106 protein-coding genes (2 of these 106 running past the window's edge) are annotated in these 115,343 nt (G+C 43.8%); 61 read left to right on the top strand and 45 right to left on the bottom strand.

The features are described from left to right. Both R7190_RS13360 and R7190_RS13355 read left to right on the top strand, forming a co-directional pair. Positions 1 to 1,038, top strand: partial view of a GGDEF domain-containing protein gene (locus R7190_RS13360; protein ID WP_005376517.1) — the 3' portion only. It extends 333 nt beyond the left edge of the window; only the last 1,038 of its 1,371 coding nucleotides appear in the window; the start codon falls outside the window, past its left edge; its stop codon occupies positions 1,036 to 1,038. Positions 1,039 to 1,195: 157 nt separating this feature from the next. Then, the gene (locus R7190_RS13355) at positions 1,196 to 2,083 is read left to right on the top strand and encodes a LysR family transcriptional regulator (RefSeq protein WP_025767842.1); all 888 of its coding nucleotides are present in this window, start codon (positions 1,196 to 1,198) and stop codon (positions 2,081 to 2,083) included. Here the strand turns inward: R7190_RS13355 and R7190_RS13350 are convergent. Then, positions 2,080 to 2,688 (bottom strand): response regulator transcription factor, encoded by a 609-nt coding sequence (locus R7190_RS13350; RefSeq protein WP_017821556.1) that lies wholly within the window; start codon positions 2,686 to 2,688, stop codon positions 2,080 to 2,082. The two genes, R7190_RS13355 and R7190_RS13350, sit on opposite strands and share 4 nt — an antisense overlap. A 684-nt stretch (positions 2,689 to 3,372) precedes the next feature. On the opposite strand from R7190_RS13350, the gene R7190_RS13345 reads away from it, so the two are divergent. Continuing rightward, positions 3,373 to 4,353, top strand: a complete 981-nt coding sequence (locus R7190_RS13345) for a chemotaxis protein (RefSeq protein WP_025998672.1) — start codon at positions 3,373 to 3,375, stop codon at positions 4,351 to 4,353. Positions 4,354 to 4,402: 49 nt separating this feature from the next. Here the strand turns inward: R7190_RS13345 and R7190_RS13340 are convergent, their stop codons facing one another. Next, positions 4,403 to 4,939: a prepilin-type N-terminal cleavage/methylation domain-containing protein gene (locus R7190_RS13340; RefSeq protein ID WP_053307631.1), complete on the bottom strand. Its 537-nt coding sequence runs from the start codon at positions 4,937 to 4,939 to the stop codon at positions 4,403 to 4,405. A gap of 444 nt (positions 4,940 to 5,383) precedes the next feature. On the opposite strand from R7190_RS13340, the gene R7190_RS13335 reads away from it, so the two are divergent. The 4 genes from R7190_RS13335 (at position 5,384) to R7190_RS13320 (ending at position 8,238) form a co-directional block, all read left to right on the top strand. Next, positions 5,384 to 6,106, top strand: coding sequence for a sulfite exporter TauE/SafE family protein (locus tag R7190_RS13335; RefSeq protein ID WP_047101431.1), 723 nt, complete (start codon positions 5,384 to 5,386; stop codon positions 6,104 to 6,106). 103 nt (positions 6,107 to 6,209) lie between these two features. Next, complete coding sequence (rarD, locus tag R7190_RS13330) at positions 6,210 to 7,115, top strand: EamA family transporter RarD (protein ID WP_025767839.1); 906 nt, start codon at positions 6,210 to 6,212, stop codon at positions 7,113 to 7,115. Between the two features lie 209 nt (positions 7,116 to 7,324). Next, positions 7,325 to 7,711, top strand: a complete 387-nt coding sequence (locus R7190_RS13325; RefSeq protein WP_047101434.1) for an MAPEG family protein — start codon at positions 7,325 to 7,327, stop codon at positions 7,709 to 7,711. Next, positions 7,705 to 8,238: a hypothetical protein gene (locus R7190_RS13320; protein ID WP_047101435.1), complete on the top strand. Its 534-nt coding sequence runs from the start codon at positions 7,705 to 7,707 to the stop codon at positions 8,236 to 8,238. Before R7190_RS13325 ends, R7190_RS13320 begins: the two co-directional genes overlap by 7 nt. A 284-nt stretch (positions 8,239 to 8,522) precedes the next feature. On the opposite strand, the gene R7190_RS13315 is transcribed toward R7190_RS13320, so the two are convergent. Further along, positions 8,523 to 9,887 carry an endonuclease/exonuclease/phosphatase family protein gene (locus R7190_RS13315; RefSeq protein ID WP_047101437.1) on the bottom strand — a complete coding sequence of 455 codons (1,365 nt, stop codon included), beginning with the start codon at positions 9,885 to 9,887 and terminating at the stop codon, positions 8,523 to 8,525. Positions 9,888 to 10,281: 394 nt separating this feature from the next. Here R7190_RS13315 and R7190_RS13310 point away from each other — a divergent pair, with 394 nt between their 5' ends. Continuing rightward, on the top strand, positions 10,282 to 10,596 hold the full coding sequence (locus tag R7190_RS13310) for a DMT family transporter (protein ID WP_005376506.1): 315 nt from the start codon (positions 10,282 to 10,284) through the stop codon (positions 10,594 to 10,596). A 79-nt stretch (positions 10,597 to 10,675) separates the two neighbouring features. On the opposite strand, the gene R7190_RS13305 is transcribed toward R7190_RS13310, so the two are convergent. Continuing rightward, entirely contained in the window at positions 10,676 to 11,581 is a 906-nt protein-coding gene (locus R7190_RS13305) for a DMT family transporter (RefSeq protein WP_005376505.1), read from the bottom strand. 169 nt (positions 11,582 to 11,750) lie between these two features. Between R7190_RS13305 and R7190_RS13300 the strand changes: the two genes are divergently transcribed. From R7190_RS13300 to R7190_RS13290, 3 genes are all read left to right on the top strand, one after another. Then, positions 11,751 to 12,209, top strand: coding sequence for an NUDIX hydrolase (locus tag R7190_RS13300; protein WP_186585360.1), 459 nt, complete (start codon positions 11,751 to 11,753; stop codon positions 12,207 to 12,209). A 104-nt stretch (positions 12,210 to 12,313) separates the two neighbouring features. Next, positions 12,314 to 12,886, top strand: a complete 573-nt coding sequence (locus R7190_RS13295) for a GNAT family N-acetyltransferase (RefSeq protein WP_047101443.1) — start codon at positions 12,314 to 12,316, stop codon at positions 12,884 to 12,886. 125 nt (positions 12,887 to 13,011) lie between these two features. Further along, a complete protein-coding gene (locus R7190_RS13290; RefSeq protein ID WP_017820990.1) occupies positions 13,012 to 14,424 on the top strand; it encodes a coniferyl aldehyde dehydrogenase in 1,413 nt (470 codons plus the stop codon). A gap of 175 nt (positions 14,425 to 14,599) precedes the next feature. Here R7190_RS13290 and R7190_RS13285 read toward each other — a convergent pair whose 3' ends face one another. Next, positions 14,600 to 15,079 (bottom strand): aminoacyl-tRNA deacylase, encoded by a 480-nt coding sequence (locus tag R7190_RS13285; protein ID WP_005376501.1) that lies wholly within the window; start codon positions 15,077 to 15,079, stop codon positions 14,600 to 14,602. A 156-nt stretch (positions 15,080 to 15,235) separates the two neighbouring features. On the opposite strand from R7190_RS13285, the gene R7190_RS13280 reads away from it, so the two are divergent. The 4 genes from R7190_RS13280 (at position 15,236) to R7190_RS13265 (ending at position 20,216) form a co-directional block, all read left to right on the top strand. Then, the gene (locus R7190_RS13280) at positions 15,236 to 16,777 is read left to right on the top strand and encodes a glutamate synthase-related protein (protein ID WP_186585358.1); all 1,542 of its coding nucleotides are present in this window, start codon (positions 15,236 to 15,238) and stop codon (positions 16,775 to 16,777) included. 186 nt (positions 16,778 to 16,963) lie between these two features. Further along, the gene (katG, locus tag R7190_RS13275; protein ID WP_017820988.1) at positions 16,964 to 19,138 is read left to right on the top strand and encodes a catalase/peroxidase HPI; all 2,175 of its coding nucleotides are present in this window, start codon (positions 16,964 to 16,966) and stop codon (positions 19,136 to 19,138) included. A 153-nt stretch (positions 19,139 to 19,291) separates the two neighbouring features. Further along, a complete protein-coding gene (locus R7190_RS13270) occupies positions 19,292 to 19,744 on the top strand; it encodes an antitoxin Xre/MbcA/ParS toxin-binding domain-containing protein (protein WP_017820987.1) in 453 nt (150 codons plus the stop codon). Between the two features lies 1 nt (position 19,745). Then, positions 19,746 to 20,216, top strand: coding sequence for an RES family NAD+ phosphorylase (locus R7190_RS13265; protein WP_005376497.1), 471 nt, complete (start codon positions 19,746 to 19,748; stop codon positions 20,214 to 20,216). Positions 20,217 to 20,295: 79 nt separating this feature from the next. Here R7190_RS13265 and R7190_RS13260 read toward each other — a convergent pair whose 3' ends face one another. Continuing rightward, positions 20,296 to 22,146, bottom strand: coding sequence for an acyltransferase family protein (locus R7190_RS13260; protein WP_186585356.1), 1,851 nt, complete (start codon positions 22,144 to 22,146; stop codon positions 20,296 to 20,298). Between the two features lie 241 nt (positions 22,147 to 22,387). On the opposite strand from R7190_RS13260, the gene R7190_RS13255 reads away from it, so the two are divergent. After that, positions 22,388 to 22,663, top strand: coding sequence for a nitrogenase-stabilizing/protective protein NifW (locus tag R7190_RS13255; RefSeq protein ID WP_104980619.1), 276 nt, complete (start codon positions 22,388 to 22,390; stop codon positions 22,661 to 22,663). Positions 22,664 to 22,780: 117 nt separating this feature from the next. Here R7190_RS13255 and R7190_RS13250 read toward each other — a convergent pair whose 3' ends face one another. Together R7190_RS13250 and gloA are read right to left on the bottom strand one after the other, a co-directional pair. Beyond that, positions 22,781 to 23,881: an alkene reductase gene (locus R7190_RS13250; protein WP_054866340.1), complete on the bottom strand. Its 1,101-nt coding sequence runs from the start codon at positions 23,879 to 23,881 to the stop codon at positions 22,781 to 22,783. Between the two features lie 11 nt (positions 23,882 to 23,892). Beyond that, positions 23,893 to 24,279, bottom strand: a complete 387-nt coding sequence (gene gloA / locus R7190_RS13245; RefSeq protein WP_186585355.1) for a lactoylglutathione lyase — start codon at positions 24,277 to 24,279, stop codon at positions 23,893 to 23,895. Between the two features lie 211 nt (positions 24,280 to 24,490). Here gloA and R7190_RS13240 point away from each other — a divergent pair, with 211 nt between their 5' ends. Then, positions 24,491 to 24,919, top strand: a complete 429-nt coding sequence (locus tag R7190_RS13240; RefSeq protein WP_186585354.1) for a PaaI family thioesterase — start codon at positions 24,491 to 24,493, stop codon at positions 24,917 to 24,919. 26 nt (positions 24,920 to 24,945) lie between these two features. After that, positions 24,946 to 25,335 (top strand): MazG nucleotide pyrophosphohydrolase domain-containing protein, encoded by a 390-nt coding sequence (locus tag R7190_RS13235; protein WP_047101463.1) that lies wholly within the window; start codon positions 24,946 to 24,948, stop codon positions 25,333 to 25,335. Positions 25,336 to 25,378: 43 nt separating this feature from the next. Here the strand turns inward: R7190_RS13235 and R7190_RS13230 are convergent, their stop codons facing one another. Continuing rightward, positions 25,379 to 26,254 carry a universal stress protein gene (locus R7190_RS13230; RefSeq protein WP_186585353.1) on the bottom strand — a complete coding sequence of 292 codons (876 nt, stop codon included), beginning with the start codon at positions 26,252 to 26,254 and terminating at the stop codon, positions 25,379 to 25,381. Positions 26,255 to 26,469: 215 nt separating this feature from the next. Between R7190_RS13230 and R7190_RS13225 the strand changes: the two genes are divergently transcribed. From R7190_RS13225 to def, 5 genes are all read left to right on the top strand, one after another. Next, entirely contained in the window at positions 26,470 to 27,813 is a 1,344-nt protein-coding gene (locus tag R7190_RS13225) for a magnesium transporter (RefSeq protein ID WP_186585352.1), read from the top strand. Between the two features lie 290 nt (positions 27,814 to 28,103). Continuing rightward, a complete protein-coding gene (locus R7190_RS13220; protein ID WP_186585351.1) occupies positions 28,104 to 28,640 on the top strand; it encodes an AAA family ATPase in 537 nt (178 codons plus the stop codon). Between the two features lie 113 nt (positions 28,641 to 28,753). Continuing rightward, entirely contained in the window at positions 28,754 to 30,199 is a 1,446-nt protein-coding gene (locus tag R7190_RS13215; protein WP_186585350.1) for an AGE family epimerase/isomerase, read from the top strand. 538 nt (positions 30,200 to 30,737) lie between these two features. Then, positions 30,738 to 31,202, top strand: coding sequence for an ABZJ_00895 family protein (locus R7190_RS13210; protein ID WP_017635325.1), 465 nt, complete (start codon positions 30,738 to 30,740; stop codon positions 31,200 to 31,202). Between the two features lie 234 nt (positions 31,203 to 31,436). Then, the gene (gene def, locus R7190_RS13205) at positions 31,437 to 31,943 is read left to right on the top strand and encodes a peptide deformylase (protein ID WP_017635324.1); all 507 of its coding nucleotides are present in this window, start codon (positions 31,437 to 31,439) and stop codon (positions 31,941 to 31,943) included. Between the two features lie 72 nt (positions 31,944 to 32,015). Here the strand turns inward: def and R7190_RS13200 are convergent, their stop codons facing one another. Continuing rightward, on the bottom strand, positions 32,016 to 32,423 hold the full coding sequence (locus R7190_RS13200) for a helix-turn-helix domain-containing protein (protein WP_021707542.1): 408 nt from the start codon (positions 32,421 to 32,423) through the stop codon (positions 32,016 to 32,018). An 84-nt stretch (positions 32,424 to 32,507) separates the two neighbouring features. Between R7190_RS13200 and R7190_RS13195 the strand changes: the two genes are divergently transcribed. From R7190_RS13195 to R7190_RS13180, 4 genes are all read left to right on the top strand, one after another. Then, positions 32,508 to 33,011 carry a DUF2938 domain-containing protein gene (locus R7190_RS13195; protein WP_017635322.1) on the top strand — a complete coding sequence of 168 codons (504 nt, stop codon included), beginning with the start codon at positions 32,508 to 32,510 and terminating at the stop codon, positions 33,009 to 33,011. Between the two features lie 225 nt (positions 33,012 to 33,236). Continuing rightward, positions 33,237 to 34,265 (top strand): phospholipase A, encoded by a 1,029-nt coding sequence (locus tag R7190_RS13190; RefSeq protein WP_017820977.1) that lies wholly within the window; start codon positions 33,237 to 33,239, stop codon positions 34,263 to 34,265. A 93-nt stretch (positions 34,266 to 34,358) separates the two neighbouring features. Continuing rightward, positions 34,359 to 34,817, top strand: coding sequence for a hypothetical protein (locus R7190_RS13185; protein ID WP_005388759.1), 459 nt, complete (start codon positions 34,359 to 34,361; stop codon positions 34,815 to 34,817). A 328-nt stretch (positions 34,818 to 35,145) separates the two neighbouring features. Continuing rightward, positions 35,146 to 36,150: a metal-dependent hydrolase gene (locus R7190_RS13180; RefSeq protein WP_086047432.1), complete on the top strand. Its 1,005-nt coding sequence runs from the start codon at positions 35,146 to 35,148 to the stop codon at positions 36,148 to 36,150. Between the two features lie 40 nt (positions 36,151 to 36,190). Here R7190_RS13180 and R7190_RS13175 read toward each other — a convergent pair whose 3' ends face one another. The 3 genes from R7190_RS13175 to R7190_RS13165 form a co-directional block, all read right to left on the bottom strand. Continuing rightward, positions 36,191 to 36,583, bottom strand: coding sequence for a hypothetical protein (locus R7190_RS13175; RefSeq protein WP_086047431.1), 393 nt, complete (start codon positions 36,581 to 36,583; stop codon positions 36,191 to 36,193). A gap of 490 nt (positions 36,584 to 37,073) precedes the next feature. Next, entirely contained in the window at positions 37,074 to 38,834 is a 1,761-nt protein-coding gene (locus R7190_RS13170; RefSeq protein ID WP_186585349.1) for an ABC transporter ATP-binding protein/permease, read from the bottom strand. A 173-nt stretch (positions 38,835 to 39,007) separates the two neighbouring features. Further along, positions 39,008 to 39,622 carry a PolC-type DNA polymerase III gene (locus R7190_RS13165; protein ID WP_165401653.1) on the bottom strand — a complete coding sequence of 205 codons (615 nt, stop codon included), beginning with the start codon at positions 39,620 to 39,622 and terminating at the stop codon, positions 39,008 to 39,010. 356 nt (positions 39,623 to 39,978) lie between these two features. Here R7190_RS13165 and R7190_RS13160 point away from each other — a divergent pair, with 356 nt between their 5' ends. The 4 genes from R7190_RS13160 (at position 39,979) to R7190_RS13145 (ending at position 43,114) form a co-directional block, all read left to right on the top strand. Further along, positions 39,979 to 40,839, top strand: a complete 861-nt coding sequence (locus R7190_RS13160; RefSeq protein ID WP_186585348.1) for an immunity 49 family protein — start codon at positions 39,979 to 39,981, stop codon at positions 40,837 to 40,839. A gap of 137 nt (positions 40,840 to 40,976) precedes the next feature. Further along, positions 40,977 to 42,053 (top strand): threonine aldolase family protein, encoded by a 1,077-nt coding sequence (locus R7190_RS13155; RefSeq protein ID WP_053307652.1) that lies wholly within the window; start codon positions 40,977 to 40,979, stop codon positions 42,051 to 42,053. Positions 42,054 to 42,135: 82 nt separating this feature from the next. Continuing rightward, positions 42,136 to 42,396, top strand: coding sequence for a DUF5062 family protein (locus tag R7190_RS13150; RefSeq protein WP_064354747.1), 261 nt, complete (start codon positions 42,136 to 42,138; stop codon positions 42,394 to 42,396). Between the two features lie 223 nt (positions 42,397 to 42,619). Then, positions 42,620 to 43,114, top strand: coding sequence for a YcxB family protein (locus tag R7190_RS13145; RefSeq protein WP_186585346.1), 495 nt, complete (start codon positions 42,620 to 42,622; stop codon positions 43,112 to 43,114). Positions 43,115 to 43,233: 119 nt separating this feature from the next. Here R7190_RS13145 and R7190_RS13140 read toward each other — a convergent pair whose 3' ends face one another. The 3 genes from R7190_RS13140 to R7190_RS13130 all read right to left on the bottom strand — a co-directional run bounded on the left by R7190_RS13140 (position 43,234) and on the right by R7190_RS13130 (position 45,649). Further along, complete coding sequence (locus R7190_RS13140) at positions 43,234 to 43,974, bottom strand: helix-turn-helix domain-containing protein (protein ID WP_318137550.1); 741 nt, start codon at positions 43,972 to 43,974, stop codon at positions 43,234 to 43,236. 104 nt (positions 43,975 to 44,078) lie between these two features. Next, positions 44,079 to 44,540 carry a carboxymuconolactone decarboxylase family protein gene (locus R7190_RS13135; protein ID WP_005376442.1) on the bottom strand — a complete coding sequence of 154 codons (462 nt, stop codon included), beginning with the start codon at positions 44,538 to 44,540 and terminating at the stop codon, positions 44,079 to 44,081. 197 nt (positions 44,541 to 44,737) lie between these two features. Next, entirely contained in the window at positions 44,738 to 45,649 is a 912-nt protein-coding gene (locus R7190_RS13130; protein ID WP_025767810.1) for a DMT family transporter, read from the bottom strand. Positions 45,650 to 45,742: 93 nt separating this feature from the next. Here R7190_RS13130 and R7190_RS13125 point away from each other — a divergent pair, with 93 nt between their 5' ends. From R7190_RS13125 to R7190_RS13115, 3 genes are all read left to right on the top strand, one after another. Beyond that, positions 45,743 to 46,648, top strand: a complete 906-nt coding sequence (locus R7190_RS13125) for a LysR family transcriptional regulator (protein WP_025767809.1) — start codon at positions 45,743 to 45,745, stop codon at positions 46,646 to 46,648. A gap of 266 nt (positions 46,649 to 46,914) precedes the next feature. Further along, positions 46,915 to 47,742, top strand: a complete 828-nt coding sequence (locus R7190_RS13120) for an MBL fold metallo-hydrolase (RefSeq protein ID WP_025767808.1) — start codon at positions 46,915 to 46,917, stop codon at positions 47,740 to 47,742. Positions 47,743 to 47,992: 250 nt separating this feature from the next. Further along, positions 47,993 to 48,394, top strand: coding sequence for a VOC family protein (locus R7190_RS13115; protein WP_005388788.1), 402 nt, complete (start codon positions 47,993 to 47,995; stop codon positions 48,392 to 48,394). Positions 48,395 to 48,635: 241 nt separating this feature from the next. Here the strand turns inward: R7190_RS13115 and gcvP are convergent, their stop codons facing one another. The 3 genes from gcvP to R7190_RS13100 all read right to left on the bottom strand — a co-directional run bounded on the left by gcvP (position 48,636) and on the right by R7190_RS13100 (position 53,356). Next, positions 48,636 to 51,500 carry an aminomethyl-transferring glycine dehydrogenase gene (gene gcvP, locus R7190_RS13110; protein WP_186585344.1) on the bottom strand — a complete coding sequence of 955 codons (2,865 nt, stop codon included), beginning with the start codon at positions 51,498 to 51,500 and terminating at the stop codon, positions 48,636 to 48,638. Positions 51,501 to 51,626: 126 nt separating this feature from the next. Further along, positions 51,627 to 52,007 carry a glycine cleavage system protein GcvH gene (gcvH, locus tag R7190_RS13105; RefSeq protein ID WP_005376432.1) on the bottom strand — a complete coding sequence of 127 codons (381 nt, stop codon included), beginning with the start codon at positions 52,005 to 52,007 and terminating at the stop codon, positions 51,627 to 51,629. A 53-nt stretch (positions 52,008 to 52,060) separates the two neighbouring features. Then, on the bottom strand, positions 52,061 to 53,356 hold the full coding sequence (locus tag R7190_RS13100) for a serine hydroxymethyltransferase (protein ID WP_005376430.1): 1,296 nt from the start codon (positions 53,354 to 53,356) through the stop codon (positions 52,061 to 52,063). A 379-nt stretch (positions 53,357 to 53,735) separates the two neighbouring features. Here R7190_RS13100 and R7190_RS13095 point away from each other — a divergent pair, with 379 nt between their 5' ends. Together R7190_RS13095 and gcvT are read left to right on the top strand one after the other, a co-directional pair. Continuing rightward, the gene (locus R7190_RS13095; protein ID WP_005376429.1) at positions 53,736 to 54,359 is read left to right on the top strand and encodes a helix-turn-helix domain-containing protein; all 624 of its coding nucleotides are present in this window, start codon (positions 53,736 to 53,738) and stop codon (positions 54,357 to 54,359) included. 260 nt (positions 54,360 to 54,619) lie between these two features. Continuing rightward, entirely contained in the window at positions 54,620 to 55,738 is a 1,119-nt protein-coding gene (gene gcvT / locus R7190_RS13090) for a glycine cleavage system aminomethyltransferase GcvT (protein WP_017820967.1), read from the top strand. 71 nt (positions 55,739 to 55,809) lie between these two features. On the opposite strand, the gene vdeR is transcribed toward gcvT, so the two are convergent. After that, positions 55,810 to 56,538, bottom strand: coding sequence for an efflux transporter transcriptional repressor VdeR (gene vdeR / locus R7190_RS13085; protein ID WP_005376423.1), 729 nt, complete (start codon positions 56,536 to 56,538; stop codon positions 55,810 to 55,812). Between the two features lie 160 nt (positions 56,539 to 56,698). Here vdeR and R7190_RS13080 point away from each other — a divergent pair, with 160 nt between their 5' ends. The 4 genes from R7190_RS13080 (at position 56,699) to R7190_RS13065 (ending at position 62,778) form a co-directional block, all read left to right on the top strand. Further along, positions 56,699 to 57,772 (top strand): efflux RND transporter periplasmic adaptor subunit, encoded by a 1,074-nt coding sequence (locus R7190_RS13080; RefSeq protein ID WP_017820965.1) that lies wholly within the window; start codon positions 56,699 to 56,701, stop codon positions 57,770 to 57,772. Then, positions 57,772 to 58,833: an efflux RND transporter periplasmic adaptor subunit gene (locus tag R7190_RS13075; protein ID WP_025767806.1), complete on the top strand. Its 1,062-nt coding sequence runs from the start codon at positions 57,772 to 57,774 to the stop codon at positions 58,831 to 58,833. The genes R7190_RS13080 and R7190_RS13075 overlap by 1 nt, the downstream gene beginning before the upstream one ends. Then, entirely contained in the window at positions 58,833 to 61,892 is a 3,060-nt protein-coding gene (locus R7190_RS13070) for an efflux RND transporter permease subunit (protein ID WP_186585342.1), read from the top strand. The genes R7190_RS13075 and R7190_RS13070 overlap by 1 nt, the downstream gene beginning before the upstream one ends. A gap of 175 nt (positions 61,893 to 62,067) precedes the next feature. Beyond that, the gene (locus R7190_RS13065; protein WP_054575158.1) at positions 62,068 to 62,778 is read left to right on the top strand and encodes a hypothetical protein; all 711 of its coding nucleotides are present in this window, start codon (positions 62,068 to 62,070) and stop codon (positions 62,776 to 62,778) included. Positions 62,779 to 62,860: 82 nt separating this feature from the next. Here the strand turns inward: R7190_RS13065 and fruA are convergent, their stop codons facing one another. From fruA to fruB, 3 genes are read right to left on the bottom strand one after another with little or no spacing between them, the layout of a single operon-like run. Continuing rightward, positions 62,861 to 64,600: a PTS fructose transporter subunit IIBC gene (gene fruA / locus R7190_RS13060; RefSeq protein ID WP_005376409.1), complete on the bottom strand. Its 1,740-nt coding sequence runs from the start codon at positions 64,598 to 64,600 to the stop codon at positions 62,861 to 62,863. A gap of 18 nt (positions 64,601 to 64,618) precedes the next feature. Further along, positions 64,619 to 65,590, bottom strand: a complete 972-nt coding sequence (pfkB, locus tag R7190_RS13055) for a 1-phosphofructokinase (RefSeq protein WP_186585340.1) — start codon at positions 65,588 to 65,590, stop codon at positions 64,619 to 64,621. A gap of 9 nt (positions 65,591 to 65,599) precedes the next feature. Further along, complete coding sequence (gene fruB / locus R7190_RS13050; protein ID WP_005386065.1) at positions 65,600 to 66,733, bottom strand: fused PTS fructose transporter subunit IIA/HPr protein; 1,134 nt, start codon at positions 66,731 to 66,733, stop codon at positions 65,600 to 65,602. Between the two features lie 373 nt (positions 66,734 to 67,106). Here fruB and cra point away from each other — a divergent pair, with 373 nt between their 5' ends. Then, on the top strand, positions 67,107 to 68,087 hold the full coding sequence (cra, locus tag R7190_RS13045; RefSeq protein WP_065275272.1) for a catabolite repressor/activator: 981 nt from the start codon (positions 67,107 to 67,109) through the stop codon (positions 68,085 to 68,087). A gap of 17 nt (positions 68,088 to 68,104) precedes the next feature. On the opposite strand, the gene R7190_RS13040 is transcribed toward cra, so the two are convergent. Then, positions 68,105 to 69,058 carry an endonuclease/exonuclease/phosphatase family protein gene (locus tag R7190_RS13040; RefSeq protein ID WP_186585338.1) on the bottom strand — a complete coding sequence of 318 codons (954 nt, stop codon included), beginning with the start codon at positions 69,056 to 69,058 and terminating at the stop codon, positions 68,105 to 68,107. Between the two features lie 234 nt (positions 69,059 to 69,292). Here R7190_RS13040 and R7190_RS13035 point away from each other — a divergent pair, with 234 nt between their 5' ends. Beyond that, entirely contained in the window at positions 69,293 to 69,826 is a 534-nt protein-coding gene (locus R7190_RS13035; RefSeq protein ID WP_005376400.1) for an RNA-binding S4 domain-containing protein, read from the top strand. Between the two features lie 106 nt (positions 69,827 to 69,932). On the opposite strand, the gene R7190_RS13030 is transcribed toward R7190_RS13035, so the two are convergent. The 7 genes from R7190_RS13030 to R7190_RS13000 all read right to left on the bottom strand — a co-directional run bounded on the left by R7190_RS13030 (position 69,933) and on the right by R7190_RS13000 (position 76,467). Next, positions 69,933 to 70,751, bottom strand: a complete 819-nt coding sequence (locus tag R7190_RS13030; RefSeq protein WP_005386068.1) for an EAL domain-containing protein — start codon at positions 70,749 to 70,751, stop codon at positions 69,933 to 69,935. Positions 70,752 to 70,843: 92 nt separating this feature from the next. After that, on the bottom strand, positions 70,844 to 71,764 hold the full coding sequence (locus R7190_RS13025; protein ID WP_017820957.1) for an amino acid ABC transporter permease: 921 nt from the start codon (positions 71,762 to 71,764) through the stop codon (positions 70,844 to 70,846). Between the two features lie 81 nt (positions 71,765 to 71,845). Further along, the gene (locus tag R7190_RS13020) at positions 71,846 to 72,664 is read right to left on the bottom strand and encodes a transporter substrate-binding domain-containing protein (protein WP_170893211.1); all 819 of its coding nucleotides are present in this window, start codon (positions 72,662 to 72,664) and stop codon (positions 71,846 to 71,848) included. A gap of 9 nt (positions 72,665 to 72,673) precedes the next feature. Beyond that, on the bottom strand, positions 72,674 to 73,471 hold the full coding sequence (locus tag R7190_RS13015; protein WP_005376396.1) for an amino acid ABC transporter permease: 798 nt from the start codon (positions 73,469 to 73,471) through the stop codon (positions 72,674 to 72,676). Next, positions 73,471 to 74,205, bottom strand: a complete 735-nt coding sequence (locus tag R7190_RS13010) for an amino acid ABC transporter ATP-binding protein (protein ID WP_017820955.1) — start codon at positions 74,203 to 74,205, stop codon at positions 73,471 to 73,473. The genes R7190_RS13015 and R7190_RS13010 overlap by 1 nt, the downstream gene beginning before the upstream one ends. Before the next feature lie 162 nt (positions 74,206 to 74,367). Continuing rightward, positions 74,368 to 75,024 (bottom strand): lysoplasmalogenase, encoded by a 657-nt coding sequence (locus R7190_RS13005; protein ID WP_186585336.1) that lies wholly within the window; start codon positions 75,022 to 75,024, stop codon positions 74,368 to 74,370. A gap of 294 nt (positions 75,025 to 75,318) precedes the next feature. After that, positions 75,319 to 76,467: an iron-containing alcohol dehydrogenase gene (locus tag R7190_RS13000; protein ID WP_186585334.1), complete on the bottom strand. Its 1,149-nt coding sequence runs from the start codon at positions 76,465 to 76,467 to the stop codon at positions 75,319 to 75,321. A gap of 206 nt (positions 76,468 to 76,673) precedes the next feature. Here R7190_RS13000 and R7190_RS12995 point away from each other — a divergent pair, with 206 nt between their 5' ends. After that, positions 76,674 to 77,555 (top strand): AraC family transcriptional regulator, encoded by an 882-nt coding sequence (locus tag R7190_RS12995; protein ID WP_005386077.1) that lies wholly within the window; start codon positions 76,674 to 76,676, stop codon positions 77,553 to 77,555. A gap of 277 nt (positions 77,556 to 77,832) precedes the next feature. Further along, on the top strand, positions 77,833 to 80,994 hold the full coding sequence (locus tag R7190_RS12990; RefSeq protein ID WP_167416043.1) for a chitinase C-terminal domain-containing protein: 3,162 nt from the start codon (positions 77,833 to 77,835) through the stop codon (positions 80,992 to 80,994). 97 nt (positions 80,995 to 81,091) lie between these two features. Here the strand turns inward: R7190_RS12990 and glgC are convergent, their stop codons facing one another. The 4 genes from glgC to R7190_RS12970 all read right to left on the bottom strand — a co-directional run bounded on the left by glgC (position 81,092) and on the right by R7190_RS12970 (position 86,837). Further along, positions 81,092 to 82,309, bottom strand: coding sequence for a glucose-1-phosphate adenylyltransferase (gene glgC / locus R7190_RS12985; RefSeq protein WP_033906540.1), 1,218 nt, complete (start codon positions 82,307 to 82,309; stop codon positions 81,092 to 81,094). Positions 82,310 to 82,845: 536 nt separating this feature from the next. After that, positions 82,846 to 84,594 (bottom strand): formate--tetrahydrofolate ligase, encoded by a 1,749-nt coding sequence (locus tag R7190_RS12980; RefSeq protein ID WP_186585332.1) that lies wholly within the window; start codon positions 84,592 to 84,594, stop codon positions 82,846 to 82,848. A 234-nt stretch (positions 84,595 to 84,828) separates the two neighbouring features. Beyond that, positions 84,829 to 86,133 carry an inosine/guanosine kinase gene (locus tag R7190_RS12975; protein WP_005376376.1) on the bottom strand — a complete coding sequence of 435 codons (1,305 nt, stop codon included), beginning with the start codon at positions 86,131 to 86,133 and terminating at the stop codon, positions 84,829 to 84,831. Positions 86,134 to 86,366: 233 nt separating this feature from the next. After that, on the bottom strand, positions 86,367 to 86,837 hold the full coding sequence (locus R7190_RS12970) for a CreA family protein (protein WP_005397614.1): 471 nt from the start codon (positions 86,835 to 86,837) through the stop codon (positions 86,367 to 86,369). A 145-nt stretch (positions 86,838 to 86,982) separates the two neighbouring features. Between R7190_RS12970 and R7190_RS12965 the strand changes: the two genes are divergently transcribed. Together R7190_RS12965 and R7190_RS12960 are read left to right on the top strand one after the other, a co-directional pair. Beyond that, positions 86,983 to 87,492: a hypothetical protein gene (locus R7190_RS12965; RefSeq protein ID WP_005386088.1), complete on the top strand. Its 510-nt coding sequence runs from the start codon at positions 86,983 to 86,985 to the stop codon at positions 87,490 to 87,492. 195 nt (positions 87,493 to 87,687) lie between these two features. Further along, positions 87,688 to 88,356: an HAD-IA family hydrolase gene (locus R7190_RS12960; protein ID WP_047103569.1), complete on the top strand. Its 669-nt coding sequence runs from the start codon at positions 87,688 to 87,690 to the stop codon at positions 88,354 to 88,356. Between the two features lie 430 nt (positions 88,357 to 88,786). Here R7190_RS12960 and R7190_RS12955 read toward each other — a convergent pair whose 3' ends face one another. Beyond that, positions 88,787 to 90,217: a methyl-accepting chemotaxis protein gene (locus R7190_RS12955; RefSeq protein ID WP_005376380.1), complete on the bottom strand. Its 1,431-nt coding sequence runs from the start codon at positions 90,215 to 90,217 to the stop codon at positions 88,787 to 88,789. A gap of 314 nt (positions 90,218 to 90,531) precedes the next feature. Here R7190_RS12955 and R7190_RS12950 point away from each other — a divergent pair, with 314 nt between their 5' ends. The 3 genes from R7190_RS12950 (at position 90,532) to R7190_RS12940 (ending at position 92,716) form a co-directional block, all read left to right on the top strand. Beyond that, positions 90,532 to 90,705, top strand: coding sequence for a hypothetical protein (locus tag R7190_RS12950; RefSeq protein WP_017820948.1), 174 nt, complete (start codon positions 90,532 to 90,534; stop codon positions 90,703 to 90,705). An 81-nt stretch (positions 90,706 to 90,786) separates the two neighbouring features. Next, positions 90,787 to 91,389, top strand: a complete 603-nt coding sequence (locus tag R7190_RS12945; protein WP_054730575.1) for an ACP phosphodiesterase — start codon at positions 90,787 to 90,789, stop codon at positions 91,387 to 91,389. A 67-nt stretch (positions 91,390 to 91,456) separates the two neighbouring features. Then, on the top strand, positions 91,457 to 92,716 hold the full coding sequence (locus R7190_RS12940) for a DEAD/DEAH box helicase (RefSeq protein ID WP_165439108.1): 1,260 nt from the start codon (positions 91,457 to 91,459) through the stop codon (positions 92,714 to 92,716). 27 nt (positions 92,717 to 92,743) lie between these two features. On the opposite strand, the gene R7190_RS12935 is transcribed toward R7190_RS12940, so the two are convergent. Beyond that, positions 92,744 to 93,532 carry an EAL domain-containing protein gene (locus R7190_RS12935; protein WP_054576002.1) on the bottom strand — a complete coding sequence of 263 codons (789 nt, stop codon included), beginning with the start codon at positions 93,530 to 93,532 and terminating at the stop codon, positions 92,744 to 92,746. A gap of 187 nt (positions 93,533 to 93,719) precedes the next feature. After that, complete coding sequence (locus R7190_RS12930; protein WP_005376385.1) at positions 93,720 to 94,352, bottom strand: hypothetical protein; 633 nt, start codon at positions 94,350 to 94,352, stop codon at positions 93,720 to 93,722. A gap of 183 nt (positions 94,353 to 94,535) precedes the next feature. On the opposite strand from R7190_RS12930, the gene R7190_RS12925 reads away from it, so the two are divergent. The 3 genes from R7190_RS12925 to R7190_RS12915 all read left to right on the top strand — a co-directional run bounded on the left by R7190_RS12925 (position 94,536) and on the right by R7190_RS12915 (position 96,058). Beyond that, entirely contained in the window at positions 94,536 to 94,778 is a 243-nt protein-coding gene (locus tag R7190_RS12925) for a DUF2164 domain-containing protein (protein WP_042520836.1), read from the top strand. A gap of 174 nt (positions 94,779 to 94,952) precedes the next feature. Then, on the top strand, positions 94,953 to 95,492 hold the full coding sequence (locus tag R7190_RS12920) for a cytochrome b (protein WP_005390157.1): 540 nt from the start codon (positions 94,953 to 94,955) through the stop codon (positions 95,490 to 95,492). Beyond that, complete coding sequence (locus tag R7190_RS12915) at positions 95,489 to 96,058, top strand: YceI family protein (RefSeq protein ID WP_017634178.1); 570 nt, start codon at positions 95,489 to 95,491, stop codon at positions 96,056 to 96,058. The genes R7190_RS12920 and R7190_RS12915 overlap by 4 nt, the downstream gene beginning before the upstream one ends. A gap of 137 nt (positions 96,059 to 96,195) precedes the next feature. Here R7190_RS12915 and focA read toward each other — a convergent pair whose 3' ends face one another. Continuing rightward, positions 96,196 to 97,647 (bottom strand): formate transporter FocA, encoded by a 1,452-nt coding sequence (gene focA / locus R7190_RS12910; RefSeq protein ID WP_186585330.1) that lies wholly within the window; start codon positions 97,645 to 97,647, stop codon positions 96,196 to 96,198. Positions 97,648 to 97,948: 301 nt separating this feature from the next. On the opposite strand from focA, the gene R7190_RS12905 reads away from it, so the two are divergent. Both R7190_RS12905 and R7190_RS12900 read left to right on the top strand, forming a co-directional pair. After that, the gene (locus R7190_RS12905; RefSeq protein ID WP_005376369.1) at positions 97,949 to 98,854 is read left to right on the top strand and encodes a LysR substrate-binding domain-containing protein; all 906 of its coding nucleotides are present in this window, start codon (positions 97,949 to 97,951) and stop codon (positions 98,852 to 98,854) included. A gap of 228 nt (positions 98,855 to 99,082) precedes the next feature. Next, positions 99,083 to 99,565 (top strand): DUF1097 domain-containing protein, encoded by a 483-nt coding sequence (locus R7190_RS12900; protein ID WP_017634175.1) that lies wholly within the window; start codon positions 99,083 to 99,085, stop codon positions 99,563 to 99,565. Positions 99,566 to 99,718: 153 nt separating this feature from the next. Here R7190_RS12900 and R7190_RS12895 read toward each other — a convergent pair whose 3' ends face one another. Continuing rightward, positions 99,719 to 101,353 (bottom strand): ATP-dependent endonuclease, encoded by a 1,635-nt coding sequence (locus R7190_RS12895; RefSeq protein ID WP_047103581.1) that lies wholly within the window; start codon positions 101,351 to 101,353, stop codon positions 99,719 to 99,721. Between the two features lie 268 nt (positions 101,354 to 101,621). On the opposite strand from R7190_RS12895, the gene R7190_RS12890 reads away from it, so the two are divergent. The 3 genes from R7190_RS12890 (at position 101,622) to R7190_RS12880 (ending at position 105,477) form a co-directional block, all read left to right on the top strand. Further along, positions 101,622 to 103,364, top strand: a complete 1,743-nt coding sequence (locus R7190_RS12890; protein WP_186585328.1) for a bifunctional metallophosphatase/5'-nucleotidase — start codon at positions 101,622 to 101,624, stop codon at positions 103,362 to 103,364. A 622-nt stretch (positions 103,365 to 103,986) separates the two neighbouring features. Next, positions 103,987 to 105,006, top strand: coding sequence for a TerC/Alx family metal homeostasis membrane protein (locus tag R7190_RS12885; RefSeq protein ID WP_186585326.1), 1,020 nt, complete (start codon positions 103,987 to 103,989; stop codon positions 105,004 to 105,006). A gap of 279 nt (positions 105,007 to 105,285) precedes the next feature. Next, positions 105,286 to 105,477 (top strand): hypothetical protein, encoded by a 192-nt coding sequence (locus R7190_RS12880; protein ID WP_005376351.1) that lies wholly within the window; start codon positions 105,286 to 105,288, stop codon positions 105,475 to 105,477. A 185-nt stretch (positions 105,478 to 105,662) separates the two neighbouring features. On the opposite strand, the gene R7190_RS12875 is transcribed toward R7190_RS12880, so the two are convergent. The 4 genes from R7190_RS12875 to R7190_RS12860 all read right to left on the bottom strand — a co-directional run bounded on the left by R7190_RS12875 (position 105,663) and on the right by R7190_RS12860 (position 110,520). Beyond that, positions 105,663 to 106,220: a PhnA domain-containing protein gene (locus R7190_RS12875; protein ID WP_005376350.1), complete on the bottom strand. Its 558-nt coding sequence runs from the start codon at positions 106,218 to 106,220 to the stop codon at positions 105,663 to 105,665. 289 nt (positions 106,221 to 106,509) lie between these two features. After that, on the bottom strand, positions 106,510 to 106,719 hold the full coding sequence (locus R7190_RS12870; RefSeq protein WP_017634171.1) for a YgdI/YgdR family lipoprotein: 210 nt from the start codon (positions 106,717 to 106,719) through the stop codon (positions 106,510 to 106,512). Between the two features lie 136 nt (positions 106,720 to 106,855). Beyond that, entirely contained in the window at positions 106,856 to 109,264 is a 2,409-nt protein-coding gene (locus R7190_RS12865) for a VolA/Pla-1 family phospholipase (protein ID WP_186585324.1), read from the bottom strand. Positions 109,265 to 109,284: 20 nt separating this feature from the next. Continuing rightward, positions 109,285 to 110,520: an outer membrane protein transport protein gene (locus R7190_RS12860; protein WP_005376347.1), complete on the bottom strand. Its 1,236-nt coding sequence runs from the start codon at positions 110,518 to 110,520 to the stop codon at positions 109,285 to 109,287. A gap of 422 nt (positions 110,521 to 110,942) precedes the next feature. On the opposite strand from R7190_RS12860, the gene R7190_RS12855 reads away from it, so the two are divergent. Next, on the top strand, positions 110,943 to 111,971 hold the full coding sequence (locus R7190_RS12855) for a site-2 protease family protein (RefSeq protein ID WP_225477855.1): 1,029 nt from the start codon (positions 110,943 to 110,945) through the stop codon (positions 111,969 to 111,971). Between the two features lie 74 nt (positions 111,972 to 112,045). On the opposite strand, the gene R7190_RS12850 is transcribed toward R7190_RS12855, so the two are convergent. Beyond that, positions 112,046 to 112,834 (bottom strand): M48 family metallopeptidase, encoded by a 789-nt coding sequence (locus R7190_RS12850; protein ID WP_017634168.1) that lies wholly within the window; start codon positions 112,832 to 112,834, stop codon positions 112,046 to 112,048. Between the two features lie 201 nt (positions 112,835 to 113,035). Here R7190_RS12850 and R7190_RS12845 point away from each other — a divergent pair, with 201 nt between their 5' ends. From R7190_RS12845 to R7190_RS12835, 3 genes are all read left to right on the top strand, one after another. After that, on the top strand, positions 113,036 to 113,470 hold the full coding sequence (locus tag R7190_RS12845; RefSeq protein WP_005376340.1) for a hotdog fold thioesterase: 435 nt from the start codon (positions 113,036 to 113,038) through the stop codon (positions 113,468 to 113,470). Between the two features lie 6 nt (positions 113,471 to 113,476). Then, entirely contained in the window at positions 113,477 to 113,710 is a 234-nt protein-coding gene (locus R7190_RS12840) for a DUF3389 domain-containing protein (RefSeq protein ID WP_005376338.1), read from the top strand. 79 nt (positions 113,711 to 113,789) lie between these two features. Continuing rightward, positions 113,790 to 115,343 carry the 5' portion of an SgrR family transcriptional regulator gene (locus R7190_RS12835; protein ID WP_186585320.1) on the top strand. Its footprint extends 156 nt past the window's final position, so only the first 1,554 of its 1,710 coding nucleotides appear in the window; the start codon lies at positions 113,790 to 113,792; its stop codon lies beyond the right edge, outside the window.

Below are 115,343 nucleotides of genomic sequence, written 5' to 3'. Positions count from 1 at the left end.
TCAAATGCGTTCAATCGACAAAATGCCGTTATGTATTTTCGTTCTTATACTGGAAACAAACTCATCTTAGAGAGACCGATTGAAGCGTTAGAGGGAGTGAAAGCCACATTTGATGTTGATTGGTGTAAAAGTAATTATTCTTGTGTGTTAGCTGCGTGGAAAGAGCAACTGACGGACCGGGTATTGTTTTCCCTACCATTTAAAACGACATACTCCGATGACATGGCGATAAGCATCATGAGTCCGGTTTACTTTCAAGGTGAGTTAGTGGGGGAGTTCTCGGAACAATTGTACCTCTCGCCGCTTTATAATGATGGGAAAGCGGTGGATGTTCAAATAGCGAATGGGAACAAGCAAATGGTGATTTATTTCGCTGGCTACCCCTTTCCATCATTCGCGTACACCCAATCATATGTCGCAGACAACAACAATCTTATCGTTTACATGTACCCATTCAGTAAAATTGTATTGGATTACGTGTTCTTGTTTATCATCTTCTTTTTCGTAACCTTAGCGTATTACAACAAAGCTTATGAATCTAAAGAGAGCAAACTTCGCCTCGCGAAAGCACTGACGAACGTGACGAAAGATGATTTAACGGGATTGTTTAACCGCAGAGTTTTTCAAGATAGCGAATTCAAACGTCGTTTGGAAACCGCGCCATATTCCGTCATTGCAATAGATGGCGATAGGATCAAGCGAATCAATGACCATTACGGTCATCATGTAGGGGACGAAGTTATTGGGATTATTGCTGATGCTATGTCTAAAGTGTTTCGAAATAGTGATTATCTAGTTCGAACTGGTGGTGATGAGTTTGTTGCGATTCTTCCGGGTTGCAGTATCAGTCAATCTTCAATATTGGCGAAGAAGCTTCGTAGTGTCGTTAAAGATAACCGACTAAAGACCTTGGATATCGAAGTTAGTGTGAGTACTGGTATCGCGGCGAATGAATTACACGAAACGCTTCAGGACGTTATTGTACGTGCAGATGAAGATCTCTATGAGATGAAAAAACACAGACAAAAGTCCCATTAAGCAGCGCTAGTATTGACTCAATGTTAAGTTACGGAACATAACCATGACATAACTGTTTGATTAATTTGACCAAACAGAATGAGTGGTCTTTTATATTAGAGCAGTCAACAAATAGTGATTGCTCTATTTATTCTCGACCTTACATTTGGTGTCGCACGTGAACAAAGATCTCGACTTAAACTTACTTAAAATACTTGTCTTACTGGATAAGCACCGTCAGCTCAAGCCCGTTGCGAAAGCGATGGGGAAGAGCGAAGCGTCAATTAGCAAATACCTTGCCCGATTGCGACTCCAGCTAAACGATGAATTGTTTATTCGGCATCCTCACCACATGGAACCGACGGACTATTTAAAACGTCAATTACCTAAAATTTCCGATGCACTCGAGAAGCTTGAAACTTGTCTAATTAGAGATGAGTTTGAACCGGAAAATTACGAAAAAGACATCACCATTTGTTTACCGCAAACCGCTCAATACTCATTTGGGCATTTACTTGCAATGGATTTAATGGCGCTGTTTCCCAAGGCGCACATTTCGATAGCAACGATTACAGAGTATACGATAGAAGAGATAATCCTAGGCAAAGTGGATGCGCAATTACATTACTTCAACGAGGATGTTCCGAAATCTGTTTATCAGAAGTTCATCGGCTATGCGCCTGCTGTGTTAGTTGTCCCTGAAGAGCTGGGAATTACCACCCTAGAAGAAGCAGCCAAACTTCCCTTTATCATGTTAGAGATTATCGGTTGGAAAGAGAAAGAGCAGCTCGTTAAGCGTGCGATGGAAAGCCACGGTATGGTCATCAACCGTATTGCGGCTCTAGACAACGTAAGCAGCGTATTGAAGCTAATTAAGCAAAAAAGCGCCGCAACCGTGCTACTTGAATATCAGGCGCCAATTGATGGATATAAATTTATAAGAGTGCCAGAGCATTTTTACCCAGATGGCTGGCCAAAAGTGGTTGTACAGGTGAAGCAAAGCTTAAGACATGATGCAATGCACCAGCTGTTAATCGGTGCTATTGCAAAATACATGAGCGCTTAGCGGCAAAACTCAATGTTTTCTGACTGAGGAATAGTATGCAGAAGTTCAATCAACGTGTCCGCATGGTACTTTTTCAGAATACGCGTTTTGTAGGTGCTGATTGTTTTAGCGCTGAGTGAAAGTTGTTCAGAAATCTTCTTATTAGAGTAGCCTTGTACAAGATAATGGAACACCATGGCTTCGCGATTTGAAAGTGTTACGTTACCCGACGATGGTGTGTGAGTCGACTTAAACATTGAGTAACCGCGTGAAACACTCACAATTGCGTCAATAATGGTCTCTCTTGTTTCATGTTTGCTTAAGAAGCCGTTTGCGCCCATTTCGTACGCGGCTTTAGAAAGACTCGAGTAGTCACGTGAAGAAACAAATAACAGTCGGCCACGATATCCCGTCGCTAAAATGTTTTTGGCTAAACGCATACCATCGCGGTCGCCAAGCACTACGTCTAAAATAATCAAATCAATCTTTTGGCCTCGAACAAGATCCATCACTTCCGCACTGTCAGTGGTTTGAATCACTTCAGCTGCGTTGATTACAGATTCAACTAGAGAAGCAAGTGCTTCGCTATACAATGGTTGAGCGTCGATAATAAGAACATTATTCAAAGTGAACCTCACCTAATACATCAACTAGTGTGCTGTCAGGCGACAGCGCAATTGGATGAATAGGATTGTAGGAAAAACCTTGCTAAGAGGAAGGAAAATGACTCTTTCCAAAAGTGAAAATCAGTGTCTTGATTATGGGAATAGCGATGTCAGGTATTGAAATACCTAGTGATAGGATGATTGCTTGAAACTTACGTTGACAGAAAACTAACAAACTGAAAGTGTTCTTTCAGTGTTCTATGCCTTCAGATTTTCTTGTGATGTTTCTAGCGCTTCGATTTAAACCCGTGTGTTAGCAAGCGCAGTTTTATACCAAGCCACTTGAAGAGAGCTTGTTCTACACTAGGCATGAGCACGCTAGCCAACTTTGTACTGATATCTGTTGGATAGGTTTGGCTATTGACGCTGAACATCACTTCAAATTATTTCTAAACTTTTCATTGACTCTGCCGCTAAAAGTGGAGGTGTTAATTCGCACTTTGGCCACTCATAATGTCGTGTTCAAAAATGAGACAATTTTACATGGTTTGGTATGGAAATGTGCGTTAGCCGTCCTTTTAATGGTTTACAAATTTTGTTGTAACGACTAAAAAGGACTTTTGGATTTTTAGCCAGAGAATGGCTTCTCATGGCGTTTGCATCAAACTTTTTCTGATGCGTATTTTTGGTTGGATAATTGGCTTTATGAGTAACGTAACCAGCACCATTTTGACAGAAAGTGGTACCAATGAGCTTGAAATCATCGAGTTTCATTTAGAAAAAACATTGCCAGATGGCAGCACAAAAACTTGTTATTACGGCATTAACGTTGCGAAAGTACGAGAAGTGATTCGCGTGCCAGAAACAACCGATTATCCAAACGCACAACCTCATATGATTGGTGTGTTCTCATCCAGAGATGTACTGACGCCTTTAGTGGATTTAGCTGGTTGGTTAGGTGTGCCAACACGACAAGATCTGGAGCGCAAGTTTGTAATCGTTACGGATTTCAACAAAATGACCAATGGCTTCTTAATTGACAGCATTTCGCGTATTCATCGTATCTCTTGGAATGATGTGGAATCACCAAGTCAGTTTTTGGAAGCGGGCGAACAAGATTGTGTAGTAGCCGTTGTCCGTAAAGAAGGCAACCTGATCATGATTCTCGACTTTGAAAAAATCATCGCAGACATCAACCCAGAACTGAGTATGGAAAAATACGATGTGAAAGGGGACAAGTCGGTGGATCTCAACCAGAGAATGGTTGGTAAGCGTAATGCGAAAACGATCATGGTGGTGGATGACTCAGCCTTTATTCGCTCTTTGATCCAAGATACATTAGCTTCTTCAGGTTACAATGTGATCACATGTAAAGACGGTGGTGAGGCGCATGAGAAGTTGATGAGCTTGATCGAGGTCGCGAAAGAAGAAAACTTGCCAGTTAAAGAGCTATTAGATGCGGTGGTTACGGACGTAGAAATGCCTCGAATGGATGGTATGCACTTAGTGAAGAGACTACGCGATACCGAAGCGTTTCATGAAATGCCGATCATTATGTTCTCGTCATTGATGAGTGAGGATAACCGAGCGAAAGCACTATCTCTTGGCGCAAATGATACGATTACCAAGCCAGAGATTGGCCGCATGGTGAATATGATGGATAAATACGTGTTTAACTTTGCGTAAAAAACCGATCAGATGAAACAAATAAGGCTGCCGATTGGCAGCCTTATTTTTATTGAGGGCAGGGAAGAATCTCTAAGGTGTAACTCTCGTTTGGAGTCTGCGGCGGCCCATATAAAATTCCGCATTGAGTTAGGCTACTATTTTTATCATCTCTTGCTGAAATGACGACTTTAATGTTGTTAGTCTGAACAATTTTCCAGTCACTATCACCGTGCTGATTCTCAAGTTCCGAGACTAATAGAGCTAAGCTTGTTTCATCTGCATCTGGGTAACCGTACCTAAATGTACAGCTAAGAGAGCCATTTAACTCACAGCTTGAGAAAGGCAGACTTTCTGGGCCCTTACCTGAACCTGCGTCAGTGTGTTTATTTGATATATATGGATAATGTTCCAACCCTGCAATCGCCATTTTCCCATAACCTACGCCTAATGCTGATGCAATAGCGCCTTTCATTCCTTCCAAACGAGCTTCACGTGCATCGCTTTGAAGGTTTAAAAAGCGTGGCGCGGCAGTGACAGCAAGAATACCGAGCACGACAATAACTACGACTAACTCTATTAGAGTAAATCCCGTTTGTTTTTTCATATTATTTTCACAGCAAGTTAAAGGTAGAAAAACACTGACCGTACACTTGTTTATTGTGTAAATAAGTACGGTAATGATAAATCGATCAGTAGTATAAAGAGGTGAGTTGTAAAGTGCTATACCGACGCCGCACTAATTGACTGAATCCATTAAATGCAATGGAGAATTCACGGGTCTAATTCTGCTAGATTTTAAGAGGTCATTAATTCCGCTGAAGAAATGCTGCGTGAACAGGCGAGCATGAATCCTCTTCGATGTAAGCAAACATGTACATCAGCGGAATGAAATACAAAATGCAAATGAGGGCGAACCGCACAAATGGATTGTCTTTTTATTCACTTTGATGAATGCTACGCGGAATTCATATCGCAGTATGCCTGAGGTATTCATCATGCGAATGTGCTTTGGTTTTGTGTTTATTTTTCAAATATAAGAATAATCTAAATGGAATTCGATTCGATAAACTTCCTTGCAATAGGTTTGATATTTCTTGGCTCTTATGTCCAGACCGCAATCGGTTTTGGCTTGGCTATTGTTGCCGCACCTTTACTGATTCTTTGGGCGCCAGAATATGTTCCTGCGCCAATCTGTTTAGTCGCGTTATTTATTTCGTTGATGAATGCGATGAAGCACCGCAGTAGTGTTGAAATCGGCGGCTTAAAGATGGCGTTGATTGGGCGAGTGCCGGGATCAATTGCTGGTGGCTTGCTACTCTTTTTTGTATCTACACAAACTCTCACGCTTTGGATTGGTTTGTTGGTGCTGTTTGCAGTCTTGGTGAGTGTTTTACCGTTTCGGGTTGAGCCTACGCCTTCGCGTATGACATGTGCTGGTTTCTTTTCTGGGTTGTTTGGTACCAGTTCTGCGATTGGAGGCCCTCCGATGGCGTTATTGTTGCAGCATCAAGAAGCAAATCAGTTACGCGGCAACTTATCGGCTTTTTTTGTTTTCAGTTCGATTATTTCACTAATAGTACAAATCCCAGTGGGCTTCTTCACATTGCATCATTTGGTCATTACTATTCCTCTATTACCTGCTGCGGCGCTTGGTTACTGGCTAGCAATGAAAACTACCCAGTCGTTACCAAAAGAAAAGATTCGGTTTGGGGCACTTGTGTTGTGTTTTGTGAGTGGCTTTACCGCCGTCGTACAAGCGTTGAGCCAATAATGCCATCTGCATCATAAAGTCACTGCGGGATTGCATTCCTTTTTATGTATGGCGGACTTGTTTACTTACGCCAAATTTGGTCGTTTAGATGGGCGATAGTTTTATGAATAACACTCGTTATGGCACTTTTATGGCAGCATTCTCCTTTGTGATCTGGGGATTGCTACCAATTTATTATCGTTATTTACCAAATGCTTCTATGGATGAGTTGCTAGCATGGCGAATCATTGGGTCTGTACCTGTCGGGTTTCTAATTGTACTTGGGATAACCCGTCGAGGGTTGAATTGGAAAGAAATCTGGCTTGATAAAAAATCCTTGTGGTACACGTTTGTGGCGAGCAGTTTGATGTGTATTTCTTGGAGTGCGTTCACTTGGGCTTTGACCCATCATCGGGTCATTGATGCCAGCTTAGGCTTCTTTATTGGGCCATTAGTATCTGTTGCACTAGGCGTATTTATTCTTGGGGATAAGCTCTCAAAAGGCAAACTTATTGCAATCGTGCTGGCAACAATTGGTGTTATGTATCAAGTGATTCACTATGGTCAGCTGCCCGTTATCGCACTAACGATGGGGTTGTTCTTTGCTTTGTATGGGCTTTACAAGAAGAAGATAAATTATGACTGGAGTACAACCTTGTTTGTTGAGGCGTTGTTACTGACTCCAGTTGCACTCGCATATTTGCTCTATAAACAATGGGCAACTGGTGAACTGGCTTCGGGCACAGATACCAAAACATTGCTTTTGTATTTTGGCAGTGCACCTATCACACTTTTACCACTTGTATTTTATTCTATCGCAATACGTATAACTAATTTATCAACCGTCGGTCTAATGCAATACATCGAGCCAAGCTTGCAGTTTGTGTTGGCAGTTATGTTTTTTGGCGAGTTGTTTGACGAAGTGAAAGCGGTGACCTTTGCATTTATTTGGGTAGGGCTGTTGTTCACCATTTTTGAAAGTATTATCAAAGGGCATCGGCGCAAAAAGCTGGTCAAACACCCCTTATAGTGGTTTCAATATTCTCACATATTAGCTTCTTTATTCTTATGCCCTCCATTCGAGGGCATTTTTAATGTCATGAAGCATTGGCTTTCGTTTTTTGCCTGAATAGAAATCATAACTTGAGATTATTTTACGCATTATCATAATGATACCGCTATAGTTATAGCCAAGTGACACGCTTATATAAGTGAAAACCAGATCAAGAAGGACGACATATGATCACTGCTCTGTATGCCAACATTCTCGCAATACTCATTATTTGGTTGGCTGTTCAAGTAATTAAGCAACGTCGCTTAAATCAAATTGCTTATGCCGATGGTGGGGTAGAGGCTCTACAAATTGCTCGTAGTGCCCAGAGTAATGCGACAGAATATATCCCCATCACCCTGATTTTAATGGCACTTTTAGAATTCAATAGTGCTTACCCAACATGGATACATCTCATCGGTGTTATTTTTGTAATTGGTCGAGTTATTCATGCTAAAGGCATATTGAAAAAAGACTTGAAAAAGCGCATTAGAGGGATGCAGGTGACATTTCTGGTGATACTTTCATTGGTTGTGTTAAATATGATTTACCTGCCATACGATAAGTTATGGTAAGTCTGCGACGTTATATTCCATCGCCTTGGGTACTCGTTCTGATTGGATTAGTACTGAATATTGGCGCGATCATCGTTACTAGCTTAGTCCTTGATAAGTTGGGTAAACAGCACTCGCAGCTCGCAGAGCAAACAGCAGAAAACTTGTATTCCATCCAACTCGCATGGAACAGTGTGGAAACCCTAGAAAGAAAAAGAGAAGCTTTACTGCTGCATGTGCACATAAGTCAGAGCGTAGCGATACCTTTAGAGCTAGAAGAGGTATTAGCAGGGCATTTATCTTCCTGGGTTCTCAACGAGTCGGATGAAATAAAAATTGATCAACTTCCTCAACTGATGTCAAAGATAAATCAGGCACAAGCTTCGTATAGAGACCGCATCGATAATTACTACATTGAGAATGTAGAGCTCAATGAGGTAATGGCAAAGCAGGATGAAAAGATCGCTTGGTACAAGAATATCGGACTCTTCTTGCAAGTATTCGGACTTGCGTTAATCCTTGCACGCGACTTAGCTAGGAAGCAATAAAAGCAAGAGCTAAAGATCAGGTTTATTGCGAAATGCCAATGGTAGTTTGCAAATTGCAATTTATTCTGTGAGCAAACAGTAGCTATTGGTTAAGTTTTAATGAAAGTGATTAAATAACAACCTGTTTTTGTGCGCTGAAAAGTTGGCACGCCTCATGCTTTAGTATGAGTGACCCTTTCTAAGCCGAGGGTCACCTAGCCAACTGACGTTGTTAGTGAACCATCTTGTTCACAAATATATACAGCCAATCACGACTCCTTGTGGTTGGCTTTTTTTTATGCAGTCTAGAACTGTGCTTTAATCCAGATCATGCGATGGTCGGAAGATACATCCTTACCATCACCATACTTACCGATACGTGCATCGTTAAATAGTTTACGGCCTTCTTCATAAGACGCTGACCAGTACACACCAGAGTCTATTACATTCAAATTTGCTGAAGGCAAGGCATAGTCTACCCCTAAGCCAAACGTTGAAGTGATGCGATTCGGATATGGGTGAGTTGAACTGCGGTCAACAGCGTGTTCAGCTGCACCAAAGCTTGTTGGGTAAAGCTCACCATTCATCACGGTTTGATTAACCAATGGATCGTTGTGCAGCTCTTGCATTACAGAGCTAATACCGTCACCAGCCACTGGATCAAGGTTTTGATCACCCATCATTACGAATTTAGTGCCGTTCGTTAAGCCACCTGTTTTACCCGCATCGTCGTAAAAATAGTCTTTGCCTTGAATGTAATGATGCCAAAACTCCACTTCTGCTGCGTTTTGCGCTTTGTTTTTACCGGTGTCGAATACTGGTGGAGTAGGATGAGACATCAACAAGTGTACAACTTCTTCGCCATTGCGAGTTGGAATGATGATTGGCGCGTCGACGTGATTTTTCGAAGATAGACGCACTTGATCCCATTCTTCCGCTGAGTACCATTCATCACCACACTTCATGCCGTCTGGAATCTTTTGCGAACCGTCACAGATAGTAATGGTTGGAATTTTCGCACCTTCCATATCTTTCCATTTAAATGCTTGGAATGTACGTGTGTTTGCCGTGTCAATTTTATACTTAGACATAAGGGCAAATGCATATTGACCATGGTACATGCCAAAGCCCCATGCATCACCTGGCATTTGACCTGCGGTTCCGTTGTTGTCGAGATCAAACTCACTCAATAACCCTGTATTGGTTGAATAAGATTCAGCATAAGGGTATTCAATAGGCTCAAGGTTTGCTTCACCGCCCGCGCCATCGATACTTTGCGCGACAGACAAGTAGTTCTTCTGGAATCCTTCAATGGCTGCTTTGCTTTCACCTGTTCCATCGTTGTTGTATTCCGCCATCATGAGAACATCAGGACGATTCTTTTGAATGATTGCTGCAACGTTACGAATTTGAATGACTTTTTCCGCAGTGGTTTTGTCTTCGGCTGCGATTGAACCGTCTAAATAAGAGGTGACCAACGCAGCTTGCTGCGTTGGTTCAATTTGCATTTCATCTACCAAAGTTTCGAAGGTAGCGCGGTCAAAAGAGAGGTTGTAAGTCGCTATTTTTACTTCTTTAGGCTGGACATTGACGTATTCAGTATCGTCATTACATCCAGATAGTAGAGCGGCGCCAACAAGGACAGCGATAGAGGTTTTGATTGCTTTCATGGGTACGTCATACCTTATAATTAATTCGGCTGAATATTAAAGTCATCAGTCATTGTTTTAAGCGATATTAGTCACACAAACGTTTTCATATTTACATGTTCAATTAGTTTTTGTGTGATTTGTGCAATAAATGCAACACTTTCAACACCAGAAGGTTATATGTAAATTGTTAAAAAACGGTGTCGTTATTGATGCGAAATAGAGAGTCCGCCACCGTTAAAAAGAAAAGCGTAGAATTTAAGCGTGCATGAGATGTTTGAGTTGTATGCTTATCGACGTGTTTTATTTTTTATGTTTAGATTTCCGTATATAATAAGCAGTCAATCAGAAGTGAGGACGACCTCACCGCTCTATCTTTTCTCGGGGACGACCCCATCTCGTTGGGAAATGTGACATGGCTTGGGGAATTCTCTTCATTGCGGGCTTGTGTGAAATCGCATGGGCTGTCGGTCTTAAATATTCACAAGGGTTTACCAAATTCGGTGCTTCGGCATTCACTATTGTCTTTATGTTATTGAGCTTTTGGTTGCTTGGCATTGCGTTAAGAACCTTGCCTTTAGGCATTGCTTATGGAGTATGGGTAGGGATTGGCGCAATAGGCACGGCAGTCGTGAGTATTTATCTGTTCAATGAGCCAGCAACACTTATCAAAGCCTTAAGCTTGCTAATGATTGTCGCTGGTATCGCAGGGTTAAAAATATCAGCTTAACGTTAGGCTAAACACAAAACAGCCAGAGTCACTCTGGCTGTTTTTCTAAATGTCGTGTTTACGGTTCTGGCGAGGTATATCAAGCGTTGCGCTTAATAAAAGGTAACCGTAAGTGATGACCAAACGCATTAATTAATGCGCCTGTAACAATCAGACCGCCACCGACGTACGTCCAAATGATCGGAACCTCGCCAAAGAAAATGATGCCCAACAACACAGAAAATACGATCTGGATATACGAATAAGCGGAGGCTTTACCCGCTTGTTGAGTTTGCATCGCTTTGGTTAACCCCAATTGTCCAATTTGGGTAAAGACACCAACTAGAACCAACATGAAAGTCAGATATAAATCGGGCATTACAAAATCGTCGCCAATCAGTAAGAGTGAAGCGGGGAGAGCAACCAACGGGAAATAGAAAATGATCACTGAGCTGTCTTCTGTCTGACTCAGTTTTCTGACAATGACGTAGGCAATTGAGCTACCAAATGCGCCTAAGATCGCAATCATGACGCTAAACATTGGTAAAGCGCTATCTGAGCCTTGCCCAGTTTCTGGGCTTACCATGATATAGATGCCGAGTAAGCACAACGCAATACAAAGGAAAGTTGACGGCTGGATGCGCTCTTTCAAGAAAAATACGGCGAGTAGTGCAGTAAATACCGGATGAATATATTGGAATATCGTCGCTTCTGCCAAAGGTAAGGTGGTCACTGAATAATATACACACATCAGAGCCATCGTACCCACAGCACCGCGTGCAAATAGTAATGGCTTATTATTGCCCCATACAGAAATTCGTTTTCGCTTTACATCGAAATAACTAATGATAAGTGAAACGAGCGCTCTTGCTGCAACGATTTCAAAAACGGGGATACCGTAGTTGCCGACGTGCTTTACTGTAGCCGACATCAGAGCAAAGCCGAACGCGGAAAGCACCATAAAGCGCACACCGATGGGAATCATAGTGTTGAATGAATTGGACATTTTACTGCTCATTTGTTGCGACAGATCTCACTTTAGCATACTTAGTTAGCGATTAAATCCTCTCAACTCAAACACTTCTGTCGACAAGATGAATAAACAGTAGAATACGTAGCAATTAATCTGCCTCTCTTCAGCGTAACAATAAAAACTCGATATTTAAGGAGCTTACATGATCCCGATAAAAGCAACGCATGTTTCAGGCGTTGTCATTTCAAAAATTGATGGCATAGAAAAAATGTTGTTACTCAAACGCGTAAAAGGTGGCTATTGGTGCCATGTTGCAGGTGGTATCGAAGAGGGTGAAGCCGGGTGGCAAACCATTTTAAGAGAGTTAAAAGAAGAGACACTAATTGACCAAGTTGAGTTACATACAGCAGACTTTCTAGAGCAGTTCTACGAAGCAAAAAATAACCGTATCATGGTTATCCCATGTTTTGTGCTACTTTGTCCGCCTAACCAATCAGTTGTTCTTAACGAAGAGCATACAGAGTATCGCTGGTGTACGCTTGAAGAAGCTAAGCAGCTGGCTCCGTTTGCCAATCAGCATCACCTATATGAACATGTATGGAAACATTATGTAGATGTGGCATCACTAACGCCATTTACGCTGATCGATCAAAAGGGCTAAATGAACGGCAACGGCTTTGATTAGTTTTTATAGAGAGGTTTGTTCTCATAAAATGAAGCGTTAGGATTTGCGCTGAGCGTTCACAATAAAAAGGAATAACATCTATGGATGAAGTCACATGCCAAGAGACGTATCAAGGAAATCACTTACAGAAGCGTTTTTCCGTCTCGCAAAGGGTCTCAATTGAGCCCCTCAACACGAAACACGCGTCCGCTTTACTAGAGGTTGTGAACACTCACCGAGAGAGCCTTGAGGGCTATCTACCTTGGACGGATTCTGTCACGAATCATAGAGAGGCCGTTAACTACATTTCCCAGCGAGTGAACAGTAACGCGCTGGATTCCCACTGGTGTGCAATTTATTTTGATGAGCAGCTTACGGGTGTTATTGGCATTAAAGGTGTGGATTCACATACGCGTGTTACTGAAATTGGCTACTGGCTTGCCAACAATGGGCGAGGCCATCGTGTGATTGATCAAGTGCTCGCAGTATTGATCCCTTTTTTGAAGCAGAAAGGGCACGCACAATTCATTCAGTTCCATTGTATGGAAGATAACATCGCTAGCATCAATATTGCTGAGCGTGCAGGCGCCACATTAAAAGAATACGTTGATCATGAGTTCGATATGCTTGACCGCTCTCAACGACTAGGCATTTATGAACTACGTTTGATGTAGTATCCACCCCAGAAATATTTTAATCAGAGTTCGAACTCTAACTTCACGAGCGCTACAATAGTAACATTGTTGCGCTCGTGTTAACTTGGGGCGTCATTGGCAGAAACTAGGCTAGGAGAAGCATCATGAACGCAATCACAGAGGTTGAAGTAGATAACTTGTTACAGCAAAGCCTCGAACGCTTAAAAGCGGCATATGCAGCCGAGCCTTATCCTAGTTTGGATGAACGTAAACAGCGCCTCGTTTTGTTAAAAAAATCGCTGCTTGAGAACAAACAAGCTTTGGTTGAAGCGTTAAGTGACGATTTTGGCTATCGCTCAGAATTTGATACCGCCATGACCGACGTTTTGCCAACGGTCTCGCATATTAATTATACCCTCAAACGACTAAAAAAATGGTGCAAACCCAGCAAGCGCGAATCCGGCTTATTGCTCGCACCTTCTAAAGTCACCGTTCAGTATCAACCGTTAGGTGTCGTCGGGATCATTTCACCGTGGAACTTTCCTGTGATTTTGAGCCTTGCGCCTTTAGTGACAGCATTGGCTGCTGGTAACCGCGTGATGATGAAGCTCAGCGAATTTACGCCAAAAACCAATAAAGTCATCGTCGATATTTGCCGTGGGTTGTCTGAGTATGTCGAAGTTTTTGAGGGTGAAGCAGACGTCGCACAAGCATTCAGCCAACTGCCATTCGATCACCTTTTGTTCACGGGTTCTACGAGTGTTGGCCGCGCAGTGGCAAAAGCGGCAGCGGAAAACCTTACCCCGGTGACGTTAGAGTTGGGTGGAAAGTCCCCGGTGATCATTGCAAAAGATGCAGACATGAAGAAAGCCGTTGATGCTATCTTGTTTGGTAAATGCATTAATGCAGGCCAGATTTGTGTCGCGCCTGACTACGCATTTGTACCGCAAGAACGTGTCGAAGAATTCATTTCGCTATTCTTAAAACGTTTTGAAAAGCTCTATTTAAAATCCAACAAGAATCAAAAGCTGACCCATATTGTCAACCAACGACAATATGATCGTTTGACTGCGCTACTTGAGGATGCAAAAGCGCAAGGTGCTAACCTTCACACTGTTGAAGCGTCGCCCCAAGAGGAACGACTTCTGTATCCTCATTTGGTCACGGATGTGTCGCCGAATATGCGAATCATGCAAGAGGAGATCTTCGGGCCATTTCTACCTGTTAAGCCCTACAATGCCGTTGATGAAGCGATTGACTACATTAATCAGCACCAAAGACCACTTGCGCTGTATGTTATGTCGGACGACAAATCGACCATCAAACATATTGTACGCAACACCCACAGTGGTGGCGTCGGCGTTAATGATACGGTTTTACATGTTGGCGCTGAAGATGCGCCTTTTGGTGGCGTTGGTGAATCGGGTATTGGGCATTATCACGGAGAGGAAGGATTCAGAACTTTTAGTCATGCGAAAACCATTCTTCACACACCGAAATGGTTGCCAAGAACGAGCGTATTAATGCGCCGTAGGGCTATGGCGATAAAAGCGATCCAAAAGATCTTTGTTCGATAATAATTATGATTTGATTGATAAAAAACCGCCCGAATAGGCGGTTTTTTGTTTCTATATGCTCTGAAACGCTGGGCACCAAAGTCCGAGAAACTTCCATCGCGTGCTACCAACAAAACAAAGAAAGGCTCTTGTTGAAAGAGCCTTGTTCAGGAAGTGTCGAGAGATCTTGGCAAGTTTAATGCAGAACTTCACTGCTGAATCTTAGATATCTACAGTCGTTCATCAGTTCTTTAAACGCCTTTCGGTCCAGCTTAATCAGAGTTTCATGATCGCCAGCTTCAAGGTAGACATGTTCCAAGTTTGCTAGTCTTTCATCGCAAACTGTCGACATGTGGTAAGGGCTACCAATCGGTGGAATAGCGCCGTGTTCACAATCGGTGAAGAGTCGGTAAACCATACGCTCTTTCACCAAGTGGAAGGTGGCATTAAATTCGTCGTTTAATCGCGACAAACTGATTTTGTTGTTGGCAGGTAAGACCGCCATCATATGACGCCCTTCATGATCCTCTAGAATCACACCTTTTGCGATATTCATTAAAGGCACACCTGCTGCAACACCACTTTGTAGCGAGCTATGACTGTGGCTGTGATTCACGGTTTGAAAGTGAATGTTATGCTCAGTCAAATATTCATCTAATCGGGTTGCAATCGTCATATAGCCTCCACGTGTATGAGACCCATAAAAAGTATAGGTTAGTCGGGCGACAATCGCGCATTTTACTCGGCGACACTGACGCTCTTTACGCTCCTGTTCTACGCTTATTGCAAGCCAGCGAGAAAGCATGGTTAACAATAATAAATAGGGGGCAACATGAGCAAGCCAATCATCGCTGATAACAAGCCGATCAAAGTAGAGTTGAAAGCTGGGCAAGAATATTACTTCTGCCGATGTGGGCGTTCTAAAAATCAACCTTACTGCGATGGGGCTCATTCGGGAACCGGCTTAAAGCCAATGAGCTTTAGTGCGGAAAAAGACGAAGATGCCTATCTCTGCCAATGTAAGCATACCGCCAATGCTCCTTTTTGTGATGGTACACACAAGCGATTTACCGCAGAGCAAGTCGGTAAAGAGGGACCGGAACAAAAGCGAGAGAAAAGAGACAAACCAACGGCGTCTGCTACTCAAGAAGAACCAACCCTCGAGTTTATCCACCAATTAGCGAGAGAAGGACTCTCTAAACTCGGTCATCATGGTCCGATGGCTGCAATGGGGGTTCCTAGGCATTTGCTACCACATTGGGATGCTATACAAATCATGATGGCGCAAATGGCGACACAACCGTTGTTGGAAGACGTTCCTGTGTCTACCGAGTTGATTGTGGGACCAAACGCGCGTAAGCCGCTCAGACTCGCCATTTCTTTGTTGGTGTCGGACATGAGTTTTGGCGCACTTTCTGAAGAGGCGAAAATTGCACTAGCAAAAGGTGCAGAGTTGGCAGGGACTGGGATTTGCTCTGGTGAGGGTGGCATGTTACCGGAAGAACAAGCCGCTAATTCACGGTATTTCTATGAGCTTGCTAGTGCTCAATTTGGCTACGACGAATCTAAGCTTCTTAATGTTCAGGCGTTTCACTTTAAAGGTGGGCAAGGAGCAAAAACGGGCACGGGTGGTCATCTGCCTGCAAATAAAAATGTAGGTAAGATCTCTCAGGTGAGAGGCATCCCCGAGGGACAACCAGCGATATCACCACCAACGTTCAAAGATCTTCACACTACTCACGATTTCAGAAAGTTTGCTGACAGAGTTCGTGGCATCACAGGCGGCATTCCAATTGGATTTAAACTCAGTGCCAACCATATTGAGCAAGACATTCAGTTTGCGCTTGATGCTGGGGCTGATTACATCATCTTAGACGGTCGCGGTGGTGGCACGGGTGCGGCGCCAACTATGTTCCGTGATCATATTAGTGTGCCCACCATCCCTGCATTAGCTCGTGCACGTAAGTACTTAGATGAAAAAGGTTTAAGTGACAGCGTCACATTAATCGTCACTGGTGGGTTGCGAGTTCCTACGGATTTTGTCAAAGCGTTGGCACTTGGAGCAGACGGAGTAGCGATAGCAAACAGTGCGATGCAATCGATCGGTTGTGTCGCGGCTCGCATCTGCAACACCAATAATTGCCCTGCAGGCATTGCGACACAAAATGCCGATTTGAGGCAGCGTCTCGACGTTGAAAAGTCATCCCAGCAACTGAAAAATTTCTTTGAATCCTCGGTCGAGCTCATGAAAGTCATGGCGAGGGCTTGTGGTCATCACGCTCTGAGTGAATTTAGTCATCATGATTTAGCGACCTGGGATCACAACATGGCGAGGCTGTCTGGGATTAAGTATTCAGGTATGGACTTAAACTGATCTCTATCCATATTTTCTACATATAGGTACATGTTTGATAACAATTATTTATTCGCTGAAATGTTTGAAATTTTGACTTGGCGTTAACTAAAAAAACAGTGTATGAACTACGCTGTTTGAGGTGGATATTCGATTTATTGAATAACAAAGAGTGGTTACCACAACCACGACACGAAGGAGCATTATATGAGCAAAGCAAACGGCGGTTCGGTAGGTAAATGTCCAGTTATGCATGGTGGGCAAACATCTACAGATAAGTCGGTGATGGATTGGTGGCCGAATGCCTTGAACTTAGACATCCTGCATCAACACGACTCCAAAACCAACCCATTTGGTCAGGACTTTAATTACAAAGAAGAACTGAAAAAGCTAGATGTCGAAGCACTTAAAAAAGATTTAAAAGATTTAATGACTGATAGCCAAGACTGGTGGCCTGCCGACTGGGGACACTACGGTGGTTTAATGATCCGAATGGCATGGCATGCAGCGGGCAGTTATCGTATTGCGGATGGCCGTGGCGGTGCTGCTACAGGCAACCAACGCTTTGCTCCTCTCAACTCTTGGCCAGATAACGCCAACCTGGATAAGGCTCGACGCCTTTTATGGCCAATCAAGAAAAAATATGGCAACAAACTAAGTTGGGCAGACCTGATTGTCCTTGCCGGTAACATGGCGTACGAATCCATGGGCTTTAAGACCTTTGGCTTTGCGTTTGGACGAGAGGACATCTGGCACCCAGAAAAAGACACTTACTGGGGCTCTGAGCAAGAATGGTTAGCCACAAGTGACGCTGATAACAGCCGCTACTCTGGTGAGCGAGATTTAGAAAACCCGCTTGCTGCGGTAATGATGGGTCTTATCTATGTGAACCCTGAAGGGGTAGACGGTAACCCAGATCCTCTCAAAACAGCACATGACATGCGAGTGACCTTTGCGCGAATGGCAATGAACGATGAAGAAACCGTCGCGCTCACAGCTGGTGGTCACACGGTGGGTAAGTGTCATGGTAATGGTGATGCCGCAAACCTTGGCCCAGAGCCCGAAGCAGCAGACGTTCATGAGCAAGGTCTTGGCTGGATTAACCACAAAACACGTGGTATTGGCCGTGACACGGTAACGAGTGGCATTGAAGGTGCTTGGACAACGCACCCTACACAATGGGACTACGGATACTTCCACCTACTATTTAAGTATGACTGGGAACTGAAAAAGAGCCCAGCTGGCGCATGGCAATGGGAGCCAATCGACATTGAAGAACAAGACAAGCCTGTCGATGTTGAAGACGGTTCTAAGCGCTACAATCCAATCATGACCGACGCCGATATGGCGCTCAAAATGGACCCTGAATATCGTAAGATTGCAGAAAAGTTCCAAAATGACCCTGCGTACTTTGATGACGTTTTTGCTCGTGCCTGGTTTAAGTTGACACACCGCGATCTAGGACCAAAATCATGTTATTTCGGCCCTGATGTGCCAAGCGAAGATCTTATTTGGCAAGACCCAACGCCCGCAGGTAAGACAGACTACGATGTTGATTTAGTAAAAACAAAAATCGAAGCAAGTGGCCTATCCATTAGTGAGTTAGTAAGTACGGCGTGGGATAGTGCGCGTACTTACCGTGGCTCTGACCGCCGAGGCGGTGCAAATGGCGCGAGAATTCGCTTGGCTCCGCAAAAAGATTGGCAAGGGAACGAACCTGAACGTCTAAGACGTGTTCTTGCGGTGTTAGAAAAAATAGCAGCAGAAGAGGGCTGTAGTGTTGCAGATGCTATCGTGCTTGCTGGTAACGTAGGTATTGAACTGGCTGCGCGTGCCGCAGGTCATGATGTTTCCGTACCATTCGCGCCAGGCCGAGGTGATGCCACCCAAGAGATGACGGATGTGGAATCGTTCGAAGTACTTGAGCCTGTTGCTGACGGTTTCCGAAATTGGTTGAAGAAAGACTACGCGGTTAAGCCAGAAGAGCTTTTATTAGATCGTGCTCAGCTTATGGGGCTAACTGCGCCAGAAATGACGGTACTTATCGGTGGTATGCGCGTTCTAGGCAGTAACTACGGCGGTGGAAAAGAGGGCGTATTTACTGACCGAGTAGGCACTTTGTCGAATGATTTCTTCGTGAACCTTACTGACATGGCATATACGTGGAAACCAGTGAGTGCTAATCAATATGAAATCCGTGATCGTAAAACCGACGCTGTTAAGTGGACGGCTACTCGAGTGGACCTTGTCTTTGGTTCAAACTCGATCCTGCGTTCGTATGCGGAAGTGTATGCGCAAGATGATAATCAGGAAAAATTCATCCATGACTTCATCGCCGCATGGACGAAAGTCATGAACGCGGATCGTTTTGACTTGCAATAAGTGAAACGATGCCCGTCAGTAGATGGGTTGATGAATAAGTAAGAGAGGCGGGCGAAAAGCTCGCCTTTTTCTTTACCTATCTTTTTACTTTGATTGAAAGTTAAGCTCATTTGAACCATAATAACTGGACCATATGAACCATAGGAGCTTGATATGGCAACTGCAGCATTAAAAAGCTTCAAACCGAAACAACCTCATAAAGCCAATTTCTGGTTTATGTTGGGTATTGAAGACGCTGAAACAGGTCGCACTGATGCGGTTCACAAAGGCTTTGAGCCAAAGGTGTATCGCAATATTGTTGAGCGTGTGAAGCTTTCTCAGAGTGAGTTTCAAAACGTCACATTGATACCTGTCAGCACGATCAAGCGTCGTCTAAAAAACGATGAACGCTTCAATACGCAAGAAAGTGATGCAATCTATCGATTAGCGATGTTATTGAAACTCGCGACAGAACTGTTTGACGACGAAGAGCGCGCGTTAAAATGGATGAGAGAGAATGTGTACGGCTTAGGTGGAAAACGTCCACTTGATATGGTCTCGACCACGGTGGATTTTGAAATCGTAAAAGATTTGATCGGCCGTTTAGAGCACGGGGTATTCTCGTAATATGAAGCTCTATCGTCTCACACAAAAGAAATTTGCTGACACGCCATTCAGCCCCGTTGGCGCAAAGTTATTTGGAGGGCGATGGAACTCAAAAGGAACCGAAGCCCTCTACTTCTCTGAATCGGAATCCCTTTGCTCGTTGGAAGTATTTGTTCACGTAAACAACGATCCTGCTATCACCAAACTTTACGATTTATATCGTATTGAAATGCCAGAATACCTCATCGCCACCTTAGATGAAGAAGATCTCCCTGTGACGTGGCGAGCAATACCGGCGAGCGAGTCTACGCAGTACATTGGCGATCAGTTTCTCAATGATCCTCATCCAGAGTTTGCCGCGCTGCAAGTGCCTTCAACGATTTCACCTCGTGATAAAAACTACGTGGTGAATCCAAATCATCCCAAAATGAAAGAGATCATCAAGAAAGCCGAAAAGCTCGATTTCGCGTTTGATCCGCGCATTTTCAAATAGACGCCTAGCTTTGTCTTGCTTTAAAGCATTCAGCGCTTACCTGAGATAAGCGCTGAAGCATAAAAGTTTATTTCCTTGGTTATTGTCGGTCGTAAGTGAACTGTTGCGCTTCATTTGTAGTGTTGAGGTAATGCCCAAGCACCAACTCAGCACCTTTGTAAGATAAATGGCTGTCATCCGTATACATCGCATTGTTTGCTCCAACTCTCATTCGACATACGCCATTTCTGCAAATGGCATCGGTCAAGTCGACAAACTCAACGTGCTCAAATTGCTCAAAGTAGTTCACTAACTTCGCCACGTTTTGAGGGTGATGTTGTTTGGGAGAAAAGTCACAGGCAGACTCTTCTGTCTCGCCAAACAAACGCGCTTTCCAAAGGCATTCTCCTACCGCAAACGGTGCAGAAGGGGTTGGACCGAGAACGACCACTTCCTTTCCTTTCAGTTCATTCAATAATTTGGTTAATGATGCTTCATAATCGGCTTGTGAAAGCTCTTTATTGAAATTAGAAGAGATAACAACGCGACGAATGGAAGGGGTACTTAGAATGGTATCGACAGCCTCATTGAAGAACTGTCGGCAAGAAATTGAGCCAGCAGCTTCTAGGATGTCGACATAACCGACCGCACAGGAATCTTGAGTAAGTTGCACCACGCCAGTTGGTGTTACTTCAGATAGACGCTTCACGTAAACCATGCTGTGACTATTGCCTAACACAGCGATGGCGGGCTGCGGCGCAGACGAGCACACATCGTTAACGTTGGTGTTGCCGTTGCAATCTAAACCATAACCGTTGTTAACGCGCATGGCCTCGAAAAATGCGCTTCTTTCTGGAAAACCACCGTTTTGATGACCGATAACGCCGAGCGTTAGCAAGGGCAACGTCAACAACACAATAACCGCGGACACAGTGCGCATGCTCATGGCTTTTCGGCTACGGAACGGCTTTTCAATAAAGCGCCAAGTGAAGTAAGACAGTACAAAAAGAGCGATAACGTAAAGCGGGATATTGACGTCTTGTGTTGTGTCCAACACGTAGCGGTAAAAGACAAATAATGGAATGTGCCACAAGTATAAGCTGTAGCTGATTAAGCCGACGAACACGACCCACTTTAGGCTCAGTAATCTACCGCAGACATTGTCTTTAGAGGCAAACAAAATCACCAACGCGCTACCGATGACCGGCACCAGCAGCGTAATGCCCGCGCCATCTTGCGATTTTTCAAACAAAAGCGCGGAAGCCAATATCAAAACGATGCCAATGGTTGCTAGAGTATCGTTAGATTGAACTTGGACTTTTCTCATCACTAATGCGAGTAATGAACCGGTTGCCAGCTCCCAAGCGCGAGAGAAGATCATGTAAAAAGCGAAATCAGGATCGTTGCTCGCGTAGACAATAGTCATCAAACTCAGCGCAAATACCACGATGAAAAAAGTCAAGTAAAACGCGTTTTTGCCACGAGCGAGTAGCATGAGTAGCAAAGGAATGACAATGTAGTATTGTTCTTCAACGCCCAAGCTCCATGTGTGGAACAGCGGGTTGGCTTGATCTTCTAAACCGAAGTAATTGTGGCCTTTTAGATACAGAAGAATGTTGGATGAAGAAAGAATAGAAGACACTGCGAACTGACCAACGTCTTTGTGTGCTTGCGGCAAAAATAGCCACCAAGACATCAAATAGCTGACGGCGATGACCACCAGTAAGAGGGGGAGTATGCGACGAATGCGTCGCTCATAAAAATCACCAAGGCTGAACTTCTGGTTTTCTAAGTCGTTAATCACGATGGCAGTGATCAAATAGCCGCTGATCACAAAGAACACGTCGACGCCAATAAAGCCACCAGCGAATTGCTCAACTCCTGCATGAAACAAAATCACCAACGTGACAGCAATCGCCCTTAATCCGTCTACTTCTGCTCTGTAAGTCATATAGTGTTGCTCCAACATTCCGTTTAATGAAGTAGAGCAAAATATGAACCAGAAATAATGTTTATTTAAATCAGTGCCTTAAAGTGATTGTCAAAATGAAAATGCTAGGTGGGTTAACGAATTCCCAAATTGAATTTCAATATGGAAACCCCATAAAGAATGATCTTAAGAAGCGCTAAATCAAAGAACGTAAAGCGCGAGGAACTTAGACTTCATTGAAAATGATTACGCTAAAGAAACGATGACAGAGAATACGATTCAGGAAAAAATTGCCAGCTTTACTTGTATCGAAGAGGCTTTGGATTACTTCGACATCGAGTTTGATAGCCGATTTATCGAAAACAACCGAACCGAGTTGGTTAAGAGGTTTAACGGCTACTTAATCCTCACTAAACCGGATGATTGGTTTTCAGGTCGTCGTGCTTTAAAGAATGCTTACTGTAAAGTACAACGCAGTTTGCTCAGTAAAACGACGCGCTCTGCGTGTCGAGGTTGTACATCTTGTCAAAGACGTTAATTCTGGTGGCTTGCCTAAAAAGAACCCTGCATCTTGGCGTTACAGGGGGAAGAGCAAGGTTCTTTTGGTTTCGCTATTGGTTTATCGCGAGTTGCGAATCAGCTTTACGTAGATGAATTAACCCGCGTGGTACGCAGGGTAGTCCACTAAGCCTTTTTCACCGCCGCCGAACAATGTGGCAGGGTCATGTTCTGCCAGCGGATAGCCATGCTTGATGCGGCTTGGTAAGTCTGGGTTTGCAACAAACGGACGGCCAAAGCCAATCATGTCGGCTAAACCACTTTCAATCGCGTGTTGCGCCTTTTCTGCGTTGTAACGACCGGCATAGATCAGTGTGCCTTTATACGCCTCACGAACTGCGGTTTTAAAGTCGTGCGGAGTGTCTGGCGCGTCGTCCCAATCCACTTCTGCAATGTGAATGTAAACCACATTGAGTTTATCAAGCAGCGCTGCAGCGGCGGTGTAGGTTTCGACTGGCGTACTATCAACGGTGCCATTTAACGAAGTGAATGGTGCAAGACGAACACCAACACGCTCTGCGCCAATAGCTTGCGTCATCGCCTCTACCACTTCACCAAGAAAACGCAGACGGTTTTCAATGGAACCACCGTATTCATCGGTGCGATTATTCGCTTCAGAATCGATAAACTGGTTAACCAAGTAGCCATTCGCTGCATGAAGCTCGATACCATCGAATCCGGCTTCTATCGCGTTTAGTGCGGCTTGGCGGTACTCTTCAATAACGTTCTTGATGTCTTGTTTGGTCATTTCACGTGGCTCAACCACGTCGACAAAACCCGGTTCGTCTGTGCCGTTATCGACAAATACTTTCACGTTTTCTGCTTTTAGCGCAGAAGAAGAAATAGGTTGCTCACCGCCAATGTTATCAGGGTGAGTCACACGACCAACGTGCCATAATTGCGCGAAGATAACGCCGCCTTTCTCGTGCACTGCATCAGTTACTTTTTTCCAGCCAGCAATTTGCTCTGGGCTGTAAATGCCTGGTGTCCATGCATAGCCTTGACCCATTGGCGAAATTTGTGTGCCTTCAGCAACGATTAGGCCCGCTTCAGCACGTTGAGCATAGTAGGTCGCCATCATGTCGTTAGCGATATTACCTGGTTGAGAAGCACGAGAGCGCGTCATCGGAGGCATAACGATACGGTTTTTTAATGAGAGAGAGCCAAGTTGAATGGGTTGAAATAATGCGTCTGTCATAGGAAACCTCGTTATTTTTGAGTTTGGATGAGTTCGATTTGGTAACCATCGGGATCTTTAATGAACGCGAAGTGAGTTTCTCCGCCTTTCATTGGACCTGGCTCGCGAGTAACGTTGCCACCAAGCGCTTTAATTTTTTCGCAAGCGGCGTAAATATCTTCAGACCCCAGTGCCATGTGTCCGAATGCGTTACCCAAGTCGTAACTGTCGGTATCCCAGTTATAAGTTAGCTCGATGGTCGCGCCATCTGGTTGATCAGGGTTACCAACAAACACCAGTGAGTAACGGTATTCTTGGTTTTCAAAACGATCCAAAACACTCATTCCCAGAACTTTTGTATAAAATTCGATAGATTTGTCTAGGTCAGCTACACGGATCATCGTGTGGAGAAACTTCATAAGTCGCCTTTTCATAACGTTGCGTAATCACTATGCAAACCATATCGCCACTCTAAATAAACTGGAAATTATCGTTAATTATTAAAATGATTATTTAGTGTTATGAAAAGCGAGGTTGCTGGCCCTGCAACATGCAAACAAAGATTACTCGCCGTTTCTTTTTAATTGTTGGCATATGCTAATTACTCTTTTGAGAAACCGAGTAACTATCATGTCCACAAACAGCTATTGTCATTACACTCACGAATCTCATCATCAATGTGCGGTTTGTTCTTCAATTAATGTGAATCCGAACTCTTTGGCCGTGAACTACCAATACCTAGCCGATGGTTCTGTTGTCGGAGAGTTTCACGTTTTACCGCGTCATCAAGGTTACACAGACCTGTTGCATGGTGGTATTGCCAGTTCGCTTCTCGATGGTGCAATGACGCATTGTTTGTTATCTAGAGACATTCAAGCCCTTACGGCGCAGTTGGATGTGCGCTACCATGCACCTATTCAGTTAAATGATCGAGTCACGATTACCGCACTCTGTGAAGGTGAACGACGCGGTATATATCAACTGGTGGCTCAATTGCGGGTCGAAAGCGAAGTTAGAGTGACGGCTAAAGGGAAGTTTATTCGTCCTAAAAAGGCATAAATAAAAACGTGTTCTACGGAGAGGCAATGAAGAAATTTGATGAGCTGTATGCAATTGCGACGAGAAAATCTCAATATGACCAAACCAATACTTGGTTTAAAGGCGTAGAGACTTATCTGGAGGCCATTGGCAAAGAAGTTGATGAAGTCCGCGAAGAGATTCGCGAGGATCGCCTTTGTCATTTGGAAGACGAGTTAGGCGATGTGTTGTGGAACTACCTTAACGTATTAAAAGCGCTGGAAAGAGAAAAGGGTATAGATCCTGAGAAAGTACTCGAAAGAGCCTGCACTAAATACGAGCAGCGTGTATCTGCGATTGAATCGGGACGCAGTTGGGATGAGATAAAACAGCAGCAGAAACAAGCCTTGAACGCGGAACATGAAGCCGCGCAGTTAGAAGATGTAAAGAGCCAATAACTGCGCTTGGTATTGAAAGGATAGGTTAATAGGGAATACCTAGTCAGCCCTTGGAGCTGTTGACCAACAGTAGGTCACAAGGTGGTTGGTCAAGTAACGTGTCTACAGTGCTGCCAGACCAAAATTGGGATGACATGCTTCGTTTACATGCACCCATAATCAAAATCGCTGCTTGTGATTGCTTAACTGCTTTTGGTAACGCCGTTTCAGGGTTTCCTTCCGGTAATAGTAATGGAACTCGCGTTAACTTTTGCGCAGTAATAAAATCTGTAATGCCTGCTTTTTGATTGCTTAATATCTCTGCACGATAGCGAGAGAGGTATGGCGCGACGTATCGGCAGTAAACGAGCGTCATTTTCCCGCTTAAGGTTTGTTCTAATTTTGAGCCTCGCGAGACGATGGCTTTATCTACTATCGACTTTTCATCCCCTCGATGAAGTGGGTCGATTGCACAAAGCATGTTGGCGTGAGAAGGCCATGAACGCTCACTCAGTAGCAACAAGTCGCAATCTTGTTGTGCTAGTTCTGTGAGCATCGTTTGAATCTCGTGTTTGTTAAAGTGTCCCACGAGCAGTAAGTCAGTGTGGTCAACAAGTCGTTTCGCAACTTGCTCAACCCAATGGCTCCCTTTGAAATGCTCGTAAGAGAGCGTTGGTGTTTCAAGCTCTTCTTCTTCACAAAGTTCGACAACTAATGCGTTGAACTTTAAGGTCCAAGCTTCAAACTCAGCTTGTCTTTTTTTTATATGGTCAGAGTTGAAACTGAGAAAATGAGCGAATGCGTGATCTTCACTTCGGCGATGGTCTTCCACTAAAACCACAATAGGCTGAGCCAACGCTGTCGAAAATTGAATCACTTTACGAAGCACCTTACGACTTGGTAAGGCGGCCTGCTGAGTCAGAAAAAATACAGGTGCCATTGATTACTCCATTATCAAACAAGGCGAATGAGCCTGACACACATTCAAGTCTATACCATGAACTGATGCAGAGGCGTTTTGTTTCTGCGAGCGAAATATAAATTCCGCAATTAAGTCAACTATCGCCTAGAATTTTAACATCAAGAATTCATGCCTTCGGATAGCACATATCGTCAATGCGGCGAATGTGGTAGTGAAAGCTATAGGTAAAAGTAATGATAGATTCCAACCAATTGCAAATTAACCGCAAAGTGCCACATTTGCTTGCTGAGATCATTAAAGCGATAGAATCGACCGAAGACTTGAGCTTTTTGAAAGACTATCAAGAAGCACAGATTGCGAACATTTTGGAATCGGTCAACATTGCTTACCGTAAACGTGTCATAGAAGCAGTGCCGCCTGAGAAGTATTGGACGGTATTAAATTTGCTCCGATACGACACCGCCAAGCACATTCATCAATCACTCAATAAAGACTTACAACATGAACGCTTGACGTACATAACGGATTCAGAACTGATCATCTTTGCGGACTTTCTACCGACCGAATTTGTAGATGAATACCTTATTGATCAAAGTGAAGAGTCTGTCGCGCATATCCAACAAGCATTGTCGTATGAAGACAACAAAGTTGGACGTTATGCCGAGCCTCACTTTCTGGTCGCAAACCCTAAAAACAGCGTAGGAGGCATCAAAACCGAGCTGCTAAAACGCGGGCAAAGTCCAGTGCGGTTGATTATTGTGCGTGATGCAAGTGGTGTGATTGGTACGATAGAGCCGCAAACCCTGTTGCTGCACGAGAATCATATCAAACTTACCGACTTGACCGTAGTTACGCCAATTCTAGAAGATATTCAAACGATTCAAAGCGTCAGCAAACAAGTCTCGATTGATGGTGGAGCACATTGGTTTCCTATCATGGCTGGTGGCAAAATTATGGGCGTCTTGTCGATGGCGACCATTGCGATTACGTTGCGCGAACTCAGCCTGCAAGCCGTAGTGGCAGAAAACGTACGAAGCGAAGAAGATTTGTTCACACCATTAAGCGTGGCGACAAGGCTAAGAGCACTTTGGTTGGTGATTAACTTGCTGACCGCTTTCGTAGCCTCCGCCATCATTGGGCTTTTTGATAATGTGGTCGAGCAGGTCGTTGCGCTTGCGATCTTAATGCCTGTCGTGGCGAGCATGGGCGGCATCGCGGGTAGCCAAACCTTAGCGGTGGCCATTCGAGGTATCGCACTAAACCACTTGCACCAAAGTAACTTGAAGCTATTGGTGAATAAGGAATTAAAAATCGCCACCATTAATGGTTTAATTATGGGATTGGTGATCGCGGGTGTCGTTTATATGGTGTTTGATTCTTGGCCATTGGCACTTATTATTTGCTGTGCCATTTTCCTCAATAGTTTGGCGGCCGCGGCATCGGGTACGTTGATACCATTCACGTTGAAGAAGTTTAACATTGACCCCGCCGTGGCTGGCTCGGTAGTATTGACGACCGTTACCGATGTCGTCGGTTTCTTTGCGTTCTTAGGCTTAGGTGCCATTTTCTTGATATAGATATCCAATTGACGCGTTAACCAGCAGAACCAATCGCACCATTTCCCAACCCAGTATTTTGGGCGAGCTTGCTTCGCTCAGCATTCCTCCGTTTTCCATAACCGATGAACACGTCGTTTCGGTTCTTACTTTGTAAATCTCTTCACTGCTCAGTTCTATTCCCCAAATTTCCCACTACCGATCCTCGCTTAACGTTAGCGTGCCAAATTCCAATTTCAAACGCCAGATGATGCCCATTTTCTTGGCTGTACACGCATTACTTCACTCAAACAAAAAATAAGGAAAAGATTTTGAACAAACTCATTGTATTCACTGGTGGTCCCGGTGCAGGAAAAACCTCGGTTATCGAACAACTAAAAACACAAGGCTTTATCTGCGCGCCAGAAACCGGCCGTCAAATAATACAAACGCAGGTTGCCAATCACGGTTCAGCATTACCTTGGAATGACAAACAAGCTTTTCGAGACGAAATGATGAAGGCAGAAGTGAGCAATTACCGAGCTTTCAATGTCCACCAAGGGAATGTGTTTTTTGATCGCAGTATTGTGGACGTATATGGCTACAGTAAGTTGGAACAACTGCCAATCTCGCATGAGCTCATCACGCATTGCCAGACGCTTCGTTATCATTCTCAAGTATTCATTTTTCCACCTTGGGCATCGATATTCAGCAACGACGAAGAGCGAAAGCAAGATTTTTCTGAAGCGGTGGCTACGTATCAACAGATGGCCAGCGCTTATCACAAATTTGGTTATCAATTGATCGAAGTGCCCAAAATGTCAGTCGAAGACAGAGTAGCGTTTATTCGCGGCTCAATCATCGAGTAAGGCTGAAAGATGATTGATGCAAACAAATGCGTAAGGCGATTGTGACCACGACGACAATATGCGTAAAGGGAGTTATTTATACTGGATAAAATTCAATAACTTAATTGAGTGTTATGTCTTTTAAATATCTTACCTTATTGCTCGCAACGACGAGCATGAGCAGCTTTGCTGATGTAGGCCTGCCTTCGGGGGATGATTGGTTAAACCATGTGACGAATGGCCTAGCCCCATATTGGATGATGGAAAGCGCGCATGGACAACCTGCGGGGAATTTTCCGACTTTTCGTTGTGATAACGGTGTCATTCTCGACCCACAAAAGCCGTGTGAAGAATTAAACAAAGGGTGGATTAGCCCGCACTTCGATCGCGAATACACCCGCATGAAATCGCGCCAAACTTACGCTTATGGCGTACTTTTTCATCTTACGGGTGACAAGCAAGCATTAGAGTTGGCAAAGAAAGGGGCTTATTACCTGATTGATCATCTACAAGATGAGAAAAACGGCGGCTTCGTGAGCTTTACGCGTAGTGGAAAACCGGGGATGGAGTGGCAACAACGAACTTCTCAAGACCAAGCTTACGCCTTGGTGGGGTTGGCGATGTACTACTACTTAACGCAAGATCCAAAGGTCGAACAAGCGCTTATCGACCAGCAAGCGTTTATATTTAAACAATACCGACGAAGCGATGATCGCGGTCTGGCTTGGGTTTTGAAAGACGGTGATGGGGAAAGTGCGAAGCAGCAAGAGTTAGTCGCTCAACTTGACCAAATTAATGGCTACCTGTTGTTAACGGCGCCACTTTTACCAGAACCAGCGCAAGCCAAGTGGAAACAAGATCTGGAGTGGCTGACGCAAGTGATGATAGATAACTACCATTCCGTCAAAGAGCAGCGCTTTTATGGCGCGATACACCACAAAGCGGTAATGATGCCAAATGCGAAACACAATGATTTTGGACACACCATCAAGGCGTATTGGATGACGTATCTGACAGGTCAGTTGTTGGAAAATTCAAAGTGGACAGAGTTTGGTTTCAAAGGAATGAAACACACGCTTAAGCAAGCGCAATACCAGCAAAACTTTGAGCAAGTCAAAGCGCTTTTCTCACCAGAATGGCAGAGTAAATGGACGCAAGAGAGCATTCCTGCTTGGCAATCAAGACCATACAAGCACTATAGCTCGTCTTGGGAATGGGCAGAGCTCGATCAAGCGGCAATGACAGTTTCTCTTGTCGATGGTTCGATGAAAGAAACGCTTCAATACACGTTACCCACTTTTATGGACGTATGGGTGGATCATCAATATGGAGGAGTCGGTCTGAGTCCTAAGTCAACCAAAGCGTTCCATTGGGGAAATGGTTACCACCAGTTTGAACATGCGTTGGTCGGGTATTTGTACGCGCAACAAATGGCAAAACAGCCCGCCAAGCTTTACTACGCGCGACTAGCCGAGAGTAAAATGCCACTTAATCCATATTACTTTAGCGCAGACGTAAAATCGTTGTCGTCACAAAGTGATGGAGTCACCATCGCGACATTCACCAATATTCGACCTTAGGTTGGTCGATGGTGATGTGTTAGTTAAAGTCCGCGTAAAAGCCAATAAAGTCCTCCGATAGCAAGGATGACTATTAGCTATCTAGGTCTGTCACTAGATAAGCTTCAAGCAGTAATTGTGTAGGTAATGATCCCTGGGCACTTATAAAAAGCCGTCAGAACCAACTGGTTTTGACGGCTTTTTATTCTATGACAGGTAGAGGCTTCAATTTTCAGCGCTATAGGTCCATGAAAACTTAAGTGAGATTCCAATCACGTCGCATGATCTCACTAGTGTCATTGGAAATAAATGAATTGTTTCTGATACATAGAACGTATTAACATGGTTGCACTGGGTCCATATGAGTAAACTTATTGAATATACAATTTGAGAGAGAGGGTTTAGTTATTAAAAATAACAGTTAGTTGGAATCTAGGTTAAATGAAAATAAAACTATTTAAAAAGCTACAAGTTGTATTTCTTGTGGTGTTGTTTCTCTAGGTTGTCCAAGCGGAAGCATGATCTAAAACGCTTATTTTATTCAAATAAATGGAAAGAAATGAAAGTGGAATTAAAAAATAACTATTCAGAATCAGAAATAAACCAGCCACCATCGGTACTTCTTGTTACGTCTCTGTTGTGTCTGGCGTCCGTTTGTTGGGCTGCATTGCTGTTGGCCATTGAATATATTGTTGGGATAGAAATGAGTGGTACAGGCTTTCTTAGCACGTTAATCCCAGCCATGAGTGTTGGTTATTACTTCGGCTACAAGACTGGAGATGTAATGCCATCAAAAACAAGATGGTATGCTGTTTTACTGTGGACTTTAGCAAGTTTGGTAGTGTTCTCTCTTATCTTAATGTCGTTAGATATTTCTCCGTTTTATTTATTATCTGAGCTCGGTGGGGTAAGTATTTTTATTGCTATCATAATGCTAATAACGATTGGCATCGCCTACTTAATTTTAAAAAGTGGTGAGAAAATGGCGATTAGAGTGTTACTCAAAGCCAAGGAAAGTCAGTAGATAAAATACAACAAACGATTCAATTAGGATCATGACAAGACGCCAGCCATAATGTGCTGGCGTTTTAGTTTCCTGTTTGTAGGATTTTTTGTTTAAAAGGCAAACCCATTTATTGTGTTGTCGTTTGAGTTAATGGTTTATGCCTTGTGCGCAAGATAGCTTAGCAGGTTTATGTATCGAGAAACGTGTGTATAATTCGCCACGAATTACGATTTATAGATATGAAAGGTAAGTATGGCAGTCCTCGAAATTCTCTCCATTCCAGATCCAAGGCTTAAAGTAAAAGCAGAAAAAGTCACTGATGTATCGACAGTACAAACGCTGATAGACGATATGCTAGAAACACTTTACGCAACGGGCAATGGTATCGGTTTAGCTTCAACCCAAGTAGGCAGAAAAGAGGCGGTTGTTGTCATCGATATCTCTGACGAACGCAATGATCCTTTAATCTTGGTTAACCCAGAAGTGGTGAGCGGAGAAAACAAAGCACTTGGTCAAGAGGGATGCCTCTCTGTTCCTGAGTACTACGCAGATGTAGAGCGTTACACGTCAGTTGTTGTTTCTGCACTAGACCGTGATGGCAACCCGATTACAATCGAGAGCGATGAGTTCTTGGCGATTGTGATGCAGCACGAAATTGATCACCTATCTGGTAACTTGTTCATTGATTACCTTTCACCGCTGAAGCAAAAAATGGCGATGAAAAAAGTGAAGAAGTACGTAAAAGCGAAAGCTAAGTAATATGAGAGGAAGTAACCCTCCATGTCGAGTTACTTCCTTTTAAATCAAGAATAGGAAGGTAGTGAGAGCGGTTTATCTCTGTTTTTGGGGGACATAACGCTTTACGACCTTCATAAGCCTTTGAAATGAAGAACAGTCCATATGTGACTCATGAGGGCAGGTGGCAACATGGTTTAGGCTGTCTCGCACCGCTTTCAAACGTTTTATTTGCTCATCAATCTCAAGTGCCTTTTTTGTTAGTAAGTCACGATCGATATATGGCTTTGAAACTTCTGATTGATTCAACATTTCTGCCATTTCGTTAAGCGATATTCCAGCGATACGCCCCAAACTAATTAAATTGAGTGTATTGAGTACCTCTGGTGAATATTGGCGTCTCAATCCATTCCTTCCTATCGAGCGAATTAACCCCAGCTGTTCGTAGTACCTGAGCGTTGAAGTCGGCAATCCTGATTTTCTAACCACTTCTGCAATATCCATATTATTCCCCATTGACTTCAAGTTGGCTTTAAGTTGTAGCATGCAACTAAGACCTTAACAAATCAAAAACTTGAGGAGAGAAAAATGCTGCTTTTAATGGGATTGCAAGCGGTGCTAATAGGGATTGGTGCCACTTTGATAATGGATTTATGGGCATGGTTACAAAGGAGAGTGTTTGGAATTCCTTCATTAAACTATGCGTTGGTTGCGCGCTGGGTTTTGTACATGCCCCAAGGAAAGTTTATGCATGCGCCAATTATGGCGTCGGAGGCGATGCCGGGAGAAAAGTCACTGGGCTGGTTTTTTCATTATGCCATCGGCGTTACTTTCGCTTTGGCTCACGTTACTGTTTTTGGTCATCATTGGTTGGTAGAGCCCAGTCTAATGCCCAGCTTAATTACAGGCGTGGTAACGTTGATCTTCCCATTTTTGGTCATTCAACCTTGTCTAGGATTTGGTTTTGCTGCGAGTAAAACCCCAACACCTTGGAAAGCCCGTTTTCTTAGCACATTGGCGCATTTGGGTTTTGGTTTGGGTTTATTCATAGCCGGGTTTGCAATCAAAGTTACGAGCCAGTATTTTGCATAGAGAACATGAGCATCATGCAAACGAGTGGTTTTTATCTATGATGCTCAACTCTTGGTTGTTTTTGCGCTTTGCTCATAGTTGGCCGATATGTTCGAAGTCTGTTGCATTTATCCAAGATGTAAAGTCGGCGGACATTTAACATTGTCTTAACGTCAGAATGGCAAGCGGTTTACCAAGAAAAACTAAAATTATTTGGTTTGACATAAAGAATATTAAGGGTTTCAGATGGCTTCAAAAGTGGCAGGGATATCAATACTGAGTTTATTGGCAGCGCCAGTTGCGATGGGAGAAACAGCCAGTGCTTATGATTTATGTTTGCTAGACAAAATAAAGCAAAGCAAAGGTGAGGAAACCATAAAGAGCATTCGCGCGCAGTGTGAGCTTGACACAGTAACCAGCACAGTGCCCGCAGATCCAGAAATTGAAGAGCCTGAAGAACTTCAGGAAAGCTTGGTCGACAAGCGTTTGGAATCAGAACGAGAAAACGCGTTCGAACCGTTTAGCCTAGTCGCGCATCGCGTTAACTATATTCTTCCGTTTACATACAGTGATCGTGTAAATAAACGCGCGTATGCCGACACCAAATACGGCGATGAACTGCGTAAGGAAGAGGCGGAGTTCCAAATCAGTTTTAAAGTACCAATGAACTATGATGACTTGTTGTTTGATGGCGATGGTCTGTTTTTTGGAATGACTCTTAAATCATTTTGGCAGGTATACACGGGGGCAGCATCTCGTCCATTCCGTGAAACCAATTATCGTCCAGAGCTTTTTTACTACACCCCAACAGACTGGAAACCACTTGATGGTTCGACTTGGTTAGGTTTTGGTATTGAACATGAGTCTAACGGTCAGAGACAGGAGCTATCGCGCAGTTGGAACCGTGTCTATGCCAACTTAACCTTTGCAAAAGACAATTTTGCGGTTTCTATCCAGCCTTGGTGGCGTATACCTGAAGATGAAAAGACATCGCCTAATGATCCCAAAGGTGATGATAACCCGGATATCGAAGACTATATGGGACACTTTGAGCTATCGAGTGCTTACAAGTGGAATGGTTACGAGTTTACCTTTTTAGGTCGCCAGAACTTTCAAACACATAAGGGTTTTGCAGAACTCGGTGTGTCATTTCCGATTTGGGGCAAAGTTCAGGGGTACGCACAATACTCAGCGGGTTATGGTAAGAGTTTGATCGACTATGATCATAATCAGCAGCGGATTGGTGTTGGTATTGCAATCAACGGTGTTTTGTAGTTTTTCGTAGATGGATAGAAATTAACACTGGCAATTGAAATTTCAATATTTAGAATGCGAGGCTGAAATTGATTTCTAACCTAGAGTGATTTTATGCTTCGTGATTACACCTTCGATTGTCTTGTAACTATGCCTCGCCATGAGCTGGAAGAGTTTAGTGCTCGTATGATCAGTAAAATGGTGCCAGAAGACGTGATGAATGAGCTGTTCACTTTTGATCAAGAAGAAGTGGATAGTGAAGACCGCATGTTGTCTGCACGTCTTGATGCAATGCTACGCATGACAGCAATCGCACTGAGTGAAATTCAACAAGCGTTTGATGACTCAGACAACGCAAAGCAAAATAGCGAGCGAATGACGCGATTGGTGCTTTGGCATTTCTACGCGATCTCATTCCGTTTGGAAGAGGCCATCACGCTAGAAACACACTGTGCTCTAGTGGAAAAACTAATCGAAAATGCACCTTCGGATGTTTTTGCGTGGGTAAAAACATTGACGGAGCTGCTGCACACTTACGCTGAAATCAACGCGAAAGAGAATCCTCAAGACTAAACACCTGTCGTTTATCGTTCAGTAAATTAGAAACAAGGCGAGCCATTTGGTTCGCCTTGTTTTTTCGCGTCAGATAAACCTTCGGGTTTGAAATACCAAACAAGCCTAGACTCAGATTTGTTCGTTCACTAGCGAACGGCGTGATTCCTTCTTACACTAAATCAAGGTGTTTGTTGCTAAACAAGCAAATGCATGACTAAGTCGTGTATTGTTTTCCACTTAAATGCGGATAATTTATGTCGAAGAACCTTCTGGTTTTTAAATTGGAACCGACTATTGAGCGTGTACGCTTTCCAGCTGAGCTTCATCTATCTAAAGGAAGTGAACGATGGATCCGTTAACGCAAGGTTTATTGGGTGCAGCTTTGCCACTGGCCGTGAGCAACAAGCGAAACCTTGCAGTTGTTGGCGTGTTGGGCGTGGTCTCTGGGATGGCTCCGGATTTAGATGTGCTCATCCGTTCTTCAACTGATCCTTTGCTGTATTTGGAATACCATCGCCAATTTACTCACTCGCTCTTGTTTATCCCGTTTGGTAGTTTCATTTGTGCTTTGGTGTTGTATCCATTGTTCGCAAAAAAGCGAGGACTAAGCTTCCGGCAGAGTTGGTTTTACTGCGCGCTTGGTTATAGTACCCATGCGTTATTAGACGCATGCACCAGTTATGGAACACAGCTTCTATGGCCGATAAGCAACACGCGTTATGCTTGGAACACTATTTCGGTAATCGACCCCGCGTTCACACTCCCTATTTTAATATTGCTTTTGTTTGTTGCACTGAAGCGAAGCCCAAACTATGCCCGCATTGCATTTTTATGGTGCCTGGCTTACCTAAGTCTTGGAATGATCCAGCGAGATAGAGCAGAAGTAGCTGGTTGGGAAATCGTCAAAGAGCGACAACACAACGCTATACAATTAAAAGCCAAACCAAGTTTCAGCAATCTTTTGGTTTGGAAACTAATTTATGAAACGGAAGAGAGCTACTATGTAGATGCCGTAAGGGTGGGGCGTTCAATAAAAATTTACCCTGGCGAATCAACTCCAAAGTTAAATATAAAAGAGCAATTTCCGTGGCTAAACCCGCAATCGCAACAAGCAAAAGACATCGAACGTTTCCGTTGGTTTTCAAACGGTTTTGTAGCGAAGGATCCGAATAATGAAATGCGAATTGTTGATATGCGTTATTCCATCGTACCAAATCAAATTAATGCGTTATGGGGCATCAATCTATCCCCAAAAGCCAGCGCAGACGCGCACGTTGAATACACTGCTCATCGAGGAAGTACTGCAGAAGATCGCCAAGTTTTTTTCAACATGCTTACGGATTTTGAGTGATGGCTTTACTTTGGATACCGATGCGGTGTCGTAATAACCATTACGTAGACTGAAAGTCCTTTACTAGGGTCGGCTTGCTAGCGAAGAAAATTTTGCCAAACAGGGACTTGTACTTCCAGCCAAGAGACAAAAGCCGTTTAGCTAAGTTCTTGTTTTCAATGATTGCAACCTCAACACCTTGGTAGTGGTAAGGATTGCTTTTGATGTAGTCGATAAATGCAGTAAGCACGCCTTGCCCGCGAATGGAGGGTGCAAAGTTGACTGCTACAATAGAAAAGCGTTGGCTACCTGCTGGGCAACGGACTAAACAGTGCCCAAGAGGATGAGTAATAGTCTCAGAAAATTCAGGAAAAGGGCGAGACTCAAGCTCTTGAGAAAGCGCATCGTATCGCTGACATAGATAAGAAAATAGTTGTTTCGCTTCGCTGTTCATATCGGTGCCGCTTTTGTGTTGCTTGGTTTAAAGGCATTGATGTCTCAAATATTGTAACCATAGATAGCAACACAAAACGCGGTAAACTTTTTCAGTAATGATTTCCTATTTTTGAAACCTGAATTATTACAAATGAAGCTGATTGGGTTTTATATGGTAGTTGTGAACGAGTGTTTCTAGTTGAAGGGAGAATACGCTGGTTACTGGAATTCCTTTGTTAAAAGACGAGCTGCTTGGTTTAATGCCGCTCGTTTAACTGCGAGTGGCATCTTTTGTATTTCGTCACCTTGTACAGCGACGATGGGACATGATGTGGGATCTTCTACCCTAGCTCTTCATGGTCTAAATTATCTCATTAACCACTCAGCGCACTGCTATCAGATCCCTAGTCTCGCCAGGGTTCACAGGACTGATACAAAAAACATCGTTAAGCTATTGTTATTAAATTACTTTGTTCGCCTTTACTTACTTTTGAACGCTTAACTAGGCGTTACTCCAAGTGCTTAAATTGCAATGCCACAAGTCGCTGATACAACTCACAGCTTTGCATTAATGATTGGTGGTTACCAACATCGACTAACTCGCCATTGTCAAGCACCGCAATTTTATCCGCATGTTGGATAGTCGAAAGACGATGAGCAATGATCAGCGTTGTGCGTCCTTTCATTAGAGCTTCAAGTGCTTGCTGAACGTGATGTTCACTTTCACTATCAAGGGCGCTGGTAGCTTCGTCTAGCAGTAAGATTTTTGGATCTTTTAGAATCGCGCGAGCAATCGCAATGCGCTGCTTTTGTCCGCCTGATAGCCTAACGCCGCGCTCCCCTAAAAAGCTGTGATAGCCTTCGGGAAGCTTCTCAATAAACTCATGGGCATGGGCTTTTTTCGCGGCTTCGATAACTTGTTCATCCGTCGCTTCAGGATTACCGTAGCGAATATTATGGAAAACATCATGGCTAAACAGCGCTGGTTGTTGTGGTACGAGCGCCATTTGACGTCGAAGCTCGTTTGGATCGAACTGTCGAATATCTTCACCACCAAACAACACTTGCCCTTTTTGCGGATCATAAAAGCGTTGCAGCAGTTCGAATAGTGTTGTTTTACCTGCACCAGAAGGGCCGACCAACGCCAACACTTTTCCTTGATCAGCGGTTAGATTTAACTCTTTGATAGCTGGTTGATTTGGGCGAGAAGGGTAGTTGAAACTCACTGAATTAAAGTTAACCTCAGCAGGCATGTCGGCACGGACAGGCAAATGGTTGCTTGGCGCTTTAATATCACTGGCTACTTGAAGGATCTCAATCAGCCGTTCGGTAGCACCTGCGGCTCTCTGCAATTCACCCATGACTTCGGAAATGGTTGCAGTCGATGAGGCAACCATAATGGCATAAAACACAAATGCGGCTAGGTCACCCGCAGACATTTTTCCGTGAATCACATCGCTGCCGCCTACCCAAAGCATGCCTGCAATCGCGCTGAACACAATCACAATAACGCCTGATATCAGGATCGCTCGCTGCTTTACTCTCTGTCTACCTACTTCATAAGCTTTTTCCACCTCGACAGCGAAAGCCGCTCGTTCATGCGACTCTGAGCTAAAACTTTGCACGGTTTTAATATGTTCTATCGCTTCTCCAGCGTAGCTTCCGACATCGGCCATTGAGTCCTGACTTTGGCGAGAGAGCGCACGCACGCGTCGTCCATAAAACAAAATCGGAACCAGAACCAAAGGCACAGAAGCAAGCACAATCAGCGTGAGCTTAACGTTAGTGGCAAACAACATTATGATGGCCCCAAAGCACATCAAAGCGCTACGCATCGCCATCGAGAACGATGAACCAATAATGCTTTGCAGCAATGTGGTATCGGTAGTCAAGCGCGACATAATGTCGCCACTACTGTTGGTCTCAAAATAGCTCGGATGCAGCGTAATCACATGGTTAAACACCGCAAGGCGAATATCCGCACTAACGCGCTCACCTACGGAAGAGACAAGGTAAAAGCGAAAGAAAGTCCCAATGGCAATACACAATGTGACACCGACAATAAACTGAATCGCATTGGTAAGCTCTTGCAATGATTGCTGAGCAAAGCCTTGGTCGATAAGTATGCGTACTCCATAGCCAACGGATAACGTCAAACTTGCTGTCGCAACAAGGGCAACCAAGGCCGCCGCAACCCGCCATTTATACGGTGCAATAAAGGTGTTGAGTTTAAGAAGAATGCTGAGATTTTTGTTATTTTTTCTGCTCATGAGTGACTCACAAAGCGTTTTAGGTACCTGGCATAGTAAGCCAGTTTGGTTGGTGAGACCAGCGAACTACCGCGTTCGGATTAGGAAATTCACTGGGATAACCAATATCGCATGTATATCGAAAATCACTTAAACGTCGAAGAGACTAGAATCAGCTTTTAGTTCGGAGGGTGTTACGCACGGCTTTTGGCGAGTAGCAGGTCGACTTTTCCTTTGGCTGTTTTACTGACCGTTTGCATCAACTTAAAACTTGGTTTTTCGATGCCTGAGTTTTCTATCCCTTCGACCATTAAGAGCCAAAGCTTGGCTGTCATTTGCGCATCGGCTAGTGCACGGTGGAAAACACCGTCGTTGTCGATATTTTTATAGCGAACAAGTTCACCTAGCTTATGTGATGGGGCTTCTTGAATGAGCCGTCTTGCTACCAGTAAGGAGCAAGCAAACTCACCCGAATAACCACAGTTGATTCGTTCAAGCTCTGCATCTAAAAATCGTTTATCGAAGGACGCGTTGTGAGCGATAAGGTTCTCGCCAGCAATGAACTCACTAAATGACGCCATTACCTCTTCGCAGCTTGGTGCCGATCGCAACATATTGTTGGTAATGCCGGTGTAGTTCTCAATGAAAGAACTCACTCTGAAACCGGGGTTCATGAGTTGCTGAAAACTATCGACAACCTCGCCATTGACTAACTTTACTGCACCAATTTCTATTGCGCGATCACCTAAAGTAGGAGAGAGACCTGTGGTTTCAAAGTCGAGTACGACCACAGAGTTTGCTTGAGGCATAAAATTTTCCAGCTGAGTAATATTGCGCAAGAGTATTATCGAAAGCGACAGAAAAAGAAAGGCGAACACAATGGTGAATATCTGTCTATCTTTACTCCACAAAGTCAGTGTTCGTCGTCCACTGTTTATGGACAGGTACGTTCTGGCTTACCCATCGCGGCTTGTGCGGTAGCCTTATATTTCAAATGTTTTTCGGCTTTTCGATTCATTTCAGTTAAGCATTAACTTTCGATACAACATACTGATTATAAATTGATTTTATAAATTAACTTCGGCATCATTCACGGCTTGATTTTGAGTATGAATATCATCACGGCAAAAAATTAGAACAACTTATAATGCGAGGCTAGGGAACGATGGAAGCAATGAAGAATCATTATTTAGAGATACCTGAAGAAAGAAAATTGCGTATTTTTCGTGAGGAAGATGAAGATTTTTACAACTTCTGGGAAGAAATGCTTGATGAAAAACAATCTTTTTATCAGCAACCTCTCAAAAGAATGAAAGGCGACGCTTGGTATTCGCTTGATTCATTCTTCACTGCTTCAAAATACGGACAACATCAGGCCTCGCCAGCTTATATAAAAAGAGCGCTTGAGTTACTGAATAACGTGTACTTGCTGGCCAATCATTCAGACAAAGTGGTTGAATTCTCCGTTGGGCACCGACATTTTTCGGAAGTAGGTAACCGTTCTATTGCAGGGGGAACGATGGATGCTTGGTTGGATGAAATCTGTTTAGCGATGGCCGCGAGAGATTGGCGCTGCGTAGAGCTGATGACCATCATGGATGAGTCGTTAGTGCGTTTAAAAGATCCTTTCGATGTTGCGTTGGTCGAGTTCGTTAACGGTGTATTTAGCAATTCATCAGCATTACCTGAGTTATTGCAAACTGTGATGGAGAAATCTTCTCCGCAATACTTAGAATCAACCAGAGTACCATATGTACACTCTTTGTTTATTCCATTTGTGAATGTGTTTGTTGCCATTATCGATGGTGATGAGGCGCATTATCAACAAGCACTGAGAGATGCGTTAGAGGCGCATTACCAGTTCTACATGAATGAAGATGTTCGCTATTCGCCAAAAGGAAATGTTTCTCTGAAACTGACTGGTCTTGCTGCATTGGCATACGATAAGTATGGTTGGACGATTCCAGAAGCCGCATATTTACCTAAATGGCTTGTTTACGGTGAGCATGATCTTTGTTCTGCGTAAATCACTCTTAAGTTAAATCTATGTCCAACCGGAGGTTCAGCACGGAGGCATACGCAGAAAATACATCGCGAAAATGTAGTTTACGCCTCCGTTTTAACAAGTTACATTGTTGAAGCTTTGATTCAAAGGACAGAACAATGAGTGCCCACCTAAAACAGCTTTGTCATATCCATCTCTCTGGTAATAAAGAAGATTCTCCAGCCGAACACTTTGCGAAAATGGCAAAGTGGTGCGAAGAGAACAACGTAAATCACGATGTCTACGGTGAGGGAGAAACGATTCAAGCGTTCGAGCAAAAGGTTGCCGATCTGCTGGGTTACGAGGCAGGGCTTTTTGTTGTAACAGGGACGATGACGCAGCCAACGGTGCTTGAAATTGTCACAAGACAAAAGCGTAATCCTATTGTCGCCATGCACGCATCTAGCCATATTCCGGTGCATGAAAAACAAGGCTATCAGCTTCAACATCGCTTTAGTATTTTGCCAGTAGGGAACCCTTATCAAACATGGAAGCTTGAGGATCTCACTGCTTGGCCGGATGAAATCGCAGCCGTTCTTTATGAACTCCCGATGCGAGAAATTGGTGGTCAGCTACCTTCATGGCAAGAACTGGAAGAAATCAAAGCGTACTGCGCCGAAAACAAAATTCATCTCCATATGGATGGCGCAAGACTTTGGGAAACCGCAGCTTACTATCAGAAAGAATACCGCGAGATCGCCGCTGGTTTTGATACGACCTATGTTTCACTTTACAAAGGCATCAACGGCATGGGTGGATCTATGTTGCTTGGCTCAAAGTCGTTCATTGAACTGGCTTCATTGTGGATGAAGCGGCAAGGTGGCAACCTGTATCACAGAACACCTTATGTGGTGTCTGCGGCAATGCAGTTTGATGAAAGGTTGTCACAAATGCCGGTTCTATTTGAGCGAACAAAACAGATCTACAGGATCATTGAAGAGTTCCCACCTTTGGCGGTAAGACCAACCCAGCCTCAAGCAAACATGTTGCACCTTATCCTGCCATTTAGCTGTGAAGAGTTGAAAGAACTCCAATACACGTTTGCCACGGAAAAGGGCATTTGGTTTGGTAACCCGCAAGTCACGGCACATCCAAATCAATCGATTGTTGAATGGTATGTTGGTGACTACCTGCTCAATCTTGGTGATGACGAATTAAGGTCGTTTTTCAATCAGTTACTCGGTAAGAAGGCATAAACTTATCAATATGCGAGCTTACTAACACGCCATACGTGACACTTCATGTATTCTTAATTGAAGCGAAGAAGAGGATTTATCAATGTCAAAAAGCTCCAAACTTCACAATGAAGACAAACTGGTTAAGAAGGCACTAGATATTGGTGGGAAGATGGCGAAGCTACAAGGCTTTGACCTTCCTCAGTCACCACAACCTCTAAGAGTAAAAGCGATTTACCTATTCTTGGTTGATGCCAAACAGATCACCCCATTACCGGAAAGCAAGCTAGACGGCGCAAGCATCAAACACCGACTGGCAGTCTGGATACACAGTGCATTGCCAGACAACGACCCTCTAAAGTAGAAAACCTCATAAGTCATATAGGTCATTAATTAACTAGGCGAGCCAAATGGTTCGCCTTGTTTGATCTTGGCGAGTGCACCGAGGTCTTTTGGCGTGGCGGTATCATTGATTTACAAAACAAAATCAAAAGGACTAAAGATAAATCCCGAGAAGCGCTACAATGCAGGTGTTGCGAGAGTGCAACCAAGATTACTCATTTACAGAAGCCTTGAAGTAACCATACATGTCTAAAGATTTCGAATTCACTACAGAATACATACTCGACAAACCTTTCTTTGCTGAGTGTTATGATCAAACTAGCCAGCCAACGAAGTTCCCACAAGCGTACCTAAAAGGGATGCTGTTTCTTATCTTTGGTGTGGTTTTATTGGAGTTTGAACTGCTACCTAACGGTTACGTCGGTTGGTTCTTTATCGTATTGAGTGTGATTGAAGCGTGCAGCGTTTACTTCAAAAGAACCTGGTGGCTATGGCGTCAAACCATCAGTTCAAGCCGTGGCAGCAAAGTAGTGTTTGAAGTTAATGCAGATGGCGTGCGCTATAAAAGCGGTAAAATCGATCGCAGCCTCGCTTGGAGTGAAATCGACCAACTCGAACAAACCGATTTGGGCTTTATCCTTCACCTTGGTAAACAACGCCAATACATCAGCAAATCTTGCTTAAATGAAGAAGCGATCGCGTTTATGGTAGAGCGGCACGCGGCATCAAAAGCGAGCTAACCAACTCACATCAAGCTGGAATGAGCGATCGAAAAAGTAGGTGATATATGATCGAACATTGTAACAAGTATATGGTCGATTCTGAATCAATTGGGTTTGATGTAGAAAGCTAATAAGGTTTAGAGGTTTCTCTTTCGGACATACTGCTTCGGTGTCATGCGCGCAATCTGCTTACACTCTCTAGTCATGTGTGCTTGATCGGAAAAATCTTGCTCTAGCGCCAACTCCGATAAAGTAAGATCGGGTTGCGCTCGGAGTTGCTCTAAAGTGTGCTTAACTCGTTTAATGCGTTGGTAATGTTTAGGAGTAATCCCCAACCATTTCTGAAAATTGCGCTCTCTCTGGCGCTGACTGATGGTCCCTGTAGGTTGGTCAATAATGTGGCCGACATACCGCGGTTCATATTCGTCAATCAGTGTTTGAACCCAGCGATATAACGTAGAAATCCTTGCATATGGCGAACGCGCTGTTTGCAGAGACTCAAATGTTGCTAGCGCAGAAGAAGCCAAAGGGTGGTCGTCTTGAATCCGCAATAGCTGTTCTAGACGTTTACCAAATAGTTGATAACTAACAGCAGGATGAAAGCGTACGCCAGTCATCACCGCACCTGGCGGTAGGCAGACCTGATGTGCCAGAATGCTTATAGGTAGTAGGACAACCCCTGGCGTTTGCCACTCACCATCCATTTGTACTTCATTCTGTAAAATGAATACCACACCTGTACCAGCATCACTGAGTAATTGTTTACGTACGGTTTGCGTCGTATCAGGTTTGACGGATGCTGACCAAATGGCTTGAACATAGCCAGCTAAAGCCTTTTGAGGTTTTAAAATATCAAATTCTAAGTTCAAATGAATCATCCTATTTAACCTCAACTTAAATGAGAAAGTGATACACATGTACTTTTCATCCTATTAAGTTGAGGTATAAGCAGTGGCTTACAAGTAAGAACCGTCAAATAGAATTATCGAGGTTTATAGACTCCAACCTTTGGCTTAAATGCCTTAACTATTCGGTTCCAACTATTGATCGCGTTGATTGCAATTGTTAGGTTGACCATAGCTTCTTCTCCGAAGGTATTCAAGGTCAGCTGATAGGTATCATCATCTACTGGTAGGCCAGCAGTTAGTAATTCAGCCCAACCTAGTGCAACGTGTTCTGCATCGCTGTAGAATGGCATATCTTTCCATGCACTAAGCCCCCATATGCGTTCCGGCTTTTCACCTAACTTAAGCGCATCTTTACTATGCATGTCGATACAAAATGCACATTGATTGATTTGCGATATGCGTAACTTAACCAGTTCCCATATGATCATGTTCATAGTTTCTGATTGGCTAAATTGTTCATGGAAGTAAGCTTCCTGAGCGTATAGGATTTCTATTGCTTTTGGCGCTACTTCAATATAGTTGAGTCGTTTTTTCATGGTCATTCTCCTTTGTTTTTTACATAGTAAAAAACGCTCTTAGCAAAAGATTGAAGATTTTCGACATGCACTCAATAAAGTTAGATAAAAGAGTGAACGACGAAAGCGAAAAAATGTACCTATTGGAAACCAAGAAAACTTATGCCAATTAACAAAGTATTGCTCTAAATAATGCGACTTAAGGTTGGCGTCTATTTTTACTCCACCACCTTCCGTAAACGAGCAAAAGGTGCTGAGTTACCTATATACACACCAGCCGCAACGATAAAGACGCCTAAAACATTTTCCCATTGAGCCTGCTCACCAGAAATGAACGAAATCAGTAGAGTGAATACCGGCATAATATTAAATAATGGAGACATCTTATCTGGACCAAGAACGATAGCGCCTTTCATCCAAAAGTAATAAGCAATCAAAGTTCCAAACAGGCTCATGTAAGCTATTAATGCTAGGTCTTTAAATGTTATGGCATTTAAGCTACGGCTAAAGTCGCCGTGGTACATCGCTATAGCGACCATTTGAATGGCACCAATACTTAACACCCAACGTAACTGCTGAGTTACTGGGATATGAGATGTTAAACGCTTCGCTAGAATTGTGTATAAACACCCACTAATTAAAGCAAATAACATGTATAGATCACCAATATTACTATTGCTGCTAATAGAATGAATATTTCCCCCTGTAATGACGATTACCACTCCACAAAAACTGATTAGTGCACCTAAAATAGTTTTAACCGAAATGGAAGTCTTGAGAATAACGCCCGACAACAAGATAGTGACAAGTGGTAGGTTTGCCTGAACAACCGCTGCGTTAACTGGGGTAGTAAATCTCATTGCAGAGAAAATAGAGAAGTTTTGGATAGTTACACCCACGGTTGCTATAACAAACAACGACAACATACTTTTTCGTGTGAGTTTGGCTCCATATGGAGAGCGTTTAGTACCTCTTATCAGTAAGAGTATTAAAGCTGCAACGGAAAATCGTAACGTCGCTGAATCCAAAGGAGAGACATCGCTATTAATAGCCTTTATTACGTTAAAGTTACTAGACCAAAAAAAGATAGCGACAACAACACCGCACCAAATTGATAAATGCTTAGACATAGATCTTCCTGATAAAAATTAACTTGACGCGATAATGCTATATATTTCATATTTGATTTTTAATAGCCAAATTTAAGAGGGTTAATCCCAAATATGGAACGTCACTCTTTGGATGACCTTTTGTTATTCGTTTCTGTTGCTCGCTATCAAAGCCTAACACAAGGATCTGAGCGTCTTAATGTCCCGTTAGCCACGCTAAGCCGGAAGTTAAAAAGGCTGGAAACAAACTTAAATTGCAGACTATTTAACCGCAGTGCACACCACTTTGCGTTAACAACTGATGGCGAAAAATATTATCAACTCTGTGAGCCGTTACTTCTTAGCTTAAATAATGTGACATCGAGAATTGCGACTGAGCGTCAGTCTTTAAGCGGAACGATCAAAATATCAGCGCCAATTAACATGACACAGATGTGGTTAAAGCGGTGCGTTTATGAATTTGCAGAGCAACATCCGAAGATATGTATCGATTTAGATGTACAGAATGAAAAAATCAATCTTGTATCTAACCGTGTCGATGTTAGTTTTCGTCTTGGTGATCTTATTGAACAAGACTGGATTGCTCAGAAATTATGGTCGATTCCATTTGCGCTTTGTGCATCACGAAGCTATTTAGAACAACACCAACCGATTACCCATCCAGAACAACTTGTTCATCATCGCCTAATTACGGTAAACAACGACAGCCAATGGAAATTAGTTAATCAAATCACCAATGAAACATTTGATCGTCCGCTAAAGTTTCAATTCACTTCAAATGATGTACTACTAGTTAGAGACGCCGTCATCCATGGTTTAGGAATTGCTTGGATTCCAACCTATTACTTTCATGAGCTAAATCATGATCAACATAACCTGCTGCCTTTGTTGCCAGAATGGCAATGCTCGGGTAAAGAAGTATTCATTATGTATCGAGACCGCGATAAAAGGCCTGCAAGAGTTGATGCATTTATTGAACATGTCTTAAATTGGAAAAATCGCATTCAAATGTTTGCTTGAAAGAGGTTTATCACATTGTGCTGTGCCGCTAACCTCAAGTGAAGCTTCATGACTCTGCTTCAATTGAGTTCATTTATTTAACCTCTAAAAGAATCATGAATACATAGGCAGTTAATAGGATTCGAGTTTACAAGTGATTCGGTCAGCTAAAACTCAAGCTAAGTAGAAAGTATTTGCAGTTGTATTTGCCTCTGAAAATCGTTTAGAGCTTTCTCATCCGCGAGGTTCTATAAGAAATTATTAAGGATATATTTGTGTGTGATTTCGTGAAAAAAATTATTGTAGGTTTACTTTTCAGTGCTTCGTCTTTTGCTTCCTTAAGTCAATATGTTCCAGCAATGAATGATAAGAACGGTTATGTAGAACCATTTCAAATGTTTGATAATGTCTATTATGTAGGAGACAAGTGGGTCTCATCATATGCCATTGCTACAGACGACGGACTCGTTATCATTGATACGCTTGACTTCCCTTACTCTGAGTGGATACCTATCAACCTAGAGAAGCTAGGGCTAAAAGATAAGCCAATAACGCACATATTGGTAACTCATGGGCATTCTGACCACGTTGGAGGCGCCCAGTTACTTCAAGAGAAGTATGGTTCCAAAGTCGTGATGACCAAAAGCGCTCATGAACTAGCTATACAGCAATCAAACAAAAGCGAAGGTGAGAACAAGTTCCTTCCTCCAAATTTAGACATAGAGATAAAAAGCGATAGCTCTATGGCTATTGGTGGACATGAGTTTAAGTTCTATCTCACACCTGGCCACACGGAAGGTGATTATTCCTTAGACTTCACTGTTGAAGATAATGGCGAACAATATCGTGCTTTTATCGTTGGTGGGCATAGCGTAAGTAGCAATGATCCAGAAGTTATTGGCCAGTTCCTGACTAGCATGGAGAAAATTAGAAAAATTTCACTACAGGCACCTATTGTGAACGTTAACCTTTCGAACCATCCACATAAAAATTTCCTTTTTGAAAATAGGAAGAAGCTCGGCACAAGCGGTAACCCGTTTATCAGTGAGGCAAACTTCTTCATGTTCCTTAAGCAACAAGAAGATTTAGCTAAGGGAAAACTAGAAGAACTATAATACCGTGGTATACGAGCAGCCTTCTTTATTAGGTTAGAGATTTGCTCTTGAGTTATAGCTAAGGCTTTAATAAGTTGCTCAATCAAGATTCGACACTGGTGGCAGCTATATTGTTTGTCGGTTCTAGTGACAAAGGCGCCGTGCGTAAGCATTCGTATTGTGTGCCTTACACATTTGCAAGGCGTTATGTGCTTTCTAGAAAAGTCTCAAAATAGAGTACAATTAGCGTTTTGACACAGCGGAAATCATCATGGCCAAAACTGTTCAGCAGCAAATCGGAAACATTGCTCTAGTCGTTGAAAATTACGACGATGCTATCGAATTCTATACTCAAAAACTTCAATTCACTCTGGTTGAAGATACCAACCTAGGTGGTGGTAAACGCTGGGTTCAAGTTTCTCCTCCAAACTCCAATGGTACAAACCTACTTTTAGCTCAAGCGAGTACACCGGAGCAAACGCATGCAGTAGGAAATCAAACAGGTGGTCGTGTTTTCCTGTTTCTGCAAACTAATGATTTTTGGCGTGACTACGAGTTGATGAAGAAAAATGGTGTTGTATTTAATGAAGAGCCTCGTGTGGAAGAATACGGGACAGTGGTGGTGTTCCAAGATCTCTATGGTAATAAATGGGACTTACTGCAACTGAACTAGAAACTACATAGCACCTGCATAGCATAGTGTTCATGAGGAGTTTCCAACAAGCCTTTAAGGCTCTGAGATATTAGTGCTAATTCAAAGGTTCTCAGAAGTTACTGTATTTCTAAATCACTTTTGTGCAAACAATAACTAGCCATCATTCCTTCTCGATGTATCAACAAGTGTTAGGGCGGCACACCAAAAACAAAAAGGCGAACCAAACGGTTCGCCTTTGTCGATTTAGAGACTACAAAAATTAATCTTCGTAGTTATCGATGCTTGGGCATGAACAGATTAGGTTACGGTCGCCGTATACGTTATCTACGCGGTTTACCGTTGGCCAGTACTTCCAAGATTTGGTCGCTTTAGACGGGAAGCAGCCAATCTCGCGAGAGTAAGGGCGGTCCCAATCTTCAGCTGAAAGATCAACTTGTGTGTGTGGCGCGTTAACAAGTGGGTTGTTATCCAGTGGCCATTCACCGTTTTTCACTTTCTCCATTTCTTCGCGGATAGCGATCATCGCATCACAGAAGCGGTCCAGCTCTTCTAGATCTTCCGATTCCGTTGGCTCAACCATTAGCGTGCCCGCTACAGGGAACGACATAGTTGGTGCGTGGAAACCGTAGTCCATTAGACGCTTCGCGATGTCTTCTTCGCTGATACCTGTTTCTTCTTTCAGCGGACGAATGTCGATAATACATTCGTGCGCTACGCGGCCATTTTTGCCACGGTAAAGAACAGGGTAGTGTTGGCGAAGTGTTTCCATCACGTAGTTTGCGTTCAGAATTGCTACTTTTGTAGCATCTGTTAGGCCAGCTTCGCCCATCATTGCGATGTAAGCCCAAGAGATAGGCAGGATAGAAGCGCTACCCATATCTGCTGCTGATACTGCGAAATCTGCGCCTTCTACACCGTCTTCAATATGCCCTGGTAAGAAAGGAGCTAGGTGAGATTTCACACCGATAGGACCCATACCCGGACCGCCACCACCGTGCGGGATGCAGAAGGTTTTGTGTAGGTTTAGGTGAGAAACGTCTGAACCGATGAAGCCTGGTGATGTTAGACCAACCTGCGCGTTCATGTTAGCGCCGTCTAGGTAAACCTGACCACCAGCGGCATGAACCATTTCACACACTTCTTTCACTTTCTCTTCGTAAACGCCGTGCGTAGAAGGGTAAGTGATCATAATGCTTGATAGGTTGTCTTTGTGTTTCTCGATTTTCGCTGCTAGGTCGTCGATGTCGATGTTGCCTTCTTCATCACACTTAACCACAACCACTTTCATTGACACCATAGATGCTGTCGCAGGGTTAGTACCGTGCGCAGAGCTTGGGATCAAACATACGTTGCGGTGACCTTCGCCACGGCTTTCGTGGTAGCGTTGAATCGCGATAAGACCTGCGTACTCACCCGATGCACCAGAGTTTGGTTGTAGTGAGAATGCGTCATAGCCAGTGATTTCACATAGCTTTTCTTTAAGGTCTTTTGCGAGTGCAGCGTAACCAGCTGCTTGTTCTGCTGGTGCGAACGGGTGGATCGAACCAAACTCAGGCCAAGTTACTGGAATCATCTCTGCTGCTGCGTTCAGCTTCATCGTACAGCTGCCCAGTGGGATCATGCCGTGCGTGAGTGAGAAGTCTTTGTTCTCTAGCTGTTTTAGGTAACGCATCATCTGTGTTTCGCTGTGGTGCGTGTTAAACACAGGGTGTGTTAGATATTCTGTTGTGCGGCGCAATGCTTCTGGAATGGCTGCAAACTCGTTGCCTGCGATTTCAGTTGATAGTGCTGCGACTTCTTCTTTCACACCGAATACTGCGAATAGGGCTTCTACATCTGCCACGGTTGTGGTTTCGTCGAAGCTCACACCTAGCTGAGTACCCAACTTACGTAGGTTGATGTCTGCGGCTAGTGCTTTCGCGTATAGCTCTTCAGTTTGTGCACCTGTGTTGATAGTGATGGTGTCGAAGAAGCTGTTGTGAGCAAGCTCGAAGCCGCCTTTAGTTAGGCCAGCGGCTAGGATGGCTGTCATGTGGTGCGTACGACGAGCAATCGTGCGTAGACCTTCTGCGCCGTGGTAAACCGCGTAGAAAGACGCCATGTTCGCTAGCAGTGCTTGAGCAGTACAGATGTTTGAAGTCGCTTTTTCACGACGGATGTGCTGTTCACGCGTTTGCATTGCCATACGCAGTGCTTGGTTACCGTTGGTATCGATAGAAACACCGATAACACGACCAGGCATTGTACGCTTGTGCTTATCACGAGTTGCCATGAAAGCAGCGTGTGGACCGCCGTAACCCATCGGCACGCCAAAACGTTGTGCTGAACCGATTGCTACGTCTGCGCCCATTTCACCTGCAGGTTTAAGTAGGGTAGAAGCAAGAAGGTCCGTTGCTACAGTCACTAGTGTTTTGTTTGCTTGCGCTTTAGCGATGATGTCCGTTAGGTCACGAACTTCACCTGTTGTACTTGGGTATTGAACTAGTGCGCCGAACACGTCTTGCTCTGGTAGTGATTCTAAAGAACCAACCAAGACTTCAAAGCCGATGAATTTCGCACGAGTTTTTACCACTTCGATGGTTTGTGGGTGAACGTCGTCAGCAACGAAGAATACGTTGCTCTTGCTTTTACCCGCACGCTTACAAAGTGTCATCGCTTCTGCTGCTGCCGTTGCTTCATCGAGCAATGACGCGTTCGCGATTTCCATACCAGTAAGATCCATCACCATTTGTTGGTAGTTTAGAAGTGCTTCTAAACGACCTTGTGAGATTTCTGGTTGGTAAGGGGTGTAAGCAGTGTACCAGCCCGGGTTTTCCATCACGTTGCGTAGAATCACGTTCGGCGTGAAGGTGTTGTAGTAACCCTGACCAATGAATGTACGTTTAACTTGGTTCTGATCGGCGAACTTACGCATTGCTGCCAGCATGTCTGCTTCGCTTTTCGCTTCTGCCAAGCTCATTGGTTGCTCTAGGCGAATTTGTGCTGGTACGGTTTCGTCGATAAGCGAATCTAGGCTAACTGCGTTGATCGCTTCCAACATTTTCTGTTGGTCAGATTTGTTTGGTCCATTGTGGCGAGCAACGAACTCGTTTTGTGTGCTGAGGCTTTGAAGTAATTCAGTCATTGTCCTTTACCTACTCCTTGGTTCGGGTAACGGATTTGCGTTACTGATAAATTAAATTATACGTCCGAACCTAGAAAAAAAGCTGTTCTCTAAACAGGCTAGGGAACAGCTTTCGTCACATCCTAATTACTCTTCTTCGATAGAGTTTAGGTATTCGTCTGCGTCTTTCAGGTTATCTAGTTCAGATACATCAGACATCTTCACTTTTACGATCCAGCCACCTTCGTACGGCTCTTCGTTAATTAGCTCTGGGCTGTCTTCTAGTTCTTCATTGATTTCTACGATTTCACCAGTGATTGGTGCGTAGATGTCTGACGCTGCTTTTACAGATTCAACGAGAGAGAAGCTTTCACCTGCTTCAACTTCGTCTTCTACGTCTGGTAGGTCAACGAATACCACGTCACCTAGCATTTCTTGTGCATGCTCAGAAATACCAATTGTTACTGTGCCGTCACCGTTGTCACGTACCCACTCGTGGCTATCTGCAAACTTCAGTGTTTTGTCCATTGCTTAATCTCCGAATAACTTGTCAGGAATTATTATGATTTTAAAAAAATCGTTTACTGGTATAGAGGAAAGCGACTGCAAAGTTCTTTTACTTCTTTGCGAACGCGTTTTTCAACTTCTGCGTCACCTTCAGGGTTGTTCACTAAACCGTCCAGTACGTCACCAATCCAATTACCGATGAGTTTGAATTCTTCAGCGCCAAAGCCGCGGCTTGTACCCGCAGGCGTTCCTAAACGGATGCCCGATGTAATCATAGGCTTCTCTGTATCGAATGGGATGCCATTTTTGTTACATGTGATCCCAGCACGCTCTAGAGCTTCTTCTGCTTTATTGCCTTTCAACCCTTTCGGACGAAGGTCAACCAGCATTAGGTGCGTGTCTGTGCCACCAGTTACGATGTCGCAACCGCGAGTTTGCAATACTTCCGCTAGGACTTTTGCGTTATTGATCACCGAATCAATATAAGTTTTAAATTCAGGGCCAAGCGCTTCACCAAATGCGACCGCTTTGGCTGCGATAACGTGCATCAGTGGGCCACCTTGTAGGCCAGGGAATACGGCTGAGTTGATTTTCTTAATGATGTCTTCGTGGTTAGTAAGAATCATACCGCCGCGAGGGCCACGCAATGTTTTGTGTGTTGTAGTCGTAACAACGTGTGCGTGTGGCAGTGGGCTAGGGTGCGCGCCTGTTGCGATAAGACCGGCGATGTGTGCCATGTCGACCATAAGAATTGCATTTACTTCGTCTGCGATTTCACGGAATTTTGCAAAGTCGATAGTACGTGGAATAGCGCTACCACCTGCGATGATCATTTTAGGTTGGTGCTCAAGTGCTAGCTCACGAACATCTTCGTAGTTGATTTCCAGTGTTTCGCGATCAACACCGTATTGAACTGCATTAAACCATTTACCAGAAAGTGCAGGGCGTGCACCGTGCGTCAGGTGACCACCTGCGTCTAAAGACATACCAAGAATGGTGTCACCAGGTTGAAGCAGTGCTAGTTTTACTGCGCCGTTTGCTTGTGCGCCTGAGTGTGGTTGAACGTTTGCGTATTCACAATTGAAAAGTTTTTTTGCGCGTTCGATAGCAATGGCTTCCACTGTATCTACGTGCTCACAACCACCATAGTAACGACGACCTGGGTAGCCTTCAGCGTATTTGTTTGTTAGGCATGTGCCTTGAGCTTGCATTACCGCTTTAGAAACAATGTTCTCAGAAGCGATAAGTTCGATTTGTTCGTTTTGGCGAGCGGATTCCGCTTGAATTCCAGCAAAGACAGCATCATCTGTCGCAGAGAGGTTGGTAGAGAAAAAGTTTTCCAAGCTGTGGTTAGGGTAACTCTTATTCATGGTAGTTGACCTTCCAAATCTGAAAATGAACCCGCAATAGATGAGTTATGATTTGCGGTTGTGGTTCATTTGTCCTCAAAAACAGCTGAACTGCGTAGCAGAACAGAGTGAACATCCGGCCCTAAATTTGGGCAAAAACTCCGTTGGATTGCGTGTTTCCTTTACCAATCTCTTACGGAAATATGCATCTCTACATCTAACAAGTTGGTAACATAGCGCCTGTGACGGGAACAATCAACCAAAAATTTCCTATAGGAAACAAGATTTCAAAATTTGTTAACAAGAGCACGGTTTAATTCACTTGGTGGACTTCTATCCACTATGTGCTTCATGCACAATGCGAGTAAGACAAAAAATATGGATATCTATAGAGGGATTTATGGCAGAAAGTATTTACGATGAATACCCATCGATGACGTTGGCAAAAGAGCAACATGACCAAAATATCGAGCCGTTAAAACTGGGCCAGCGTATTAAGGATATCCGCTCGAAACTCGGTATCACATTAGAAGAGGCCAGTCAGCGAACCGGGCTTGCTCGATCTACACTGAGCAAAATAGAAAATGAGCAGATCTCCCCGACGTTTCAAGCGATGCAAAAATTGGCACTTGGCTTACAAATTGACATGCCACAACTATTTGAGCCACCTAGAAAAAAGGTAGCGACAGGGCGTAGGGATGTTACCAAGAAGAATGAAGGTAAACCACACCCAACACAAACTTATGAACATGAACTGCTCGCGACACAACTTTCCAATAAGAAAATGATGCCGTTTAAGAGCCAAATTCGAGCTCGTAGTTTTGATGAATATAAAGACTGGGTTCGTCATGATGGCGAAGAATTTCTGCTTATCTTATCTGGTGAGGTCATGTTCTATTCTGAGTTTTACGAACCTGTTGTTTTAAGCGAGGGAGACAGCGTTTATTACGATGCAAATATGGGACATATGTTGACCAGTGTTAGCGAGGAAGATGCGCTCATTTTGTGGGTGACAGCCAAATAGTGATAAATACTTGTAAATTTCCTATAGTGAAAGCAAACGATTGCTGTTGGTGGTCGTTATGATGAAAAGGCGCTTTTTTGATGAGAACTTGCTCATTAAAGCGCTTTTTTTGTACGATTTGTTGTGATTAAAATGTTAAGAGTCACACTTTTGCAAGTCGATCTACGTCTTGTTCGTGCAAAATAGAATGAGCCATGTTTATTATTGGAAACACATCGAATGCCGATAGCATTCTCGGGTCTATCTAAATGGAGACGAAAATGACTCAAGAACTACTGAAAACACCACTACACGCACTTCACGTTGAAGTTGGTGCCAAAATGGTCCCGTTCGCGGGTTACGATATGCCTGTTCAGTATCCTCTAGGCGTAAAGAAGGAACACTTACATACTCGTGATGCGGCAGGTCTGTTTGACGTTTCTCACATGGGACAGCTTCGCCTAATTGGTGACGGTGCAGCTGCGTTCCTAGAAACATTAGTTCCAGTGGATATTGTGGATCTTGAGTCTGGTAAACAGCGTTACGCTTTTTTCACTAATGAAGAGGGCGGCATCATGGACGACTTGATGGTGGCTAACCTAGGCGATCATCTGTTTGTGGTTGTGAACGCAGCATGTAAAGCGCAAGATATCGCACACCTACAAGCGCATTTACCATCTGGTGTTGAGCTAGAAATTATCGAAGACCGAGCTCTACTTGCAATCCAAGGCCCTAAAGCGGCGGCTGTATTGGCGCGTTTTGCACCAGAAGTTTCTGAAATGCTGTTCATGGATATTCGTAAAGTCGATATTTTAGGCGCCGAGTGCATTGTTTCTCGTAGTGGTTATACAGGCGAAGACGGTTACGAAATCTCGGTTCCTGCTGACAAAGCGGAAGAGCTAGCACGTAAACTGACTGCTGAAGATGAAGTTGAATGGATTGGCCTTGGTGCTCGTGATTCGCTTCGTCTTGAGTGTGGCCTTTGTCTATACGGTCATGACCTAGACACAACAACAACACCTGTTGAAGCGAGCTTGCTATGGGGTATCCAAAAAGTTCGTCGTATTGGTGGTGAACGTGAAGGTGGTTTCCCTGGCGCAGACATTATTCTTAAGCAGATTGAGACTAAAGATGTGGCGCGTAAGCGTGTGGGTCTAGTAGGTCAAACCAAAGCGCCAGTGCGTGAAGGTGTTGAACTGTTTGATGCTGACGGCGTTAAAATTGGCGTTGTAACCAGCGGTACGGCGGGTCCGAATGCAGGTAAGCCAGTCTCAATGGGTTATGTTCGTGCGGATTTGGCGGCGATTGGTACTGAAGTGTTCGCTGAAGTGCGTGGTAAAATGCTACCAATGACAGTTGAAAAAATGCCGTTCGTACCACAACGCTACTACCGTGGTTAAAACGAATTGAAACAAAAATGCCGAGCTTTGTAGCTCGGCATTTTTTATGTCTTCTTTTCGCTTGTTTACTTTTAGTTTACTGCTTCATCAATAGTACAGCACATATCAATAACGATATCTTCAAGCTTTTCCGGATGAATCATCTCTTCTTTTGGGATCCCAAATTGAGAGGCCATAATGGTATTAAACAATTCCCAATGCTTGATCAGCAGTTTTTCGCGATTATCTGCAATATCCGGCCATGTTTCTTGCATCATTGGCGCGAGACTGACAGCACCATGTGCGAAGATCAACATTTGCCACTTTGATTCCCACTGATCAAATTGTGCATTAGGGTTTTCGCTGTTGTACTGCTCGAAAATTCCGGTAAATATCGCAGCGAACTCATCTTTTGACTTTAAGAAATACTGCAGCAGAGCACCGTCATCGCCTTGTCGAATGGCATCGGCGATCATCTGTACTGGATGAGGATTGACGAGAGCAAATGCTAGCATGCGAACCATAAACAGATAAATTTTTCTATTCGAAGGTGTGTTCTCCGGCATTTCATTGATGAGTTCAGCCATATAGCACTGCATGAACTCGTCCATTGCATCGCTAACCGCTTGCCAGATTTTCTCTTTGCTGCCGAAGTGGTGACGGATCAAACTATGTGAAACACCAGCCTTTTCACTGATATTGCGCAGCGAGACACGCTCGTAACCAAGTTCACAAAACATATCTGCTGCCACTTTAAGGATCAGACACTTAGTTTGTTCTGCTGCTTCAGCACTTCTACGCCCCTGCTTTCTTTCATTCATAGTTCGAATTTTCCCGAATATTAATCACGCGCTTACTTTTACCAGAAACCGAACGCTTTGACTAATTAATTTGCTATCCACCTGGAAAATATGTTGATCAATTTCAAATTCTGCTTATACTGCACGGCTGTGTAATATATAAAACCTACGGAGAAAGCGGGTGCGAAAACAATATTTAAAGCGCACTTTAGTTGGCGCAGTGGTGACATTAAGTCTTTCTGGGATGCTAACTGGGTGTAATAAAGCCATTTCTGAGCCGTCTGAACCTTTAATCAAACCTGTAAAATTACTGGCGGTGAAAGACCTAGAACTTGAAGACTCGCACGCCTTTTTAGCGCGTATTGATGCAACACATCGCGCGCAGCTTTCTTTTCAGGTTGGTGGAGAGGTTGATGAATTACGTGTACGCATGGGTCAAAAAGTCCAAAAAGGTGAAGTGCTCGCAACGTTAGACCCTAAAGATCTTCAGCTTGCGTTAGATGCCGCTCAAGCGCAGTACGCGTTAGCGAAAACACAATGGGACCGCGCGAAAAACCTTTACGGAAAAAAACTCATTAGTACTGATGAGTACGATCAGAAAGAAACTCAATATAAAGCGGCATTGGCGAACTACGAACAAGCTAAAACCGATTTGAGCTATACCAAAATTCACGCACCGTTTGATGGCATTGTGTCATATACCTATGTCAACCCGTTTCAAGTAGTAGCAGAGAAGCAGGAGATCTTGAATCTCATTGATAACACGACGTTGGATGTATCTTTCACCTTGCCAGTAAGTTATGCGGAATCTGTATCACTTGAGTCACTGCAAAACTCCGATATGTGGGTGACGATGGATAGCGAGCCAGGAAAACGTATCCCTGGGCAATTTAAAGAAATTTCGACGCAGCCAAACATCGATACCAATAGTTATGAGGCGATCGTGACCATCACTCGACCAGAAGATCGCAATTTGCTGACAGGTATGACTGGGCAGGTACACATTGCTAAACAACATGTATCGGACGCGATGACGTTACCTCAGTCTGCTTGGGTCAACAAAAATGGGACGCAAGGTGAAGTTTGGGTAATGGACAGAAGCACGCAGCAGGTCAATAAAGTCACTGTGTCACTTGACGCAGCAGGTGGTGTGAAAGCCGGGCTTGATAACAATGATTACGTTGTTATTGCTGGTGTTGAGAGACTGGTTGAAGGACAAGTGGTGAAAGCTTGGGTTCGTGAGGGAGGCATTTAATGAAACGTTCTCTACTTACGATCTCTGCGATTGCACTTGCAGTTTTAACAGGGTGCAAAAATGAAAACCAAGCTATCGTCAAGCAGCCACTTTTTGTGTCGACTATCTCGGTGGATGCACCAGTACAAAGTCAACATCGCGCGTTCAAAGGCATAGTAGTGCCTGCAGAGCAAACGCCAATGGCATTTCGCCGCGCTGGGGAAGTTCAGCACGTATTGGTTAAAGCGGGTGACGTTGTGAAGCAGGGGCAAATGATCGCAAAGCTAGATGATAGCAAAGAGAAGCAAGCCGTGAATGACGCAGAAGCACAATACACACTCGCAATTCGTCAGCTTAAACGCGGTGAAGACTTGCATGCACGTCAAATGATTTCAAAAGCGGAACTTGATGAGCTAACCGCCAATAAAGAGCTAGCTGAGGCTACTTTCTATAACGCGACCAATCAATTGAATTACACCCGTTTATTCGCCCCGTTCGCCGGTAAAGTATCCGATGTTTTCAAAGAACGTTTTGAGCGTGTGGCAATTGGTGAACCCGTGTTAAACCTATACCAAAACGATTTGGTTTACGTGCGTATTGAGCTTTCCGACAATGTTTTAGCGATGGTAGACCCAAACTCAGACAGCATGAGCTACAAGCCTAGAGCAACCTTCTCCGGCATCGATGGCAGATTTGCTTTGGACTATTTAGAGCACACAAGTGAACCCAACGCTGAAACTCAAACCTACGAAATGTACTTGACGATGCCACAGCCAAAAACAGAGATATTGCCGGGAACCAGCGTAAGCGTTTTGGTCGATATGGTGAAGGCGGGCATTACCTCTATTGATGGTTACAGTGTTCCTGTCACGGCGCTTCAAGCAGGCAGTGAAGGGAATGAGTTCTTTGTGTGGAAAAAAGAAGGTGACATTGTCACACGAGTGCCTGTCATGATTTCTCAAGTGAATGGCAATGGAGCCATTGTGTCGTCAGGTGTTAGCCAGGGCGATATTCTGATTAATTCAAATCTGCGTAAATTACGCGAAGGTAAACATGTGGATGTTGTGGAGAATAACCAATAATGAACATTGCTGAGTATTCAATAAAAAACAAAGTCATCAGCTGGTTGTTCATTATTATCCTTGCTGTTGGTGGTTTAACGTCATTTTTGGAGCTTGGACGATTAGAAGACCCGGCATTTACGATCAAAGATGCCATGATCATCTCAACATACCCTGGCGCGACGTCAAAAGAAGTTGAAGAAGAGCTGACGTATCCTCTAGAAAAAGAGATTCGAAAACTCCCTTATATCGACAAAATTACCTCTACGTCTTCTAATGGTATGTCTCAAATAACGGTGAGCATGGAAATGGACTATGGTCCTGATGAACTGCCGCAAATTTGGGATGAAATGCGCCGTAAAATTAATGATTTACGACCATCATTGCCTCAAGGTGTTCAGTCTTTACAGATCATTGATGATTTCGGTGACGTTTATGGCGTGATGTTAATGCTCACTGGTGACGATTACGACTATGTAGAGCTGAAACGTTATGCGGATTACCTGACCCGTGAAATCGAGCTTGTTGATGGTGTTGGTAAGGTAGACATCACGGGCGATCAGCAAGAAATGCTATTCGTTGAGATCTCACTTGATCGCCTTGCTGCACTGAACTTAGACATGAATGTGGTTTCGAGCTTGTTGAACCAGCAAAACAATGTGGTTTCAGCAGGTGAAGTGATGGTCAATGGCGAAAGCCTTGTTATTCGCCCAAGCGGCACCTTAAACACTGTAGAAGCACTAGAAAATCTGATCATTCATGGCCGTGACACAGGAAATCTAATTCGTCTAAAAGACGTAGCAACGATTTCTCGCGGTATTCAAGAGAAGCCAGGCAACGTCGTACTCTTTAACGGTCAAAAAGCGATTAATATCGGTATCTCGTTTGCGTCGGGTGTGAACGTGGTTGAGGTTGGTGAACGTTTGGATGCGGAGCTCGCGATCCTAGAGTCTATCAAGCCTGCTGGCATCGATATGAACTACTTTTACAACCAAGCCAATGAGGTGGATGAATCTGTTAAAGCGTTTGTAATTAGTCTAGCGGAGGCAGTGGCGATCGTAATCATTGTGTTGCTGTTTACTATGGGTTTACGCAGTGGTGTCATCATTGGAGTTGTGTTGTTATTGACGGTATTTGGTACCTTCATTTTGATGAATTACAACAACATCGAACTGCATCGTATTTCTCTTGGCGCGTTAATTATTGCCTTGGGTATGCTGGTTGATAACGCGATTGTTGTCGTGGAAGGCATATTGGTTGGCCTAAAGAAAGGGCGTACCAAAGTTCAAGCGGCTGTCGATATTGTAAAGCAAACACAATGGCCTTTGCTGGGCGCAACTGTTATTGCAATTACGGCTTTTGCACCTATCGGTTTGTCGCAAGATGCGACAGGTGAGTTCATGGGCTCTCTATTCTGGGTGCTGTGTTTCTCACTATTTTTAAGCTGGATTACCGCTATTACACTGACGCCTTTCCTTGCCGATCTTTTGTTGAAAGAGGAAAACAAAGAGCAGGGTACTAGCGAAGATGATCCTTATAAAGGCTGGTTGTTTGTCGTATTTGGGGCATCACTGAAATTTGCATTGCGATTCCGCTGGCTTACCGTTGCTGGCATGGTGGCGCTATTAGTGGGTGCTGTCGTGGCATTTGGTAATGTAAAACAGCAGTTCTTCCCACCATCGAATACGCCGATGTTCTACGTGGATATGTGGATGCCAGAGGGTACTGACATCCGTGAAACGATTAAAAAAGCTGAAGAGGTCGAAAGCTACATTCGTCAGCAAGATGATATTGACTTTGTTTCTGCTTCGATTGGGCAGGGCCTACAGCGTTTTGCTTTAACCTATCAACCAGAAAAAAGTTACGAAGCGTACGCGCAGTTCCAAGTTCGCGCGACTGATCGTGAGAAAATGTTTGGTTTACTGCATAAGTTAGATGAGAATCTGGCGAAAACATTTGATGCGCCTACGTTCCAGTTTAAATTGATGGAATTTGGTCCATCACCAGCGTCTAAGATCGAAGCGCGTATTACTGGCCCTGATCCACAAGTTTTACGTGACTTGGCGGTGCAAGTTGAAGACATCCTTCATACCGATCCTGGTGCCCGAAACATTCGTCACGATTGGCGAGAGCGCACCAAGGAACTTGTACCCGTTTTCAATGAGTCTAAAGCTCGTCGCTTAGGTATTTCGAAAGAAGATCTTTCAAGCACACTGCAAATGGCGTTTGGTGGTAGCACCTTAGGTTACTTGCGTGATGGTACACATACGTTGCCAATTATGACACGCCTTCCTGAAGAAGAACGCGTAGATTTTGAATCACTACAAAACGTGACCATTTGGAGTCCTTCGTTGCAAACTTATATTCCGGTTGATCAAGTGATTGATGGCGTTCAACTGGATTGGAGTGAGCCGCTAATTCAGCGTCGTGACCGTAAGCGTACGTTAACCGTTCTCGCGGACCATGATGTGTTGAGTGACGACACGGCAGCAAGCTTATTTGCTCGTGTACAGCCTAAAGTGATGGCATTGCATGTTCCAGAAGGGTACGAAATCACATGGGGTGGTGAGTACGAATCATCCAAAGATGCACAAGAAGGCCTATTCGGTTCATTGCCGATGGGTTACTTGTTGATGTTCATCATTACTATTTTACTGTTTAACTCAATCAAAAAGCCGTTGGTCATTTGGTTCACCGTTCCGTTAGCGATCATTGGCGTTGCTTTTGGTTTGCTTACCACGAACATGCCGTTCAGTTTTACAGCATTCCTTGGTTTGTTAAGCCTAAGTGGCATGATTTTGAAAAACGGTATTGTGTTGCTTGACCAAATTAACCTTGAGTTGGAGTCAGGTAAAGATCCTTACCTCGCGATTGTCGATAGTGCGATAAGCCGCGTTCGTCCGGTAAGTATGGCTGCCCTAACAACTATCTTGGGGATGATACCACTGGTCTTCGACGCCTTCTTTGGCTCGATGGCAATAACGATTATGGCAGGTCTTGGTTTTGCTACTGTACTGACACTGATAGTGGTGCCAGTGATGTTTGCAATTCTGTTTAGGGTAAAACCGACCACTGCATAGGGACTCCTGGCTATTTGCCAGCTTCCTGCCTAGCCCTGAAGGTTTTCTTCGGGGCTTTTTTGATCTTACTAATACATACCAAACCATTCATTTGCTTGATTTTAATGATTTTCTTACGATTACAATGCAAATCATGCGTATACTGATGTAACGACACATCAAAGATTGAGATTACATGAATAAGCGCATATTAAACGGACTCTTCTTCGTTGGTTCTTTCACCTTGGTTGGCTGCACCGCGACGAATAGCATGCCGACAGAAACCAAACAACCTGCCCCTAAAATTAACAGTGTTAGTGCCGAAGTCATTTCCAGTTGGATTGATAGTAAGGTTTTAGCCCCTGAAGGGCTGTCGCTCGAGCAAGACAACCTACGTTATCTATCGGGTAGCGCCGACCTAAACAGCGACGGAAAGGCAGAACACATAGTGTTGCTTCAAGATCGCTATTTCTGTGGTAGTGGTGGCTGCTCTGCATATATGTTTGATAATGAGGGAAACGTTATTAATCGAATGTCGGTAACTCGTACGCCTATTGTACTAGCCGACAGTTACAGTAATGGTTGGCAGGACTTTATCGTTTGGAGTAATGGCTCATATCGACTCATGAGTTACAACGGTGAATCTTATCCAAGTAACCCGTCACTAGAGCCAAAGGTGGATCGAGACGCTAACCAGCAGGCGGCAATCGCAAATGTAATGGCGACAGAGCTTTATCAGCAAGACGGCTATGACATTCTGCCCGCAGATTCAAAAACCTTGTGGACGCCAGCTAACGTTTACCACTTTACCTTCAAGCACTACGGTGACCCGCATAGCGCTTATCAAGCAACGGTGGATATGAGCAGTGGGGAAGTAGACATTGTAGCCGTTCCGGCTGCGGAATAAAAAACACCTCCCTTAACCGGAATCAAAGGGAGGTGCTAAATGCCAAATTCGAGGGTGGCATTGTTAACCGGAGTCGCTCTAATTAAGCTGCGACTTCTTGTTTCGCTTCTGCTTTGCTTTTTAAGAATGCGTAAGTAAAGCCAGTTACCGCTGTACCTGCTGCAATAGCCACTAAATACATTAATACTGGTGAAATTGCGTTAGGAATTAGCAGCACGAATAGACCGCCGTGTGGTGCCATTAATTTCGCACCGAATAGCATCGATAGGGCACCAGTAAGCGCGCCACCGGCCATACAAGATGGAATCACGCGCATTGGATCTTTCGCAGCAAATGGAATTGCGCCTTCAGAGATGAAACACAGGCCCAAGACAAATGATGCTTTACCAGCCTCACGTTCATTTTGTTCAAATTTGTTCTTCGCAATGAAGGTCGCTAAACCCATACCTAGCGCAGGAACCATACCTGCGGCCATGATTGCCGCCATTGGTGCGTAAGTTTGTGAAGCCAGAAGGCCAACACCAAATGCGTAAGCGGCTTTGTTTACCGGGCCTCCTAGGTCGAAACACATCATAGCGCCAAGGATAATACCCAGTAGTACTGCACTGTCAGAACCCATGTTGTTTAGGAAGTCAGTCAGGCCGTTCATGATGCCTGAAACTGGGCCGCCTACGATGTAGATCATGACAAGTCCGGTGAACAATGTTGCCACAAATGGAATGATCAGAATCGGTTTTAGCGCCTCCATCGATTGTGGCAGTTTCACCTTATCTGCGAGGAGTTTCGCTGCGTAACCAGCAATGAAACCAGCCGCGATACCGCCAAGGAAACCTGCGCCAGTAGAACTTGCTAGCATACCGCCAACAAGACCAGGAGCGAGACCAGGACGGTCAGCGATTGAAAACGCAATATAGCCAGCAAGTACAGGAATCATCAATGCGAATGCAGAGCCACCACCAATGTTCATCAAGGCTGCTGCTAGTGTGCCTTCTTCTTTAAATGCTTCAATACCGAACACGAAAGATAGAGCGATGATCAGACCACCTGCGACAACCACAGGCAGCATATGAGACACACCGGTCATCAGGTGTTTGTAAGCGCCTTTTTTCTCTTCGGTGGAAGATGAAGAGTTAGCTGAACCAGAATGTTGATACACCGTGGCTTGCTCGAATGCTTTGTCCATCTCTTCGGCTGTTTTTTTCAGAGCTGGGCCTGTTTTCGTGCGGTACATCTTTTTGCCGTTAAAGCGATCAAGTGGCACTTCAATATCCGCAGCAATGATCACCAGATCGGCATCTGCAATTTCTTGCTCAGTCAGTTGGTTTTTAGCGCCAACTGAACCACGAGTTTCCACCTTGATTTGATGGCCACGACGCTTGCCTTCTTCTTCTAAAGCTTCTGCCGCCATAAAGGTATGCGCAACGCCAGTAGGGCATGCCGTGATTGCAACAATCTTCTTTGATGCTGATGTTGTATCTGTAGTGATAGGGGCTGCAAGTGTGGTTGCTTTTTCAAGTAAAGTGGCGTTTTCAACCGCTTGCTGGAGAAACGCAGTTGCGTCTTTTGCTACTTCGCTAATTTCCGCTTGGTAAACCTTTTTTCCTACAAAACGAGAAGTGTCGACGCTAGTATTTGCCGCAATGACAATGACTTCTGCTTGTTCAACGTCAGCTTCCGTCAATAGTGTTGGTTCAACCACACTTGATTGACATTCTATTTTGGCATTCCAGTTTAATTTTGCGGCGGCTTGTTCTAGTAATCCTGCCGCAAGGATGCTATTTGCTACACCGCTCGGACAGGCAGTAATAATGGCAATATTCATACGATAACCTTCTGTTCCTTAGTTTTGTTCTAAGTTTGTAATAGGGTAAAGCGCGCTAACTTCAGTTTGTCGCTTGATATTTTCCAGTTCTTCCTGACTGGTTAGCCCTACGCCAACTTGACTAACTGCCAAAGCAGAAAGTGCCGTAGCGAAGCGCAATAAATCGTTTTTAGGCATCAGTTGCATGTGGCCCCAACACAAGCCAGCGACCAGCGTATCGCCTGCGCCAACGGTGCTCACTACATTCATTCGAGGCGGTTTTGCACTAAGCCATTCGCCTTGGTTGAGCCACATAACACCGTCAGGTCCCATAGAAACCACGATGTTTTCTATGCCCTTGTCGCTCAGTGTTTGCGCAGCAGCTTGGCATTGTTCAGGCGTTTCTAGATGTTCGCCAACAAAATCACCAAGTTCTTCATCGTTAGGTTTAATTAACCATGGGTGAGCATCAATACCTGACTTCAATGCGGCTTTGCTACTGTCGAACAACACCTTTTTGCCTTGTTGATGCAGTGCTTCTATCCATGCAGCGCATTGCTCTGCAGTAACACCGCCCGGTAGGCTGCCTGCCAATACAAAGTAATCGTGTGTTTCAGCAAGGCGGAATAGGGTTTCTTCAAAGCGCGCGATTTCTTCTGCCGTAACTTGAACACCAGGGAAGTTAATGTCACTAACGTTTCCATTAGCCTCAACGAGCTTGACGTTGATACGAGTTGCACCTTGTACTTCTACAAACTCATTCTTAACGCCGATGTCATTGAAAAGCTGATGGAATAGCTCAGGGTTATTTTTACCAAGAAAGCCGGTAACCGTGACATCTGCGCCTAAATCGCTCAACACTTTTGCTACGTTGACACCTTTACCTGCAGCGTGGAGATTGCTTTGCTGTACTAAGCTCACGGAACCAACGTTTAGTTCATTTACTGAACCTGTTAAATCCAATGCCGGGTTGAGCGTAATAGTGACAACCTTATTTGTTTTGTTTGTCATATCGGATCCTTAACCTTCACCAAGGCCAGAAGCGATTGCATTTCCGATAGACTCCAAGGCTTGCGGCGCATCAGGGCCTTCTGCTGTAAATTGAAGTTGGTGACCGTGCTTAACGCCCAGCGCGATGACTTTCATTAGGCTCTTCGCGTTTACTGCTTTTCCATCTCCGTCTAGGTTGGAAACACGTATAGTGGATTCAAACTTTTTCGCTTCTGCGACTAACATTGCCCCCGGACGAGCATGTAGGCCGTGAGAGTTTTTGATTTTAAATACAGCGGTATTGCCTTCTTCTGAAGATGCAGCTGTGACTTCTTCACCTTTGAACAAAGCAAGAATCTGTTCTACTGATGCATCTAAAAGCTTGCCGTGTTCATTGTTAAACACAATATTAGAAAGCGTTTTTAGGATAGGTTGGTGAGCATTGTTACATGCCGCGAACGCGACAAGTGCACGCACTTTTTGACCTTCATATTCGCAGTCGTTTGCCGTCGAGACAAATGACACACCTGTGCGAGTGACATGTTTGTCACTGCCAATTAACCACAGGCCATTACCTAAGTGAGTTGGTTGTTTGGTAACGAGATCTGCAACGAATTCGTTATCAGCACATCCCGTATTTTTCAACAGACCACCAGCAACAGCACTCATCTGTAGCATGTCGCTCGCAGGGAACATCAGTTGAATTAAAGAAGCGTCAAAGTCTGCTTCAAGCTGAACATCACCGTGCAGTAGGGCGATGATTTCGTCTTCATTTTTTGCATTACGCAGACGTTCTTCTACGCCATCTGCGCCTAGCACTTTGGTGAGCTGTTTAAGAATGCCAAGGTGCTCATCAGATTTAGCTGCGATACCGATAGCGACGAACACAGTATTGCCATCACCCCAGTCGACACCTTGTGGGAAGTGGTGCACAGCAACACCCGTTGTTTTCACCATTGCACGAGTGTCGGTTGTACCGTGCGGTATGGCAATACCGTTCCCCAAAAACGTAGAGTTTTGGTTTTCACGGTTTAGCATGCCTTCAACGTAACCTTGCTCAACTAGGCCTTTATCAGTCAGGCTATGAGCAATACTCTTTATTGCTTCAAACTTATCTGTCGCTGATTGCGAGAGGGTAATGTCGTTCTTATTTAGCTTAAGCATGGTGCTTCTCCAGCCTTAAGGTATCAATTTAAAAATGTATTCTGTGTGAGAAGTTGAACGCCGCTTCTTCTGAGCGCTTATCACTCCTCAAACCTTTTATATTTCAAGCTAAATCGATTCAGCTTGTTGGTAAATTTTTTAAAAGACTCAGAAAAACTGTTTTAAAAACTGACGTTAACAAACGAGCCTTTGCCGCTGTCCTATAGCCTAGCTCACAAATTGGTTTGTTGCGTGTTCGGGTGATTTACGTCAATTTTTAAGTTTTGCTGAATCCTTTCAGCTTTTATACTGAATCGGTTCAGCTTATAATTCAACTTATCGAAAGATCGTTGATGTATTAATATGATCGCGCGCACAGAATAAGGTTTAGAATATGACACTGGATGAAATAGCCAAATTAGCGGGTGTTTCTAAGACAACTGCAAGCTATGTGATTAACGGAAAAGCGCAGAAATACCGCATCAGCGAGAAGACTCAGAAAAAGGTGATGGCCGTTGTAGAAGAGTACAATTATAAGCCAGATCATGCGGCGTCTTCCTTGCGGGCAGGTAATTCACGCTCATTTGGGCTTATCATCCCAGACTTAGAGAACACCAGTTATGCGCGTCTTGCAAAGCTGATAGAGCAAAACTCTCGGAAAGCGGGGTACCAAATTTTGATTGGCTGCTCTGATGATGATCCTGATACAGAGCAAAAGGTGGCGGAAGCATTAGTCAGTCGTCGTATTGATGCGTTGTTTGTGGCAAGTGGTATGCCCACTGCAAACGAGTATTATCTTAAGTTGCAAAATTCTGGTACGCCAGTTATCGCGCTAGACCGTCCAATGGATGATGAGCACTTTTGTTGTGTCATCAGCGAAGATTTTGATGCCGCACTTGAACTCACTCAGTCAGTACTGTCCGAGGATATAAAGTCCATTGGCTTAATCGGTGCATTGCAAGATCTTCAAGTCTCAAAAGAGCGTGAGCTCGGTTTTCTATCTGCTTCTCAACAAGGTTGTAAAACGGCAACAGTGGGTTATGGACAACACTTCTCCCGGGAAGAAGGCAAGAAAGTCTTAGAGAGGTGGTTAACAGAGAACGCATTGCCAGATGCCATTGTTACAACGTCATATACACTGTTAGAAGGTGTGTTGGATGTAATGCTAGAAAAACCAGAACTGATGGGAAAGGTGCGTTTAGCAACATTTGGTGATAATCGACTGCTGGACTTCTTGCCTGTGAAAATCAACTCTTTGCCTCAACAGTTTGAGTTGATCGCGGACAGCGCAATGGAGTTAGCACTCAACGCTTCCGCCAAGCGTTACAAGCCTGGCGTAGAACTTATCCCGCGTAAAATTGTGAAACGTCACTAAGTAACTAAATAGGTTGCTCAAAGCTTTACTTCAGCAGTCAGCGCCACAAATGCGTGGTCGCTGGCGTTTTTATCTCTGTCATAAATCGGGTTGATCAGATGTTGGTTAGACACCTGATAGTCAACAACCTCGGCAACCGATATATCTGATAAGGTATCAAACTCTTGCGAGAGCAAGATATAGTCGAGTACATTCCCAGTGGAAAAATGATAGTGCGTGGCTGGGCGTTCATCCTTCAGGGTGTCACTTTGCAATAACCAACCATCTTTGAGTTGTAATTCAGTGACGCTGTCACCAGTATTGGATACCAATGCGCTGTTAACGCTGATAGGAGTGATAGGTTGATTCATATCGCCCATTAACACTGTCGGCATTGGTTCTTTTCGATACCTCTTTTGCATCGCGTCTCTTAACATCGCTGCTTCCCAGCCTCTTTGCTGGGTGGATAACCAGCGCCCAATAATCGTGCTAGACGTTTCTGGTTGTTCTGAGTCGGCCGGGCGTTGAGATTTCAGGTGCGTTACGTAAACGGCGATATGACCAAGTACAGGATGTATTACTTGGGCATAGATAGGTTTGCGACTGAACTCTGGAACAACACTTACTCCAAAAGGCTCAAGCGTTGCTAAGTCAAACTCTACCGCTTGTACTTTTTCTATTGGAAACCGAGATGCGATTGCCACAACAGGGCTTGAGTAAATGTACTCATCTTCAACATGTGGGGTGTCAACGGTCGCAAAGTAGGGGTAGCCGATGGTTGAAAAAAATTCCTGGGTCTTCTCGATACTGAACACTTCTTGTAAGCCAATCACGTCGCCTTCCAGTTTTTCAACTTGACGTTGCGTCCACGAAAGTTTGTCTCGCCATTGCTCTAACGAGTATATGTTCTCGAAATCATAGTAGGCGTTAGGCGGTGCGACAAAATTAAACAAGTTCGCAGTGACAAAGGTAATTCTACTTGGTTGAGACAAAGTATTCGCTCTTTTCAACAATAACTTAGAGAGTATATACCTTCAGGTTGCGTAATTGCAGCTTCGTTTGAGCTACGCATCGGTATACAAGCTAACAAGCTAACAAGCGACAAGTTAAATGGGTTAAGAGGTGCTCAAATGCCAAGGCGAATCGGTGATTGAACATCGGCAGAGGTTTCTATTTTTAAGCATTGCGTTTAAACTTCAGGGCATCAAATAGTAAGAGTAAGTAACATGACCCAAGATTACGACCACGAAGAGTATTTAGAAGGCGAAGAGATTGAGATCGAAGCGATTGGCATCGATGTTGATGCGCATCCAATCGAACTGTACAAGCTTTTTAAAATCGCAAACTTGGTCAGCGGTGGCGGCGAAGCAAAACATATCATCGAGGAAGGCTACGTCGCGGTGAATGGTGAACTAGAAACACGTAAGCGCCGCAAGATGTATGATGGTGACTTTTTTGAGTTTAACCAGGAATATTATGTTGTGGTTTGCGATGCGCCAGTAACCGAACCTGAAACGGCAGAGCAAAAAGCAGAAAAGAAAGCGAAAAAAGAAGCGCAGTCTTCTCGTAAAGATAAGTCTCGTCAAAGTAAGTCACCTAAAGCCTCTGGGCCTAAATCAACAGGCCGTAAAGCGGCACATAAAGAGCGTAAAGCGCAGAAAGAAGCGTTGTCTCAGTCTGCTAAGAAAGGCAAAAAAGAAGACAAACCGCAAGCCACTCGTGATCCGAAGAGCGGTCGTAATTCTATTGATTTTTTCTAGGGAAATGAACGCTTAACTAAATAAGTGACATCTGAGTAAAACTAAAAAGCGCCGAGCATATTATATCGGCGCTTTTTTGGTTTCACTGTGCTGTAAGTGGGCAGTGTTAATGCACAGTCGTCTCGATGTTTAGGCTATCTGTCCAGTGATGAATGGCGCAAGGCTTTCCTAAGTAAAAGCCTTGGTAATAATCCAAATTAAGTTGATACATAGCTTGTAGCTGCACGTCTTCTTCAACCCCTTCTATAATGACTTTTGCTCCCATATGATCCGCTAGATCAACGGCGCTATGTATGGAAAAGGTTTCTCCGGCGCAGTAGTCTAGCAAATAGGAACGATCGATTTTGATGATGTCAGGGCAGAGCTGCTGAACACGTGCGATATCAGAATGTTGGGCGCCAAAATCATCGATAGCAAAGATAAAACCATTTGCTTTCATTAACTGTACGGCTTTGATTAATAAATCCGTATTTCCGCATGACTCTTCGACTACTTCAAAAACGACGTCTGATGGGCTCATACCAAGTTCGGAAAGGCGTTTGTAAAGCAGGCCGTTATCTTTAAAGCCCATGTCTTTGGTTAGTGTGAGTAGCGTTTGAGGCATGACGTTAAGAAACAGTTTGATCGGCGTCCCCGCGAAATAGCGTGCAAAATTTCGAATGTGCATTGCTCTGGATAAAAACTCTACACATAAGCGAAAGTAGGGATCAAGACCATTATTGGCCAGAAACACGTCAGGACGAATTAGGGAACCATCAATGCCACGAATACGCAGTAAGGCTTCCATACCAATAATACGTTGGCGTCTATCAAAAATTGGCTGATAAACACTGTGAAAAGTGAATTGATTGAGAACTACGTAATATTCACCAAGATTATCTTGTTTTATGTATCGCTCGTAGTCGGATTGATTCTTTAACTCCATGAAAAACGCCGAAAATTTAGCATCTTGCCAATGTAACAGGGTGCAATTCTGATTTGAAGAATCAAATGTGCCTAATTACATATGCGGTTGAGTTAATTTGAAATGGCTTCCGATTTTGCTTCAATATGGCGAAAAATAAGTGACAGACCAAAACAAATTAAGAAGTAAGCAAGGCCGACAATCAACCAAATTTCAAATATATACCCTGATGAATTTGCCATCTCTGTCCCAACAAACGTCATTTCTTGTATCGAAATCAGTGAAACAATAGAGGTGTCTTTCACCAAAGAGATGGTTTGACCGGCAAGTGCAGGTGTTATTGATTTAAGCACCTGTGGCGCGATAACAAATCGGTATTTCACCCATCGAGACAAGCCCAATGAGTCAGCCGCTTCCCACTGACCTTGGTCGATACTTTGTAAACCACCGCGCACAACTTCTGCAATGTAGGCAGAAGAGAGTAAGCCGACGCATAACACGCCAGAGGCAAGGTTTTCCCAAAGGTTAGAAGGCCCAAACAGAAAGCGCTGTAGCGCATTTGGTTCGCCGTTGTAGTTTCGTAGAAGATCTTCCAAACCGAGCAACGGGATCAATTGGTTAGAAATGAAAAAGTAGAAAATAAAAACAAACACCAACGGAGGGATGTTTCTCACTAACTGGATAAACGCATTGGCAGGTGTGCGCAACCAAACGGAACGAGAGAAGCGTGCTAAGCCTAACAAAGTGCCAAACACTAATGCGAAGCTGATGCCCCAAATACTGAGCCTTAACGTCGAAATCAAACCTTGGAAGAAGTAGGGCAAACCACCATCTGCTCTAGGCGTGAAAAGTAATTCAAGCGCCTCTTTCCACTGCCACAAATAATGCACACCAACAGCGGACCGATGGTACAGCCAAACACCACCGATACCGCACATAACAAGTAGTACCCAGTCTAGTGTGTTTAATTGCGGTAAAAGGTAGCCTGTGCTGGATTTCGCGGGTGCTGTGCGAGTGGTAGTGTGTTCGCCCAAAAATTTGACTCCGATAAGTTATGGAAAAGTAAAATGGATGATTGGAGAGTATAGGCTCGCGGCGTCCACGAGCCATTTAGATTACTGGCCTTGCGCGACTTGATCTTGCCAATCTAATGTCGAGAACCAGTATTCATAACGTTGTTTTAACCATCCATCTTGGGTTCTTGCTTCAATCCATTTATTGAAAAAGGCCTTTTTATCTTCTTCCCCCAAGCGAACTGCAAAGGCTTCGTTACCTTGTGATAGTCGCTCAGAGAATGGAAGGAATAGTTTGTCGCTGTGTTTCACTGTCTCATGTTCTGGTTTTGGGCTAGAAGCAATGACCGCGTGGGCGTTACCATTCAGCACCTCTTGGAACGCTTGCGCGTCGTCATCAAATTGCAGGATCTTCGCTTTCGGGAAGGTTTCTCTGGCTACTTGAACGGTGAATGCGCCGCGACGAGCCGCAATTTTTACGCGTCGTGAGTCAAAATCCGAAAATTCGCTAAAACCAGAGGCGAGTTCTTTGTTTGCTGCTACTTGAACGCCTGAGTGCGAGTAGGGCGCAGTAAACAAGACGCTTTTGGAACGTTCAGGCGTAACAGACATGCCACCAATGATCACGTCGAACTTTTTCGCCAGTAGTGCGGGAATAATGCCATCCCACGCAGTCGGTACGAATTCCACTTTCAAACCTGAATCTTCTGCTAAGCGTTTGGCAACATCGATTTCAAAACCGATTAACTCGCCTTGCTTGTTACGCATTGCCCAAGGTACAAATGTTGACATACCAACGCGCAAAGTACCTCGTTCTTTGATTTGATCTACATTGGGTGTGGCGACATCTTCTTTCGCGATTGTAGGCATAGCTATGGCTAGCCCTAATAATGCAGTAATGGTCGCTTTGAATAACTTCATGTTATCTCCTTATAATTTGCGCCAACTGGCTCCGAGTTTGTGTTCTAGCCATGCAGACAAGCCAGAAAGTGACAGAGTGAGAGCAAGATAAATTGCTGCCACGGTAAACCAAATTTCGAACGGCATCGCCGTCTCTGAGACGATGTTGCGTGCCTGTGTCGTTAGATCAAAAATCGCCATCACGCTTACAATGGAAGAGTTTTTGATCAAAGAAACCACTTCATTGGTTAATGGCGGTAATGTGCGCTGTAAAACCTGAGGCAAAATCACGTCTTTGTAGGTGTAAAACGGTGATAGTCCGAGAGTTTGTGCTGCTTCGAATTGCCCTTTAGGAATACTGTTTAAACCTGCACGGAATATTTCCGCGGTGTAGGCACCTTGGAAAAGGGATAATGCCAAAACGGCGGTGCTGAATCGGTCCAAACCAATCACGGGGCCAAACACGAAGTAGAGTAAATAGATTTGCACCAACAACGGCGTGTTACGTATTACTTCGACATAAGTGGTACCAATAACATTGCCGACTTTCGAATCGCTAAGCCTTAGTAACGCGGTGACCAACCCCAACACTAAGGTAAAAAATAGACTAATAGCAGAGATGTTAAGCGTGACCAATAGCCCATCAATAAGTTCTGCCGGCCACCATTCGCCATCTTCATAAAAAGCGATGTAATCAGGTACGCGCTCCCATTGCCATTGATAGCCCATAGCGTCGGCACCAGAGTCCAACACCCACACAATCGCTATGAAGAGGAGCGTCATTTGCAGTAAAGCTTGAAGGACAGGTTTGATTACGCGAACTATCATCAGTAACTTAAAATTTGGTTCAAAAATGCTTGGGTGCGTGGATGCTGTGGTGTCTCAAATAAGGCGACTGGAGAGTTCATTTCCACGATTTGGCCTTCATCCATAAATACCACGCGGTTCGCTACTTTTTTGGCAAATCCCATTTCATGCGTGACGCAAATCATCGTCATTCCGCTTTGAGCCAGCTCAACCATGACATCCAACACTTCGTTGATCATTTCCGGATCAAGCGCTGAAGTTGGCTCGTCAAACAGGAGTAAATCCGGTTCCATACACAAGGAGCGGGCAATCGCGACGCGTTGCTGCTGACCGCCAGAAAGCTGGATAGGATACTTACTCGCTTGCTCTTCAATATTGACTCGCTTTAGGTAATGTCTTGCGCGTTTTTCAGCTTCTTGTTTTGATAATTTGTGTGTGCGAATCGGCGCTAAGGTGAGGTTTTCCAGTACAGTCAAATGAGGAAAAAGGTGAAAGTGTTGGAACACCATGCCGATTTTACCGGGCTTGAGAGATTTTGCGTGAGAAGGCTGGTCGAACACATGAAGCTGGCCTTCTTGAATCGATTCAAGATGATTGATGCAACGAATGAGCGTTGATTTTCCGGAACCTGAAGGGCCACACACCACGACGATCTCGCCAGAATGCACAGAGAAGTTGATGTCTTTTAGAGCGTGGTAATCGCCATACCACTTATTTACGTCGCTAAACTCAACGACGGGAGTATTCTCTTTCAAAGGGGCACGCTATAACGGAAAAATATCCTTTTACAATAGCAAGTTGTGCGCGTAATTTCATTAAGAATAAGCTAATGTTTAGGCGATGATTTTAAGACTCTATTCAGATCGCTTACAAGATACATCCATGTTTCTTTAATGTTGGTGCAGTCTAGAGTATGACTAACTCAGTTCAACGAGATACGGATAACGAACAACAATCGCAACAACAGACATAACCATTAGTGTCTGTGCAGAATAGTAGGTCACCATGACAACTTGTCGTGAAAATATTGACCGTCCTCCAAAGCGTTCGAAAGCCAATACGATGCCAGAGATAATAAAGATAAAGCTTCCGAGCACTGCAAAAGAGGAGGATTGTGTTTTCCCACTCAAATAATACTCGATCGAAGCCCAGCACATAGTCATCAGTACCAATATATAACTAGCAACTGGCCGTTTTTCTTTACCGAGATCCGGTCGGAACAACCAGTAGACGCATATACCGAGTCCGAACAAGGCAATTGGGAGCCAAGGTGTAAAATGCCACGCTGACATGATGGCAAAACCATAACTATAGGAGAGATGGGCAGAGCAAAAGAGCACTAATCCTGTAACGAACTTGTCTCTAGGGAGCATTAATAACACGTCACCAAGCAACGAGAGCGATAAGCCAATCAAAATCCAATGCGCATATGGCATTGGGTAAGCCGGGGACTGAATTAAAATACCAAGCATACAGAGCACTGGTAATGGTTTAGAAACGTAAAAGAGCCATTTAGAGCCTTTACGGATACTGATGATATGTATGAATGCTAATACGACAACAACTAGCCACATAAAGTGTTTTCTCGAACAGACAAAATTATGTAGTACATCACTACAACAAATCAAAACTTAATTAACGAGTTAACTCGTTCTTTGATCTCAATTATTTTTATTTGTGTAAAGCTGGACAGTTGTCTCTTTACTAACCAACACGGCCGATTTTTTGTCTGGAGGGAATCGTTGTTTTTAGAAGCCTCCTCGTTTTGAACGTGATGTGGCTTACAAAATAGCATAAAAAAACGGTATTGTGACTGTTAAGTCACAATACCGTTAAACCCTAGGAAGGGCAGTGAAGAATTGTTGCAGTTATGAGACAGCTAACTCTAAGATTTCTCGGCTACGTTCAAGTGTGATCGCCTGGTTTTCACCTAAAACAGTCATGCCGTGTTTGTTTAGTTGATCAATGATGGCATCGATAGCTTGTTCACGGCTCTCACCATAGTTTTCGAGCTTAGTTGCGACATCAAGTTGATGATAAAACGCTTCGATAGATTCGATTGTGCGCTCTGCTAAATCCTCACCTGCTTCAAGACCAAATACGTTGCGACCCATTTGTTCTAACTTAGGGCGCTTAAACTGCATTTGGTTACGAAGTAACGACGGTTGGACAATTGCAAGAGAACGCGCATGATCAACGCCCCATAGAGCCGTTAATTCATGGCCGATCATATGTGTTGCCCAGTCTTGTGGAACGCCACTACCAATTAACCCATTCAATGCTTGGTTAGCAGACCACATTAAGTTTGCGCGCCACATATCGTCGTCTCGTTCCGCAAACTGTTCTCCGAGTTTTTTTAAAGTTTTCAGCAGTGTTTCTGCGTAACCATCTTGAACCATTGCACCGGTAGGAAGCGTCAAGTATTGCTCACATACGTGCACCCATGCGTCAACAATGCCGTTGATAAGCTGGCGTTCTGGCAGTGTTTTCATTACATCTGGGTCTAACACGGCAAATTTTGGCTGCACTGCTGGAGACATGAACGGAAGTTTGTCTTGAGTTTCTTTTTTAGTGATAACTGCGCCCATGTTTGACTCTGAGCCTGTTGCTGGCAATGTCAAAATTGCAGCTAGAGGCGTCGCTTCAGTGACTTGGTGCTTACCAATCATGATATCCCAACCATCACCATCATACTTTGATGCCGCAGCTACGTATTTGGAACCATCGATGACTGAACCACCACCTACCGCTAGAATAAAATCAACACCATGCTCTTTTACCATTGCGACTGCTTTATCGAGTGTTTCTTTGGTTGGGTTTGGTTCAACACCTGAAAACTCTAGCCATTCATGTCCCTCAAGAGCTTCTGCTACTTGGTCGTACACGCCATTTTTTTTGATGGAGCCACCACCGTATACCACTAAAACTTTTTGGTCGGATGGGATAGCTTCTTTGATTGCTGCGATTTGTTTTTGACCAAAGAAAATCTTGGTTGGGTTTACATAAGAAAAGTTCATTATTAGCCCTCTTGCTTCCAGTGAAGGAGATTGAATACATGCATATTAGTCCTGATTAACGATCGTTAACAGGTCGATTTCTGCAAATAATTTGCCTATTTCTACAAAATTAATGCTCTTGAGCTAGAAAGTTAAAGTCGAGAGGAAGTATAGTGCTCGAAACGATAATAGAGACCAAACTCGTTGGTCATTGATGGAGCGCTCTAATGCACACTCTCGCAGATATCATGCAGCAATATGTTGAAAAGCAGGGGCTGCATGACCTAGAAGGTATGAAGAAAACAGCGATAGATGGCGTATGGTTTTATCGCAGTAGCAAAGGGAATCATCGCCAGCCGTTTGTCTATCAGTCCGGCATCATCGTATTGGGTCAAGGGCATAAGAACATTCATATTGGTGATACACCAGTGCAATATGGGCCCGAAGATTACCTTGTTGTCGGGGTTCCCATGCCACTAGAGTGCGAAGCGTTTGCGACAAACAATGAGCCTTTACTTGGCATTTCGATAGATATTTCGCCAACGCTTCTTCATAAACTCGTTAAAAAATTAGAGGCTGAGAAATTCAGTAATAAGTGTCTGGATGCAACCCGTTGCGGCCTTAAGTCGGTACGTATGAATGAAGGTATGTTGGATGCGTGCAAGCGGTTAATGAAAGCAATGTGTAACGAGCTTGATGTCATCATGCTTGGCGAGCTGCTTCTTGAGGAAATTGTGTATCGTACTTTGGTGAGCAAAGAGGGGTATGTTTTATTTGACCTAGCACATCAAGAAGGTTCTTACGCGAGGGTCGCTAAAGCACTAAATCGCGTGCATCAAGCGTATCATGAACAGTTGAACGTACAAGCATTGGCTGAAGAAGCCAACATGAGTGTGTCTGCTTTCCATCAAGCATTTCGCAATGTCACGCTTGAATCTCCGTTGCAATATATTAAGAAAGTTCGACTTAACAAAGCGCGCGAATTGATCCAGTTAGAGGGGAGACGTGTTAATGATGCAGCGAGAATGGTCGGTTACACGAGCCCATCACAGTTTAGTCGCGAGTACAAGCGGCATTTTAATGAAACGCCAAGGTCAACAAAGGCTTAGTGATCTTTATTTCAAAATGGCGACTTTTTTTACCTTTTTTATTAATTTGCGAGTGACATATTTATTTGAGTTATAAAATTAGTTACTGGTGCCAAATAATAGGTACGTTGTTGCAATCATTTAGTGGATTGTTGCGAGGCGGTGTGGAAAACTCGTAAATAGATAGTGTGAAATCACCAACTTGTACTTAAGTTATTTTACGTCGAAATAAAAGTATAGATGCGCTTCGTTTAGCGCATTTAGTATTGTTTTAACAATAACTTAAGGAAGAGCGATTATGCACCTTAAAAACGGCAACGCAGTGAAAAACGTGTTCACACTAAGCACACTCACCGCTTCTTGTCTTATGGCCTTCAATAGCTACGCAGCAGTTGACTGTGCCCCTCTAGAAACTTGGCAATCATCAAAAGTTTATAACGGTGGCGACCAAGTTCAGCATGAAGGTAATGCTTATAAAGCGCGTTACTGGACGCAAAACAACAATCCAGCGCAATCTGGTGAGTGGGGCGAGTGGGAAACACTTGGCGCTTGTGATGGCACTGGACCGGTTGATCCACCTCAGAATGAAGTCCCGACGGTTACTCTGACATCGCCTTCTGCGTCGGCTTCTGTGACTGCGGGTGATGTTGTTAACCTAGCTGCAGATGCGGCAGATACTGATGGGACTGTTAGCAAAGTAGAGTTCTTTGTTGATGGTGTATTAGTTGGTCAGGCAACGTCTGCGCCGTATGCTGTATCGTGGACAGCAACTGAAGGACAGCACGAGTTCTCTACCAAGGCCTATGACGATGCAGGTGCCGTTAGTACGGCAAGTGTTGTGACGTTAACTGTGGCATCAGCGCAACCTGGTAACGAAGCGCCGACAGTGGATGTCGCGCTTTCTGCGAGCTCTATTGACCTGGGTGGTTCCGTAACACTGACTGCAAATGCTACGGATGCGGATGGTACCGTTGCTAAAGTTGATTTTTATGTTGCAGGTGTGCTTGCTGGCACTGCTACAACAGCGCCATACACGCTGGATGTAACCCCTTCACAAGCTGGCTCATTAAGTGTTTATGCGAGAGCAACCGATGATGCTGGAGCAACAGCAGATTCTGCAATTGCGACGTTAACAGTAAACGGCGGCGCAGTGACATCTAATTGTCGTCCTGATGGTCTTTATCAAACAACGGGTGTAGATGTTCCTTACTGTTCTATTTATGACGAAGAAGGCCGTGAGAAAATGGGGGCTGATCACCCACGTCGTGTAATCGGCTACTTCACCAGTTGGCGATCAGGTGACGACCCACAATCGACTTACCTTGTTAAAGACATTCCTTGGGAACAACTTACTCACATTAACTACGCGTTTGTGAGCATTGGTTCTGACGGCAAAGTAAACGTTGGCGACGTAAATGATCCTAACAACCCTGCTACAGGTAAAACTTGGCCAGGCGTTGAGGTAGATCCCGCTCTTGGTTTTAAAGGTCATTTTGGTGCACTAGCAACTTACAAGCAAAAACATGATGTTAAAACGCTAATCTCGATTGGTGGTTGGGCTGAAACGGGCGGCCACTTCGATACGAACGGCGATCGTGTAGCTGATGGTGGCTTCTACACCATGACGACGAATGCGGACGGTTCTATTAATCATGCTGGTATTGAGAAGTTCGCAACTTCAGCCGTTGAAATGATGCGTCAGTACAAGTTCGATGGTCTGGATATCGACTATGAATACCCGACGTCAATGGCTGGTGCTGGTAACCCTTACGACAAAGACTTCATGGAACCACGTCGTCAGTATTTATGGGCGTCTTACCAAGAGCTGATGAAAGTATTGCGTGAGAAACTTGATGCGGCATCCGCGCAAGATGGTATTCATTATATGCTGACTATCGCAGCACCATCTTCAGGTTACTTGCTACGTGGGATGGAAACCTTCGATGTAACTAAGTACCTAGACTACGTAAACATCATGTCTTACGACTTGCATGGGGCTTGGAATGATCACGTTGGTCATAACGCGGCTTTATTCGATACAGGTAAAGACTCTGAGCTAGCGCAGTGGAACGTATACGGCACTGCTGCATACGGTGGTATCGGTTACTTGAACACAGACTGGGCTTACCATTACTTCCGTGGTTCTATGCCAGCAGGTCGTATTAACATTGGTGTTCCTTACTACACCCGTGGTTGGCAAGGTGTTACTGGTGGTGAAAATGGCCTTTGGGGCCGAGCGGCACTACCAAACCAAGCAGAGTGCCAACCGGGCACAGGTGAAGGTGAGAAGAACAACTGTGGTCACGGCGCTATTGGTATCGACAACATGTGGCATGATACCGACCCTAAAGGAAACGAAATGGGCGCTGGTTCTAACCCAATGTGGCATGCTAAGAACCTAGAAAACGGTATATGGGGCTCTTACGCAGCTGCTTACGGTCTTGACCCAGTCAACGATCCTTCAGATAAGTTTGTTGGTACTTATACTCGTCATTACGATAGCGTTGCTGTAGCACCTTGGTTGTGGAACGCGGAGAAGAGCGTATTCCTATCTACGGAAGATAAAGCTTCTATCGAGGTGAAAGCCGATTACGTTATCGATAAAGAGATCGGCGGTATCATGTTCTGGGAACTAGCCGGTGACTACAACTGTTACGTACTGGATGCAAATGGTAATCGTACGGCAGTAGATGCAACTGAACAAGCTTGTGCGGCGGGTAATGGTGAATACCACATGGGTAACACTATGACCAAAGCTATCTACGACAAGTTTAAGTCTGCGACGCCTTACGGTAATAAAGTAGCGACTGGTCCAACACCAACTGAAGCAGTAGACATTACTGTTAGTGTTGGCGGCTTCAAAGTTGGCGATCAAAACTACCCAATTAACCCGAAAATCACGTTTACGAACAACACTGGTCAAGCGATCCCTGGCGGTACTGAATTCCAATTCGATATCCCAGTATCTGCGCCGGACAACGCGAAAGACCAATCAGGTGGTGGTTTGAAAGTAATTGCTTCTGGACATACTCGAGCAAACAACATTGGTGGCTTAGATGGCGTAATGCACCGTGTGTCGTTCTCTCTACCAGCATGGAAAGACTTGCCGGCGGGCGGCACTTACGAGCTTGATATGGTTTACTACCTACCAATCTCTGGTCCGGCTAACTACTCAGTGATTTCTGGTGGTAAAGAGTTTGCGTTTAAGTTTGAACAGCCAGCTCTACCAATTGGTGATCTCAATGCGGGCACGGGTGGTGGTACCACTGAACCAGGTACGTGTGATACGACAGGTTTAGTGACATACCCAGCTCTGCCACAAACGGATTGGGCAGGTAATCCAAGCCACGCTAACCAAGGTGATAAGATCATCCACAACGGTGTGGTTTACCAAGCGAACTGGTGGACAGCGGCTGAACCGGGTACAGATGGTAGCTGGTCAACGGTATGTAACATCTAATTATTATGGATTATTTGTTATAGCCTAATGTTTACAGGTACTTAAACAAAAGCGCACGATGATTATCGTGCGCTTTTTTGTTGTGATAGTTTGTCGTTTAATCGAATTGGTAACTTTCAGGTATGACGACAATACCTTTGTCTGAGATTTTAAATCGCTTCGCATCTTCAAGTTTGTTGATGCCAATTTGAGTATGTGGCGGAATACGAACATGTTTATCAACTATGCAGTTGACCAACTGACTTCCTTCACCGACTTCCACGTCATCAAAAATGATAGAATCGACTACCGTTGCACTATCTTGAATGCGTACATTAGAAGAAATAATGGAGTGTTGTACTGAGCCGCCGGAATTGATGACACCGGTAGCAATGATGGAGTTAATAAAAATACCTTCATTACCCGTGGCCGACGATACAGTACGAGCTGGTGGAAACTGCGGCTCGTAAGTACGAATCGCCCAATTGGACTGATAAAGGTTCATTGGCGGCACAGGTTCTAGTAGATCCATATTCGCTTCATAGAAGGAGTCAATGGTACCCACGTCGCGCCAATAGCAATCTTTATCGACGCGCCCTTTACTGCCACAGAATTGATAAGCGTAAACGGATTCCGTATCAATCAGCTTAGGTATGATGTCTTTTCCGAAGTCATGGCTTGATGAATCGAGTTTTGAGTCTTCTTCAAGCGCTTCTTTCAAAACATCCATATCAAAGATATATATTCCCATAGAAACAAGGCTTCTGGTCGCGCTTCCAGGAAGAGTTGGTGGGGTTTCAGGTTTCTCTATAAACGAAGTAACGAGCCCGTTTTCTGCGGTGCCCATTACACCGAATGCTGAAGCATCCTCTACGGGAACATCCATACAGGCAACGGTGAGCTTAGCACCTTTCTCTTTATGCTCTTCAAGCATTGCGGCGTAGTCCATTCGATAGATATGATCGCCGGATAACACAACCACATACTTTGCATCATTTCGCGATAGCAACCACATGTTGTGATAAATCGCATCGGCGGTTCCTTCATACCATGCACCACCTTTGCGCATTTGTGGTGGAACAGCAGTGATGTACTCGCCTAGCTCTGGATTGAATATCGACCAGCCGTCTCGTAAGTGTTTTTGAAGTGAATGAGATTTATATTGGGTTAAAACAAGGATCTTGCGTAAACCCGAATGTAAACAATTGGTTAGTGTGAAATCTATAATTCTATATTTTCCGCCAAAAGGTACGGCTGGCTTGGTTCTGTCATCGGTGAGTGGGCTGAGTCTAGACCCCATCCCTCCTGCTAAAATTACGGCAAGTGCGTCTTCCATAGTATTCCCTTTCCCTTTCTGACATGCATCAAAACGGTGCTAACCTGAAGGAGGTGGTATGCAACGCAGAGGTTTTGAAAAGCATGTGCTAATGTGCTTATTAGTGAAAAGTCTACTACAAGAATCGAGCCATAGAATATCTCCTTAAAAATCAAGGAGGTTAAAATTTCACTGTAAGACAACTGCACCATATTAGTGAAGCGCTAAATAGCCCGTGCATCAAATTGGCGCAAAATTGTAGAAAGGAGAAGTCAACAAGTATGGATTTACAATGTAAAGTGGCGACAAAACAAGAAGATAAATAGGGTTTTCTATCTTAATAACTATGGCTAAACAAGGCTTAGGGTTAGCGTCTTAACTCTAAAGGTCTAAAACAGGCGCGTTGATGTAAGGCAGGAGAGCTTTGTATCAACAATTCAAGAGTAGAAGGCCTGAGACAACTCTTTTCACAGTTGTTGAGAGTGAGTGGGTAGGTAAGTAGACCACTCACTTAATGAATATGCTCACTTCACTGATAGCGATACGTTATCACTGTACTAAGAGAGACCGATGATATTTCCTTCATCATCAAGATCTAAATTCATAAATGCGGGTTTATCAGGTAAGCCTGGCATCGTCATCACGGTACCAGATAATGCGTAAACGAATCCTGCGCCCGCACACAAGCGCAGCTCGCGGATTGGGACGGTAAAACCAGTTGGTGCGCCTTTGACTGCGGAGTCTGTGGTTATCGATAGTGGTGTCTTCGCGATGCAAACCGCTAAGTTGTTAAAGCCTAATTGCTCAAAATGTTTGAGCTGTTCAGTCGCGATAGGAGTCATTTCTATATTGGTTGCTCCATAGCCCGCTTCACATACTGCCATGAGCTTTTCGAGTAATGATTGCTCTTTGTTGTATAACGGACAAAACTCTACAGGCGTGGTACACGCATCAATAACATGTTGAGCTAGTTCCGTTGCGCCTTGTCCGCCTTGCGAAAAAGCGGTGCTGATGGCTACTTTAACTTCGGGATTAAATTGGTGAATCAGCTCTTCAAGAGCTTTAAGCTCTTTCACACAATCTTGTGGAAACTGGTTAATGGCAACGACAGCAGGTAAACCGTATTTATGAACGTTATTTATGTGCCATTTTAAATTTTCAAACCCAGCCTCCAATGCTGCTTGGTCCGGATTAAAAATGGAATCTGGAATAGCCATACCTGGGCGTAAATCGTAGTGTCCAGAATTCGCTTTGAGGCCGCGTAATGTTGCTACGATCACTACACAGTCCGGGGCTTTGTTGGCGGCAGCAGCTTTAATGTTACACGCTTTCTCAAATCCCATATCCGAACCAAAACCGGCTTCAGTTACCGTGTAACCTGACAGTTTTAGCGCAATATCGTCCGCGATAATGGATGAATTTCCATGGGCGATGTTTGCAAATGGACCTGCATGGATCAACGTAGGAACACCTTCTAGAGTTTGCATCAGTGTTGGTGCAATCGCCTCTTTTAGTGTTACTGCCATTGCTCCTGCAACTTGTAGATCTTCCGTAGTGACGGGGTTTCCGTTCAAATCGTACGCTACGACAATTTTCCCAATACGTTGACGTAAATCTTTTAAATCTTTGGCTAGTGCAATGATAGCCATCAACTCGGAAGCCGCTGAAATATCGAACCCTTCGTCACGCTCGAAACCATTGATGGTTTTTCCTGCATCATTGAGGCCAATTTTGACTTTACGTAGTGCACGATCATTATGGTCCATCACTCGTTTCCAAGTAATACTTGCCGTGTCGATTTTAAGTGCTCTTAACCCGGTGCGTGATTCAAAGGCATCATAACCCTCGCGTTGCTCATGGAACAAGCGAGCGTCAAGAGCGGCTGAAGCAAGGTTGTGCGCCGCTGTCACTGCGTGAATGTCACCAGTAAGGTGTAAGTTTAACTCTTCCATTGGAGCTACTTGAGAATAACCACCGCCCGCTGCGCCACCTTTAATACCGAAGACGGGTCCCATCGAAGGTTGCCTTATACATGCAATAACAGATTGATTAAGCTTTGCTAAACCTTGCGCCAGTCCTATCGTCGTAACGGTTTTTCCTTCGCCAAGAGGAGTCGGCGTGATCGCAGTGACGAGTACAAGTTTACCGTCATCATTTGCTTTGAGTCGTTCCAAACATTTTGGGTGGACTTTGGCTTTGTGCTTCCCGTGAGTGTCATACTCTTCGGGCAATAGTCCTACTTTTTCCGCGATAACATCAATAGAAGAAAGTGGTGTGTTTCGGCAAATTTCGATATCTGACTGCATGGAGAATCCCCAAAGTGGCACAGGTAGCGTTGAAAAACTACCTGAGTTATAACGAGTATTATTGTGAGGCAAAGGTCTGCTTGGTGATGGTACTGTTTCGGTTAGGCTTGTAAAGAGTTTACTGCTTCGTATTGTGCGACATACTAACGAAATCTACTCGTTATAGTGCTAGATAAAAACAAAAAGGCCACCAAATGGTGACCTTGATATATTTTTAGCTTTAAAGTTGTCGTTTTAACGATCCCAATAAGTCTCTTCTAAGCTATCTTCTCGTTCAGGAAGCGCTCGCGATAGGCGAGGAGAGTGCTGCGTCAACACTTCATAGCTTACTCGGTTTGCGTATTTACAAATCTGAGAAAGTGAGGAGTAGGTTAAGCATCGTACTTCGTGCTTTTCTGAGTTAGGCACTTCTTTTTGGTGAAAAGAGTTTGCTGCCATGTCATGCAGTAAGGCTGAAAGGGCTGCATCACCTGCACCGTTAGTGTTCTTAATCTCTAGTGGTCCACCAAGGTAAGGGCCGATGTGAGAGTAGACCTTCATTGGGTTTTGACAGTCTTCTTTACGCATCGCACGACTAAACTCGTACTGGTTAAAGGCTTCGAGGGAGCTTTCAAGGATGTCGTGTGTGGTTTCTCGTTTTACTTTCTCGTCGGTGTAACCAGCCATGTACAGACCATTTGGTCCTGCTGTACAAAGTACGAGATCAACCCACTCAAGTGCTTTATCAGCAGCAGCTAGCGGCTCTGTTTCACCTGTTAGCGCCGCACCTTCTTCTTCATTCATAGCGACAACAGAAATGTTTTCGCGAATGTATTCTTGCCACCACTGTGCGTTACCTTCGATAACGTACTTTGTCCCTAGCGTAAGTACAACAGGGACATCGTGCTTCTTAGCAAAGTCGATCGCTCTTTGTACCGCTTTAGGCATTGGATCTTCTTCTTTACCACGCATTAGGTAAGAAGAAACAACCAGGGCTGATGCTTTCTCAAAGATCTCTTCAGGAATGCTTTCCGGAAGTAGTTGATTCATATGACCTTCGTTGATAGCAAATGTACGCTCACCGTCTTGAGAAATTAGGGTGTAGCAGCGACCAATAGGGCCATCTACCGTTTGTAAATGGTTAAGGTTCATGCGTGAAGACGTACGGCAAAGGTAGCGGTAAGCAAAAGAACCGACTTGAATGTTCTTAGACATCACACCGAGCAAAACGGATTTGCTATCGGCTAAAACCGAGTAGTTGTGAAGAGTATTGCCAATCGTGTCACCTGGGTATTGGTGTGTGATCAGGCCTTGCTCAACCAGTTCTTCGTAAAGTGCATCTGCTTTGCTTTCTTCAAGAACGAGCGAATGTCCTTTACTCAGGTTGTATTTCTCTAAAAACGCGTCATCTACACGTGCTTCGATATCTACAATGGTTTGACCGACACCAACAATAGTTGGGCGATATAGCTTAGGTGCCTGTCGGATTTGGTTTACTAATGGATCTCGAGCGTGAGTTGGGAAGTAGTGTTTAGATTTACGCTGACCAGGAAACTTCATGCTTGTTCTTGAGTGAGAAAAAAAAGAGGCGGGATTGTATCACAAAAAAATGAAAATCGTGGTGATTTATTACAAAGAAGTCTGCTCGCTGAAAAAATCAGCGAGCTGAGTAAATAGCAACCAAAGCAGCTGCAATTTATGGCGCTTGTCGTATTGCAATGGGTTGTTTTTTAAACTTGTTGCTCAGCAGCGCCCGGAAAGAGCCTGCTCCGCGCTAACTAAATTTACCCGCGTTACTTTTTCACTTCAGTTGGCTCAACGTAAGCCTTGGTACCCCAAAGTGGGACTGTCGAAAGGCTATGCTTAAAACTACCATCGGTCTCTTTTGTTGTATAAGACAAGTAGAGTAAGGTTTGGTTATCGGCATCATAAATACGGCGAACCTTCATTGTTTTGAAGAAAATGCTTTTTGACTTCTTAAATACAATTTCACCGGACTTACTCTTATCTATTTTTGCAATCATTTCCGGTGTGATTTCGCCAGTCTGACGACATGATATTGAGCTATCACTTGGATCTGCTAAGCTGAAATCCGCTTCGATAGAGGCGATGTGACATGTGACACCTGTTACCACCTCGTCTTTCAACTCACCGACTTTGATGTCTTTCAAAGTAAACCAACCGAGCCCCACGTCAGCAACATCGTTATCTGAACAACCAACTAGAGTAGTAGCAAGCAATGCACTTAACAGCATCTTTTTCATTATTTTTGTCCTTAACTAGGAAAGATATTGATGAAATCTATCAGAGGTTTGCACCTAAAACAAAATTTAGCCACGGAAAGGTCTATGTGCGCTAGGTTTGTTGCGGGCTTCATGCTAATGTACTGCTCTAAACGAAGGTATCAAGATGAATGAACAACAGTTAGCCAGTATCGAGCGTAAAAATACATGGCTGTATGATCTGGTCGAAGTTGAATTTCCGACACCAGAGAGTTTGAAAGGGCGCGATGTCTATTTCAAAACGCTAGAAAAAGCAACGTATCAAGTAGTCGACAAAGACACACTACTGGAAAGTGACTCTGAATTTAACCCCGACGATATTTTTCTGGTCGATTTTCATCGACTGACCATTATGTTCTCTATCTTGCAATCTCAGCGCTGGGAACAGCAGTATGATAAAGATATGATCATTGAATATCTGACACAGATTATCCTCACGCCAGATTTTGAATTATATGTTGGTTTTAAATCAGGAGTCCCAATTGGTGCTGCTATTGTTAGCCATCTCGAAGGAAATACACTCATCTCTGATGTTGCTGTTTCTGAATCAAAATACAAAAGCTCGTTTGTGGCTGATCTGGCTAAAAGACTAAGCACCGAGCAAAAACTGTTAGACTCAGTGGTTATCGAAGACTAACTTACACATCAATGTGCATAAAAAGTAAAGCAAGATGACGTTGGGTGATCTTGCTTAGAAAAACTGTAATTGCTCCCTTCTATTTCCATGAAATGCCAAGCTCGTCGTTTCAACAATCCCAAACTCAAATAAGATTAATCCAAACATTCTTAAAATCAGCTTGGGCTTAAGCCTTTAAGACGTCTGGAGATGGCTATGGCAATTACCAATATTAAGTGCGTGATATTTGACTGTGATGGTACGTTGGTCGACAGCGAAAGACTGTGTTGCCAAGCGCTCGTCAATGTATTTAACCAGCATGGGGCTGAGTTAACGATGGAAGAGTGCGTTTCTCACTTTAAAGGAGGAAAGCTTGCTGACATCCTTTTAGATACTAAAGAATTGAAAGATATCAAAGTTCCAATTGATGTTTTAGAGCCGCAATACCGAGAAGAAGTCCAGTCCCTTTTTGTGCGTCACTTACAGCCGATGGATGGCGCAAAACGATTAATTCAGTTTTTAGATTCGCATAATATCGAATATTGTGTGGCGTCTAATGGACCTAAAGATAAAATTGAATACGCTTTGGAGTTAACCGGTTTACTCGATGCTTTCCGAGGCAAAGTGTTCTCAGCATTCGATGCGAATAGTTGGAAGCCTGAGCCCGATTTAATCATGTACAGTGCTATGAGCATGGGCTTTTTACCAAGTGACTGTCTTTATATTGATGACACGCCTAAAGGAGTTGAGGCGGGATTAAACGCCGGTATCAAAACGGTACAGTTATTTAATGGTGAAGCTATCAATCGTGTTGATGACGAGCGTGTAATTCGCATCCATCATTTAGATGAATTAAAAGAGCAGCTGTGTGGCTGCTCTGTTTGACCTACTAATGGCAAACCGGACTTAAGCTGTGGATGTGCTTAAGTTTAGACTGTAGGTAAGGCGTTTGATGTAGACATTGGATAGATGAGAAGTTTTTTGTATGAAATCCGCAAGCAGCGCATGTGAATTTCTCGCCATCCGATGAAATGAGATATTCATCTCCTTGGCAGAGTGGGCAATTCAGGTTCTCTATGTCTTTTGTGTCTTTGTAATTATTCATATTGTTTTCCAGCAGCAAATTGGAATTGGCAAGATCAAGCATAGCGGAACGCTTTGTTTAAGAACATTATTTCATCCGGTACAGCGAGAACTTGAGATTCACTTCAAATATCCACTTGGATGTCGTAGAAAATATCGAAGGTAATAGTTGAACACGGTTTAAAGAAAAGGGCTCCTTAAGGAGCCCTTGTTGATCATAAGTTCCACAACGTTATGCGGTGCGGTAGCGTTGTAATATCTCACCAAGAGAAACGGAGGCTTGCGTGAGATTAGCGACGCCAGCGGTAGATTGCTCCGCCACTTCTCTGATTGTGCTTGATTGACTACGAATTTCTGAAAGTTCCGATGCAATATCGTTAGCAACTGCGCTTTGTTCTTCAGCAGATGTGGAAATCTGAATGCTCATGTCCATTAATGAGCGTGCTGACTCGGCAATAGAGGTAACATCATGGCCGATTTCATCAATAAGCTGGCTGCTGGTTTGAGCTTGCTGAACGGTTCGGTTGGTGATTGAAGCAATGTTCTGGCTCTCAATTTGAAGCTTCTCAATCATGGCTTGGATCTCTACTGTTGCCTGTTGAGTTCTGCTTGCTAATGTACGTACTTCATCGGCAACCACTGCAAATCCACGACCTTGTTCACCAGCACGGGCTGCTTCGATTGCTGCGTTTAGTGCCAACAGATTAGTTTGTTCTGAAATGGCGTTAATCGTTGTGATTACGTCATTAATCTGCGTCGTATTCTCGTTTAAATTGGTTACTGACGTAGAGGCTTGTTCAATATAGCTAGATAACGTCTCTATCTCGCCAATCACGTTTTGTACACGGCTTCTGCTTAGTTCGATCTTCTGGGCATCTTGGTCTGACTGCGTCGTTGCTTGTTGAGAAATACTTGATACCTCCTTTGCAGAGGCTGTCATTTCTTCCATTGCCGTCGCGACTGAATCAAGCGTTTGATATTGATGAGATATCTGGGTTTCACTCAACTGCATATCTTTTTCGAATGCAGAAGATGTCTCGCTCAACATCGTTGCATTATTTTTAACACTATTAACCAGTTCACTTAAGGTATCCATAGACTTGTCTAGCGCACAGCCGATGGTACCGAATTCATCTCGACCTGGATGAAAACCAAGACGAGAGGTTAAGTCACCGTCACCAATTTTTTCGGTTGTTGTATATAAAACCCACAGAGCTCCTCCGATAAACGTTGCCACCCAGTAAGAGAATAGGGCAAAAGGAATAACCCATAAGAAGCTAAGTAATAGTGACGATAGAGCTGATGATTTTAACGATTCGTATTGTGTGGACACATTTTGAGTCAGCTTAATAACTTCTCCAGAATGCAACTTGGCATAAGCGGTCACAGACCCATCGACAAAAGAACTCTCGCTTACGCGGTTCGATTTCGATACGCCGTCAATTTCTGTAGCGCGGTTTGATTGAGCATCAACGATACCAGAAAGCTTCGCTTCGCTCGCCGAGATGGCTTGCTGCTCAAATTGTTGTATTTCATTGAAGTAGCGGCTTCCAGCCACTGAAGTGAGGGCTACTAAAAATAGTAGGAATATAACCCACATTTTGTCGTTGATAGACATCTTGATAAACAGCCTGTCTATCGTTCTAAACTCAACTTCTCTCATTTAAAGCTCCATTAGAGATAAAAGATATTGACCAAATCTATTGCTATATCGAAACAAAATATGCGAAGTTAATCAGCAAAATATGTAACGAATACTAAATTTAGTTTAAGAAATGAGATCTAAGGACGCCTATAACAGTATGTTATATCTTTAAATTGACATGAATGCTGATAAAAGAGTCATTTCTCTAAAGTGTTAAGTGGATATGAAACCTAATTGCAATCGTTTACTTTTGATTATGCTCATAGGTTTTTAAATCTTTACTTCTCGCTGTCATGAATGTGTCATATAAAGACTATAAAAAGGAGTTGCTGATGTGGATATGGCAAGAGCCAGGCCGTCAGCAAGTAAAAGCAAGAGAGCTTAAAATAAAGGAGGTCACAATGAGCGACCAATACCAAAACGATGAGAGCCTAGAGCTGCTAGATGCGCTTGAAATTGGCATTATCTTGTCGGAATACGTTGGCTCAGACAACGAAGCCGAATAGCGGAACACTCTCATCTCGTCGTAATTGACGTTATACTAGGTTCATGTCACACCAAGCCCTAGAGGCCAAAACTGGCGTCGAATGAACTTTCTAGCCCACCTGCATATCGCAGATCACAGTAACAGCCATTTATTGGGAAACTTGCTTGGAGACTTCGTAAAAGGAGATCCAAGCAAGCTGTATGATCGCGATATCTCAAATGGCATCAGATTACATAGATTTGTTGACCGTATTACTGACCATCATCCAATCGTCAACGAATGTAAGCCTCATTTCACTGGTGTTGCGAGACGTTTTGCACCTATCGCTTTAGATATGTTTTGGGATCATTGCCTCGCAAAACACTGGAACGACTTTCACTCCGTGTCTCTCGAACACTTTGTAAAAACGGCATACGAGAGAGTAAACCGAGAGGTTCATGAACATTTGCCGCCACGTTTTTTGGTGCTCCACAGCAGAATGTGGCATGGCCGATGGCTTCAATCCTATCAAGATCTAGACAATATAGAATTTGCACTACATCGGATGTCGCAAAGAAGTCCTAGGATGGCAGACTTAACCACAACATTTAAAGTGATTGAAAGTGATTACACCGAATTAGAAGAGAAGTTCTCGTCACTTTATCGAGATGTTTTGCGCCAGTCGTATGATTTTCAGCAACAGCTTAATGACTCAACTCAATGAGATAGAAAAGTAGTATGGCTTTAGGGGCTCTGGTAAACTCTGCGCTCCAAAAATAATGAGGTTACACATGTCTGTTAATTTTGCTGATTTAGGCATCGAACAAAAGCTAATCGAGACGCTAGGCAATCTAAATATCGTGACGCCAACACCAGTGCAAGAAAAGTCAATTCCACACGTCCTTGCAGGAAAAAACTTACTTGCTGCTGCACAAACTGGTACGGGAAAAACGGCTGCGTTTGGTTTACCTATCATACAAACCGTTCAGCAAAAGAAACTTAACGGCACACCTCAAGCATTGATTTTGGTTCCAACACGCGAGCTTGCACAGCAGGTATTTGATAATTTGAATCAGTACTCGGCAGAAACAGAACTTCGCATCGTGTGTGTTTATGGTGGTACAAGCATTGGCGTACAAAAGAGAAAGTTAGAAGAGGGCGCTGATATTTTGATTGCCACGCCAGGCCGCCTTTTGGATCACCTGTTTAATGGTAACGTAAACATCTCTAAAACCGATATGCTCGTGTTAGACGAAGCCGACCGTATGTTAGATATGGGATTTTGGCCTGACTTGCAGCGCATCTTCCGACGTTTGCCTGCTGAGAAACAGATCCTATTGTTCTCTGCGACATTTGAGAAGCGAATCAAAACTATTGCGTATAAACTCATGGAATCGCCAGTTGAAGTCGAAGTTTCACCAGCAAATACGACTGCTGAAACGGTAACACAAATGGTTTATCCAGTGGATAAAAAACGGAAACGTGAATTGCTAGCGTACTTAATTGGCTCGCGGAATTGGCAGCAAGTGCTTGTATTTACAAAAACGAAGCAAGGCAGTGATGAGTTAGCGAAAGAGCTCAAGTTAGATGGCATCAAAGCGGTTTCTATCAACGGTGATAAATCACAAGGTGCCCGCCAAAGAGCTTTGGATGAATTTAAACAAGGTAAGGTACGTGCTTTGATTGCAACCGATGTGGCAGCACGAGGGTTAGACATTCAAGAGCTAGAACAAGTCGTGAACTTTGATATGCCATTCAAAGCAGAAGATTATGTCCATCGAATTGGCCGCACTGGAAGAGCAGGAAAGTCAGGTTTGGCGGTTTCTCTGATGAGTAGAGATGAGGAGTACTTGTTGCAAGCTATCGAGAACCTGCTTGATCAACGCTTACCCCAAGAATGGCTGGCAGGTTTCGAACCAAGTCTTGTAGAAGAAGTTGAGCCTGAACAAAATGGGGGTGGGCGTCGTCGTAGTCGTTCATCTGAGAAGCGTAAGCTAAAAGCAAAATTGGCGATTCATAAGAATCGTGGTAAATCACGTAGCTCTCGCTAAACCGCGCAAACTTTTGTTCTTACATAGTCAGGCTGTTTTTGCCTCTTCATAGACGTCTAACGTCTGGGGGATAGCAAGTAGGTACCCTTGATACATATCGAAACCGAGCTTTTTCATTAAGCGAAGTTGATGTTCGGTTTCAATTCCTTCGATAACGGTTTTAGAGCATAACGCTTTTGCGAGTGATAATGCATCGTTAAGCGCTTTAAAATCACCGTTTTCATACCTTAGCAATAAAGAGCGATCCATCTTGATTATATCTGGGCAAACGCTTCTCACTCGCTCAGTTGTCGATGCATTGACGCCATAATCGTCAATCGCTAATTTAAATCCTTCAAGACTTAACTCCCGAGCAGCTTGAGACAAAGAGAGTTCATCCTCCACCTTCAATTCAAGTAACTCCATGACGATTTGTTCATTCATCAAATGCGATTCATAAATGGTTTGTTTTAGCAGTCGGTTATAAGTGATGTCTTTAACTAGTATCTCTGCCGCTACCGGTAATACATTGAGAAACAATTGTTTTGTGTGAAAGCGAGACTGAGAGAAATTTTTGATATGGATTAGGCGACTTAAGCGTTCAACGTTGAGCAAATCTTGAGTGGGAGTCGCTTTGGATTGGAAAAACTGATCTGGCCTAACCATGGTGCCATTGGCATTGCTAATTCTTACCAGTGCTTCAAGGCCAACGATGGAAATATCGTTCTTATATATGGGTTGAAAGACACTGCGGAGAGTGAAGTTCGCGTATTTCGCAATATACTGCCCGTCGGCTTGTTTCCGGATGCAACTAAGTAGTTGCGAGATGCTCATCATTGTTACCACAACCTAAATCAATGTCTCAACATCAGCGTTATCGCGCTAATTTTTCTATTTCATTGGCAATGAATCTAAGTGTGCTCATTAACTCAAGCAAGAACGATGGTAATGGATGGGTAGTTTTGTCGAGTGATATCAAACAAATTGATGAAATAATTGATAATCTCAGCACTTCAATTTGATGCTACCATTGCAGTACGGCATACAACTGCAAATATTTTCTGACTAACTGCTGTTTGTTCGAACGCCGTAAAGGATGCCCAAACTTAATGTAACAAGGGCTAATACCGAATCGAGTGTCCAACGATTGCGTGAGTTGCGACTCGCTGGTGTACAGTGTGATTCCTTGTTCTGTGTATTCGTTGATCTGATCGGGTAGTTCCCCCATCCACCAATGAAGCAATTCTCGGCTCGTTTTGCTGCGACTTATCCAATGATCGCAAACCAAAAAGAGTAGGTCATTAGGCTGTAAGGCATAGCCATATTCACTCTGCCATTCGGTAATTGATGAGAGTAAGTTTTCCCGGCAAGATTTTCCGGCACTGACCATATGGTGACTCAGAACCCAGACAGTGCCGATGTCGGATGAAATTCGATAGTGATGGGGAAGGTCTGGAGAATCCAACACTTCGATTGGCTTTATCACGCAGTTGTATCCAAAGTGACGAAAAGTATGTTCCATCCTTCTTGAAAACGCGAGACCAAGATGATGCTCACTCATGCCTTGGTTATGCACCGCAGGGTAATGCTTTTCACACAGCTTAAGACAGTCGTCTTGAAAATCATTAACACTTTGAATAACTAGGTCGAGTAGCAAAGAATATCCCTTAATAATTACAAAACGAACTGCAAAAGGTTAGCATAGTCTTTTGAGAATAGACTAATTTACTTCGGCAACTTCTTGATCTAAACACCAAATTTCTCACAAATGACCGTGTCTAATCTTTAATAGAACAACACGAAAGAAGCAGAAGTTGAACAAAAATTTGAAAGGGAAAAAATGATAAAGCTAGAACGCGCACAAAAAGAGGCGCTGGCCACCGCCATTCAAGATTACATGCAAGACGAGCTAGATGTTGAAATTGGCCAGTTCGATAGTGAGTTTCTAATTGATTTTATTACAGAAAAACTAGGGCCAATTTACTATAACAAGGGTGTTGAAGATGCTAAGTTACTGGTTGAACGCAGAATGTTAGAAGTTTCCGAAGAGCTGTATGAGATAGAACAAGAAATTAAGCTGTAAGTTTCAGTTTTACAAACGATTTAAAGTTCCTTCAAAAAATTCGAACAACTTGATAGATACGGTACCATTGGCTGGATGTAAATGATGGTAAATAATCTGTTTCATATGACGTAAATAGGTTAATGTAGTGTTTCTTGCTCAGCATTAACTTAGGAATATATCTAGGAACTTGAGATGGATACACTGGTAAAGAATTACAACCTTACTGCACGCGTGATGCATTGGTTATCAGCGCTGTGCATTATTGGTCTATTTGCAGTGGGTTTGTGGATGGTCGACCTTAGCTATTACAGCGAATGGTATCGAACTGCGCCGCATTACCATCGCTCTGTCGGTATTTTACTCGCTATTTTAACTTTGGCACGCATCGTATGGAAACATGTGACGGCGTCACCAAAGGTAGAAGGCAAACGTTACGAAGTGCTTGCTGCTAAAGCAGCGCATGGTGTCATGTACCTACTATTGGTCACCATCTTTGTTTCAGGTTACCTCATTTCAACGTCTGATGGACGCGGCATCGAAGTGTTTAATTGGTTCACCGTGCCAGGAGCGGGAGAGTTATTCCCAGGCCAATCAGATATTGCAGGTGAGATTCACTTCTATGCAGCTTGGGCAGTCATCCTGATTGCAGGCTTACATGCTATTGCTGCACTAAAACACCACTTTATCGATAAAGACAACACATTAAGAAAAATGTTAGGAGCTTCAAAATGAAAAAGTCACTTTTCGCTACAGGATTAGCTATCGCTATGGCACTGCCATTTGGTGCGCAAGCTGCAGATTATGTCATCGATACCAAAGGTGCTCACGCTTCAATCAACTTTAAAGTTAGCCACTTGGGTTACAGTTTCATCAAAGGTCGTTTCAATACATTTTCTGGTGACTTTTCTTTTGATGAAAACAACATTGCTGACTCAAAAGTAAATGTTGTTGTTGATACAACCAGCCTAGATTCAAACCATGCTGAACGTGACAAACACATTCGTAGTGGTGACTTCATCGATGCTGGTAAATACAGTGAAGCAACCTTTACGAGCACAAAAGTGGTTGATAAAGGCAATGGCAAACTAGATGTAACTGGTGATTTAACGCTACACGGTGTTACTAAGCCTATTACTATTGAGGCTGAATTCGTTGGTGCTGGCAGTGACCCATGGGGCGGCGAGCGCGCTGGCTTTGTTGGCAACACTCGCCTAGAGCTTGCTGACTTTGACATCCCAGTAATGGGTGCTTCAAGCTACGTCGATATGGAACTTCATATCGAAGGTATTAAGAAGTAATTAGTTCCTTTTAGATACACTAAAAGCGCTCTTCACTTGAAGAGCGCTTTTTTATTATCTTAATCACATCACTAACATCGATAAACCAGTCAGTGATAGCGATTGAAAGCCAATAGACGTTGTAAATGTTTAGCGAATTACGCTGTTTCTAACTCGCTTTTTTCCACTAGGTTTAAACGCTCACCAAAAATCGGGCGTAGTGCTTTTAATACTTCAGTACGAGTAACCACCCCGACCATCTGCCCATTTTCAAGCACAGGAAGCACTTGTGGCTTACTTACTTTGATACTTTTAGCGCGTTCTTCGAGAGACAAAGACGTCAAGCGAGTGGCAATACCCATACTGCTCGCTGGGTACAACTGCTCTTTATCGATACATAGGAATTCCACAACATCAACGAGGCGATCACCAGCGTCAATTGCGACCACATCTCGGCTCATGATGTCGACGACTTTTTGGTCTTTCACCGGAATGTAGTCCTCACACCATAGTTCTACCATCACATCGTGAGCAGAGAAGAAGCCAACTAATCGATTTTGTACGTCTACAACAGGTGCGCTCGTTACGTGATTATCAAGTAACACATCCAGCGCGGCTGCAATTGGCGTTTCTGCACGAATGGTGACTGGTTTTGGGTTCATAATGTCTTTAACAAAAGAGGCATTTTTCATGGTGAAATCCTTAACTGACGACAGTGTTGTAGTTGTAGTGATAGAAGAAATATTCGCTGCTTTTAGTTCTGGTCGGCGAAAAATACACCAGTTTGAAAGGCCAACTAATACCGCTCCGCCGACGATGTTGCCAAGCGTGACAGGAATTAAGTTAGCGGTAATAAAGTGGCTAATGTTTAGGTCTGCGTATTGTGACGCAGGCATACCGACAGATGCCCAAAAAGATTCAGGTGCAAAATTCGCGATAACAATACCAAGTGGAACCATAAACATGTTCGCAACACAGTGCTCAAAACCGCTGCTGACAAACATTGCCACAGGCAAAATTGTCATTGCTGCTTTTGTCATTGCATTTGCAGAACTAAATGTTAGCCAAATCGCTAGGCAAACCAATAGGTTACAGAGAATGCCGAGTGCAAACGCTTGAATGAGAGTGTGGTGAAGTTTGTGTTGTGCGATGTTAAGCGCATTTAATCCCCATTGACCGCCATCCATCTGATAAAGACCAGCAGCAGTAACCAGCGCAAGTAGGAACATCGCACCAATAAAGTTACCAACGTAAACTTTGCCCCAGATCGAAAGCATCTTACCGAACGAGATTTGCTTATTGGCCCAAGAAATACTGGATAGGACGGAGCTGGTAAATAATTCACCACCGCAGATCACTATGAGGATCAATCCCATGCTAAATGCGAGTCCACCAGCTAGGCGGCTCAAGCCCCAACCAGCGCCCGTACTGCCGGTGGTCACCGTGATGTAAAACAAGAATGCTAACCCGATGAACGCGCCGGCCATAATCGCGAGGCTTAATGTCATACTGCTGGTTTTGTTTGCCTTACTTAACGCAAATTTTTCCGCTTCAACCATCATCTCTTTTGGAGAAAAATACTGGTGATTTTGAGAACTGGTCACCGCCATATTGACTCCTTAATTTGTAATCGCATAAAAAATCCTTGGTTATTAACTCAAAAATGAAATTGTTGTTTTTATTAAGAGCCTCAATGACTTCGGTTTCAAAACCATTGAGGCTTGCGGTATTCCCGAACCGCGTACTCAGAATAGGGAGAACGGTTAGTAAGGTAAAATTGATAATATTTAGAAACCTCATCAAATTAATTGATAACTTTACGGGGCTAGGTAAAATGAACTCTATTGCTTATTGGGGCATGCTTTAACAATTGTGGGAATTGGGAAATACCCACTAATAATGGAGGACACTTTGCGCTACTCACTTAAGCAATTAGCGGTTTTCGACGCAGTTGCAGATACCGGCAGTGTAAGCCAAGCCGCAGAAAAATTGGCTTTGACACAATCAGCGACAAGCATGTCGCTTGCGCAATTAGAGAAGATGCTTGGCAGGCCGTTGTTTGAGAGGCAAGGCAAGCAAATGGCGTTAACCCATTGGGGGATGTGGTTACGACCAAAAGCAAAACGCTTGCTACAAGATGCATTGCAGATTGAAATGGGCTTCTATGAGCAACATTTATTGAGTGGTGAGATTCGTATGGGAGCGAGTCAAACTCCAGCAGAGCACTTAGTTCCCGACCTTATCAGTATCATTGATAATGACTTTCCAGAAATGCGTATTTCCCTCGGTGTACAAAGTACAAAAGGGGTGATTGATGGGGTATTAGATTACAAGTATGACTTAGGGATTATTGAAGGGCGCTGTGATGATAACCGTTTACACCAAGAAGTATGGTGTCGTGATCATCTTACTGTTGTCGCAGCTTCTCATCATCCTTTTGCTCGTAATCAGTCTGTTAGCCTTGCGCAGTTAGAGCAAGCGAAGTGGGTACTAAGAGAGCATGGCTCTGGCACACGAAAAACATTTGATAGTTCTATTCACCACCTTATTGAAGATTTGGATGTGTGGCGCGAATATGAACATGTTCCGGTATTACGTAGTTTAGTTGCTAATGGTCAGTACCTTACTTGCTTACCGTATTTAGATGTAGAGCGATATATAGAAGCAGGTCATCTTGTGGCATTAAATGTACCTGAGTTAAAAATGGAAAGGACGCTTTCATTTATATGGCGTTCAGATATGGCAGAAAACCCATTAGTCGACTGCATTAAAAGAGAGGGGCTGCGAATGATGAAAGGGAAGCCTTCAGTTCTTTAAAGGTTGATTAAACATGCCTACGAGATGAGTTGGGTTTATTCCCCAAATCTGTTGATTTATCGGTTGCGTCAAACTTTTAATGTAAATTGTGAAAATAATAATATCTTATTGTGATCAATATCACCGATAAGCTGAGCTGATGTATCTAACATGTGTCCTTGATTTCAATGTATGAAGGCAGTTATTGAACCATATAGGTACGATAATAGCCGAGCAGGTATGACTACCATGACGACACTTTTAGCTATTTCTATCACTACTGGAATTTTATCTGGCGTATGGGGTTGGATCGCCATCTCTTTAGGTTTGCTTTCTTGGGCTGGTTTTTTAGGTTGCACGAGCTACTTTGCAGCGCCAACGAGCGGATTGAAAGGACTAGGCATCAGCTTAATCACCAATATGACAGGCGTATTCTGGGCAATGGTAATTATTCACGGTTCCACTTACGTGGGGTTGGAAATTATTGGCTATGTGATTACCGCTATTGTGGCATTCTTCATGTGTATTCAAGCTAAACAGGCTTGGCTCGCGTACATCCCTGGTACTTTTATTGGTTCATGCGCAACATTTGCGGCTGATGGAAACTGGCAACTTGTTATTCCATCGTTGTTGCTAGGTGGTGTGTTTGGCTATCTAATGAAAGCGACAGGGCTATGGTTGCATACGAAATCAACCGCTACTTCTTCTTCGCTTGCTGAGCAAGCACAGTAGTGAACCCCCGATCTTATTGGTATCCACTGTGTATTGAGTTTTATCCCTCTCAATACCCTTAATCAAAATTAATGATGTTTGATACAAGCACACCAAATTGGTGTGCTTTTTTTGTATTACAAGACAATACGCTGAGTGTAAAATACGTCTAACTCATGTATTGCCGTTGGCCATGGTAACAACGCGTTTAAGTGTCCAGCGCAGAAGAACAGGAATACACTCCATGCCTTTCTCTTCACAATGAGAAACAATAGCCAAAGCTAAGTCCGGTTTTGCATGTTTTTTCAAAACACGATTTACGACTTTTTTAGCAGGGATAGGGTGGTCATGAGGAACTTTGATGATGTCCTTAAAGAAAAGTTCAAAACCATTGTTGTACAGAAAGTGCTCGATGTCTCGGTCGGGTAACTCCGTAAGTCGATGCCTTTCCTGATCATGGTCGAGCTGTGCTCGCACTGCATGCGCGTACTTTTTCCCTGCTGGGTCGCCATCGGTAACGACATGCCAATCAATACCAAACTCTTTTGCTACTTTGATGAGTGATTTTAGACCTGATTGAGCAAACTCAACGATTTGAACCCCTTCGGCAGCCAAGTCATACCCGCATTGACGAGCCAGTTCATGAAAAAGCCAAACTTCGGTTTCGCCCTCAACAAGTAACCAGCACCGTGCAAATAATGCTCCTGAACGATGAAAACGAATATGGAAACCAATTCGGCGCAACTCATCTCGACCAAACTTTGTTGAGTTTAAACTCTTAGCGATGGTTCTGTCTGATAGCCGAATTAAACGTCGAATTGAATACAGTGGAACAGAACCGAGTAACGTGCCACTGTTGGTGGTTAATATCTTTTGCATTGGCAACAATTGCAATAAGGACCACGCTCTCGCTAGATGAGTTGGATGCAGTCGACCTTCTGGATCTTCAATAATCAGTATTGGTCTCGCACAGCGCCTTAAATCGGTGGGACCCTTAGCTTGAAGATAGGCATTGAGTAACCCCATTAAAAGCAAGCGGCTTTGTTTGTCATTGGTTTCTTTCAAGAACTGACTCAAGCCTTTATCAGAGGAAGGGCTTGTATAGAAAAGACCATCACGAGGTTTGCGTGGGTTGCCTTTACTGACACTTCTGAACGCGAAATAGTGTTCAACAAGCGTTTGCATTGAGTCGAGGCTACTACGAATCTCACCTTTATTCACATGGCCAGGCATAGCCAATAAGCGTCGACAGGTGTTGTTGATTCGTTTTTCAATCCGAGCATTTTTACCATCGCCGTTGACATGGTTTAAATCTGGGAAGCGTCGGGAGTCACGTAGTCGGATTACAGGATGAAGTGTCATTAACTCAATAGCGAGTTTCTCTGAGTGGTGAAGTTTTTTGGGTTTGCCGTTATGATCCAAAAACGCGTACTCTGTATTAATGCCGTGCTCATCGCGAGACGCACTAATACGATAGTAAATGACTTGCTCACCATCTTCGTTGGTGCACCATGTAGGCTTTATGCGTCTGTAGCGTCCCGCTTTTACTTCGTTTTTATCCTGTGCTTTAAAACAAACAATGATCTGTAAGTGTTGTGTTTGTGGATGAGAAATTGAGTAGTCAACGTGAAAATCTTTCAGTTTGAATTGATACAATGAGCCATTGGCAGGTAGTGCGATGGAAAGGGCATCGAGCAATGATGATTTGCCCCACGTGTTTTCACCGATAAGCGTGGTGAGTTCGTCAAAAGAGAGTGAAAGGCGTTTGATGCCTCTAAACCCGGAGATTTCGATGCGTTCTAGTCTCATCTCAATCCTCCTTGCAATTATTTGAATTATCGAGAGTTATTTTGCTACTCCTAAGCATATATGAATTCGAAATTTTTGAGTTAAGCTCAGTTCACAAAATTACGAGAGCCTCTTACTGAATAGAGACCGTTACAAGCGAGGCTTGCTTTCAAAGCCGGGGGACAGCATCGTGATCACTTAAACATGAAATCCTAAATCGCAGTTTCATAAAATTCATGATTCTGTCATGATTCACTTCTTATTATTATAAGGAATGAAAAAAGAGAAGATGAAGATGAATAACAATCATAAGCCAGTGAGAATCAAACTGGCACACATCAATGACACACATTCCTACTTTGAACCAACGTCATTACAGTTAAAGCTTAAGATAAACAATGAACTCACGCTAGAGCCCTATGTCAGTGCTGGCGGCTTTTCTCGTATCGCAACCAGAGTCGAGCAGTTAAGAGATGATGCTCAGCGCCAAGGTCATGGGATGTTGTTCCTCCATGCCGGAGATTGCTTCCAAGGCACGCTGTATTTCTCACTATTTAAAGGCAAAGCCAATGCCGACTTATTGAACGCATTAAAAATTGATGCAATGGCGTTAGGCAATCATGAATTAGATATGGGGAATGAGCCAGTTGCATTGTTTTGCCAACGTACTCAGTTCCCATTGCTTGCTGGCAACTGGGATTTATCCAATGAATCGCTTAAAAAACCTCACCGTATCAGTGATTGCAAGGATGTATATAGTTACCAACCGGATACACAGAGCGCTCAATACATTGTTAAAGAATTCCATGGCGAGCGGGTCGCGATTTTCGGATTATCCATAGATAAAATGAGCGACATCGCAAACCCTGATGCAGACACGCCTTTTCACTCAGCAATTGAAACCGCCAAGGCGACCGTAAAACAAATCCATTCATCAGGTATAAAAAATATTATTCTTCTGAGCCACTTAGGTTATGAAGGTGATTTAGAGTTAGCTGAGCAAGTCGCAGGTATTGGTATAATTGTTGGTGGACACAGCCACCGGTTGCAAGGTGATTTTTCATCAATAGGGTTAGGACAAGACGATCCCTACGGTATCAAAATTAATGATACCTATGTGGTGCAAGCGGGTTTCCATGCTTTGACAATGGGGCACTGCGTCATTGAGTTTGATGAACACGGTAAAGCAACGATGTTGAGTGGACAAAATGAACTGTTGCTTGGCCGACGTATTTTTTGGGACTCGACGCTAAACCAACAGCTCGACCAAGGTGTATTCGAAACCGCGTGCGACTTCATCCATGGTCAACCGAATGTCGTGGTTTGTAAGAAACACCCGGAAACTCAAGCTATCCTGAGCGATAAATATATTCCTCAGGTTAGGCAGTTACAGTCACAAGTCATTGCTAGTGTTGACACCAAAAAGCGTCATGTGAGAATTCCCGATGAATTTGGTGAGAGTGAGTTGGCTTCCTCCGTTGCCCGATCATTTCTGCACTGTTTAAACAAACGTGGATATGACGTTCAATTTGCAATTCATAATGCGGGTGGCGTGCGAACCTCTTTGAACCCTGGCAACATCACAGTGGCAGACATTGCCGGACGACTGTTGCCTTTTGCCATTCCTATCGGCTTTTACGATGTAAAAGGCAGCGCTATTCGCCGTGCACTTGAAGGCGCGATAAATAATGCACTCAACAATGGCGTAGAAGGCACTGGATCTGGCAGTTATCCGTACACTTACAATTTAAACTTCGAGTATCACGCAGATGCCCCAAAAGGTGAAAGAGTTCAATCATTAGTGATTTTTGATGGCAAACAATGGGTTGGTGTTCAAGATGATGTTTGGTATCGAGGGACTTCTTCTGCCTATACGATGAAAGGGAAAGAGGGGTACGACGCATTGCAGGAGATGAAAGGAGAAGGGCGTGTGACCAGTTTGTCCATGGCTGATTGTTTTATTGAACTCCTGACCGATGAGCCAAACTGTTTGAATCAAAGTCACAAACTTTACACAAAGCGACGTCGATAATAGATACTGGTATTGATTTTGCTGCTCTCCACTTACTACATGCGTTGATGAGGATGGCAGTATGTGGAATAAAGATTGGGCAGATACGGCAGTCGTAGTTGCTTGGATCGCAATTTGGTCGACACTGGTCTACTTTGTGCCTCTAAGCGGCTTTTGAATTGCTAAGAATGTGGATGTTACAAAAGGGAGCAGTAATGCTCCTTTTTTGTATCTATCTTCCCCGTTAGGGCCCTAACTAATGAAGAGTTTGTCTTGAGCCATTTGCTGCTTTTTGTCTGTTTACTATAGTTCAGGTGGTTGAATCCATTTCTTTCTTTTTATAGTGCTTCCTGATTTTTGATAAGAATTTTATTTCGATAAGACAAGGTTTTTTTGTTGGAAAGCCTGACGCTCGGCGTTATTATGTCGGCGTTTGGGGAGTAGTTAGCGCAAGTTTACTTATCGTCATCTCGTTAAGCATCAGCTTATCCGGTAAGTAAAGGTGTTACGTGGTTCATTCACGTCAACACTTCAACGAGACCAACGCATTCATTGACTAGCAGCACATAATCGTTATGTGGCTGTTGGTTGTTATTGTCTGCGGAAGGTCACCAAACGAAGTCCTTCCGCCATGGGAGGAAATATGTCTCTTATCGAAAATACCACCCAATTGAGCCAATCGGTGCCTCTTCAAGAATCATTAGCGATGTATGGTGCTTTTGGTTTATTTACCCTTGTTCTTGTTACGCTTGATATCTATCAAACACGTGGTGGCGCTATCACGATGAAAAAAGCCATCGTTTGGAGTGTTTTTTGGTTCTTGCTTGCCTTTGTTTTTGCAGGTTCTATTTATTTATTCTGGGACTTTTACGCGCCACATAGCGCTTATACGAACGACAAAGCAACGATTTCATTCTTAACTGGTTACTTACTAGAGAAGTCGCTAAGCGTGGATAACTTGTTTGTGTTTGCCATCATCTTTGCACAATACAGTGTGCCGGAGCATTTGCGTCCGAGAGCATTGCTTTGGGGGGTGATAGGTGCGCTAGTTTTACGCGCTGTCATGATTGCGGTTGGTGCTCAGTTACTTTCACAGTATCACTGGGTATTGTACTTATTTGCTGCTTTCCTTATTTGGACGGGTGTTAAGCTAGCTCGCGACAAAGGCGAAGCAGAAGAGGTTAATCCATATCCGGAGCAGTTGATTCGAAAGGTATTGCCAGTTACAGATGACTACCAAGGAAATCACTTAATCTTAAAGCAAGCTGGTAAGTGGGTGGCAACACCGATGCTGATCGTTGTTGGTGTCATTGCAGTAATGGACGTTATGTTTGCGTTGGATTCTATACCAGCTATATTCGCGGTAACGCGAGAGCCATTTTTAGTCTTAGCCGCGAACGTATTTGCATTATTGGGTTTGCGATCGCTGTACTTTGTTCTTCAAGCAATGTTAGATAAGTTTGTGTACTTAAAACCAGCATTATCAGTAATCATGATGTTTATCGGGGTGAAAATGCTATTGGTTGGAACAGAATATGAGATTCCGACAGCATGGTCTCTCACATTTTTAGTTGTTGTGATGACATCGGCAGTGGTGGCATCACTCCTAAAAAATAAAGCGAAGCGTCAAACTAGCGTTAATATTACTAATCAAAAAATATAAAGTAAGCACTAAAATCAAAAGAAATAACGAAAAATATTGTTAAATATATGTTGTTGCTCAAGGGGCGATTATGCAGGTAATGTTCAGTTATTCAATGTAATTACAGCAATTGTGATTATTTATGCCGTTATTATTCATTTGTATTTTTGAGTTTTGTAATGAGTTTGTTTTATTAGAAATTCTAATTTGAATGGGTAAAATTTGTCATTTCTTAAACAATAAGAAACTGACTAATATACAACCAACTAAACAGACTACTGCTTTTAAAGAGAGGCAATCATGGCACAAGCAATGCAAATGACAAATGTAGCTTTACCAACCTCTATGGATAAGAAAACCTACGCGGTTAACTTCAAAGGACTGATTGCTCACTTACTGGACATTCTATTTGTAGATAACACTGCGCCACGCAGTTACTACGCAGAAGACTTGTCAGCACATATTCAAAAAGACATCGGTATGTACCGTTAATATTGAAATAGTGTAAGAAATACCGGCCTATGAGCCGGTATTTTTTTATTTGTAAAACATGCCTACTCAACCTACGCCCTAGAAAAGAAACACTCTAGAGGAGGTAGACATGAGAGTAGATTAAGTGTTGTATAGAAAAACGGGGCACCATTGGTGCCCCGTTTTGACATGACTGAAGTGCGATATTACTTCTTGCGGCAGTATTCTGCGATCACGTACATCGACTGACCACCATTTGCCTTACCCGAAACTAGCTTTGGATCATCGCCAAGGCTAATACCACGAATCACTGTACCTTGTTTGATTACTTGGTTAGTGCCTTTTACTGGTAGGTCTTTAATTACTGTTACATCGTCACCTTTCTTAAGTTCAGTGCCGTTACAGTCAACCGTTTTATCGTCAGCAGACATCCCTTTCATTGCCCAGTTCATTTGCTCTTCTTCCATGTACATCATGTCAAGAGCATCTTGAGCCCAGCTTTCTGTGTTTAGGCGAGTGAGTTGGCGCCATGCAGTCACTTGTACAGCAGGAACCTGGCTCCACATGCTTTCGTTTAGACAACGCCAGTGGTTAATGTCTTTTGGCTCATCGATCTCACCCAGACACTTATCACAAACCATGATGGCAGTATCAACCGTCACATTACCGTGAGGTGGGACAGCGTATGCAGTTAGTTGAGATTCAGAAGAACACAGTTCACATTTTGACTCGCAGCGCGCAAGCAGAGTAGCTTCAATAGACATAAGGACTCACCTTAGTAATGTTATTTTGTGGCGGTATTATCCACTTTATCCTGAGAAATAAAAGGGTGTTAGCGAATTAAAGACTAGATTTTACAATACTCCAACCTGATTAAGGTGAAGATGTAAAATATTCGCTAAATAAATAATACGGAAGTATAAAAGACACTATTAATTGTTTTGGCTTATGAATTAGTTGTGTCAATTTCTACAACGATTACAAGCCTAAAAGAGGTAAATGTAGAGAGAGGGTGGCTAGAACATAGCCCTCTAATTTACAGAGGGCCTGTCGTTAACGTTCGACAATCTGGACAATTTGCTCTTTTGAAATACTCATTTCTTTACCATCCATGTCTTCATACTCGTACATACCCGTTTCCTCGTTCAGGTCTGGTTTACCGTAAGAGGTAATAATTTTCCCTTCATTTGTCGACATCAGATATTGGCTACTTCCGCATGCAGAAAGAAGTAATACAGTGGCAATAACAGTCAATACGCGCATAGAGTTTTCCTTTTAAACAAGTGAGTTAGGCAAAGACATCGATTTAACTATAGCAGAGGAAATATGAGTGGGTTTGAATAGAATTGAAATGAAAAAGCCCAGTAGAAACTGGGCTTTGGCAGGAAGGGTGTTGCGATTACTTCAAAACAGAAGTGTTAGTGACACCTGTTAGTGTGTCATCCATTAAGAAGTCAGTGTTTTCCATCTGCATCTCTACATGATGATCAATATCAGACAGAGTGCCATTTGGCGAAGCAAAAGTACTGTGCGATGCAGTAGCATTAAACTGTACAAAGCTCGCAGTTGCATTCACATCAGTGTCCGTACTGTTCACAGTCTTCAACCCTAGCTTATTAGCAAGCGGTTCAGTACCCGCGAATGGTGCATTTGGAACGCTGTTTGGTACTGTGCTATCGCCATCCACTTCTGTCATAAAGAATGGTGTCGTTAGCGAACCAGATGCCACTAAATCTGAAGCGTTTGTGAACGGATCGACAGTGTCTAGTGTAGTCTGTGCTGCATAGATAAATTGTGAGAAACCTGCTTCTAGCGCTGCTACTTGAGCTTCCGTTGCCGCAGCCTCAAATGCTTCGTAACATGTTTTATCTTCTAGATCCGCACATGATGCATCAGCGTAAGTCGCATAGTCTTTTGATGCTGCATAAGCGAGGTTATGTTTGATCTGAGGGCCGTAATTGTCTGAACCCAATAACAAATTACCAATTTGTCCACCAGAGTTCTGTACTGATGCAGAACTAAAGGTGTACAGCGCATCGGCAGTAGGGCTGCCCAATGTATTGTTTGCTGCTGCGACGGCAGATGTAGCTACAATACCGCCAAGTGAATGACCTAGCATTTTGACCTTTGAACCCGTCATTGGGTTGAAGCCTTGCAGAGGACCTCCAGCTAAAAGACCGCCTTGAGCAGATACTACCAAGCTAGCGCGCAAACCTAACACATCCAGAACACTTTGACGTAGGTTGTCACGCGCAACGGCTAAGTTGGAAAGATTTAGATAAGCCAGTACATTCGCATTTGCGGAACGTTGTTCATCTAAGCTGCGCGTACCATGAATAGGTAAGTCAATAGCGATAACTGCCACACCTGCTTTTACCATATTGAACGCGAACGCGTACGCATTCTCTTTCGCTGAGGTGATGCCGTGTTGATAAATCACAACGTCTGTCGCGACGCCAGATTTAGGTGTGAAGACCAGTACTTCGACATCTTCAACCGATTTCACTACGGGAACAGGCGAGTAGCGAGTTATGATACGCTCACTATCAAGCTGGGTACCATCGATAAGAGTAAGCTTAGCTCCAACAAGTTTTAGCTGCTCTGTAGGATCTGTAGCAAGCTTTGTCACATCAACAGGATCATTTGCAAAAACGCCTGTTGATAGCTGCTGAACCATGTTTGCTTGCTCGTTCGGATCCGCTAATGCTGCGCTTAGCTTCGCTAGGCTTGGCATCGCAGATACCATTGGTTGCATGTTCCAGCTTGCGCCTTTTTCCAGGTAATGAGGCAGTCTTACCACACCTTGTGTCACGCTTACATCGGCACCTGATTGCATGTAAAGGCCTTTAATTGCCGTTTTAGCTGCGTCTTGATCGCTAATGTATTTACTAAAGTCATCGTCAGAGTCTAGCGCAGTGCTAAAGTCTTGGGTTTCACCGAGCGTTATTGTGTAGGCCGTTGATAAGTCAACTGAACCTTCGTTTGAGTCATTTTTGTAAACGGTATTTAGTGTGTTTGCGCCGGTAGAAAAACCAGTAGCGGTTACTCCTTTGACTGCCGCTAACGTATCACCTACAGACTGGGTACTGAACCATGAGGAGTAAACGATGTCGTTAGGGTTTACTTTGGCGATACCAAAAATGCCTTCAACCGCCTGAGTGACTGCTTGAACAGAAGCAAGGTCGCCAGTTTCATAAACGATTTCTTTCGATTTACCAGTCGCATAACTTGCTGATGTACCAATTGGCTCACCATTCACGTCAGTAACATCTTGTGTAACCGCAAAAATGTACTCGCTTGACTCATCAAGTGCAGCCAAGAACTGGACGTATAGAGAGTTACCTTTTGCTTGAACTACGTAGTCCTGATTCTGAACGAGTACCTCTTCGATTGGGTTAGATTTACCGTCCCACTCGGTTAAGCGTTGGTTAATCTTGATGACTTTAACACCAGACGGCAACATGCCCGTTGCAAAACCATCGCCTTTAAAGTTCAGAACGATTGGCATAGACGTTGACCATCCATCCATCGTATTCATCGAGGCTCTAGGGTTGGTTAAAGCATCATCGCCATCAGTTGGCAGACCAAGCGTACCATCGCTTGTGTCCATTAATAAGTAAGACGGTGCCGGTACATCTGCGTTCGCTCCTTGAAGCGTAAAACTGATGGATGTTTCGCGATCAAGCAATGCTTGGACTTCATCTTCAAATTGAACTTTGTCGGAAGTACCAGAGCTGGAGGTATCATCACCACAACCAGCAAGAAGGATTGCAGAACAAAGCATTGATAATTTAAACGTGTGTTTCATTGGTTTACTCCGTAATCCCATTATTTGAAGGTGTAGTTCATCTGTACCGCGCTGATGTAAGCAGTACCTTCTGAGTCAAACTTAATCTCTTCACCCAGAGCATTTGTCTCAGTGAAAGAGCCTGATTTACTCTTAACAAGTGCAAAGCCTGCATCGAAAGTTAAATTCTCACTCATTGCGTAAGTTAGGCCCGCGCTGTACCAAAAACGGTCACTGTCAGGGATACTCAATGTCGCTTCACCTGCTTGTTCGTCGTACGCAAAGCCTGCACGGAATGTCCAGTCTGTATTAAGTATGTAAGTTGCACCAATGGAGTAGCGATTGTTGTCTTCATATTTCTCAGGTTTAAAGAAACATACTCCGTCATTACATTCGTTACTGGTCGCTTTTAGTTCTTTAAATGTGCTCCAGTCGGTTTGTTGCCAGCCGTAATGTACAGCCCATTGTTCATTCAATTGATGGAAAGCCGATAATTCGATAATTGAAGGAAGAGAGATTTTTAAACGGCCATCCACTTTTGGTGATGAAGCTCGACCAGAGTCGTAACTACTAAACTCACCGTCATCAAAATCTAGATCAACCTTAGAGCGGTAGCCAAAGCCAAAACGGTTGTTTTCATTTAGCTCAAATAAAGCGCCGACATTCCAACCCCAAGCGAAAGTTTCGCCTTCCATGCCGACAAGGTTATCGGACTTATTACCACCTAAAATACCGGCGAGTGCGCCTTTGTGACGAGTCAGCTCTGCTTCAGCGTATACGAGGTTGATACCACCACCGACACTGAAAGACTCGTTGATACGGTAAGCGACATTAGGGTTGATGTTTACTGAAAGTAGGGAAGTGTCACCCGCCATATCACCTGCGGAAATATCATTTGGATAGTCGGTAGCAACACCGTATGTTGTGAACATACCGATACCCCAAGCCCAGTTATCATTGATAGGGCTGATGTAATAACCTGCTGGCACGATCTGTAAAGGAGCGACATCTTTCGCGTGTTCATTGTTTACAGTGTCGTACACATCGACTTCAGGGTCGATGATAGATAACGCGCCCGAAAATTGAGCTTCTTTGAAAAGTGTCATTGCTGCAGGGTTACGAGCAAGGACGCTGGCATTATCTGCGACAGCCCCTTCACCTGAAAATGCTCGACCAAGACCAGATGCCGAATGTTCAGCTACCTGGAAGCCCGCTGAGTGGGCATTACACGCAAACAATATTGAAATTGTAAGCAGAGAGCAGTGCTTCTTGTTCATCCTTGACCCTCCTAGGGTGTCATAATGCTGGACCGAAGTCCTTGTAATTGTTGTGTGGTACTTACACCAATTGTTAATACGCGAAATACAACGATGATGTAAATGTAATGTTAATTGTATGTTTAATAACTTGTCAAAGTTTGAGCGTATTTTGCGTTTTAAATATGATGCATAGGTCAAACGATGGCTTGTAAGGGCATGTATTATCTTTATATTTTTGAAGAGAATGGTACGACCAGAATTGTTTTGCGAGCTTTATAGTTAAATAACGATCAAATCAAGAGATAGCTCGCTTTGCTGTTTCTTCACTTCACAGGCATAATTCGCGCTCGCTATGTAGTTATTCAATAGACGCAATAGGAACCGCATTGGAATTACTGAATGTTGAATTTTTAGGTCGTTCGCTAAGGCTCGAAGGATCGATGGCTGGGTGGCAGCAGTTATATTGGGATAATACGTTGGTGTCTCAAATCGATGCCAGTGACAATACCGCAGAGACTTGTCTACACCAGTTTAGGCTCTCTGCGGGTGAGGAAATCCTGAACTGTCATTTAGAGTGTTCTTTAACATGGCAACCGTTTGAAATGAGTTACAAGGTCACAATTAACGGTGAGCTCGTCAATGAAGGTTGTCGAAATGAAAAAGACATCGAGCGCCAAGTGCCAGAAGTTACGCCACCATCCGAAAAGCGTTTAAGTGTAATAGGCCTCGTATCTCTTGGGGTGAAAGCACTTAAAAGTGCGAAAGTTATTAAAGTGGCGTTAGCGTCTGCAAGTCTCGCTGCATATTCTTGGCTATTTTCCATCGAGTTCGCGCTAGCGTTGATCGCTTGTTTGGTTTTTCATGAATATGGTCACATTAGAGCGATGAAGTATTTTGGAATGAAGACCAAAGGAATCTATTTGATTCCATTCCTAGGTGGTTTGGCGCTAAGTGACGAAAAGATAAACACGCGCTGGCAGGATGTGGTTATCTCAATCATGGGACCATTTTTCGGTTTAGTACTTAGTATTGTTTTTACTTTGCTTTATTGGATGACTGGTGAGGTGATCTTCGCTGGGCTTGCTGTGTTTAACGCCTTGCTAAACCTATTTAATCTGCTGCCTATTTTACCATTAGATGGTGGCCATGTGCTCAAAAGTATTACCTTTTCAATGAATACTTGGGTCGGGTTAGTTGGCAGTATTGCGACCGCTTTATTAGGCATTTTTATCAGTTACTATTTCGGTCTGACGTTGCTAGGGTTTTTATTGTTAATGGGAATGTTGGAAGTGGTGATGGAATGGAGAGCTCGACATCAAAGCCATTTATTGCCATTAACCCGTTATGGGCAGCTATTCTCACTGGCTTGGTACTTGGTCTCTGTCGGAGGTTTTGTTTCTATCATCTGGTATTTTGCCACTCTCGGAGATAGTTTGTTAAGTTTGCCGCTACAGATATTGGGCACTTGATTAGAATCATTAAAAGCTCCCTAGGGAGCTTTTTTATTTGGCAAGCTTAAGTAGTAGACGATAGTAGCAATGAATTAGCCACATCTTGGTGCTTTCGCGTTATACGCAGGCAGCTTATTTATGGTTGCTTGTAAATCTTTAATGCGCGTACTGTGCGATGGGTGGGTTGAGAAGAATTCAGGTGGTTGAGAACCACCTGATGCAGCACTCATATTTTTCCATAAATCGACACTTTGACGTGGGTCGAAACCTGCTTTTGCCATGAATTCCAGCCCGACAATATCAGCCTCAGATTCCTGAGTACGACCGTATGGCAAAATAACACCGTATTGGACACCGACACCAAGTGCCGCCATCGTCATTTGTTGATACTGTTTGTACTCGGAAGCTCCAATGGCAACGTTTGCTAGAGACAACCCGGCATTTGCTAACTGACTTTGTGAAAGACGTTCATTACTGTGGTCAGCGAGGACGTGAGCGACTTCGTGACCAATAACTGTTGCCAACTGATCTTGGTTTTTCGCGACATCTAAAAGCCCGGTATACACGCCGATCTTCCCACCTGGTAGAGCAAACGCATTGACTTGTTCACTATCAAAAACAACGACTTCCCAGTCTTTAAATCCAGATTGAGCGGGAATGGTGTCAGTGATGTGTTTGGCAACGCATTGAACGTAGGCATTCGTTTTGCGATCTTTGCTGATTGGGATATCTTTCTTCATTTGTTCGAAAGATTTAGCGCCAAGCGATGACATTTCCTGATCTGAAAACATCAGGATCTGGTTGCGACCCGTCGGTGATGCGCTACACGCTGTTAAACCCGCGATAGTTAAAAGAGCAGAGGCTTTCATCCATACCTTCATAACAGGCTCCATTTAATTTTTTGTTTTGAAGCAATAGTATATACCCAAATAGTAACATGATGCATGGATCAAGTTATTCATCTGATTAATAAAGAGGGTGAGATGTTACGTCTTGAAGTTATGCCCAAGTAGCGTCTATGCTAGCTTCCTAGCACGTCGTTACAACCTAACAAACCAGTTTGTGAAACTAAGAGTAAAACAATGAGTATATGGAAAAAGCCCGTAAGCATAGAGATTCTGAATGCCACGTCAAAAAATACCCTGATCGAGCACCTACAAATTAAATATACAGATTTCACTGACGACTCCCTTACAGCAACCATGCCCGTATGCAGCTTTACTCATCAACCTTTAGGAATGCTTCACGGTGGTGCATCAGTCGTGCTCGCAGAAACATTAGGCTCATTGGCTGCAAACTTCTCTGTCGATGAGGGCAGCTACTGCGTCGGTTTAGATATTAACGCGAACCATGTGCGAGCCATGCGAAGTGGTCATGTGATTGGTACGGCAAAACCGCTTCATCTGGGTATTTCAACGCAAGTGTGGCAAATCGATATCACTGATGAGCGAGGCCGTTTAGTGTGTACCAGTCGCTTGACCATCGCTGTGAAACAACACAAAACAAAGTCGGTATAAACTAAGATGGTGATTGAGTTTTCATTAGGAAAAATCATTGCAACCCAGCGTGAAATAGTGATTAAGCTCTCCGGTAGTGCAATGGTAACCTTGCAAGCGCAAACCGATGCAATTCAGTTGCTGGGTAGAGGAGCGAACGTTGTTTTATCTCATGGAGCAGAGTGCAAATGGTCTATCAAGCTGGACAACGAGGAACAACTGGCTGAACTTTCGCGAGAAATTGGTATCGATATTCAATAATTTATAGTGTGATGTTTGCACTTTTTGGTAAAAATGAGGAAACTTAGCTTATCGACAACAAGATAAGAATTTCCTCTTTATGAGTAGCCCTCGTTTACGTGTTCAGTTCGAAACACTGTTTGAAAAATTTTCCGGTCACGATACGGACGTTCAGCTCGAAGACATCACCGAAGCGTTGTTTTGTACACGTCGTAATGCTCGTATTGTTCTAAATAAACTTGAAGAAGAGGGCTGGATTGAGTGGCATCCGGCAGCGGGTCGAGGAAAACTTTCGAAACTCGTTTTTAAACGTAATCGAAGCGATGTCAGCGAAAACCTCGCCAGGCGTTATCTCGATGAAGGGAAAATCGGTCAGGCTCTAGATGCGCTTGATAACGATGCGGCACGATTGACGCAGGTTATCCAAGGTTATTTAGGGCTTCAGCATCGACAGGGCGAGCAGGTCGTGCGTTTGCCTTATTATCGACCATTGTCGATGTTAAACCCGCAGAAACCGATGCGGCGTTCTGAACAGCACATCGCCAGACAAATTTTTAGCGGACTCACTCGCCTTGATGAAAATGAACAACTTCAACCAGATTTAGCCCACACGTGGGAAGCAATTTCTGATACTCATTGGCGTTTTTATCTTCGTCGTGGAGTACGCTTTCATAATGGTGAACCGTTAACAACCAGTTGTGTTCTTGAAAGTATGCTTGCGTTAAATGGCTTGAACTTGTTTTCTCACATAAAGCGGGTGTCTTCACCACAAGAGTGGACCGTTGATATTGAGCTCGTCCGTCCTGATCGCTACCTGCCTCTGGCTCTGAGTGAGTCGCAAGCAAAAATTTTGCTACCGAGTGCTTTGCGTTCTGAAAGCTTTGATAGACAACCGATAGGGACAGGGCCGTTCCAAGTTAAAATGAATGATGATAAGCGTCTTATTTTGACTGCTTTTGATGGCTACTTTGGTTTTCGCCCTTTACTTGACCAAGTGGAGGTGTGGGTAATCGATGAAGCCTATTCTTCAATGGTTTATCCAAGCCTGTCAAAGCCGAAGATGGATAAACAAGGTTCATCCGATGAAGTCGAGCTGGACCCTGGCTGTACATTCCTATTACTAAACAAAAACACTGGGATTGCAAAAGATCCACGTTGGGCAGAGTTCCTCTCGCAAACCCTCAACAGTCACCAGATTTACGCGCATGTCCCACAAGATAAAGTGATGGAACTGGGAGTATTGCAAGCCTTTGGCCTTAAGCCCGGTTGGATTGATCTTAGGCCAGCAGAAGCGGGCAGCGTACCACAGGCTAATAAGGTAATTTCCGTAGCGTATCAGAAAAAGCATCCGATGTTTCCAGTAGTTGCCAAGGCCATCAAGACACTCTTAAAACCGCACGGTATAGAGGTTGAGTTTATTCGTTATGATTCTCAACCGCCCGCACCGGAGGAAGTGGATATCTGGGTGAAAGCTATGGGCATTGCAACGAACCGAAATGACGCGTTGGCGGGCTGGCTCCTGGATTACAGTGATATTGAGAAGTTCAGTTCAGGTTACGATTTTAGTGAATGGGCTAAACTTGTCGATCAATGGCGTGCTGGGATGCACACAGACTTTCCTGCGCGTGAGCTAGGACGACAGTTAGTAAAAAGC

The sequence above is a fragment of the Vibrio sp. 1078-1 genome (genome assembly GCF_033340475.1).
The sequence above is the reverse complement of the archived record's forward strand: the minus strand, read 5'-3'. Positions and strand labels throughout refer to the sequence as shown.

Coding starts and splice junctions, on each gene's coding strand:
- R7190_RS13345 (WP_025998672.1), top strand. CDS start 3,373: ATGAGTAACGTAACCAGCACCATTTTGACAGAAAGTGGTACCAATGAG.
- R7190_RS13340 (WP_053307631.1), bottom strand. CDS start 4,939: ATGAAAAAACAAACGGGATTTACTCTAATAGAGTTAGTCGTAGTTATT.
- R7190_RS13335 (WP_047101431.1), top strand. CDS start 5,384: ATGGAATTCGATTCGATAAACTTCCTTGCAATAGGTTTGATATTTCTT.
- rarD (WP_025767839.1), top strand. CDS start 6,210: ATGAATAACACTCGTTATGGCACTTTTATGGCAGCATTCTCCTTTGTG.
- R7190_RS13325 (WP_047101434.1), top strand. CDS start 7,325: ATGATCACTGCTCTGTATGCCAACATTCTCGCAATACTCATTATTTGG.
- R7190_RS13320 (WP_047101435.1), top strand. CDS start 7,705: ATGGTAAGTCTGCGACGTTATATTCCATCGCCTTGGGTACTCGTTCTG.
- R7190_RS13315 (WP_047101437.1), bottom strand. CDS start 9,887: ATGAAAGCAATCAAAACCTCTATCGCTGTCCTTGTTGGCGCCGCTCTA.
- R7190_RS13310 (WP_005376506.1), top strand. CDS start 10,282: ATGGCTTGGGGAATTCTCTTCATTGCGGGCTTGTGTGAAATCGCATGG.
- R7190_RS13305 (WP_005376505.1), bottom strand. CDS start 11,581: ATGTCCAATTCATTCAACACTATGATTCCCATCGGTGTGCGCTTTATG.
- R7190_RS13300 (WP_186585360.1), top strand. CDS start 11,751: ATGATCCCGATAAAAGCAACGCATGTTTCAGGCGTTGTCATTTCAAAA.
- R7190_RS13295 (WP_047101443.1), top strand. CDS start 12,314: ATGGATGAAGTCACATGCCAAGAGACGTATCAAGGAAATCACTTACAG.
- R7190_RS13290 (WP_017820990.1), top strand. CDS start 13,012: ATGAACGCAATCACAGAGGTTGAAGTAGATAACTTGTTACAGCAAAGC.
- R7190_RS13285 (WP_005376501.1), bottom strand. CDS start 15,079: ATGACGATTGCAACCCGATTAGATGAATATTTGACTGAGCATAACATT.
- R7190_RS13280 (WP_186585358.1), top strand. CDS start 15,236: ATGAGCAAGCCAATCATCGCTGATAACAAGCCGATCAAAGTAGAGTTG.
- katG (WP_017820988.1), top strand. CDS start 16,964: ATGAGCAAAGCAAACGGCGGTTCGGTAGGTAAATGTCCAGTTATGCAT.
- R7190_RS13270 (WP_017820987.1), top strand. CDS start 19,292: ATGGCAACTGCAGCATTAAAAAGCTTCAAACCGAAACAACCTCATAAA.
- R7190_RS13265 (WP_005376497.1), top strand. CDS start 19,746: ATGAAGCTCTATCGTCTCACACAAAAGAAATTTGCTGACACGCCATTC.
- R7190_RS13260 (WP_186585356.1), bottom strand. CDS start 22,146: ATGACTTACAGAGCAGAAGTAGACGGATTAAGGGCGATTGCTGTCACG.
- R7190_RS13255 (WP_104980619.1), top strand. CDS start 22,388: ATGACAGAGAATACGATTCAGGAAAAAATTGCCAGCTTTACTTGTATC.
- R7190_RS13250 (WP_054866340.1), bottom strand. CDS start 23,881: ATGACAGACGCATTATTTCAACCCATTCAACTTGGCTCTCTCTCATTA.
- gloA (WP_186585355.1), bottom strand. CDS start 24,279: ATGAAGTTTCTCCACACGATGATCCGTGTAGCTGACCTAGACAAATCT.
- R7190_RS13240 (WP_186585354.1), top strand. CDS start 24,491: ATGTCCACAAACAGCTATTGTCATTACACTCACGAATCTCATCATCAA.
- R7190_RS13235 (WP_047101463.1), top strand. CDS start 24,946: ATGAAGAAATTTGATGAGCTGTATGCAATTGCGACGAGAAAATCTCAA.
- R7190_RS13230 (WP_186585353.1), bottom strand. CDS start 26,254: ATGGCACCTGTATTTTTTCTGACTCAGCAGGCCGCCTTACCAAGTCGT.
- R7190_RS13225 (WP_186585352.1), top strand. CDS start 26,470: ATGATAGATTCCAACCAATTGCAAATTAACCGCAAAGTGCCACATTTG.
- R7190_RS13215 (WP_186585350.1), top strand. CDS start 28,754: ATGTCTTTTAAATATCTTACCTTATTGCTCGCAACGACGAGCATGAGC.
- R7190_RS13210 (WP_017635325.1), top strand. CDS start 30,738: ATGAAAGTGGAATTAAAAAATAACTATTCAGAATCAGAAATAAACCAG.
- def (WP_017635324.1), top strand. CDS start 31,437: ATGGCAGTCCTCGAAATTCTCTCCATTCCAGATCCAAGGCTTAAAGTA.
- R7190_RS13200 (WP_021707542.1), bottom strand. CDS start 32,423: ATGGATATTGCAGAAGTGGTTAGAAAATCAGGATTGCCGACTTCAACG.
- R7190_RS13195 (WP_017635322.1), top strand. CDS start 32,508: ATGCTGCTTTTAATGGGATTGCAAGCGGTGCTAATAGGGATTGGTGCC.
- R7190_RS13190 (WP_017820977.1), top strand. CDS start 33,237: ATGGCTTCAAAAGTGGCAGGGATATCAATACTGAGTTTATTGGCAGCG.
- R7190_RS13185 (WP_005388759.1), top strand. CDS start 34,359: ATGCTTCGTGATTACACCTTCGATTGTCTTGTAACTATGCCTCGCCAT.
- R7190_RS13180 (WP_086047432.1), top strand. CDS start 35,146: ATGGATCCGTTAACGCAAGGTTTATTGGGTGCAGCTTTGCCACTGGCC.
- R7190_RS13175 (WP_086047431.1), bottom strand. CDS start 36,583: ATGAACAGCGAAGCGAAACAACTATTTTCTTATCTATGTCAGCGATAC.
- R7190_RS13170 (WP_186585349.1), bottom strand. CDS start 38,834: ATGAGCAGAAAAAATAACAAAAATCTCAGCATTCTTCTTAAACTCAAC.
- R7190_RS13165 (WP_165401653.1), bottom strand. CDS start 39,622: ATGCCTCAAGCAAACTCTGTGGTCGTACTCGACTTTGAAACCACAGGT.
- R7190_RS13160 (WP_186585348.1), top strand. CDS start 39,979: ATGGAAGCAATGAAGAATCATTATTTAGAGATACCTGAAGAAAGAAAA.
- R7190_RS13155 (WP_053307652.1), top strand. CDS start 40,977: ATGAGTGCCCACCTAAAACAGCTTTGTCATATCCATCTCTCTGGTAAT.
- R7190_RS13150 (WP_064354747.1), top strand. CDS start 42,136: ATGTCAAAAAGCTCCAAACTTCACAATGAAGACAAACTGGTTAAGAAG.
- R7190_RS13145 (WP_186585346.1), top strand. CDS start 42,620: ATGTCTAAAGATTTCGAATTCACTACAGAATACATACTCGACAAACCT.
- R7190_RS13140 (WP_318137550.1), bottom strand. CDS start 43,974: ATGATTCATTTGAACTTAGAATTTGATATTTTAAAACCTCAAAAGGCT.
- R7190_RS13135 (WP_005376442.1), bottom strand. CDS start 44,540: ATGAAAAAACGACTCAACTATATTGAAGTAGCGCCAAAAGCAATAGAA.
- R7190_RS13130 (WP_025767810.1), bottom strand. CDS start 45,649: ATGTCTAAGCATTTATCAATTTGGTGCGGTGTTGTTGTCGCTATCTTT.
- R7190_RS13125 (WP_025767809.1), top strand. CDS start 45,743: ATGGAACGTCACTCTTTGGATGACCTTTTGTTATTCGTTTCTGTTGCT.
- R7190_RS13115 (WP_005388788.1), top strand. CDS start 47,993: ATGGCCAAAACTGTTCAGCAGCAAATCGGAAACATTGCTCTAGTCGTT.
- gcvP (WP_186585344.1), bottom strand. CDS start 51,500: ATGACTGAATTACTTCAAAGCCTCAGCACACAAAACGAGTTCGTTGCT.
- gcvH (WP_005376432.1), bottom strand. CDS start 52,007: ATGGACAAAACACTGAAGTTTGCAGATAGCCACGAGTGGGTACGTGAC.
- R7190_RS13100 (WP_005376430.1), bottom strand. CDS start 53,356: ATGAATAAGAGTTACCCTAACCACAGCTTGGAAAACTTTTTCTCTACC.
- R7190_RS13095 (WP_005376429.1), top strand. CDS start 53,736: ATGGCAGAAAGTATTTACGATGAATACCCATCGATGACGTTGGCAAAA.
- gcvT (WP_017820967.1), top strand. CDS start 54,620: ATGACTCAAGAACTACTGAAAACACCACTACACGCACTTCACGTTGAA.
- vdeR (WP_005376423.1), bottom strand. CDS start 56,538: ATGAATGAAAGAAAGCAGGGGCGTAGAAGTGCTGAAGCAGCAGAACAA.
- R7190_RS13075 (WP_025767806.1), top strand. CDS start 57,772: ATGAAACGTTCTCTACTTACGATCTCTGCGATTGCACTTGCAGTTTTA.
- R7190_RS13070 (WP_186585342.1), top strand. CDS start 58,833: ATGAACATTGCTGAGTATTCAATAAAAAACAAAGTCATCAGCTGGTTG.
- R7190_RS13065 (WP_054575158.1), top strand. CDS start 62,068: ATGAATAAGCGCATATTAAACGGACTCTTCTTCGTTGGTTCTTTCACC.
- fruA (WP_005376409.1), bottom strand. CDS start 64,600: ATGAATATTGCCATTATTACTGCCTGTCCGAGCGGTGTAGCAAATAGC.
- pfkB (WP_186585340.1), bottom strand. CDS start 65,590: ATGACAAACAAAACAAATAAGGTTGTCACTATTACGCTCAACCCGGCA.
- fruB (WP_005386065.1), bottom strand. CDS start 66,733: ATGCTTAAGCTAAATAAGAACGACATTACCCTCTCGCAATCAGCGACA.
- cra (WP_065275272.1), top strand. CDS start 67,107: ATGACACTGGATGAAATAGCCAAATTAGCGGGTGTTTCTAAGACAACT.
- R7190_RS13035 (WP_005376400.1), top strand. CDS start 69,293: ATGACCCAAGATTACGACCACGAAGAGTATTTAGAAGGCGAAGAGATT.
- R7190_RS13030 (WP_005386068.1), bottom strand. CDS start 70,751: ATGGAGTTAAAGAATCAATCCGACTACGAGCGATACATAAAACAAGAT.
- R7190_RS13020 (WP_170893211.1), bottom strand. CDS start 72,664: ATGAAGTTATTCAAAGCGACCATTACTGCATTATTAGGGCTAGCCATA.
- R7190_RS13015 (WP_005376396.1), bottom strand. CDS start 73,471: ATGATAGTTCGCGTAATCAAACCTGTCCTTCAAGCTTTACTGCAAATG.
- R7190_RS13005 (WP_186585336.1), bottom strand. CDS start 75,024: ATGTGGCTAGTTGTTGTCGTATTAGCATTCATACATATCATCAGTATC.
- R7190_RS13000 (WP_186585334.1), bottom strand. CDS start 76,467: ATGAACTTTTCTTATGTAAACCCAACCAAGATTTTCTTTGGTCAAAAA.
- R7190_RS12995 (WP_005386077.1), top strand. CDS start 76,674: ATGCACACTCTCGCAGATATCATGCAGCAATATGTTGAAAAGCAGGGG.
- R7190_RS12990 (WP_167416043.1), top strand. CDS start 77,833: ATGCACCTTAAAAACGGCAACGCAGTGAAAAACGTGTTCACACTAAGC.
- glgC (WP_033906540.1), bottom strand. CDS start 82,309: ATGGAAGACGCACTTGCCGTAATTTTAGCAGGAGGGATGGGGTCTAGA.
- R7190_RS12980 (WP_186585332.1), bottom strand. CDS start 84,594: ATGCAGTCAGATATCGAAATTTGCCGAAACACACCACTTTCTTCTATT.
- R7190_RS12975 (WP_005376376.1), bottom strand. CDS start 86,133: ATGAAGTTTCCTGGTCAGCGTAAATCTAAACACTACTTCCCAACTCAC.
- R7190_RS12970 (WP_005397614.1), bottom strand. CDS start 86,837: ATGAAAAAGATGCTGTTAAGTGCATTGCTTGCTACTACTCTAGTTGGT.
- R7190_RS12965 (WP_005386088.1), top strand. CDS start 86,983: ATGAATGAACAACAGTTAGCCAGTATCGAGCGTAAAAATACATGGCTG.
- R7190_RS12960 (WP_047103569.1), top strand. CDS start 87,688: ATGGCAATTACCAATATTAAGTGCGTGATATTTGACTGTGATGGTACG.
- R7190_RS12955 (WP_005376380.1), bottom strand. CDS start 90,217: ATGAGAGAAGTTGAGTTTAGAACGATAGACAGGCTGTTTATCAAGATG.
- R7190_RS12950 (WP_017820948.1), top strand. CDS start 90,532: ATGTGGATATGGCAAGAGCCAGGCCGTCAGCAAGTAAAAGCAAGAGAG.
- R7190_RS12945 (WP_054730575.1), top strand. CDS start 90,787: ATGAACTTTCTAGCCCACCTGCATATCGCAGATCACAGTAACAGCCAT.
- R7190_RS12940 (WP_165439108.1), top strand. CDS start 91,457: ATGTCTGTTAATTTTGCTGATTTAGGCATCGAACAAAAGCTAATCGAG.
- R7190_RS12935 (WP_054576002.1), bottom strand. CDS start 93,532: ATGATGAGCATCTCGCAACTACTTAGTTGCATCCGGAAACAAGCCGAC.
- R7190_RS12925 (WP_042520836.1), top strand. CDS start 94,536: ATGATAAAGCTAGAACGCGCACAAAAAGAGGCGCTGGCCACCGCCATT.
- R7190_RS12920 (WP_005390157.1), top strand. CDS start 94,953: ATGGATACACTGGTAAAGAATTACAACCTTACTGCACGCGTGATGCAT.
- R7190_RS12915 (WP_017634178.1), top strand. CDS start 95,489: ATGAAAAAGTCACTTTTCGCTACAGGATTAGCTATCGCTATGGCACTG.
- focA (WP_186585330.1), bottom strand. CDS start 97,647: ATGGCGGTGACCAGTTCTCAAAATCACCAGTATTTTTCTCCAAAAGAG.
- R7190_RS12900 (WP_017634175.1), top strand. CDS start 99,083: ATGACGACACTTTTAGCTATTTCTATCACTACTGGAATTTTATCTGGC.
- R7190_RS12895 (WP_047103581.1), bottom strand. CDS start 101,353: ATGAGACTAGAACGCATCGAAATCTCCGGGTTTAGAGGCATCAAACGC.
- R7190_RS12890 (WP_186585328.1), top strand. CDS start 101,622: ATGAAGATGAATAACAATCATAAGCCAGTGAGAATCAAACTGGCACAC.
- R7190_RS12885 (WP_186585326.1), top strand. CDS start 103,987: ATGTCTCTTATCGAAAATACCACCCAATTGAGCCAATCGGTGCCTCTT.
- R7190_RS12880 (WP_005376351.1), top strand. CDS start 105,286: ATGGCACAAGCAATGCAAATGACAAATGTAGCTTTACCAACCTCTATG.
- R7190_RS12875 (WP_005376350.1), bottom strand. CDS start 106,220: ATGTCTATTGAAGCTACTCTGCTTGCGCGCTGCGAGTCAAAATGTGAA.
- R7190_RS12870 (WP_017634171.1), bottom strand. CDS start 106,719: ATGCGCGTATTGACTGTTATTGCCACTGTATTACTTCTTTCTGCATGC.
- R7190_RS12865 (WP_186585324.1), bottom strand. CDS start 109,264: ATGAAACACACGTTTAAATTATCAATGCTTTGTTCTGCAATCCTTCTT.
- R7190_RS12860 (WP_005376347.1), bottom strand. CDS start 110,520: ATGAACAAGAAGCACTGCTCTCTGCTTACAATTTCAATATTGTTTGCG.
- R7190_RS12855 (WP_225477855.1), top strand. CDS start 110,943: ATGGCTGGGTGGCAGCAGTTATATTGGGATAATACGTTGGTGTCTCAA.
- R7190_RS12850 (WP_017634168.1), bottom strand. CDS start 112,834: ATGAAGGTATGGATGAAAGCCTCTGCTCTTTTAACTATCGCGGGTTTA.
- R7190_RS12845 (WP_005376340.1), top strand. CDS start 113,036: ATGAGTATATGGAAAAAGCCCGTAAGCATAGAGATTCTGAATGCCACG.
- R7190_RS12840 (WP_005376338.1), top strand. CDS start 113,477: ATGGTGATTGAGTTTTCATTAGGAAAAATCATTGCAACCCAGCGTGAA.